At 67.8% G+C, this 115343-nt stretch carries 99 protein-coding genes and 15 pseudogenes (1 of these 114 running past the window's edge); 61 read left to right on the forward strand and 53 right to left on the reverse strand.

What is annotated here, in order from left to right:
* Positions 1–551 precede the first annotated feature (551 nt).
* Together M8I34_RS16945 and M8I34_RS16950 are read left to right on the forward strand one after the other, a co-directional pair.
* On the forward strand, positions 552–1106 hold the full coding sequence (locus M8I34_RS16945) for a hypothetical protein (protein ID WP_250050277.1): 555 nt from the start codon (positions 552–554) through the stop codon (positions 1104–1106).
* 1343 nt (positions 1107–2449) lie between these two features.
* Positions 2450–3706 carry a protein-glutamine gamma-glutamyltransferase gene (locus M8I34_RS16950; protein WP_284050428.1) on the forward strand — a complete coding sequence of 419 codons (1257 nt, stop codon included), beginning with the start codon at positions 2450–2452 and terminating at the stop codon, positions 3704–3706.
* Positions 3707–4037: 331 nt separating this feature from the next.
* Here the strand turns inward: M8I34_RS16950 and M8I34_RS16955 are convergent, their stop codons facing one another.
* Entirely contained in the window at positions 4038–4325 is a 288-nt protein-coding gene (locus M8I34_RS16955) for a GNAT family N-acetyltransferase (RefSeq protein ID WP_250050279.1), read from the reverse strand.
* Positions 4326–4683: 358 nt separating this feature from the next.
* On the opposite strand from M8I34_RS16955, the gene M8I34_RS16960 reads away from it, so the two are divergent.
* Entirely contained in the window at positions 4684–5010 is a 327-nt protein-coding gene (locus M8I34_RS16960; RefSeq protein ID WP_250050280.1) for a hypothetical protein, read from the forward strand.
* Between the two features lie 719 nt (positions 5011–5729).
* Here the strand turns inward: M8I34_RS16960 and M8I34_RS16965 are convergent.
* Positions 5730–6950 (reverse strand): S9 family peptidase, encoded by a 1221-nt coding sequence (locus M8I34_RS16965; RefSeq protein WP_250050281.1) that lies wholly within the window; start codon positions 6948–6950, stop codon positions 5730–5732.
* 94 nt (positions 6951–7044) lie between these two features.
* Here M8I34_RS16965 and M8I34_RS16970 point away from each other — a divergent pair, with 94 nt between their 5' ends.
* The 8 genes from M8I34_RS16970 to M8I34_RS17005 all read left to right on the forward strand — a co-directional run bounded on the left by M8I34_RS16970 (position 7045) and on the right by M8I34_RS17005 (position 13395).
* A complete protein-coding gene (locus M8I34_RS16970; RefSeq protein WP_250050282.1) occupies positions 7045–7641 on the forward strand; it encodes a TetR/AcrR family transcriptional regulator in 597 nt (198 codons plus the stop codon).
* 57 nt (positions 7642–7698) lie between these two features.
* Positions 7699–8352, forward strand: a complete 654-nt coding sequence (locus tag M8I34_RS16975; RefSeq protein ID WP_250050283.1) for a hypothetical protein — start codon at positions 7699–7701, stop codon at positions 8350–8352.
* 155 nt (positions 8353–8507) lie between these two features.
* A complete protein-coding gene (locus tag M8I34_RS16980; protein ID WP_250050284.1) occupies positions 8508–8816 on the forward strand; it encodes a hypothetical protein in 309 nt (102 codons plus the stop codon).
* Between the two features lie 398 nt (positions 8817–9214).
* On the forward strand, positions 9215–9775 hold the full coding sequence (locus M8I34_RS16985; RefSeq protein ID WP_026169289.1) for an RNA polymerase sigma factor: 561 nt from the start codon (positions 9215–9217) through the stop codon (positions 9773–9775).
* Positions 9772–10596, forward strand: coding sequence for a zf-HC2 domain-containing protein (locus M8I34_RS16990; RefSeq protein ID WP_250050285.1), 825 nt, complete (start codon positions 9772–9774; stop codon positions 10594–10596). The genes M8I34_RS16985 and M8I34_RS16990 overlap by 4 nt, the downstream gene beginning before the upstream one ends.
* A gap of 32 nt (positions 10597–10628) precedes the next feature.
* The gene (locus M8I34_RS16995) at positions 10629–11438 is read left to right on the forward strand and encodes an ABC transporter ATP-binding protein (protein ID WP_250050286.1); all 810 of its coding nucleotides are present in this window, start codon (positions 10629–10631) and stop codon (positions 11436–11438) included.
* Positions 11435–12832, forward strand: a complete 1398-nt coding sequence (locus M8I34_RS17000; protein WP_250050287.1) for a hypothetical protein — start codon at positions 11435–11437, stop codon at positions 12830–12832. The genes M8I34_RS16995 and M8I34_RS17000 overlap by 4 nt, the downstream gene beginning before the upstream one ends.
* Positions 12829–13395 carry a hypothetical protein gene (locus M8I34_RS17005; protein WP_250050288.1) on the forward strand — a complete coding sequence of 189 codons (567 nt, stop codon included), beginning with the start codon at positions 12829–12831 and terminating at the stop codon, positions 13393–13395. Before M8I34_RS17000 ends, M8I34_RS17005 begins: the two co-directional genes overlap by 4 nt.
* A 13-nt stretch (positions 13396–13408) precedes the next feature.
* On the opposite strand, the pseudogene M8I34_RS17010 reads toward M8I34_RS17005, so the two are convergent.
* From M8I34_RS17010 to M8I34_RS17030, 5 genes and pseudogenes are all read right to left on the reverse strand, one after another.
* Positions 13409–13651: pseudogene (locus tag M8I34_RS17010) on the reverse strand (zinc ribbon domain-containing protein); the annotation flags it as partial.
* Between the two features lie 68 nt (positions 13652–13719).
* Positions 13720–14508, reverse strand: a complete 789-nt coding sequence (locus M8I34_RS17015) for an HNH endonuclease (protein ID WP_250050289.1) — start codon at positions 14506–14508, stop codon at positions 13720–13722.
* Between the two features lie 164 nt (positions 14509–14672).
* Positions 14673–14904, reverse strand: a pseudogene (locus tag M8I34_RS17020) (site-specific integrase); the annotation flags it as partial.
* Positions 14905–15144: 240 nt separating this feature from the next.
* Positions 15145–16311: a serine hydrolase gene (locus tag M8I34_RS17025; RefSeq protein ID WP_250050290.1), complete on the reverse strand. Its 1167-nt coding sequence runs from the start codon at positions 16309–16311 to the stop codon at positions 15145–15147.
* Between the two features lie 69 nt (positions 16312–16380).
* A complete protein-coding gene (locus M8I34_RS17030; protein ID WP_250050291.1) occupies positions 16381–17559 on the reverse strand; it encodes a serine hydrolase in 1179 nt (392 codons plus the stop codon).
* Between the two features lie 140 nt (positions 17560–17699).
* Here M8I34_RS17030 and M8I34_RS17035 point away from each other — a divergent pair, with 140 nt between their 5' ends.
* Positions 17700–18941, forward strand: a complete 1242-nt coding sequence (locus M8I34_RS17035) for a sensor histidine kinase (protein ID WP_250050292.1) — start codon at positions 17700–17702, stop codon at positions 18939–18941.
* An 82-nt stretch (positions 18942–19023) separates the two neighbouring features.
* Entirely contained in the window at positions 19024–19704 is a 681-nt protein-coding gene (locus M8I34_RS17040) for a response regulator transcription factor (protein ID WP_250050293.1), read from the forward strand.
* A 291-nt stretch (positions 19705–19995) separates the two neighbouring features.
* Here M8I34_RS17040 and M8I34_RS17045 read toward each other — a convergent pair whose 3' ends face one another.
* The 4 genes from M8I34_RS17045 to M8I34_RS17060 all read right to left on the reverse strand — a co-directional run bounded on the left by M8I34_RS17045 (position 19996) and on the right by M8I34_RS17060 (position 23130).
* Complete coding sequence (locus tag M8I34_RS17045) at positions 19996–20442, reverse strand: hypothetical protein (protein WP_250050294.1); 447 nt, start codon at positions 20440–20442, stop codon at positions 19996–19998.
* Between the two features lie 241 nt (positions 20443–20683).
* A complete protein-coding gene (locus tag M8I34_RS17050) occupies positions 20684–21160 on the reverse strand; it encodes a GNAT family N-acetyltransferase (protein WP_250050295.1) in 477 nt (158 codons plus the stop codon).
* A 678-nt stretch (positions 21161–21838) separates the two neighbouring features.
* Positions 21839–22078 carry a hypothetical protein gene (locus M8I34_RS17055; protein WP_250050296.1) on the reverse strand — a complete coding sequence of 80 codons (240 nt, stop codon included), beginning with the start codon at positions 22076–22078 and terminating at the stop codon, positions 21839–21841.
* 83 nt (positions 22079–22161) lie between these two features.
* Positions 22162–23130 (reverse strand): SDR family NAD(P)-dependent oxidoreductase, encoded by a 969-nt coding sequence (locus tag M8I34_RS17060; protein WP_250050297.1) that lies wholly within the window; start codon positions 23128–23130, stop codon positions 22162–22164.
* Positions 23131–23193: 63 nt separating this feature from the next.
* Here M8I34_RS17060 and M8I34_RS17065 point away from each other — a divergent pair, with 63 nt between their 5' ends.
* Positions 23194–23766 (forward strand): TetR/AcrR family transcriptional regulator, encoded by a 573-nt coding sequence (locus tag M8I34_RS17065; protein ID WP_374210922.1) that lies wholly within the window; start codon positions 23194–23196, stop codon positions 23764–23766.
* Here the strand turns inward: M8I34_RS17065 and M8I34_RS17070 are convergent.
* The 5 genes from M8I34_RS17070 to M8I34_RS17090 all read right to left on the reverse strand — a co-directional run bounded on the left by M8I34_RS17070 (position 23710) and on the right by M8I34_RS17090 (position 30646).
* Complete coding sequence (locus M8I34_RS17070) at positions 23710–25554, reverse strand: hypothetical protein (protein ID WP_250050298.1); 1845 nt, start codon at positions 25552–25554, stop codon at positions 23710–23712. The genes M8I34_RS17065 and M8I34_RS17070 overlap by 57 nt on opposite strands.
* Positions 25490–25906 (reverse strand): hypothetical protein, encoded by a 417-nt coding sequence (locus tag M8I34_RS17075; RefSeq protein WP_250050299.1) that lies wholly within the window; start codon positions 25904–25906, stop codon positions 25490–25492. Before M8I34_RS17075 ends, M8I34_RS17070 begins: the two co-directional genes overlap by 65 nt.
* A 152-nt stretch (positions 25907–26058) precedes the next feature.
* Entirely contained in the window at positions 26059–26937 is an 879-nt protein-coding gene (locus M8I34_RS17080) for a serine peptidase (RefSeq protein ID WP_250050300.1), read from the reverse strand.
* Positions 26934–28568 carry a WD40 repeat domain-containing protein gene (locus tag M8I34_RS17085; RefSeq protein WP_250050301.1) on the reverse strand — a complete coding sequence of 545 codons (1635 nt, stop codon included), beginning with the start codon at positions 28566–28568 and terminating at the stop codon, positions 26934–26936. Before M8I34_RS17085 ends, M8I34_RS17080 begins: the two co-directional genes overlap by 4 nt.
* Positions 28565–30646 carry an AAA family ATPase gene (locus M8I34_RS17090; RefSeq protein WP_250050302.1) on the reverse strand — a complete coding sequence of 694 codons (2082 nt, stop codon included), beginning with the start codon at positions 30644–30646 and terminating at the stop codon, positions 28565–28567. Before M8I34_RS17090 ends, M8I34_RS17085 begins: the two co-directional genes overlap by 4 nt.
* A gap of 462 nt (positions 30647–31108) precedes the next feature.
* Between M8I34_RS17090 and M8I34_RS17095 the strand changes: the two genes are divergently transcribed.
* Positions 31109–32794, forward strand: coding sequence for an FxsB family cyclophane-forming radical SAM/SPASM peptide maturase (locus M8I34_RS17095; RefSeq protein WP_250050303.1), 1686 nt, complete (start codon positions 31109–31111; stop codon positions 32792–32794).
* Positions 32795–33040: 246 nt separating this feature from the next.
* Here M8I34_RS17095 and M8I34_RS17100 read toward each other — a convergent pair.
* A pseudogene (locus M8I34_RS17100) lies at positions 33041–33972 on the reverse strand (IS5 family transposase).
* Between the two features lie 116 nt (positions 33973–34088).
* Here M8I34_RS17100 and M8I34_RS17105 point away from each other — a divergent pair.
* The 3 genes from M8I34_RS17105 (at position 34089) to M8I34_RS17115 (ending at position 35891) form a co-directional block, all read left to right on the forward strand.
* Entirely contained in the window at positions 34089–34604 is a 516-nt protein-coding gene (locus M8I34_RS17105; RefSeq protein WP_250050304.1) for a winged helix-turn-helix domain-containing protein, read from the forward strand.
* Positions 34601–35191: a transposase gene (locus M8I34_RS17110; RefSeq protein ID WP_250050305.1), complete on the forward strand. Its 591-nt coding sequence runs from the start codon at positions 34601–34603 to the stop codon at positions 35189–35191. The genes M8I34_RS17105 and M8I34_RS17110 overlap by 4 nt, the downstream gene beginning before the upstream one ends.
* 283 nt (positions 35192–35474) lie before the next feature.
* Entirely contained in the window at positions 35475–35891 is a 417-nt protein-coding gene (locus tag M8I34_RS17115) for a nuclear transport factor 2 family protein (RefSeq protein WP_250050306.1), read from the forward strand.
* A gap of 122 nt (positions 35892–36013) precedes the next feature.
* On the opposite strand, the gene M8I34_RS17120 is transcribed toward M8I34_RS17115, so the two are convergent.
* A protein-coding gene (locus tag M8I34_RS17120) for an IS5 family transposase (protein ID WP_250050383.1) occupies positions 36014–36825 on the reverse strand; the annotation gives its coding sequence in 2 pieces (ribosomal slippage) (positions 36014–36492 and positions 36492–36825; 813 coding nt in all).
* A 208-nt stretch (positions 36826–37033) separates the two neighbouring features.
* Here M8I34_RS17120 and M8I34_RS17125 point away from each other — a divergent pair.
* The 3 genes and pseudogenes from M8I34_RS17125 to M8I34_RS17135 form a co-directional block, all read left to right on the forward strand.
* Positions 37034–37586: pseudogene (locus M8I34_RS17125) on the forward strand (hypothetical protein).
* A gap of 868 nt (positions 37587–38454) precedes the next feature.
* The gene (locus tag M8I34_RS17130; RefSeq protein ID WP_250050307.1) at positions 38455–39666 is read left to right on the forward strand and encodes a hypothetical protein; all 1212 of its coding nucleotides are present in this window, start codon (positions 38455–38457) and stop codon (positions 39664–39666) included.
* A gap of 515 nt (positions 39667–40181) precedes the next feature.
* A pseudogene (locus tag M8I34_RS17135) lies at positions 40182–40565 on the forward strand (NUDIX hydrolase); the annotation flags it as partial.
* A 49-nt stretch (positions 40566–40614) separates the two neighbouring features.
* Here the strand turns inward: M8I34_RS17135 and M8I34_RS17140 are convergent.
* From M8I34_RS17140 to dhaM, 4 genes and pseudogenes are all read right to left on the reverse strand, one after another.
* Positions 40615–41136 (reverse strand): hypothetical protein, encoded by a 522-nt coding sequence (locus M8I34_RS17140; protein WP_250050309.1) that lies wholly within the window; start codon positions 41134–41136, stop codon positions 40615–40617.
* A 142-nt stretch (positions 41137–41278) separates the two neighbouring features.
* Positions 41279–42592, reverse strand: a pseudogene (locus M8I34_RS17145) (Tn3 family transposase); the annotation flags it as partial.
* Between the two features lie 614 nt (positions 42593–43206).
* Positions 43207–43494: an HPr family phosphocarrier protein gene (locus M8I34_RS17150; RefSeq protein WP_250050310.1), complete on the reverse strand. Its 288-nt coding sequence runs from the start codon at positions 43492–43494 to the stop codon at positions 43207–43209.
* Positions 43478–43870 (reverse strand): dihydroxyacetone kinase phosphoryl donor subunit DhaM, encoded by a 393-nt coding sequence (gene dhaM, locus M8I34_RS17155; protein WP_250050311.1) that lies wholly within the window; start codon positions 43868–43870, stop codon positions 43478–43480. The genes M8I34_RS17150 and dhaM overlap by 17 nt, the downstream gene beginning before the upstream one ends.
* 68 nt (positions 43871–43938) lie before the next feature.
* Here dhaM and M8I34_RS17160 point away from each other — a divergent pair, with 68 nt between their 5' ends.
* From M8I34_RS17160 to M8I34_RS17180, 5 genes are all read left to right on the forward strand, one after another.
* The gene (locus M8I34_RS17160; RefSeq protein ID WP_250050312.1) at positions 43939–44703 is read left to right on the forward strand and encodes an IclR family transcriptional regulator; all 765 of its coding nucleotides are present in this window, start codon (positions 43939–43941) and stop codon (positions 44701–44703) included.
* A gap of 263 nt (positions 44704–44966) precedes the next feature.
* Positions 44967–45323 carry a hypothetical protein gene (locus M8I34_RS17165; protein ID WP_250050313.1) on the forward strand — a complete coding sequence of 119 codons (357 nt, stop codon included), beginning with the start codon at positions 44967–44969 and terminating at the stop codon, positions 45321–45323.
* 125 nt (positions 45324–45448) lie between these two features.
* Positions 45449–46075, forward strand: a complete 627-nt coding sequence (dhaL, locus tag M8I34_RS17170) for a dihydroxyacetone kinase subunit DhaL (protein ID WP_250050314.1) — start codon at positions 45449–45451, stop codon at positions 46073–46075.
* 105 nt (positions 46076–46180) lie between these two features.
* Positions 46181–47155 carry an aldo/keto reductase gene (locus M8I34_RS17175; RefSeq protein ID WP_250050315.1) on the forward strand — a complete coding sequence of 325 codons (975 nt, stop codon included), beginning with the start codon at positions 46181–46183 and terminating at the stop codon, positions 47153–47155.
* Between the two features lie 92 nt (positions 47156–47247).
* Positions 47248–48957 (forward strand): dihydroxyacetone kinase family protein, encoded by a 1710-nt coding sequence (locus M8I34_RS17180; RefSeq protein ID WP_250050316.1) that lies wholly within the window; start codon positions 47248–47250, stop codon positions 48955–48957.
* A 205-nt stretch (positions 48958–49162) separates the two neighbouring features.
* On the opposite strand, the pseudogene M8I34_RS17185 reads toward M8I34_RS17180, so the two are convergent.
* Both M8I34_RS17185 and M8I34_RS17190 read right to left on the reverse strand, forming a co-directional pair.
* Positions 49163–49303, reverse strand: a pseudogene (locus M8I34_RS17185) (type I glyceraldehyde-3-phosphate dehydrogenase); the annotation flags it as partial.
* Positions 49304–49962: 659 nt separating this feature from the next.
* Complete coding sequence (locus M8I34_RS17190) at positions 49963–50190, reverse strand: IPT/TIG domain-containing protein (protein ID WP_168482628.1); 228 nt, start codon at positions 50188–50190, stop codon at positions 49963–49965.
* A gap of 2145 nt (positions 50191–52335) precedes the next feature.
* On the opposite strand from M8I34_RS17190, the gene M8I34_RS17195 reads away from it, so the two are divergent.
* The 4 genes from M8I34_RS17195 (at position 52336) to M8I34_RS17215 (ending at position 61734) form a co-directional block, all read left to right on the forward strand.
* Entirely contained in the window at positions 52336–54651 is a 2316-nt protein-coding gene (locus M8I34_RS17195) for a LamG-like jellyroll fold domain-containing protein (protein ID WP_250050317.1), read from the forward strand.
* A 145-nt stretch (positions 54652–54796) separates the two neighbouring features.
* Entirely contained in the window at positions 54797–56905 is a 2109-nt protein-coding gene (locus M8I34_RS17200; RefSeq protein ID WP_250050318.1) for a glycerophosphodiester phosphodiesterase family protein, read from the forward strand.
* 102 nt (positions 56906–57007) lie between these two features.
* A complete protein-coding gene (locus tag M8I34_RS41315) occupies positions 57008–60901 on the forward strand; it encodes a polymorphic toxin-type HINT domain-containing protein (protein WP_308372363.1) in 3894 nt (1297 codons plus the stop codon).
* A 68-nt stretch (positions 60902–60969) separates the two neighbouring features.
* Entirely contained in the window at positions 60970–61734 is a 765-nt protein-coding gene (locus M8I34_RS17215) for a barstar family protein (RefSeq protein WP_250050319.1), read from the forward strand.
* A gap of 100 nt (positions 61735–61834) precedes the next feature.
* Here M8I34_RS17215 and M8I34_RS41905 read toward each other — a convergent pair whose 3' ends face one another.
* Positions 61835–62059 (reverse strand): hypothetical protein, encoded by a 225-nt coding sequence (locus M8I34_RS41905; protein ID WP_374210929.1) that lies wholly within the window; start codon positions 62057–62059, stop codon positions 61835–61837.
* A 210-nt stretch (positions 62060–62269) separates the two neighbouring features.
* On the opposite strand from M8I34_RS41905, the pseudogene M8I34_RS17225 reads away from it, so the two are divergent.
* Positions 62270–62470: pseudogene (locus tag M8I34_RS17225) on the forward strand (ATP-binding protein); the annotation flags it as partial.
* 265 nt (positions 62471–62735) lie between these two features.
* On the opposite strand, the gene M8I34_RS17235 reads toward M8I34_RS17225, so the two are convergent.
* The 4 genes from M8I34_RS17235 to M8I34_RS17250 form a co-directional block, all read right to left on the reverse strand.
* Positions 62736–63125, reverse strand: coding sequence for an IS5 family transposase (locus tag M8I34_RS17235; protein WP_250050320.1), 390 nt, complete (start codon positions 63123–63125; stop codon positions 62736–62738).
* A gap of 100 nt (positions 63126–63225) precedes the next feature.
* A complete protein-coding gene (locus M8I34_RS17240) occupies positions 63226–63525 on the reverse strand; it encodes a hypothetical protein (protein ID WP_250050321.1) in 300 nt (99 codons plus the stop codon).
* Positions 63526–64134: 609 nt separating this feature from the next.
* Entirely contained in the window at positions 64135–64389 is a 255-nt protein-coding gene (locus M8I34_RS17245) for a hypothetical protein (RefSeq protein ID WP_250050322.1), read from the reverse strand.
* Between the two features lie 501 nt (positions 64390–64890).
* Entirely contained in the window at positions 64891–65388 is a 498-nt protein-coding gene (locus M8I34_RS17250) for a polyprenyl synthetase family protein (protein ID WP_250050323.1), read from the reverse strand.
* 160 nt (positions 65389–65548) lie between these two features.
* Between M8I34_RS17250 and M8I34_RS17255 the strand changes: the two are divergent.
* Positions 65549–66637, forward strand: a pseudogene (locus M8I34_RS17255) (IS630 family transposase).
* Positions 66638–66703: 66 nt separating this feature from the next.
* On the opposite strand, the gene M8I34_RS17260 reads toward M8I34_RS17255, so the two are convergent.
* Positions 66704–67480: an alpha/beta fold hydrolase gene (locus M8I34_RS17260; RefSeq protein ID WP_250050324.1), complete on the reverse strand. Its 777-nt coding sequence runs from the start codon at positions 67478–67480 to the stop codon at positions 66704–66706.
* 57 nt (positions 67481–67537) lie between these two features.
* Between M8I34_RS17260 and M8I34_RS17265 the strand changes: the two genes are divergently transcribed.
* The 3 genes and pseudogenes from M8I34_RS17265 to M8I34_RS41910 all read left to right on the forward strand — a co-directional run bounded on the left by M8I34_RS17265 (position 67538) and on the right by M8I34_RS41910 (position 68458).
* A complete protein-coding gene (locus M8I34_RS17265) occupies positions 67538–68011 on the forward strand; it encodes a MarR family winged helix-turn-helix transcriptional regulator (RefSeq protein WP_250050325.1) in 474 nt (157 codons plus the stop codon).
* Positions 68012–68084: 73 nt separating this feature from the next.
* A pseudogene (locus tag M8I34_RS17270) lies at positions 68085–68231 on the forward strand (IS5/IS1182 family transposase); the annotation flags it as partial.
* 44 nt (positions 68232–68275) lie between these two features.
* Positions 68276–68458 carry a hypothetical protein gene (locus M8I34_RS41910; protein ID WP_374210923.1) on the forward strand — a complete coding sequence of 61 codons (183 nt, stop codon included), beginning with the start codon at positions 68276–68278 and terminating at the stop codon, positions 68456–68458.
* A gap of 181 nt (positions 68459–68639) precedes the next feature.
* Here the strand turns inward: M8I34_RS41910 and M8I34_RS17275 are convergent.
* Positions 68640–68897 (reverse strand): annotated as a pseudogene (locus M8I34_RS17275) (transposase); the annotation flags it as partial.
* A gap of 70 nt (positions 68898–68967) precedes the next feature.
* Between M8I34_RS17275 and M8I34_RS17280 the strand changes: the two are divergent.
* From M8I34_RS17280 to M8I34_RS17290, 4 genes are all read left to right on the forward strand, one after another.
* Complete coding sequence (locus tag M8I34_RS17280) at positions 68968–69342, forward strand: hypothetical protein (protein WP_250050326.1); 375 nt, start codon at positions 68968–68970, stop codon at positions 69340–69342.
* Positions 69343–69521: 179 nt separating this feature from the next.
* Positions 69522–70556, forward strand: a complete 1035-nt coding sequence (locus M8I34_RS17285) for a hypothetical protein (RefSeq protein WP_250050327.1) — start codon at positions 69522–69524, stop codon at positions 70554–70556.
* A 156-nt stretch (positions 70557–70712) separates the two neighbouring features.
* On the forward strand, positions 70713–70838 hold the full coding sequence (locus M8I34_RS41320; RefSeq protein WP_284050431.1) for a hypothetical protein: 126 nt from the start codon (positions 70713–70715) through the stop codon (positions 70836–70838).
* Positions 70839–71241: 403 nt separating this feature from the next.
* Positions 71242–71799 carry a transposase gene (locus M8I34_RS17290; RefSeq protein WP_250050328.1) on the forward strand — a complete coding sequence of 186 codons (558 nt, stop codon included), beginning with the start codon at positions 71242–71244 and terminating at the stop codon, positions 71797–71799.
* Between the two features lie 264 nt (positions 71800–72063).
* Here the strand turns inward: M8I34_RS17290 and M8I34_RS17295 are convergent, their stop codons facing one another.
* On the reverse strand, positions 72064–72963 hold the full coding sequence (locus M8I34_RS17295) for a helix-turn-helix domain-containing protein (protein ID WP_250050329.1): 900 nt from the start codon (positions 72961–72963) through the stop codon (positions 72064–72066).
* A gap of 103 nt (positions 72964–73066) precedes the next feature.
* On the opposite strand from M8I34_RS17295, the gene M8I34_RS17300 reads away from it, so the two are divergent.
* The 3 genes and pseudogenes from M8I34_RS17300 (at position 73067) to M8I34_RS41915 (ending at position 75926) form a co-directional block, all read left to right on the forward strand.
* Positions 73067–74593 carry an MFS transporter gene (locus M8I34_RS17300; protein ID WP_250050330.1) on the forward strand — a complete coding sequence of 509 codons (1527 nt, stop codon included), beginning with the start codon at positions 73067–73069 and terminating at the stop codon, positions 74591–74593.
* A gap of 345 nt (positions 74594–74938) precedes the next feature.
* Positions 74939–75694, forward strand: a pseudogene (locus M8I34_RS17310) (IS5 family transposase).
* A gap of 16 nt (positions 75695–75710) precedes the next feature.
* Positions 75711–75926 (forward strand): group II intron maturase-specific domain-containing protein, encoded by a 216-nt coding sequence (locus M8I34_RS41915; protein WP_374210924.1) that lies wholly within the window; start codon positions 75711–75713, stop codon positions 75924–75926.
* A gap of 31 nt (positions 75927–75957) precedes the next feature.
* Here the strand turns inward: M8I34_RS41915 and M8I34_RS17315 are convergent, their stop codons facing one another.
* Both M8I34_RS17315 and M8I34_RS17320 read right to left on the reverse strand, forming a co-directional pair.
* Positions 75958–76752 (reverse strand): recombinase family protein, encoded by a 795-nt coding sequence (locus M8I34_RS17315; RefSeq protein ID WP_250050331.1) that lies wholly within the window; start codon positions 76750–76752, stop codon positions 75958–75960.
* Positions 76753–77080: 328 nt separating this feature from the next.
* Positions 77081–77470 (reverse strand): MerR family transcriptional regulator, encoded by a 390-nt coding sequence (locus M8I34_RS17320; protein ID WP_250050332.1) that lies wholly within the window; start codon positions 77468–77470, stop codon positions 77081–77083.
* A gap of 79 nt (positions 77471–77549) precedes the next feature.
* Here M8I34_RS17320 and M8I34_RS17325 point away from each other — a divergent pair, with 79 nt between their 5' ends.
* Positions 77550–78740: an MFS transporter gene (locus M8I34_RS17325; RefSeq protein ID WP_250050333.1), complete on the forward strand. Its 1191-nt coding sequence runs from the start codon at positions 77550–77552 to the stop codon at positions 78738–78740.
* Positions 78741–78773: 33 nt separating this feature from the next.
* Positions 78774–78986: pseudogene (locus tag M8I34_RS17330) on the forward strand (alcohol dehydrogenase catalytic domain-containing protein); the annotation flags it as partial.
* Positions 78987–79301: 315 nt separating this feature from the next.
* Here the strand turns inward: M8I34_RS17330 and M8I34_RS17335 are convergent.
* From M8I34_RS17335 to M8I34_RS17385, 11 genes are all read right to left on the reverse strand, one after another.
* On the reverse strand, positions 79302–80072 hold the full coding sequence (locus tag M8I34_RS17335; protein ID WP_308372366.1) for an aspartate/glutamate racemase family protein: 771 nt from the start codon (positions 80070–80072) through the stop codon (positions 79302–79304).
* Between the two features lie 73 nt (positions 80073–80145).
* The gene (locus tag M8I34_RS17340; RefSeq protein ID WP_250050334.1) at positions 80146–80628 is read right to left on the reverse strand and encodes a MarR family winged helix-turn-helix transcriptional regulator; all 483 of its coding nucleotides are present in this window, start codon (positions 80626–80628) and stop codon (positions 80146–80148) included.
* A 78-nt stretch (positions 80629–80706) separates the two neighbouring features.
* Entirely contained in the window at positions 80707–81594 is an 888-nt protein-coding gene (locus tag M8I34_RS17345; RefSeq protein ID WP_374210925.1) for an alpha/beta fold hydrolase, read from the reverse strand.
* The gene (locus M8I34_RS17350) at positions 81591–82253 is read right to left on the reverse strand and encodes an isochorismatase family protein (protein ID WP_250050335.1); all 663 of its coding nucleotides are present in this window, start codon (positions 82251–82253) and stop codon (positions 81591–81593) included. Before M8I34_RS17350 ends, M8I34_RS17345 begins: the two co-directional genes overlap by 4 nt.
* Complete coding sequence (locus tag M8I34_RS17355; RefSeq protein WP_250050336.1) at positions 82250–82942, reverse strand: SRPBCC family protein; 693 nt, start codon at positions 82940–82942, stop codon at positions 82250–82252. Before M8I34_RS17355 ends, M8I34_RS17350 begins: the two co-directional genes overlap by 4 nt.
* The gene (locus tag M8I34_RS17360) at positions 82933–83478 is read right to left on the reverse strand and encodes a (2Fe-2S)-binding protein (RefSeq protein ID WP_250050337.1); all 546 of its coding nucleotides are present in this window, start codon (positions 83476–83478) and stop codon (positions 82933–82935) included. The genes M8I34_RS17355 and M8I34_RS17360 overlap by 10 nt, the downstream gene beginning before the upstream one ends.
* Positions 83475–85829, reverse strand: a complete 2355-nt coding sequence (locus M8I34_RS17365; RefSeq protein WP_250050338.1) for a xanthine dehydrogenase family protein molybdopterin-binding subunit — start codon at positions 85827–85829, stop codon at positions 83475–83477. Before M8I34_RS17365 ends, M8I34_RS17360 begins: the two co-directional genes overlap by 4 nt.
* Positions 85826–86674, reverse strand: coding sequence for a xanthine dehydrogenase family protein subunit M (locus M8I34_RS17370; protein ID WP_250050339.1), 849 nt, complete (start codon positions 86672–86674; stop codon positions 85826–85828). The genes M8I34_RS17365 and M8I34_RS17370 overlap by 4 nt, the downstream gene beginning before the upstream one ends.
* 43 nt (positions 86675–86717) lie before the next feature.
* Positions 86718–88115, reverse strand: coding sequence for an MFS transporter (locus M8I34_RS17375; RefSeq protein ID WP_250050340.1), 1398 nt, complete (start codon positions 88113–88115; stop codon positions 86718–86720).
* 115 nt (positions 88116–88230) lie between these two features.
* Positions 88231–89499, reverse strand: coding sequence for an FAD-dependent oxidoreductase (locus M8I34_RS17380; protein ID WP_250050341.1), 1269 nt, complete (start codon positions 89497–89499; stop codon positions 88231–88233).
* A 53-nt stretch (positions 89500–89552) separates the two neighbouring features.
* On the reverse strand, positions 89553–90584 hold the full coding sequence (locus M8I34_RS17385) for a hypothetical protein (protein ID WP_250050342.1): 1032 nt from the start codon (positions 90582–90584) through the stop codon (positions 89553–89555).
* Between the two features lie 873 nt (positions 90585–91457).
* On the opposite strand from M8I34_RS17385, the gene M8I34_RS17390 reads away from it, so the two are divergent.
* Positions 91458–92681, forward strand: coding sequence for a PP2C family protein-serine/threonine phosphatase (locus M8I34_RS17390; protein ID WP_284050432.1), 1224 nt, complete (start codon positions 91458–91460; stop codon positions 92679–92681).
* A 32-nt stretch (positions 92682–92713) separates the two neighbouring features.
* Here M8I34_RS17390 and M8I34_RS17395 read toward each other — a convergent pair whose 3' ends face one another.
* Both M8I34_RS17395 and M8I34_RS17405 read right to left on the reverse strand, forming a co-directional pair.
* A complete protein-coding gene (locus M8I34_RS17395; RefSeq protein ID WP_250050344.1) occupies positions 92714–93322 on the reverse strand; it encodes a LysR family transcriptional regulator substrate-binding protein in 609 nt (202 codons plus the stop codon).
* A gap of 953 nt (positions 93323–94275) precedes the next feature.
* Entirely contained in the window at positions 94276–95250 is a 975-nt protein-coding gene (locus M8I34_RS17405) for a zinc-binding dehydrogenase (protein ID WP_250050345.1), read from the reverse strand.
* A gap of 114 nt (positions 95251–95364) precedes the next feature.
* On the opposite strand from M8I34_RS17405, the gene M8I34_RS17410 reads away from it, so the two are divergent.
* The 5 genes and pseudogenes from M8I34_RS17410 (at position 95365) to M8I34_RS17430 (ending at position 98978) form a co-directional block, all read left to right on the forward strand.
* On the forward strand, positions 95365–95958 hold the full coding sequence (locus tag M8I34_RS17410; protein ID WP_250050346.1) for a TetR/AcrR family transcriptional regulator: 594 nt from the start codon (positions 95365–95367) through the stop codon (positions 95956–95958).
* Positions 95959–96181: 223 nt separating this feature from the next.
* The gene (locus M8I34_RS17415) at positions 96182–96955 is read left to right on the forward strand and encodes a class I SAM-dependent methyltransferase (protein WP_250050387.1); all 774 of its coding nucleotides are present in this window, start codon (positions 96182–96184) and stop codon (positions 96953–96955) included.
* Positions 96956–97127: 172 nt separating this feature from the next.
* Positions 97128–97529: pseudogene (locus M8I34_RS17420) on the forward strand (transposase); the annotation flags it as partial.
* A 64-nt stretch (positions 97530–97593) separates the two neighbouring features.
* Positions 97594–98426 (forward strand): IS5 family transposase gene (locus tag M8I34_RS17425; protein ID WP_374210926.1). Its coding sequence is split into 2 segments (ribosomal slippage): positions 97594–97933 and positions 97933–98426, totalling 834 coding nucleotides; the frame shifts between segments, so codons are not numbered across the junction.
* Between the two features lie 54 nt (positions 98427–98480).
* On the forward strand, positions 98481–98978 hold the full coding sequence (locus M8I34_RS17430) for a hypothetical protein (protein WP_250050347.1): 498 nt from the start codon (positions 98481–98483) through the stop codon (positions 98976–98978).
* Between the two features lie 22 nt (positions 98979–99000).
* On the opposite strand, the gene M8I34_RS17435 is transcribed toward M8I34_RS17430, so the two are convergent.
* The gene (locus tag M8I34_RS17435; RefSeq protein WP_284050451.1) at positions 99001–99321 is read right to left on the reverse strand and encodes a hypothetical protein; all 321 of its coding nucleotides are present in this window, start codon (positions 99319–99321) and stop codon (positions 99001–99003) included.
* Between the two features lie 244 nt (positions 99322–99565).
* Between M8I34_RS17435 and M8I34_RS41920 the strand changes: the two genes are divergently transcribed.
* From M8I34_RS41920 to M8I34_RS17445, 3 genes are all read left to right on the forward strand, one after another.
* Complete coding sequence (locus tag M8I34_RS41920) at positions 99566–99964, forward strand: hypothetical protein (protein ID WP_374210927.1); 399 nt, start codon at positions 99566–99568, stop codon at positions 99962–99964.
* Positions 99965–99975: 11 nt separating this feature from the next.
* Positions 99976–101739: a caspase domain-containing protein gene (locus tag M8I34_RS17440; protein WP_250050348.1), complete on the forward strand. Its 1764-nt coding sequence runs from the start codon at positions 99976–99978 to the stop codon at positions 101737–101739.
* 134 nt (positions 101740–101873) lie between these two features.
* Positions 101874–102635 (forward strand): transposase family protein, encoded by a 762-nt coding sequence (locus M8I34_RS17445; protein ID WP_250050390.1) that lies wholly within the window; start codon positions 101874–101876, stop codon positions 102633–102635.
* A 19-nt stretch (positions 102636–102654) separates the two neighbouring features.
* Here the strand turns inward: M8I34_RS17445 and M8I34_RS17450 are convergent, their stop codons facing one another.
* On the reverse strand, positions 102655–103353 hold the full coding sequence (locus M8I34_RS17450) for a 2-phosphosulfolactate phosphatase (RefSeq protein WP_284050453.1): 699 nt from the start codon (positions 103351–103353) through the stop codon (positions 102655–102657).
* A 1348-nt stretch (positions 103354–104701) separates the two neighbouring features.
* On the opposite strand from M8I34_RS17450, the gene M8I34_RS17455 reads away from it, so the two are divergent.
* Positions 104702–105511, forward strand: coding sequence for a hypothetical protein (locus M8I34_RS17455; RefSeq protein WP_250050349.1), 810 nt, complete (start codon positions 104702–104704; stop codon positions 105509–105511).
* A 176-nt stretch (positions 105512–105687) separates the two neighbouring features.
* Positions 105688–106272, forward strand: coding sequence for a transposase (locus M8I34_RS17460; protein WP_250050350.1), 585 nt, complete (start codon positions 105688–105690; stop codon positions 106270–106272).
* 82 nt (positions 106273–106354) lie between these two features.
* On the opposite strand, the gene M8I34_RS17465 is transcribed toward M8I34_RS17460, so the two are convergent.
* Positions 106355–107035 carry a GNAT family N-acetyltransferase gene (locus M8I34_RS17465; RefSeq protein WP_250050351.1) on the reverse strand — a complete coding sequence of 227 codons (681 nt, stop codon included), beginning with the start codon at positions 107033–107035 and terminating at the stop codon, positions 106355–106357.
* A gap of 481 nt (positions 107036–107516) precedes the next feature.
* Positions 107517–107996: a hypothetical protein gene (locus tag M8I34_RS17470; protein WP_250050352.1), complete on the reverse strand. Its 480-nt coding sequence runs from the start codon at positions 107994–107996 to the stop codon at positions 107517–107519.
* A 435-nt stretch (positions 107997–108431) separates the two neighbouring features.
* Here M8I34_RS17470 and M8I34_RS17475 point away from each other — a divergent pair, with 435 nt between their 5' ends.
* Positions 108432–109070: an ATP-binding protein gene (locus tag M8I34_RS17475; protein WP_250050353.1), complete on the forward strand. Its 639-nt coding sequence runs from the start codon at positions 108432–108434 to the stop codon at positions 109068–109070.
* Here M8I34_RS17475 and M8I34_RS17480 read toward each other — a convergent pair.
* Positions 109041–109220, reverse strand: a complete 180-nt coding sequence (locus tag M8I34_RS17480) for a transposase (RefSeq protein ID WP_374210928.1) — start codon at positions 109218–109220, stop codon at positions 109041–109043. The two genes, M8I34_RS17475 and M8I34_RS17480, sit on opposite strands and share 30 nt — an antisense overlap.
* 60 nt (positions 109221–109280) lie before the next feature.
* On the opposite strand from M8I34_RS17480, the pseudogene M8I34_RS17485 reads away from it, so the two are divergent.
* A pseudogene (locus M8I34_RS17485) lies at positions 109281–109630 on the forward strand (methyltransferase, FxLD system); the annotation flags it as partial.
* 15 nt (positions 109631–109645) lie between these two features.
* On the forward strand, positions 109646–109951 hold the full coding sequence (locus tag M8I34_RS17490) for an NUDIX domain-containing protein (protein ID WP_250050392.1): 306 nt from the start codon (positions 109646–109648) through the stop codon (positions 109949–109951).
* A gap of 966 nt (positions 109952–110917) precedes the next feature.
* Here the strand turns inward: M8I34_RS17490 and M8I34_RS17495 are convergent.
* Complete coding sequence (locus tag M8I34_RS17495) at positions 110918–111070, reverse strand: hypothetical protein (protein ID WP_250050354.1); 153 nt, start codon at positions 111068–111070, stop codon at positions 110918–110920.
* 553 nt (positions 111071–111623) lie between these two features.
* Between M8I34_RS17495 and M8I34_RS17500 the strand changes: the two genes are divergently transcribed.
* The 3 genes in view from M8I34_RS17500 to M8I34_RS17510 are tightly spaced (each overlapping or abutting the next) and all read left to right on the forward strand, a layout consistent with a single transcriptional unit that may run on beyond the window.
* On the forward strand, positions 111624–113105 hold the full coding sequence (locus M8I34_RS17500; RefSeq protein ID WP_250050355.1) for a DUF3375 domain-containing protein: 1482 nt from the start codon (positions 111624–111626) through the stop codon (positions 113103–113105).
* On the forward strand, positions 113102–113728 hold the full coding sequence (locus M8I34_RS17505; protein WP_250050356.1) for a DUF4194 domain-containing protein: 627 nt from the start codon (positions 113102–113104) through the stop codon (positions 113726–113728). The genes M8I34_RS17500 and M8I34_RS17505 overlap by 4 nt, the downstream gene beginning before the upstream one ends.
* Positions 113725–115343, forward strand: the start of a protein-coding gene (locus M8I34_RS17510; protein WP_250050357.1) for an ATP-binding protein. It continues 1798 nt past the right edge of the window; the window shows 1619 of its 3417 coding nt (coding positions 1–1619); its start codon is at positions 113725–113727; its stop codon lies beyond the right edge, outside the window. The genes M8I34_RS17505 and M8I34_RS17510 overlap by 4 nt, the downstream gene beginning before the upstream one ends.

Genomic DNA, 115343 nt, shown 5'->3' on the forward strand with positions numbered 1-115343 from the left:
GGGAAGGTTGCCGGTGGCTCTGAGGGGGTTGACCACGCTGGTAACCGCCCGGCTTCTGGGGGTGTGCGCCGCATGCGAGAGCGTCACCGTGGGCTGAGTGGGGCGTCAGGTGAAGTGAGTTGACGCGAAAACCTCTGCTTTACTTCTCGTTTGCTTGGCTTTGACAGTTGATGGCCAGTATCGTCCAGCCCTGATCGGTGATCCCGATCGGGGTCCAAGGCACCTCCGAGGTGTTCCGCATCGGAGACGTTCCGTGCCCGGGACCTACGGGCGGCTGGGGTTGGCCCGGCACGCCAACTGCCAGGCGGCTCCGCTTGGCTGTCACTGGAGGATGCATGCCCTCTCGTATAACTGCCGCAATCGCCACGTGCGCCCTGAGTCTCGGGGCCCTCGCCTCGGGCGCAAGCGTTGCCGCGGCCGCCTCATCGCCCCCTGTCCGGCCTGCCGGCGACGCGCCGTCGTTATGGTCGGCGATCACCGCGCGTGCCGCGGCAGTCGACCGGTGCAGCTACCAGGTAGTCCGCTCTCACGACTCCCGCTACGCCTACTCCGTGAGCGGGACCGTCGGCGGCGGCACGCGCGAGCTGAAGATCCACGCGGAGGACGATGTGAGAGTCTCCGATGACTGGCACAAGGTCACCCAAGTCGATGCGTGCGCGGGCGAGCAGGGCCAGCGCCCCACCGTGCTCCGCGTCACAGGAAAGCTGGAGAACCCGGAGCACTATGATCCGTCCGTACCGCGGACGATCCACAGCGACGCCCTCAAGCCCGCTGCCGCCTCGGCGATTCCCAAGGCACCGGCGATGACGTCTATCGACCGCCTCGACGCGGACGCCGTCCGTGTCAGCTGGAAACCGGCGGCGGACCATCCGGACCAGGTCCTCTTGATGGAGCGCAAGCCCTTCTACAGCAGCGAGATCGGACTGTGGCATCCCTACACGTTCCAACGCGACGTACAGGTCCGCGCCACCTCGATTGACCGCAAGCTGGAGCGTGACTCCGACATCCCCCCTGCGGTTCGTACGCACGCCTACTGGATCCGCGTCGTCAAGAACGGCTTCGTCAGCGATCTGCGCGCCGAGAAGCCTCTCACCATCGAGCCATAACCCCTCGTCCGCGCCCAGGCGTTCCGCGACGCGTGATCGGGTAGTGCTGCGGCCGCACTACCCCAGCGGTACTGCCCGATCAGTGCTCCAGCGCCCTGGTGGCAGCGGCCGGGGGAATTGCAGGGGCCGAGGACAACGGCGAAGCCCTTGGAATTCCGGCCGTCACCACGGGACGCCGAGAGACACATGCCTGGATGGCACCGCGGCTCTTCTCCACCTCGAAGGCGGGGTGCGAGGCGCACATTCCGGTCACGGTCGACCCTGGTATCTGACAGCCTCGCCGACGTTCGCACCGCAAGCGCCCGCAAGCGCCCGCAAGGCCCCGTTGCCGCTGTGCCAGGGGCTTTGAGCACGGTCCCCGGGCGCGGGGCGGCGTACTGCTCGTGTTGGTCGGGTTGGGGGCGTGGGGGCAGCGCAGTATGTGCACGGGCCAGGTGAGGCTCGTCTGTTGACGGCTCGCAGGCTGGCAGCGCAGTGCATCAGGCGAGGGCTGGAAGGACCGCACCCCACCGTTTTCCCTGACCGGGCCGAGCTCGAAGCAGTGCGCGACGGATGCCCTCAAAAGGACGAGGGGGTGGTCGGCGGCGGGTGGCGACGGTCTTCCAGTTCTTCAGGTGGGCGATGGTCTGGCAGGGGAACGCTGCCGCATCGCGTCCCCGCGGGCGGTTCGGAGGCATGGCCAGATACGGCCTACGTGACAGATTGGCCGATATTAAGACCGCGACGTTGCCGGGAAGTTGGCGCGGAGACATGATCACTGCTCGTATCTGCCTGATCACTCGTCCAGGAGTCGATACGTGATACGCCCAACCGCTTTCCGCGTTCTCCCTGCCGTCCCCGTCCCCGTCCCCGTCGCCGTCGCCGTCGCCGTGACCGTGGCCCCCGCCCTGCCCCTCGCCCAGGGGGCCCAGGCGGCCGCCCCGGCCCCCGTCGCCTCGGTGACCGCCGCTGTCGGTCGTCCCGGCCAGGTTCGCCTGGCCGACACCGACTTCATGTGCTCCCACCCGCGCGTCGAGGTCCGCTACGGCGGGTCCGGTCCCCGGACCAGGCCCGCGTCGTGGCCTCGGCGGCGACGCTGATTTAGTGAGGCACCGGTGCCGCCCGTCCCGGGCGGCCCGCCGGCCACCAGGTCATGACCGGCGACGTCCGCACCGCCACCCTCGTCTCCCGCCCTTGCCGCATCTCTTCCGCATCGTGGCGGCGTTCCATCCGGGCGCCGGCACAGCGACCCAGGACAGCGCGGCCGAGGTCCAGAGCGGCTGCTTACTGCAAACCCCTCATTGCGTCGTTCGCTCGCATGCCCCGTTTCACGAGATTCCACAACAAGGGAGTTACTGATTTTCATGTACAAACGTCGGAGTTTGCTCGCCTTCGCTGCTGTGGGTGCGGTTATTTGCACCGCCGGAGTCATGCCGTCGGTCAGTCATGCCGCCAGCGGCGGCGACGGGGAATGGGAGGGGTCCTACGCCGAAACGCACGGCCTGACGGCGGAGGACGTCAAGAACATCAACGCACTGAACAAAAGGGCTCTGGCTGCGGGTCAACCTGGCAATGCTCCGACGGAATTGGCGCCGAGCGCCAGTGCGCTCTTCCGGGCCCCCGACGCTGTCGACGACAGGGTGACCCCTCCCGCCGAGCCGCTCAACCGGATGCCTGACGCGTACCGGGCCTATGGAGGCAGGGCCACTACGGTCGTCAACAACTACATACGCAAGTGGCAGCAGGTCTACAGTCACCGCGGCGGCAATCAACAGCAAATGACCGAAGAGCAGCGAGAAGAGCTGTCCTACGGCTGCGTCGGCGTCACCTGGGTCAATACGGGCCCCTACCCGACGAACAAATTGGCTTTCGCGTTCTTCGATGAGAACAAGTACAAGAACGATCTGGAAAACAGCAGACCACGACCCAACGAGACGCAGGCGGAGTTTGAGGGGCGCATAGCCAAGGACAGTTTCGACGAGGGGAAGGGTTTCAAGCGGGCTCGTGAGGTGGCGTCCGTGATGAACACGGCCCTGGATAACGCGCACGACGAGGGGACTTACATCGAACACCTCAAGACAGAGCTCGCGAACAAGAACGACGCTCTGCTCTACGAGGACAGCCGCTCGAGCTTTTACTCGGCGCTGAGGAATACGCCGTCCTTCAAGGAAAGGGATGGAGGTAACTACGACCCATCCAAGATGAAGGCGGTGGTCTACTCGAAGCACTTCTGGAGCGGGCAGGACCAGCGAGGCTCCTCTGACAAGAGGCAGTACGGCGACCCGGATGCCTTCCGTCCCAACCCGGGCACAGGTCTGGTAGACATGTCGAGGGACCGGAATATTCCGCGCAGTCCCGCCAAACCTGGCGAAAGCTGGGTCAATTTTGACTACGGCTGGTTCGGGGCTCAGGCAGAAGCAGATGCCGACAAAACCGTATGGACCCACGCTAATCATTATCATGCGCCCAATGGCGGCATGGGCCCCATGAACGTGTACGAGAGCAAGTTCCGGAACTGGTCTGCCGGGTACGCGGACTTCGACCGCGGAACCTACGTCATCACTTTCATACCGAAGAGCTGGAACACCGCTCCCGCCGAGGTGAAGCAGGGCTGGCCGTAACAGAGCGGGTAGGAGGGACGGGGCATCCGGCCCTCCTACCCCAGCCCGCCACACACCGGCGGTCGTCCCGGATGTGCTACAGCCTCTGCTGGCTTTCGCCCAGAAAGCCAGGCCTTTCGCCGCCAACCTCTGCGCAACGGACACACCCGAGCAGACTTGCCCGGATAAGGACGGCCACTGTTCCTGGAGGCCTCCTCACGGAGGTTTCGACTCGCTGCACCTGATCACGAGGCGGCCCTGCTCGATAGGGGTTGACGTTTGCCGACGACGTCAGTTTCCTACCGGAGCAGGGACGTTGGGCTTGAAACGCTGTGACAGTGCTGGACAGTGATCAACTGGGCTTGTTCTCAGCGTACTGTTCGGGCGGCACCCAGCCAGGACCAGCCCCGTACCTGCACCCGATGCCCTCCAGCTCGCCAGGGCCCGGCTCCTCCAGATACGCCATCCGCATGAGCGCTGAACTGCCGGCGAAGCCGAACTCGCGATACAGGGGCGCCGCTTCCTGGCTGGCGTGGAGTTCGAACAGGGTGACGTGCTCGGTGCGGAGCTCGTCGAGTAGAGCGCGGACAACGGCCCTGGCGTAACCGGGCCGCCGGGCATCCGGACGGGTGGCGACCACGTGCACGCGGCCTGCCAGCCCCCAAGGGTAGGACGGTGCCGGGAGGATGTGATGACCAGATCGCCCGCCAGTGCGTACCCCGCCGAGGGCGGAGCAGGGCCGTGTCGCCGTGAGCCTCAACCTTGCGGAGGACCGGGTGAGCCGTGATCGGGAAGCCGCCGCAGCCGAACGTGAACGCCGACTCAGGGGGATGCAGGACGACGCGGGCCGAGGCGGCCGGGCGAACGGAAGCGGAAGCCGCCCGGCTGCGGGAGACTCGCGGACGACCGGCGGCCAGGGGGCTGTACCGCCCGAGATCGCGCCCGGCCGGAGCCCCTCCCAACCGGCCGGGCAGCCAACCGTCACGTTGCGCCGGCTGGTGGATCCCAGCACACTCCGTCTCGTCGTGGACGGCCTGGGCGCGGACGCGGTGGACGAGCCGGCCCGGTTCTACGAACTCAAGACGTACGGCGGTGCCGAGCCGGACACGATCCACCTCACGCCCGCGGAGTTCCGGCGGGCGGTCGCGAGCGACGACTTCTTCCTCGTTGTCGTCTCCGGCCCGGAGGCGGGAACGGCGCCGGTCACCGTACGGATCGTCCTGGAGCCGCTGAAGCACCTGCCCTACCGACTGAGCGGCAATGTGCTGGTCTCCGGCATCCGGGATGCGCAGAGTCTCGTCTACCCGTTCGAAAGCGTGCAGTAGCCCCGCCATGACAGTCATCACAGTGATGGCAGCGAATCGAGGCCGGGTTTCGGAGCCGCGCCCCACGGTGGAGGCCGCAGTGCCGCAGGGGTGGCGGAAGAGGAGGGGAGGTACGGGCATGCGCTGGGTTCCGCAGGCGATGTTCCGGTTCACCACGGGGGAGAAGGCCGATCTGAACTGTGGCTATCGGGGTTCTCGGACGTTCCCCGCCGACGGGAACTCCGGACGCGTTCGATCCGACTAATGGGCTGTGGAGTGGAGCGAGCATCGGTCAGGGCCCCCGGAGGGGCGGGCAGGTGGCCGCTCTCCAGGGCTGCTCCCTGTGCCCGCGGGGATGAGCCCCACTCCGGCACCGTCTCCTTGAGGGACTTCGCGCCGCTTGCGCGCGGGGATGAGTCCGGCGGGGGAGTGAGCGACAGGGCCTCCTCCTTTCGCTCCCCGTGTCCGCGGGGATGGTCCCGAACGACACGGAACCGCGCCAATGGCCGCTCACTGCTCCCCGCACCCGCAGGGCTGGTCGCTGGCGAGGCCGTCCAGCCTGTGGCTTGGGAGCGCGACCGCGCTTGGAGGCGGGCGCGACGTACCGGCCCGTGGGGGTACGCCACGGGCCGGCAGCGGCAAGGTGAGCTGAGCGGAGGGCAGCCGAATACGGCTGGAACAGCGATGGCACACAAGCCACCGCTCTCGACTGCCCTGTACAGGGCAGTCGAGTCAGGTTCTCAGGCGCTTTCGGTCATGACGTCGTCCAGCCAGTCGTACACGCGGGCGAAGGCCAGGCGTTGGGCGCCCGCCTGGCAGTGCGCGTCCGCGCCCAGTGCGGAGGTGAACTCCAGCAGCGTCTTGGGGCAGGTCAGGTGCTCGTGGAGCAGTTCGGGCTGGCCCTCGAAGAACACGTCGTCCGTGGCCGAGCAGACCAGGGTGGGGCAGGTGATCTTCTGGGCGATGCCGTCGCGCAGGTGATAGTCGAGGAAGGTGGCGAAGAGCCCGCGTGGGGTGTCGGCCCCCATGACGTACATGCCCTGGTCGACGAGCCAGCGAATCTTGGGGCTGGCGGCCATGGCCGCCTCCACGGCGGCGTCGAGCTCGGGGTCGCGGTCGGCGCGCAGCCGCCGTTCGGCCTCGGCGCGGTCGAGGGACAGGAAGCCGGTGGCCATGTCGCCCAGGTCGTAGACGCCGTCGAGGGCGATGACGGCGGCGAGGCGGTGCTCGAAGGCCGCGGCGCGTGGTGCGAGCAGGCCGCCCATGCTGTTGCCCAGCAGGGCGACCCGGGCGGGGTCGACTTCGGGGCGGGTGAGGGCGTAGTCGAGGACGGGGCCGACTGCGTTCTCCCAGTCGGGACGGAACACCAGACCGTGGTGGTGGCGGGTGCCCGGCTGGCCGGGGCCGTCGAAGGACAGGACGTTGTAGCCGCGCTCGACTGCCGCGGCGGCGCCGCCGAAGTGCATTTCCTCGGCCGTGCCGTCGAACCCGTTGAACATGACCACGGTCGGCCGGGCGGCGCCCGAGTCGTCGGCGCGGTACAGGTACCCCGGCAGCACGGTGTCCTCGTAGGGGATCTCCACCGGCTCGATGACCGGGGTGAACAGCGCGGCGGCCTGGCGGAAGCACCTCACCGACGCGTCGTATGCGTGCAGGATGCGCGGGTCCGTGGCGTCGCCGTGCAGGAAGAACTCGGCGCTTCGGTAGTAGTTCGACGCCCGCAGGAAGGCGTCCCGGGCGCTGACGCGGTGCCCGCCGGCCAGGGCTGTACGTCCCTCGTCGGCCACCCGGTCGGCGGTGGCGAGCCACTCATCGTGCCAGCTGTCGTAGTCGCCGGCGGTGATCCGCTGAGTGGTCACCACGACCTCCCCGAAGTCGGCGCCGCCGTAGGCGATGTGCCCGAAGGACCGCAGTGTCTCGAACCAGAACGAAGGGTTGTGCGGGAAGAACAGGGGCTCCATCGACACTCCTAAAGCAGTTGTTGGCTGCGTTTAGTGGGACTGTAGGGTCGCGGAAACAGCAAACGCAAGTCTCGACTGCGTTAAAGTGGGGATCATGGAGAGGCAACGAGAGCCGGCCCGCCGGCCCGGTGGCCGGGCGGCTCGCGTCCGCGCGGCAGTGCATCAGGCGGTCACCGACCTGGCCGGCGACCGCGGATACGGGAACTTCAACGTCGGCGACGTCGCCGCCCGCGCGGGCGTGGCCGACACGAGCATCTACCGCCGTTGGGGAAACCTGGAAGCCCTCCTCGCGGACGTGGCCATCACCCGGCTCACCACGACCTCCCCCACCCCCGACACCGGCAGCCTGGAGGGCGATCTGCGCACCTACGCGGCCACCGCCGCCCGCGACGTCGCCGGGCCGGACGGGATGGCGATACTGCGCCTGGCCATCTCCCTGTCCAACTCCGGGCAGCCGGGCCTGGAGGCCCGCGACGCGTTTCTCGCCGAACGCACCCGCCAGCTACAGGCCATGCTCGACCGGGCCCGGGATCGAGGCGAACACCCGCCGGACGTCCTCCAGGTGCTCGATCTCATCCTGTCCCCGATGTACATCCGCATCCTGTTCGGCACGGGCCCGCTCACTCCCGCCTACACCGACGAACTGGTCGACCGCCTGCTGTGCCTGCACACCGCCGCCGGAGGGGGGTGAGTTCTCCTTGAGTGCTACCGGGACCTCCGGTGTGACCTGCCGTCTCACATGGCGATCATGAGCCGAATCGTCACGTTCAACACCGCAGGAAAAGCCGATGTCGTGGCATTTCTCGGGGCCGCCGGGAACCTGACATCTGACCAGCAGCGCAACCTCGGCGTCATGCGCGAGCTCGCCCAGGCCCGGCAACGTGACCTCGACCACGAGGGCCTCGACTGGGGCCTGTCCATCCCGGACGCGCTCGACCACCTCATAGCCGGCCACGCCAGCTCAGACGCTGAATACGCGGCTGCCGCCTACTACAGCGCCTTCCAGCTCATCATCGACCGCAACGGCTCTGACCCATCCGACCTGGGCGTCTACTCCAAGCCCAGCACCTTCTTCAGCCTGCTGGACGACGAACTTCGCCGCCTGGGGGTGAGCGCCGACCTCCTGCCCCAAGCCCACCTGTCCGCCGGGCCGCCCGACGAGATCCCCTTCTACATCCCGTATCCCGTGGAGGGCCCGCACATCGGCATGTGGCCGCTGGCCAAGGCCAAGCCCGCCGCCGACGCCTACCGCACGGCCCTGGGCCAGATGGGCGGCGGGTTCACCTACGACACCCAACACCTCATCGAGAAGCTGGAATTCGAGCACGCCGAGTGGGAGTTCGCCACGAAGAACCTCGACTGGTACACCCAGGACACGATCTTCTTCTCCATCAAGGGCTGACGTGCCATCGCCGCCATGGAATGGCCCTCCATTGAAATCCGCACCGCGCCGGTGCCCTGTGGGCCCGGTCTGCGGTGCTTCTTGCATGGCCGACGACACCGTCGCTGATCCGGCCACGGGCCGGTCAGGCCAGAACTGTGGCCACGGTCTCGCGGATGGCAGCGTTGCTGCGGCGCAAGACGCACCGTCTGCTCACGCTGTCAGGTGTGTGCAACGTGGCGGCTCTGGGTGCGCCTGACGAGAAGCACGGAGAGGCCGTACAGATCTTCCTGGCCACGGCCGAGGGCCGCGCTGACGTCGACCCGGAGGCAGCCGGCGCCGCGGTGACCGCTGGGTTGGGCGAGTTCCGGGGCGGCGCCGAAGGCACCATTTTCCCAGGGGCCGGGCTTTCGGCCTGCGGCGACGCCGCTATCACGGCCTGGCCATGGCCCGGCTGCAACACCAATTCGCAGCCACCGCGATGAACTCCCACCGCCTCACAGCCTGGTGGACAGACGTCCCACGAGCCCGCACTCGCACGTTTCACCTGGCAGCCCTCCGGCCCGCCGAGTAGAACTCGGCGGGCGAGGAGTGGAACACAGCAGGCCAGATCCGCCAACAGTGTCGCTTGCTCCGGCGGGGGTTCGTGCGTGGCGGGTCACGACGACGCCGCTGTCCGATATGGGCACAGCTGTACTCCGGCTCTCCGCTTTCGAGCACGCGGAGCAGGAACGCGGTGACGACACGTGCACTACGGCCGATACGCAGCACACGGCACGGAACTCCCCGCGACGAACCAGGTCGTACCCCTTGGCCCGCGAGATCTGTGACTCAGTTCACAGTAGATCCAGAACCTGCGCGCCGCACCGGGCGTCTGGCTGGTGTGAGATCACGCAGGAGAGCACTGGACGAACTGGACGAGGAACGCCTTGTCCGGCTGGTGGCCAGAGGTGACCGCGGGGCGTTCGACGAGTTGTACCGGCGCACCTCGCCGTGGCTGGCGGTGCGGTTGCGCCGCCGCTGCGCGGACGAGCAGATCGTCGCCGAGGTCATGCAGGAGACCTATCTGGCGGTGTGGCGCGCGGCCGGCGCGTTCGCCGGGAGCGCGGTCGGCGGGACGGCCGTCGGGTGGCTGTGGACGATCGCGGCGCGTCGCCTCGTCGACGCGTTCCGGCGCCGTGCCCACCACGCCGAACCGCCGGTCGCCGCCGCCGAGCGGGCGGTGGTGCCCGCGGCGGAGGAAGAGGCACTCGCCGGGACCGTCGGCGGCGACGTCGGCGACGCCCTGCGGCGGCTGGCGCCGGAACTCCGAGAAGTGCTACGGGCCACGGTGCTCGACGGGCTCTCCATCCGGGAGACCGCCGTCCTGCTCAGACTGCCCGAAGGCACGGTCAAGACCCGCGCCCGCCGGGCCCGGATCGCGATGCGGGAGGCGCTGACATGAGCGGGGAACACGCGTCGAGGCAGTTGATCGACGACTACGCACGTGGTGACGCGATGATGGCCGCGGACACGGTATGGGCGTTGGAGGCCCATCTGGAGACCTGCGCGTTGTGCCGGAGCCACCTGGCGGCCTGTGTGGCCACCGAGGCGCCCGGCATCGCCGCGCTCGTCGACACCGTCCGGGCCGGTCTGGAACCGCAGTTGGACGCGGCCGTCAGGGCGCCCTCGCGGCGACACCGCCCGAGGTGGGTCGCTGCCTGGCTGACGCCGGTCATGGCCCCGTGGTTGGTCATGACCGTCCTCGTCACCCTGATGGCGCTGCTGCTGGACGCAGTGGCGCGGCCCATGTTCCTCGGCGGTGTCTCTCCCGTGTTGGCGATCGCACCCGTGCTGCCGCTGTGTGGTGTCGCCGCATCGTGGTCGCGCGGCCTGGACCCGGCGCACGAACTGACGGCCTCGACCGCCCGAGCCGGCCTGCCCCTGCTCCTCCGGCGCACCGCGGCGGTTCTCGTGGTGGTCCTGCCCGCGCTCGTGGTGGAGGGATGGCTGACCGGAACGATGTCGGCCGCGCAGTGGCTGCTGCCCTCCCTGGCCTTCACCTCCACCGCCCTGGCGCTGGGCAGCGTGGTCGGCGTGACCCGCGCCGCCACCGGGCTGGTGGGCGCCTGGGGCGTCGTCGTGGTACTCGCGTGGGCCACCGACCACGGCCCCGTGGACCTGGAGCGTGCCCTACAGCCGGACCAACTGCCCGCGTGGGGGCTGTTCTTGGCGCTCGGCACTGGCGCCGTGATCGCCCGCAGAAACGCGTACTCAACGCTGTGAAACCATCGTCAACCTTCGCAAGGGACTACTGCATGACGCCCACCACGAGCGCAGCCGACACCGCGCCGAAAACCTACGCCTGGCAGATCCGGGCCAGTGGCCTGAGAGTACGCGTCGGACGGAAGAAGATGGCCGTCGACGGGCTCGACCTCTCCCTGGGCATCGGCACCCACGGCCTCCTGGGGCCCAACGGCGCGGGGAAGACCACCCTGATCCGGGCGCTGGCCACCGTGCTGCGCCCCACCGAGGGCGACCTGGAGCTGCTCGGCACCTCCCTGGGCAGGATGGTCGACCACCGGGCCCTGCGTCGCCGGATCGGCTACCTACCGCAGGACTTCGGCTACTACAAGCGCTTCACGGTGCGCGAGTTCGTCGAGTACATGGCCTGGTTGAAGGAGGTCCCGAAGGCGGACGTCCCCGCGGCCGTCCAACGGGCCGTGGAACGGGTGGGCCTGGCGGACCGCGCCGACCATCGGATGAAGACCCTGTCCGGCGGCATGGTGCGGCGGGCCGGCATCGCCCAGGCCATCGTCAACGACCCCGCGGTGCTGCTGCTGGACGAGCCGACGGCCGGCCTGGACCCGGCGCAGCGACTGCGCTTTCGCGAGCTGCTCCAGGAACTGGGCCGCGACACCTGTGTGGTCGTCTCCACCCACCTGGTCGAGGACGTCGCGGCCGCCTGCTCCGACGTGGTGCTCTTCGCCGACGGCCGCCTCGTCTTCCAGGGCACGCCGGAGGACCTGGCCGCGGCGGGCAGCACCGATTTCCCGGGCGACAGCCCCCTGGAGCGCGGCTACTCGGCGCTGCTCCGCAACTCCGGGCAGCGGGGAGGCGCCTGGTGACCGGACGTGTTCTGCGCATCGAGCTGAAGCGCTCCGTCGCCCCGTGGCCCGGCATCGTCGTCCTGGGCGGCAGCCTGGCGATCTTCTGTCTGTACGACGGGCTCTGGTGGAGGGGCACCGCGGGGTGGACGGCCCAGTGGACCTCCATGGCCCTGTGGACCCGGTCCCTGCTGACCTTTTTGTGGCCGCTCGCGGTGGGCACGGGAGCGGTGTACGGGCTGCGCGAACCCCGCTCGCGGATGGCCGAACTGCTGACGACCGTGCCGCGGCCGGCCTGGCGCCGTGCGGCGCTGCCGGCCGGTGCGATGGCGCTCGCGCTGGCGTCGGGCTTCGGCTTCCTGGTCCTCGTGGGCGGGGTCCAGGTGGCCCTCGGCCGGACCACCTACACGCCGCTCGATTGGCTGCCGATCTCACTCGTGGCGGCGCTGGCCCTCGTCGCGGGGGCCGTGTTCGGCATGGGCGTCGCACGAGCCCTGCCCTCCGTGCTCACCCCGCCGGGCCTGGTCTTGTTCTTCCTCATGCTGACGGCCCTTCTACAGCAGAACAGTGACGAGACACTGCCGTCGAGCATCGCGCCGAACCGGCTCGCCCAGCTGCTCCCGGTGACCGCGGAGCCGCGGGAGATGCTGCTGACCCTGTCCGGCTCCGTGCACCTCGGTCAGACGCTCTGGCTGCTCGGCCTGCTCGCCACCGGCTTCGCACTGCTGTCGGCCGTGACCCGCCGGGCCCGGCTGCTCGCGGTGACCCCCGTCCTGGCCGGTGCGGCCCTGGCCCTGCTGGTCCTCCCGGCCGCTGCACGCGACACCTACGTCGTCGACAAGGCCGCCGCCGCCCTGGTCTGCGACGGACCGGTGTGCGTGACGCAGGCAAACCGCTCACGCCTGCCCGAGCTCGCACGGCGCGGCAAGGAGGCGCTGCGCGTGCTGCACGAGGTCCTGGGCGACAAGGCGCCGAACGCGGTGCGGGAGGACACCAGGCTGCGCGCGATCGCCGACAAACGCGAACCGTCCGGTGACGTGGTGCTGGTCGACTTCGACGACCGGCTGCTCGCCGATGCGACAGGTGAGAAACTGACCCGCGCGCTGATCGCCCAGGGTCTGGCACCCAGCTGCTACGGGAACAACGACCGGGAGGGCGGAGGGCAAGGCAACGTCCCTGTCCAGAGCGTCGCCGTGAGCTGGGCCCTGCACGATTCCCGGCTCCAACCGCTGGCGGAGAGGGGCGGCGACGCGTACTTGCGCACGATCTGGCCGGACGCCGACGTCGCCTGGCAGAGGCTGACGGCGCTGTCACCGGCCGAGCAGCGCTCGCGGATCGCCGAACTGCACACCGCCGGCCTCTCCTGCGCGGCGGACCACCAGCTTGCGGTGCTGGCGGGGAAGGCGACGCGATGAGGTGGCTGATCCTGCACGCCCGTTCACGGCAGGTGCCCGCCTCGGCCGCCGCGGTCGCGCTCGTCGCGCTGGCGGTGTGGGCCCTCCACGGCCCAGGACCGGTGGATCAGGCGATGGCGGTCCTGCTCCTCACCGCGAACGTGGCGGCCGCTTCCGTCGGGCTCGGTGGGTGGGACGTCGTGCTGGAGAGGACGGCCGCGATCCGGTGGATGCCCCGCCGGGCGGCGCACGTGCTGCTGGCCGGATCGTGCGCCGGTGCGGCGCTGCTGACGGTCCAGGCGGCGGGAGTGAAGCTCGCCCCCGCCGAGGTCGTCGTCCGGGACAGCGCGGGCCTGGTCGGCCTGGCCGCGCTCGGGGCGGCGCTGTGCGGGGCACAGTTCGCATGGACCCTGCCGACCGGCTGGCTCGCGTTCACCCTCTTCGGACCGCCTCCGGGCGGCACCGCGGGAGACGTGGTCATGTGGATGATCTGTTCCCCTGCCACGACGGCGTCCACCGGGACCGCGTGGGCCCTGTTCGCGATCGGCACCGTGGTGTACGCCATCGCAGGACCAAGACGTTGACGTGCTCCCCGGCCTAAAGTCCAGGGATTCCGGCCTGGGTCGCCTGACCCTTCCGGGGGCTTCCTGCTTCACCGCGCTGTGCCGGGACTTTCGTCCTGGTCTTACCGGCGCTCCACGAGGCGTTTAGCGTCTCCACCCGTCCGGCGGCGACGATTCGGCGTCCTTCGGAGAGGACGTTACGTGCTGCGTTGTGGTCGCGGTCGTGCACGATGCCGCATTCGCCGCACGTCCACTCGCGGACATCCAGGGGCTTGGGGACGGGCCCGAACGCATCTGGGTTCGGGCCGACCCCTTCGAGCTGGCTGTGCACGCCCACCCGAAGTCCTACTCTTCGGCGAGCTGCTCTTCGCCTTGCTCGGTGGTGTAGGGCCGACCAGCCTGGTCCGTGATGACGGCGACTGACGTGGGCAGAACCTCGACCCGGAGCATGGGCCATGCCAGGGGATCGCCACGACCATCGACGTAGAGCAGGTGACGCACGTAGGCGCCCACGAGGAAGTCCCGTTCGGCGAGCTCGTGGACGTAGCCCTCAAGTGTCTTCTCCGCGTCCCGGTTGTCGCGCACACTGTGAAGCTCTGGGGCGATGTCCAGGTATTCCCGGAGCAGGTCCAGGAACTCCACGATCAAGGACTCTTCGTCGTCAGGAAGATCGTCTGGCAGGGCGTACTCGAACGCCATACTCGCCTTGATCATGTTCCATAGAGGGTTTCCCCGGGTGATCAGTGCCAACGCCCGGGGCTGAGGGAAAGCCGGGTCGGGAACGAGCTTCACGCCGCCTGAGGCGCCGTCGTCCAGTGAGCGCCGGACCCAAGCGGCATGCCGCTCCTTGATCTCCCTGAGTCGCTCAACCGTGAAGTGGGCTGGTTGATCATCGATCTGCTTGTGGTGCCTACTGCACAGCAGCAGCAGATTCGTATGGCTGTGCTTGGAGGCGTCGTCCAGGTCCCCCGCCCGCGGACCGCCTTTGGAACGAGCCACGATGTGTGCCTCTTCGCCGAACACGGACGGATCATCACAGTCCGTCCCTGGGGTGATCACCTCGCCACGGCAGATTGCACATCTCCCGCCGGCTTCAGCCCACACGATCTTGCGCGTCTTCTCAGAGACCCCCATGCGTGGCACCTTGCCAGAAGAGCTCAGGTGGGCGCAGAAGAACCAGACCGGCTTCTTGTGCGCGCACGGAGCCGTCGCGGCCTGATCGCGGCAACTGCAACCCAAACTGCAACCCCCAACGTCGAAGGGCCCCACCGCGAACGGTGGGGCCCTTCGACGTTGTCTCAGCCCTCGTTGTCCTGGCCTTTGTCCACAAGAGCTGTTTCCGGGGTTCCCCAGATCGTCGCGCCGATCTTCCGGGCCACTTCCTTCAACAGGTGGTCGGGACATGGAGATACCGCGCCGCATCCGTGTGGCCCCGCCCGGTTCCCAACCCATGATCTGGTCGATCACCCGGTCCGGGACGCCCAGCACCATGAGCACCGTTGCGGCCTTGTGCCGGACGTCGTGCAGTCGGGCCGTCCAGGTGGCGGGCGACGACCGAGGTCCGGTAGGCCATCGCTGATCAGGTGATCCAGGCTCCAGCGATCAAGGAGTTCCCCCACGAGGTGGGCGACCAGGCGGCTCTCCAGATCGGCCGGGCCGACGTCGTGGGCGGTGACGGTGTGGCGGCTGTGCGCACACATGAGACCGATGGGCCCGACCCCATGTCGGGCCCATCGGTCGTTTTGCTTCACGGAACGCCCTCGGCGAGGTTCAGCGGCACAGGGCGGTGTCCACGGCGCGTTCGAGATTCCTCCGGCCCGCCTCGTCGGTGAGCTGCATGGTGACCGCGACGTTGGCGGCGCGGCCGTCGTCGGTGGCGCCGCCCCGGGTCTCGTACCCCGGGAAGCTGCCGCCGTGGCCCCAGGAGAGGCCGCCGCACGGCAGCGGCCTGCTGACGAGTCCAAGTCCGTAGCGGGCGCCGGGGCCGAAGGTCGCTTCGGCGGGGACGGTGAAGCGCATCTGGGCGAGCTGGGCCGAGGGCAGGAGGCGGCCGGCCAGGAGTGCGCTGAAGAAACGGTTGAGGTCGGAGCCGGTGGAGACCATCTGGCCTGCCGCCCAGCCCCAGGAGGGGTCGATCTCTGTGATGTCGCGCAGCGGCACCTCCGCCGATTCCCGGTAGTAGCCGTGGGGGTGGGGCTCCCGAATGCTCGCGTCACCGGGGGCGGGGAAGTAGGTGTGGCGCAGCCCGGCGCGTCGGACGACGCGCCGGTCGATCTCCTCGGCGAGGGGGCGGCCGGTGACCTTCTGGATGATCAGGCCGGCGAGCACGTAGTTGGTGTTGGTGTACTTCCAACTCGTCCCGGGGGCGAAGTCGGCCGGGTGCTGGAGGGCTGTGGCGAGCAGTTCGCGGGGGGTGTAGTACCGGACGTCGTCCCCGAGGTGGTTGCTGTAGTTGGGGAGTCCGCTGGTGTGCTGGAGGAGCTGGCGGACGGTGATGCGGCGCCCGTCGATCCCCTTTCCGCGGACGAGGCCGGGCAGGTAGGTGTCGACGGAGGTGTCCAGGTCCACCCTCCGCTCCGCGACGAGTTGGAGGACGACGACCGCGACGAAGGTCTTGGTGTTGCTGCCGATCCGTACTTGGCCGTCCCTGGGCACCTTCGAGCCGGTGGTCAGGTCGCCCACTCCTGCGGTGTAGGTGCGGATGCGGCCGTTCCGGTCCTGGACGCTCGCCGGCGCGGCGGGCATCCCGTCGTCGCGCACCAGCGCGTTCAGGCTCTGCTGGACGGCGTCCGGCCTGGCGGCGGAGGCGGCGGGCGGGGCGAGGGCGCCCAGTGTCATGACGCCGATGGTCACCGCGACCGCGGCGGGCAGGGCCCGTCGCCGCGTGCCCTGCTGGCGGCCCGGCGAGCGAAGCCCTTGCCGTGTCTGTCCACGCATGAGTCAACTCCTGAGGAATCGTGGGACCGTTGTTCGGTTGCCGGGTTGCCGGGTTGCCGGGTGCGTGATTCAGCCGCACAGGGCCCTGTCCACGGCGTCCTTCACGTGCTGCGTGGCTGCCTCGTCCGTCGGAATGTTGGTGACCGCGACGTTGGCGGCGCGGCCGTCGTCGGTGGCACCGCCCCGGGTCTCGTACCCCGCGATGTCGCCGCCGTGGCCCCAGTAGACGCCGCCGCACGACAGCGGCCTGCTCATGAGCCCCAGCCCGTAGCGGAGGCCGGAGGTCCCGGCGGGGACGGTCGTGCGCATCTCGGCGAGCTGGGCCGCCGGGAGGAGGCGGCCGGCGAGGAGCGCGGTGAAGAAGCGGTTGAGGTCGGAGTTGGTGGAGATCAACTGGCCTGCGGCCCAGCCTGCGGAGGGGTCCATCTCCGTGAAGTCGCGCAGCGGTGTGTTCGCCGGGTTGCGGTGGTAACCGTGGGGGTGCGGCTCTCGGATGGTCATCTCGCCGGGGGCGGGGAAGTAGGTGTGGCGCAGCCCGATGCGCTTGATGATGCGCCGGTCCATCTCCTCGGCGAGGGGGCGGCCGGTGACCTTCTGGACGATCAGGCCGGCCAGGACGTAGTTGGTGTTGCTGTACCCCCACGTCGTCCCCGGAGCCGCGTCGGCCTTGTACCGGAGGGCGATGTCGAGCAGCTCGCGGGGCTCGAAGTACCGGTTCCTGATCTCGTCGTCGTCGACGTGGATGCCGTACTCGGGGAGTCCGCTGGTGTGCTGGAGGAGCTGGCGGACGGTGATGCGGCGCCCGTCGATCCCCTTTCCGCGGACGAGGCCGGGCAGGTAGGTGTCGACGGTGGCGTCGAGGCCGATCTTCCCTTCGCCGACCAGTTGCAGGACCACGACCGCAGTGAACGCCTTGGTGTTGCTGCCGATCCGTACCTGGCCGTCCCTGGGCACCTTCGAGCCGGTGGTCAGGTCGCCCACTCCTGCGGTGTAGCTGCGGATGCGGCCCTTCCGGTCCTGGACGCTCGCCAGCGCGGCGGGCATCCCGTCGTCGCGCACCAGCGTGTTCAGGGCCTGCTGGACGGCGTCCGGCCTGGCGGCGGCAGCAGCGGAGGCGGCGGGCGGGGCGAGGGCGCCCAGCGTCATGACGCCGATGGCCACCGCGGCTGCGGCCGACACGGCTCGTCGCCGTCTGCCGCCCTGCTGCCGGGTCGAGGAACGAAGGCCCTGCCGGGTCTGAGCACGCATGAGTCAACTCCTGGGGAATCGTTGGGTCGAGGCACGATCCTGGTTTCCAGGGCCCGCTGACCGCATCGCGGGAAGGCGGGAGAAATCGCTCCCCCGATCGGGGGAGGCTGCCGGGGGGCTGCCCGGCGATACTGGCGTCCATGATCAGGGGAATTCGGCCGCTGCTGCGCGGCTCCACGTATGCGGGTGTGCTGTTCGCCTATTGCGGCGCGCTGGCGAGCCTTCCGTTGCTGCCTTTCGCCCTGTTGCCGGCGCTGTCGTGGCGATCCGCTTCCGAGAGCGTGCAGATCGTCCTGGTCCTGCTGGTCTGGGCGGTATTGGTCGGCGTGGTCGGCCTGGCGCGCCCCGTACGACGGGCGCTGGTCGTGTCGGCCCGCCGGCTGCTGCGGGTGCCGCTGCCGAATCCGGTGGCGGGTCGCCGGCCCTCCGGTTCACTCGGCCTCGACCGCTGGCGGACCCCGCTCTGGCTGGTGCTGCACGTGGCCGTCGGTTGGACGGGGGCGCTGGCGAGCGGGGTGCTGTTCATCATGGGCCTCTCCCTGCCGGGGAACTGGCTCGGCGCCGAGGCGCGGGCGAGTCTGTTCGGCGCGTCGGTCCGGGTGTCGGGCGGGTGGAGCTGGGTGGTGGCGGCCGTGTGCATCCTGCTGGCGGCAGCCATCTGCGTACTGGTGACGAAGGCCCTGCGGTGGGCGGCGCCACGGCTGCTGGGGCCGTCGGCGGCCGAACGGCTCGCGCTGGCCGCCGAGCGGGAACAGCTGCTGGCCGAACGCAACCGGATTGCCCACGAGTTGCACGATTCGATCGGGCACACGCTGACGGCGGCCACCATCCAGGCGGCGGTGGCGGGCGAGGCGCTCTCCGCCGACCCGGCGACGGCGCGGGCCGCCATGCGCAGCATCGAGGAGTCGACGCGGGCCGCGCTGGAGGACCTGGACTACGTACTCGGAGTGCTGCGCGAGGAACAGTCGGGGACGGCGCCGACCCGGACCCTGGCCGACCTCCCCGAGCTGCTGGACCGCCTGCGGCACGCGGGCGCGGTGGTGGAACCGGAGCTGTCGGGCGACCTGGCGCAGGTGCAGGGGACGCTCTCCCGGGCGGCGTACCGGATCCTCCAGGAGGGGCTGACGAACGCGCTGCGCCACGGGGCGGGCGGCCCGATCGTGGCCCGGGTGGCGGCCGGGCCGGGCGGACTGGATCTCATGGTGGTCAACCGGACCGGGGTACGGACGGGCACGGGCCCGGGGGCCTTCCCGACCTCCGGCCACGGTCTGCCCGGACTGGCCGAGCGCGTCCGGCTGCTGCACGGTGAGTTCCAGGCCGGCCCGGACGGGACGCAGCATTGGCGGCTGGCCGTCCGGCTGCCGGCGCGGGCGTCGGCGTGAGTGGATCCGACGCGGGCGAAGGCATGGCCCTCCGGCTGCCGGTACGGGTGCCGGCGTGAGTGGATCCGACGCGGGCGAAGGCATGCCCCTTCCCCCCGTCACCAGCCCCGCCGTCACCCTCCTGATCGCGGACGACGAGGAGGTGACCCGCAGCGGCCTGCGCATGCTGCTCGCCGCACAGCCGGGCCTCACGGTGGTCGGCGAGGCCGCCGACGGCGTCGAGGCGGTCGAACGGGCGCGGAGCCTGCGGCCGGACGTGGTCCTGATGGACGTACGGATGCCGCGTCGCAACGGGATCGAGGCCACCCGCCAACTGCTGGCCGAAGCGGCCGACCCGCCGAAGGTCGTGGTGATCACCACCTTCGAGAACGACGGCTACGTCACCGCCGCCCTCAGCGCGGGCGCCAGCGGCTTCGTCCTCAAGCGCCTCCCGGTCCGTCAGATCGCCGAGGCGGTCCGGGTGGTGGCGGCGGGCGAAGCGGTCCTCTTCCCAGCCGCACTGGGCCGCATGGTCGCCGCCCGCCCGCGGGGCTCCGCCGAGGCCCTGCCGCACGCCGCCCTGACCGGCCGGGAGGAGGAGGTGCTGCGCCTGATGGCCACCGGGCTCTCCAATCCGGAGATCGCGGAGTCCCTCACGGTGAGCCTGGAGACGGTCAAGACCCACGTCGGAAACGTGCTGACCAAGCTCGGCGCGCAGAACCGGACCCATGCGGTGGTGATCGCGTACGAGTCCGGCTTGGTGGTCCCGGGCTTCGCCGGCTGACCGGCTTCCGCCCCTCTGTGCGGTCGCCCGCAGGCTGCTCAGTACCGGCCGCGACGTAACGCCACAGCTACTCGTATCCTCCGCCCGGCCTCACCGGGCTGAACGAAGGCCCCGACGGGAAACTTCCGTTCTAGTGGTCGTCGTGTTCCGTCTCGGTTGAGGCCGAGTGGGCTGCTGCCGCCGGGTGGGGCTGGAGCCAGAGCGGACAGCCCCGCCCCCCGCCGCCGCACTGCCCACCGATCCGGAGCCGACCAAGCGATGCCGCCGATGGTGGCGACGCGTGTGAGCGGATCAGTGCGCCCGGTTCCACCAGTCCACGTCCTGAACCGCCAGCACCCTGCTCTCCAAGGTCAGGGCCTCCTCGCGGCTTTCGGTAAGAGCCCAGCAAACGTGCAGATCAGCCCAGGTCAGTGCGGCCTTGCCCCACTCGGAAGCCCGCATCGGCCGACCGCTTTCCACCTCCGCGAGCCGCTCGCGCAGCCAGTCCCGATCGGCCAACGCCCGGTCGAAGAGCCCTTCGCCCAGCCCGGAGGCCAGCGCTTTGCCGCTGGTGTAGCGCCGCAACCGACCGCGCAGCCCTCCGCCCTTGCGCGCCCCCGCGCCCACCCCCACGTACACCACAGGCCCGTCCCCGCCCTGCCTGGCCAGGTAGACACCCGGTGATGGCGGCGGATCGGCACTGATCAACGGCACCCAGTCCGTCCACTGGGCCATATCCTGAATCTTTCGGCTGATCAACGCTCCACCTCCGTGCCCGTTGAGGGCGTTGTTACTCCGGCCCAACCACGCAGCATGGTCCGTACGCCGCAGAGCGTTCGGGCTAGATCGGGCGCGAGAACATCTGCTCGCCGGGGAGCGGCGAGGCACCGACGTCGCGGTGTCTGGAGCTACCAGGGAGGATGACCGGCTCGCCCGGGGCGTGGATGGTGAACCCGTGGCGCCGGTAGAACTGGGCCAGGGCGGCGTCACCGGCGGTGAACTACCCGTACGCCAAGAACGCGCGGAGATCACGGTGGACGGCCAGGGCCTTGGCCAAGAGAGCAGAGGCGATGCCCTGGCGGCGGCAGTCGTCTGCGACGGCCAAGGCGCGGAGCTTGACGTAAGCCATAGCAGTAGCGCCCAGGATGGCGGGGGCTGTCCCGTTGCGCTCCATGCCGCCAAGGACGGACAGAGGCGGGATGCTGGACGAGATGCCGACGATGCGCCCGGTAGGCGTGTACTCGGCTACCAGGAATAGGAGCCGGCCGGTTCCGAATCGGCTGGTGAACGGGCTGCCTTCGTCGATGGTTTCGCTCATGGCCTCGCAGTCGTCGAAGGCGCCGTGTCCTTCCATGGCGAGCGCGGCGAGATCGGTGAATGCCTTGCCTTCTCCGGGGCGGGCCTCTCTGATCTGGATGGTGGCGGGCAGTTCGTCGGGGCGGCGGCGTCGGGGCTTGCCGGGCTTAAGTCGTCCCACGAGCGTCCTCTCGGGTTGGGGGGAGGCCCTGCATCCACGCCGTCACCAAGGGGGTGTGCAGCCAGCAGGGAGCACGGTTACCAGTAGGGCGGAAGGCCGTAATTGCTGAAGGCTAACGCGGAGATCACGCCATTGGAGGTGAGGACGATGGCGCATTTCTGTCGCCTCGGGGGCTCCCACGGGTGTGCTCACCGGATGACGCGCAGTGCTGTGGCTGTAGGTGCCCGTGTGCTGTGCGTCGAGTCAGCGGGGTGCGGGGCAGGCTCAGCGGTACGGGGACCCGTTCGGCGCCGGTCGCGGTGTTCTGCAGCAGGAGCCGGAAGCGTTCCTCGTCGGCGGGCCGCACCGTGACCTCGTACCCGTCACCGCGCCCGGCATCGAGGGCGGTCAGAACCCGTCGGCCGTCTTCCTTCTCGGCGGCGACACGGGGATGGAAGAAGAGCACAGGCTCCAGATTCAAGCGCCGCCCGGCGAGCGTGATGGCGAACTCCTCGCCCTGCCCCGCACGGACTGCTGCTCCCCACCGAGCAGGGCCCGCAGAAAGGGGGAGTCCTCCTCGGTCAGCGTGAAGCGTGGGCGGGGCAGGAACGGGGAGATCACGCAGTGCCCATCCAGGAGCAGGCGCGCCATGCGCAGAGCGATCCGGCCGGTCGGGGGCAGCTCGTCGGGGACGGGGAACTACTGCTCGCAGTGCCGCTGGACGACGTCCAAGTCCTCGACGTAGCGGCGGAGCTCCGTCACCTCCTGGTGTGCTGCCTCGGACGCTGTTGGCAGCTCGCCGCCCCCGATCACCCCCGCGCTCGTGCGGACCTCGAAGGCGCCGCCGGCCACGATGCGCTGGTGTATCCGCAGCAGACGCAGGGCGGCAGCGGACTGCAGCCGCTCCAGCGAGAACGTGAAACGCAGCTTCTCTGTCAAGTCCAGCGTGTTGAGCAACGGCTGACCGGAGCCTCTGATCTATCGAGCTCGGCAACGGCGAGAATCTGCGCGACGTCGAGAGATCAGGCGCGGAGTAGGTCGGTCGAGACCGTCCAGAGGCGCTTGGCGGTGGCGGGATCGAGCGCCCATTCCTTGACACCGTGCGGGTGCTGCGCGAGGTCGGCGTCGTCCGGCACGGTGTAGGCCTCTTGTGCATCGTCGAGGTAGTGGCCTCCGGAGTGAGCGAACTCGGGGGCGACGGCCGCGACGATGCTGGTGGCGGCCCCCTGCTCGACCGTCTTATAGGTGAAGACTCCGGCGGCCTCGGCCGCGGCGAGCGACTCCTTCTGTTCTGTTGTGAAGTTCCGCTGCAGTCCTGTCGCGATACCGCCGGGGTTCACCGCATTGGCGACGATGCCGTCGGACGCCCAGAGACGGGTCGCCTCGACGGCGAAGAGAGAGTTCGCCGTCTTCGACTGGGCGTAGGCAATCTGCGGGTCGTAGCTGCGACGCTCGAAGTGGAGGTCGTCGAAGTTGATGCCGGAACGCATGTGCGCCGTCGAACTGACCGAGACGATCCGTGCTCCATCGCGGTCGGCCGCTCCCAGAGCCAGGGCGTCATGAAGGCCGCTGGCCAGGGCGAAGTGGCCAAGATGGTTTGTCGCGAATTGCAGTTCCCAGCCTTCATGTGTCCGTTCGAGGCCACCGGTGACCACGCCAGCGTTGTTGATCAGCAGGTGAAGCGGGCCGCGCCACGCGTCGACGAATCGTGTGACGGAGCTCCTATCGGCAAGGTCGAGCCGGACGACTCGGGGACGGATCCCTTCGGTCGACTTCTCGATCGTCTCAGCGACGGCGTCACCCGCAGTCGTGTTCCGGACAGCGAGCGTCACTTCCGCCCCGGCAGCGGCCAACACACGAGCTGTCTCGATCCCGAGTCCGGAAGAAGCTCCCGTCACGATCGCGCGGACGCCGGTGAGATCGACGCCTCGCAGCACCTCGTCCGCGGTGCTGGAGGCAGTGAAGGGCGTGGAGATGAGTACGTGAGTCATGGCACCGACTATACGTACTAGACTTGATTTGTATAGTTCGGTTTTCGCTCGTATGCTCGTTCCATGAGCAGTCCCGATATCGGCCATCCGCCGTCGACAGTCGCCGATACCGATCGCCGGACCCTGGTTCTGGACTCCGCGATGGTCACGTTCGCGCGATTCGGTTACCGGAAGACCTCGATGGAGGAAGTGGCGCGGGCGGCGGACATCTCCCGGCCCGGCCTCTACTTTCTCTTCTCCTCGAAGGAGACTCTGTTCCGTGCCGCGGTCACCCGGGCCCTGGAGCGGGACATCACAGCGGTCGAACACGTCCTGGCCGAGACCGAACGCCCCTTTCCAGAGCGCCTCGTTGAAGCGTTCGACCAGTGGGCAGGCCGCTACATCGGCCCGCTGACGCGTGACGTCGCGGCGGTCATCGAGGACAACCCCGACCTCCTCGGAGAGATCGTCGAAACCACACCGCGACGTTTCGAGCAATTGATCACAGACGCAATCGCCGTCGAGTCAGGACAAGGCGCGGCCCCCTTGGTCGCACAGACGATGATCAGCGCATCGATCGGCCTCAAGCATCAAACCGCATCACGGGAGTTCTACCTCGACCGGCTGAAGGTCGCTATCGATCTCCTGGTGCGCTAACAGCGCTCCCGGTCTCCCGTAGGACCGGCGGTCTCGGACGGCGACGGGCCGGCCGCCCGTCGAGGCCGAGCTTGTCAGCGCACGCAAGGCCTCGTGGAAGCAGTCGTTCGGTGTGTGCGGTCCTTGGTTGCGTGACCGCACGATCATCGGCCCCGCCAGGCGTCTGGCGTGGCCGCAGTGAGTGGAGCTCCCGGGCAGAGGCTGTTCCTCACCGCTCGAATTCGGCTTCGGGTTGCCTGCTCTCTGGACGGGGGTCTGCGGTTGACGCTGAGAAGGCAGCGGGCGGAGTGCGGCCGTACGGTCTGCCAGCTGCTGATGTAGGAGTTGGTTCTCGGCTGTTGCTTGGTGCAGGGCGCCGACGAGGGCTTCGACGTCGGCCTTGAGGTGGGCGATCTCCTCCGCGTCGGCAGTCCGTAGTTCCTTGAGTCGGCGGACCTGCTTGCGTAGGCGCTGTTCGCTGTCCGAGGTGCCGCCGCGGGCGCGGACCCTTTCATAGAACTCGTTCTTCAAGTCTGTGTGCCGCTGGGTGAGTGCGTTGCGCGGGACACCGGCTTCGACGGCGAGGGCGACGATCGTCAGGGCGCCGTTGGAGCGTTCGGGTGTGCCGCGCAGGATTCGGTCCATCGCGGCATGGATGCGGTCGCGCTCGTCTGCGACGGGGCTCGTGCGGTCGGCTCCTGGGAGTGGATGCGATCGTTGTTGTGGCGGTCGGCCAGGCCACGGAGATGGTCTGCACGCCGGGTGAGCCGGTCGGCGAGCGGGCCGGGCACAGCCTCCGCGGCGGCCTGCTGCTCCAACGTCTGTGCGTGATGCGCGAGTTCGTCGGCGTGGCGGTCGGTGCGTGCGATGTTCGCACACGACGGCTGGCAGCGGTCGAGGCTCGGGGCGTCGGTGATATCGAGGCGTTGGCACAAGGCGCGGTCGCGGTTGTAGACGCACATCAGGAACGAGTGGGGGGTTGTCGTAGACGGCCAGGGCCGGGTTGCCCAGGAGGTCCCGGGCCTGGCGGTGCGTGCGGATGGATCCGGCGAAGGTGGGGGCCTGGCGGTGCGTGCGGATGGATCCGGCGAAGGTGGGGGCCTGGGCGGCAGCGTGGATCGCTCGCCGGGCGGCTGGCCCTGAGATCCCGCTTCCGGTGGCGAGATCGTCGTGGAGGGTGGTGAGAGTGTCGGCGGTAGCCCGGGCGGTTTCGATGTCGAGCAACTCGTGGATGCCGCCGCGGCCGCGAGCGGCGTAGCCGGCGCTCATTGCGGTGCGCATGTGCCCGTACTGGATGGCAAGGGCCACCAGCCCGCCCGGTCTGCGCGCGATGTGCCAGGCCAGCGACCGGCGGAAGCGCGCCACGCCGAGGGCCCCGAAGGGATCGTCTGGGATGACTTCATGGGGACGGTCCAGGGCCACCGCGAGGCTGGAGGCCCATGCGATGAAGTCCTCGATCCGGTTGCGCATTGCCTCGAAGCCGACGACCCGGCCTGTGGAGATGCGACCGCGCGGGATTGCGTGGACAGCGCCGTCGAAGAGGAGCCCGTCCGGGGCGATGCGTTCCAGCACGCGGATCGCGGTAACCACCGGTGGAATGGCGCCCCAGGGGACCTCCCGCACCTGCCCGGCGGAGTAGTGATTGCCGTCCTGGTCGTGGATCCCCTTGAACACTCGGCCGTAGATCAGGTGCCGTCCAGGCGACGACGGTTCGGGGCAACAGCCGCTCTCCAGGCCCATCACCTCACCGGGCCGCATGCCGGTCAGGTACGCCAGGACGATGAAGCAGGCGACGCTCAGGTGCCGCATGAGCTGTGGGAGCTCGGTGAAGTCGATCGATTGGGTCCACGGCTGTCCGGCGATCCGCCCCGTGATCGGCGGAGAGCGGGCAGGGGCCGGGGTGGCGCTGGGCGTAGTCGCGAAAGCCTTCCCGTAGCTCGGTCCGCAGATGGCTGTTGATCTGCTTCGGGGAGTAGCCGACCAGCACGGCCATGTAGGTCATGCTGATCTGGTGCTCCCCCTTGTGCCATCGGGTGGGTACGGGGGCACCACGCTCCACGAGCTGATCCAGGTAGGCCCTCAGCCGCGCCATGGACTTCCAAGTACCGACGGTCTGTTCAGCCTGTTCGGTCAGGCGCTGCGTCTCCTTCTGGGCGGACATTGACCACCCCCAACTGGCGGCACTGCTAAGCCAAATGAAACGGACATCGGAGAATCAAACGCTCACTTAAACACCCCTTTCAATGAGGGAGTAGGACTCAGGGCAACGGGCAACGTGGCGGCCGCCGCTCGGGGCCGACGGATAAATGACGATTACATGCCCAAGTAGGGCCCCAGAGTGGCGGCGGTGGCGGCACAGGACAGGTAGTTCTTGGCGTGGTGGAATCCGAACGCGGTGTGGACGGAATCGGTCAGGTCCAAGGCGATGCCAGTAAAGGAGCGGGCGAGGTGGGGCGGGATGGCCACCGGATCTCCCGGGTCTGCGATGTTCACCCATCGTGCGACGCCACCGGGGCGGGCGCCAAGGCGTGCCGGCGGGTCGCCGAGGGGGCGGGGGAGGAGACGGTCGAAGACGGCGCGTGGCAGGGCAAGCGGGGAGCCCAAGCTGAGGAAAAGGTCCACCTGCAGCTCGGGGTATGCGTGCAGGGCTTCGTACGCGATTACGGTGCCCAGGGAGTGGGCGATGACAACTCGGGGACGGTGCTGGGCGATCCGCATAGCGACCTCCTCCCGGGCCGCCAGCCGCGCTGGGGACTCGTCAGTGCGCAGGTAGGCAGCTACTTCTTGGAAAAACAGCCGGATGAAGAGCTGGGTTAGACGCCCGTCCAGGCTGAACTTCTCGGCCACCCAGCTCGCGGCATGGCGCAGCGGCAATGTCAGCGCGCCCTGGGTGACAGGCCGGGGTGCTCCCAGTTGCTCAAGCCACGCCGCCATCAGTTCCCTGGACACAGGGTCGCTCAACTCATTTGCCTCGTGGTGTCCTTGGACTGTGCGACCGGAGTTGAGCATGGGTGCGTAGTAGGCGAAATCGACGTCGAGGCGGGCTGCCGCGACCCCCAGCCCGCCGGTGAGGTGGTCTGTCCAGCGTGGGATGTGTGCTGCGCGGACCTGGGCGGCTGTGGCGCGGGGGTCGTAATGCCCCACTCCGTGGACGGCAACAATGGTGAGGGGCCCGGAAGTAGGACTGCTCATCGGAGTCTCCTGAGAACCGGTTCGAGGCTGAGTGCGATGACTTCATGGCCCATACCGAGCAGCAGGGTGCCGTCTGGCACGAGGTGCGCACACTGTGCGGCATAGGGCAATACAAGCGCGGTCAGGCACGACGCGGTGATCAGGTCCCACACCCGCACCGCGTGGTCGCCTCCGGCGGTGATGGCGACGGGCCGACCGCCGACCTCAGCGGACGCCACCGCCCACACAGAGCTGGTGTGGCCGGTGAGGGGTTTGCCGAGTGGGGTGCCGGTGGTCAAGTCCCACATGTGTACCCAGCCCTCATCACCCGTGGTGACAGTGGTGGGCCGGCCGTCCACTTCAGCCGTTGTTACGGCTCGTACGGGGCTGGTGTGGCCGGTGAGGGGTTTGCCGAGTGGGGTGTCGGCGGTCAGGTCCCATACGCGTACCGAGCCCTCGTTGCTGGTGGTGATGGCGATGGGTTGGCCGTGCACCTGCGCTGTGGCTACGGCTCGTACGGGGCCGGTGTGGCCGGTGAGGGGTTTGCCGAGTGGGGTGCCGGTGGTCAGGTCCCATACGCGTACTGAGCGGTCGCCTCCGGCGGTGATGGCGACGGGGCGGCCGTGCACCTGCGCTGTGGCCACCGCCAGTACCCAGTCGGTGTGGCCGGTGAGGGGTTTGCCGAGTGGGGTGCCGGTGGCCAGGTCCCATACGCGTACTGAACGGTCGCCTCCGGCGGTGACAGCGACGGGCCGGCCGTCCACCACGGCTGTGGCCACCGCCCTCACCGGACCCGTGTGGCCGGTGAGGGGTTCGCTGACCGGCGTGCTGCTGGCCAGGTCCCATATGCGTACTGAGCCTTCGTCGCTGGTGGTGATGGCGATGGGTCGGCCGTTGACCTCTGCTGTGGCCACTGCCAGTACCCAGTTGGTGTGGCCGGTGAGGGGTTCGCTGACCGGCGTGCTGCTGGCCAGGTCCCATATGCGTACTGAGCCTTCGTCGCTGGTGGTGATGGCGATGGGTCGGCCGTTGACCTCTGCTGTGGCCACCGCCCATACCCAGTTGGTGTGGCCGGTGAGTGTGGCGGTGCTCCGGCCGGTGGCCAGGTCCCATACTCGTACCGAGTGGTCGCCTGCGCCGGTGATGGCGATGGGCCGGCCGTCCATCACGGTTGTCGCCACCGCCAGCACTGGGCCTGTGTGGCCGGTCAGGGGCGCGGTGAGTGCGGTCGAGACCTGGGTCCCGGTTGCCCACAGAGGTTGCCAATCGGTGCCGCGGGCGAATTCGTTGCTGAGTTCCGTGGAGCGGAAACGGGCGGCGTCGAGGGCAAGGATCTGCCGTCGATGGTCAGCGGCGAGGTTCCGATGGGTCGTGTAGGAGGTTCGGTAGATGGCGGCTGCGACCCGTGCGCCCTGGGTGGTGGCTTCACGCAGGGCGGCGTTCACCATCTCGGGCTCGCCGTGGACGAGGAAGCCGGGATCCTGGAGGAGCTCGTCCGTCCTTCCGGCGTTGGCCGCGTGCTGGGCGGCGTGGCGCAGCAGGTAGGGATCGGCGACGTCCCAGGCGGGGCGGCCGTCCTCCGCCATAGGCAGCGACGCGAGGAGTCGCTCGTAGACGATCAGCGCAGACGGCGCAGGAGAGGTGATGCTCATGAGGTCTGCTCCTGTCCTGGGGAGCCGTACGGGTCGGCACACAGGTGTTCGGCGAGGCCTTCGTGAAAGAGCCGATACAAAGTGGTGCCGTTGACGTCGATTTCGCGGCGCAGATAGAAGTGCGCCTGCGCCAGGGCCGTACGCACGGCTGCATGCGGCAGCGGGCCGCTGTCGGCCTGGGCGGGGGCGAACGCGGCGGCGATGTGGGCCACGACGCGTTCGGGCATGCCCAGGCCCTTGGCATGGGCGAGGGCGGCCAGGGTGGGTCGTAGGTGGGGCCGGTCGGTGCGGCGGGCGAGATCCAGCTCGAGAAGCTCGGGAAGACCCATCGGGACGGCCAGTCCGAGTTGGCGGGCGAGGTCCGGGTCTCGCTCGGTGGGCAGGTCGAGGACACGCTGGAGATAGAGCCCGGCGACCAGGAATTCCCCCCACCCCAGGGGGCTCGTCCCTTCGGGTACGTGGGCCTCGTCCCGGCCCGGGTCGTCGATGCTGGTCAGACGGGCCGCGATGCCCTCGGCGAGGGCATCGGCGGCGTCCGCCGCGTCCCACGCAGCGTAGGGGGTATCGACGGCGAGCAGGTCGGCGACGTATTGCCGCAGGGCCCTGTAAACGTCGCAGGGTACGGCGTCGTCGAGGTTGATCAGCCCGCCCGTGTCCTGTGCAAGCTGGAGGAGGGCGGCAAAGCGCGGATCGGATCGGGTACCGACCAGCAGCCGCAGTCCTGTGCCGGCGGTGAGGGCGGAACGGGCCAAGGGCAGCAGCAGGGCCTGGGCGACGTCGTCGGGGCGTTCGGCCTCGTCGAGTGCGTCGATCACCAGGGTGTACGCCGCACCGACTCCGGCGTGCGCAAGCCGGGTGAGGCCTTCCGCGTCCCAGCCCCCGGTGGGGCAGTCTTCCTCGGTAGCACCCATCTGGCGGGCGAGGGAGTCGGCGATCTGTTCGAGGCTGCGGCGGCGCGCGTGAACCACGAAGAGCCGGTCGTTGCGGGCCGGCTTGGCCGGCAGCACAAACCACAGGGGCTGCGTCGGGGTGCGCAGCGCGGGGTGCGCGGCACAGATCAGGACGCCCAGCAGGGCCGATTTGCCCACCCCGCGTTTGCCGGTCACGATCTGGAAACCGGGGCCCTGGCCGTTGAACCAGGCGGTCAGGGTGCGAACTTCCGCTTCTCGCCCGCGGAAGTACCCTTGCCCCAGCCCGCGGTCCAGCAGTTCGGTGCCGGCACCGCGCAGCATGAAGTGACGCGGGTCGAAGGTTTCGTCCAGCAGGGAGGCGACGCCGGAGTCGACCTCCGACAGCACACTGACCCGTCTCTGGTGTCCGGGATTGGGGAAGAACGGCAGATCATCGAGCTGAGTGTGGTCGGTGAACGGTACGCGGCTGACCTCGATCTGCTGGGTGTAGCCCTCGGCCGCGTTGAGTTCCGCCACCACACGGCTGATCTCATGGCCCACGGTGGGCAGGGGAATGTGCCGGTAGGAGGGGTCCACCCGCAGGGTGCCGTCCAGATACTGTTGAAGCACGGTGGTTGTGGCCCTGCTCAGCCGGTAGTCGAACGCCTTGTCCATACGGCTGGTCGCGGAGATGACCCAGGCGCGACGCCGACCGGTCGGCATCTCCTGGTGCCAGGGCAGGGTCGCTGCGGCTCCGGAGTGGCACAGGTCGAGGATGAACAGCGTCAACGGCCGCTGCTTGCCGGGGTGTGATTCGATCAAGCTGATCCAGGACGAGACCGGATCGTCGAGAGTGCTACCGTCGCTGCCCACTACGTACAGGCCGCGGTCACCGCTCTCGGCCAGGGCGCCGTGAGCAACGACATGCACGACCAGCACGGAACTGTCGCTCGACGTCACCGCACTGCGGATCTCCTCGCCCAGAACCGAGTGAGGGCTCGTCCGCCGGTACTCCACGTACCCGAACTCCCGTAACACCTTCGACATCGAGGCGGCATGTCCAGGAGCCTCGTGCAGCGGATCTAGCCCTCCAAGCGCCGGCAGCCCGTCCTCGTACAGCGCAGCCACGGGTACGCCCACGGCCAACACCGTGCGGGCCGCATCTTCGCGGCGGGCTTCTTCGCTCATCACACCCCCGCCTTCCGATCCCGAGGATATGCACTGCTTTCACAGCAGTGGCAGAGTTTCCGGAAATGCACAGTCCGGAAGGTCACTTGCCAAGGTCGCCTCGCGCGTCGCTAGGGGCACGGCGCTCGATCATGACGAGGAGATGGGGATTCCGGGTGACGCCGCAGGAGTCCGTCGGCTCCCCTGCCGGTCGGAGGGCAGGCGGGTCGCGAGATACCTGGCGGCAGGCTGGGGCTTTCGGAGGTGCACAACGTGGAGCCTGGCCTTCGCGAGCGGCCTCCTTGAGGATTCACCTGTGCTGTTCCCGGCTAGCTCTGAGGGCCGTCAGTTGATCTGTCGTCAGAGCTGTCCAGCGAGCAGTGCACGCCGGCAAACCAGGAGACGTACCATGTGTGGCCCTGAACAAGCCCCATCGTATGCCGGTGCGGGCCGTCCGAGCACTGCGCCGTGTGGAGGGAACCCGTGCCGAGGACCCCAGCCAGCTTCTCGCTCCAGTCCGATGAGGCCTCCTCGCGCACGCAGCCGTTGTTCTTCACAGACGTAGCGGACCTGACGGAGCTCGCCACGACGAGCCGCCGCCCGGCGCTTGCCGTCGCCGTCGCCGCTCTGCTGCCGCGCGCACTCCCGGGCCATGAGGCCCTAGCCTTCTACGCGGACGGCCCTGACCCCTATCCCGACGACAATCCGTACGACGAGCCGTACCGCCGGCCCTACCGTCCGCTCGTCCCCGAGCCCGAGGCGCCGAATGAGCCTTCGGGGCCAGAGAATCCCGAGCAACTGGCGGAGCAGAGGCCGACGGAGGAACGGGATAAACCGGTCGCAGATGCCAAGCGAACCGGTCCCGAGGCCCCGCTTGGGCGACGTCCTGGGATCGGTGAACCCGGCATGACCACTGAGTGGCCGAGTGGGCTCGATGTGGGCGCACTGCGGACCGCAGGTCTGCGCCCAATGCCCTTCCGGCAGTTCGTGCTGAAAACGCACGGCCGGTGCAACCTGTCCTGCACGTACTGCTACGTCTACCACTCGGAAGACCAGAGCTGGCGGGACAAGCCGGTACGGGTCTCCGACTCTGTCATAGAGCGTGTGGCCGACCGTATCGCGGAGCACGCGCACAGCCACGCGTTGCGTGCTGTCGAGACCAATTTGCACGGAGGAGAGCCACTCCTTACTGGGCCCGGTCTGCCGATCCGTTACGTCGAAGCGGTACGACAGCGGGTGGCCGAAGTGACCGGCGGGCGGTGCTCGGTCCATGCCAGCCTCCAGACCAACGGCACCCTGCTGAACCGGCGGACACTGGATGCGCTCGCCGTCGCGAAGGTCCGGGTGGGTATCAGCCTCGATGGCGGTCTCGCACGGCACAACCGGCGGCGCGTCGATCACGCTGGCCGGCCAGCGTGGCCTGCGGCCTCACGAGGTGTCCGGCTGTTGGCCGACTACCCCGACCTCTATGCCGGCGTGCTCTCTACCGTAGATCCGCGGGTGCCGGTGGGCGCCGTGTATACATCGCTGCTGGACCTGGCGCCGCCGTCCCTGGAATTCCTGCTCCCGCATGCCACCTGGTCCTCACCCTCACCTGGCATGTGCACGCATCCTGACGGGCCCAGGCCGACACCGTACGGCGATTGGCTGGCCGCAGCGTTCGACTTGTGGTTTGACGCTGACCGGCCACCTCCGCACATCCGTCTCTTCACCGACGTCATCGCGCTTCTCGCCGGTCTCCCTGCCGCTTCTGACGCCGTGGGCATGTCGCCGATGGTGGCGGTCGTTGTCGAGACCGATGGCACCGTGGAGCAGGTCGACTCGCTCAAGACCGCCTACCACGGGGCGGCAGTGACCGGCATGGACGTGTTCCGCCACTCCTTCGATGAGGTGCTAAACCACCCCGGCGTGGTCGCCCGGCAGCTGGGAAGGGCCGCTCTGGCCGCCACATGCCAAGCCTGCCCTGTGGTGGCCGTGTGCGGCGGTGGGAACTACGCACACCGCTACCGCGCGGGTGAGGGCTTTCTCAACCCCTCGGTGTACTGCGGTGACCTCGAACACCTCATCCGACACGTTTCGCGCCGGCTGGGGGGAGAGTTGCGTGAACTCGGCTACGTCGCCAGGGGAAATGGCAGGGGGCCCCATCCTCAATGTCCGCGGAGGGTGTGACGAGGACGTCGAACCGAGCGCCGGCCTGGAGGAGATGGAGGACCTGGCCAAGTCGGGCTCGACGAAGGCCGCTGCGGACCTACCCCTCGCGGGCAACCGGATGCCTAACACCAACCTCCCCCCGACGGACCAAAGGAGGGCGGGGTCGGGGACTGCCCGGCTTCCAAGGTCGCCGCACCAGCGGCTGTCCAGGCCCAGGCCGCTCAGATCACCGCTTCCTTTCTGGACTAGGCGCTGTTTCTCGGATCATGTTCGGAGCCAGATCATGAGGGTCGCGACCGTGACGGTTCCGAGGTAGACGTAGGCGCGTTTCTCGTAGCGGGTGGCGACGGCCCGGAAGCCCTTGAGGCGGTTGATGGCTCGCTCGACGGTGTTGCGTTTCTTGTAGCGTTCGCTGTCGAATCCGATGGGCCGGCCGCCGTCGGAGCCGCGGTTGTGCCGGTGTCGTTGCTGGTCGAGGTGTTCGGGGATGGTGTGCCGGATTCCGCGTCGTCGCAGGTAACGGCGGTTCTTGCGGGAGGTGTAGGCCTTGTCCGCCAGGACGTGGTCGGGCCGGGTGCGGGGCCGTCCGACTCCGGTGCGGGGCACGGAAACCTGCCCCAGCACCCGGTCGAGCTGGGGGCCGTCACCGTAGTGCCCGGGTGTCACAACGAGCGCGAGGGGCCGGCACCGTCCCTCGGCGGCGAGGTGGATTTTGGTGGTGAAGCCGCCGCGGGAGCGTCCCAGGCATTCGCCGATCTGACCACCTCCTCCAATCGGACGGCCAGTTTCCGCAGCACCGGACCGACCCGGTTTGTCCCCTGCCCGGCCCCCTTTTGAGGAACCGCGGCTGGGGGCACCTTCCTTGCGCCGGCGGCGTGCTGGTGAGCCCGCACCGCGGTGGAGTCCACTGACACGTCCCAGTCGATTTGGCCCTCAGCGTCCTCGGCGGCCTGGACAAGGGACAGCAGCCTCTGCCACGTTCCGTCCGCTGACCAGCGGCGATGACGTTTGTAGACCGTCTCCCACGGCCCGAACCTCTCGGGAAGATCCCGCCACTGCACACCCGTCCGCACCCGGTACAGCACCCCGTTAATCACCCGCCGGTGATCACTCCACCGACCCCCACGCGCACCGCCACGAGGCAAGAACGACTCCAGTCGATGCCACTCTGCGTTCGTTAAATCCCCACGACCCATGGAACCAGCCTGACCCCAACACCCCACCCACGTCCGGAGATCCGAGAAACACTGCCTACTGATCTTTTCGTAAAGTTCGGTGGATGTGGTGGCTTTGTGGGTGGGAGGCTGTCGGGATGGCTTATCGACCTTTGTCCTCTGCGTCTGGTTCTTCCGTACCTCCGTTGTCACGGCCGGAGTTGGCGGAGGCGCGTCGTGTTCGGGCGGTCGAGCTGTTCGAGGAGGGCGGGTCGAATCCGGAGATCGCGCGGGCGGTGGGAGTGTGTGCCGAGAGCGTGCGGCGGTGGAGGCGTGTGTGGGAGGAAGGGGGTGCTCCAGCCTTACGCCGGCGTCCGGCCACCGGTCGCCCGCCCAAGCTGAATGACGCCCAGGTCGAGACTGTGCGGGCCGTCTTGGAGCGGGGTGCCCAGGCTCATGGATTCGAGGCCGATCTGTGGACGCTGGAACGAGTCGGCGCGGTCGTCGAGCGGGTGACAGGAGTGTCCCTGTCACGGGCGTCGGTGTGGCGTCTGCTGACCGGCCGGCTGGGGTGGAGTCTGCAGCGGCCTGAGCGGCGGGTGGTGGAGCGGGACGAGTCCGGGATCGCCCGCTGGATCACGCACGAGTGGCCGCGAATCAAAAGGGGGCGGTGAACACACGTGCCTGGATCGTGTTCCTCGACGAATCATGCGTCTCGCTGCTGCCCCAGATCCGCCGTACTTACGCACCTCGCGGCCGCACGCCGCTTCTGCGGCACCGGCTGAACTGGAAGCGTGCGTCGATGGCCGCGGCTCTGGGCTACCACTCCACCGACTTCGACCGCGGTCCTCGCCTGTGTTTCCACCTCAAGCCCGGCAGCTACGACACCATCGCTCTCATCGAGGTCCTTGAACAGGTCGAAGCGTTCTACCGTGGCGAGCCAGTGATCTTGGTCTGGGACGGTCTGTCCGCCCACTGGAGCCGGGCGATGCGAGCCTGGGTCACCGAGCGGGACTGGCTCACCCTCGAGCGATTACCCGCATACGCACCCGAGCTGAACCCGGTGGAACTGCTCTGGTCGTCGCTCAAGAAGCGCGAACTCGCCAACCTCGCCGGCGACCACCTCGCCGACGTTGCCGACGCCACCGAACAAGGCGTCCACCGGATCAATCACAACCAGCACCTGCCATGGTCCTACCTCGCCCACACCGGCCTGACCATCCAGCCACCACACCCACCGAACTTACGAAAAGATCAGTAAGACGTCATTTCATTTGGCGATGCGGCGATGGCATATGTCCGAAGTCCCGCAGGTCGGCCCTCTCGGCAAAAGATGACCGCACCGTGCCCGGTCGGATATGAGTGAGCATTCTGGCCGGGCAGGCCCCGCGCCGCCAGTGCCGCGCCGCTGCACTGGCCGTAGGTGAGCTTGGTTCAGATGTATGGTCCACTCCACCCGGCGCACGCCGACTACGGAGGGCGGCTCTCCTCCGGTGCGCCACACCGGTCGATTCTGATCATGTTCGCAAACGTACAATTCCGGCATGAGCGATAACCGTGCAGAGATCCAGGACCTCAATAGTCGCTACGCGATTGCTTTCGACTCTGGGCAGCTTGACGAGTCCGTCGACTGTTGGGCCGAGGACGGCACCCTGGACGAGACCGAAACCGGTCTCGGCTTGTTCGAAGGCCGCGAGGCGATCCGCGTCTTCTTCCGCGACGCCCTCATGGCCAACTCCACGAAAGTCGTCCATATGATGTTCAACCACCTGATCACCAGCATCGAGGGTGACCATGGTGAAGGCAGGGTCAACTGTCTCGTCGAGATCGTGAAGACCGATGGCAGTTACGCGCGCGCCCACGTCACGTACAGCGATCGCTACGTCCGGGTCGCAGGCCAGTGGAAGTTCGCCAGTCGCGTCGTCACCTCGTCCTTCCCGCACGAGACACTCACGAGCTGATGCTTGGGGAGCCGATGCGAACCTCCTCGGCGTCCCGAGCAGCCCGTGACACCGAAGGCAGCGTTGATCACGACATGCATGAGGAGGCGATGGTCGGCACGGCTGTGGTGGCCGCCCGGCTGTCAGCCCGCCACCCTGCACAGACCTCTCCATTTGGCGATGCGGCGGTGGCATATAAGGGTTGCCGCGATGGCTGTGAAGGCGAGGAAGTGCTCGGGGCTGCGTTCGTAGCGGCGGTGGAGGCGTCGGCATCCCGACAGCCAGGACACCGTGCGCTCTACGACCCAACGGTGTCGGCCCAGGTGCTTGGAGGACTCGGTGCCTCTGCGGGCGATGCGGTGGCTGATTTGCCGAAGGGAGAGCCAGCGCCGCAGGTGGGGGTAGTCGTAGCCTTTGTCGCCGTGGAGCTTGGCGGGCCGTCGGCGTCGGGGGCCGCGGCGGGAGCGGATGGGCGGGATACCGCGGACCAGCGGGATGAGGGCCTGGCTGTCGTGGAGGTTGGCCGCGGAGACGCCGAGTGGCAGGGGCAGGCCGTTGCGGTCGACGAGCAGGTGGATTTTTGATCCGTTCTTGCCGCGGTCGGTCGGATTCGATCCCGTCAGCCGCCCCCTTTGAGGGCGCGGACGCTGACGGAGTCGACCGCGCACCGCGACCAGTCCAGCTCGCCCTGGGCGCCGAGCTCGTCGAGTACCAAGCGGTGGAGCTTGGCCCACACTCTTGCCTCGGTCCACTCGGTGAACCGGCGGAACGCGGTCACCCCCGAAGGTCCGAAGCCCGGCGGCAGTTGGTTCCATGTGCATCCCGAGGTGGCCACGAAAATGATCGCGGCCAGGACCTCCCGGTCACCGTGCCGCCGCCGGCCACCGCCCTGCGGGCGTTCCGGAGCCGGCGGAACCACCCGCTCGAACAACTCCCACAGGTCGTCCGCCACCATCCGCTCAACAAGCGATGCAGTCACCGTTCCAGACTGCCGCAAGATCACACCAAATGAAATGACGTCTAAACGGGGCTATCCAGGACGGCTCCGATGCCGTGATCACACTCACCACATCATGATCATCACTCAAACCAGCCCAATGCCGAGACGATCTCTGCAGCTACGCTTCTCGGGGCAGTCGGCAGTGAGCAGATCGGGGGAAACCGTGAGCCGACCACTGCTGTTCCTCGACGTGGACGGACCGCTCAACCCTTACGCGGCCAAGCCGGAGAAGCGTCCCGACGGCTACACCACACTCAGAGTGCCCCAGGACGACACCCATGAGGAGGGCAGGGGCCTCTCGTCCCGGCGACGCCCCTTGCGGGTCTGGCTCAACCCGGAACACGGACGATTCCTGCTCCGGCTAGGCTTCGAGCTGTGCTGGGCAACCACGTGGATGGACGACGCCAACCGGTGGATCGCACCGGTCCTCGGCCTTCCAGAGCTTCCCTTCGTCGACTTCGGTGACGTGTTGCTCCAAGAACGCCCTGACGGCATCCACTGGAAGACCGGCCCGCTGGTGAGCTACGCAGGCGGCCGTCCTTTCGCCTGGGTGGACGACGAACAGAGCGATCTGGATCAGACATACGTAGCCGCCCACCATCGAGGGCCCGGGCTCCTGCACCACGTCAACCCTCGGGTCGGCCTACGGGAGAAATGACTTCCACGCGCTCGCCGACTTCGCCCGTTCCCTGGGCACTCCACGAACCACCGGCTGAGCACGTCATCGCATCTTCAGGCGGCTACGTACTCGGAGCCGCGGTCATTGCGGGACAGCCCTTAGGTGCGGGAGCGAAATCCTACCAACTCCCGGCACGCAAAGGCTTCGCCCCAAGGGAGCAACTTGCGCAAGATGGGCTTGGCTGTCACCTTCTACCAGGCCCCCCAACAGACATTCACCAACCCTCATTCGATCCGCGAGGTCATCTCGAAGCAGCGACTGCTACCGGCGATTCTGAAGGACCTGAAGGTGAATCCCCAAGGATTCTACGAACCAGAGAATTTCGCGTGCAGGCCCCCGCCACGTGGTGAAACCCGCCCGCCTCTGTTCGGCAGGCCGGCGGCCGTGCTGCGGTACGAGGATGGGAATTCGGTTGTCAACGGGCGGTCGTGGAGTCTTCCGCTGGAGGACAGGCTGCTGCTGAATGGGTGCCGACGTCCTCGCTTTTCGCGTGGTACCCAAGGCTGAATCACGCTCGACGGGGCCGTTGCCGCACCTCTCCCCGAATTCGTGCCGATTCCCGGCCTGCTGGTTCAGAACCTGGTGCAGGCGACGGTGAGCCCACGGAGAGGTTTGATTCTCTGGTAACCACCCGACAGAACCGCGATCTGACTGTCCGTTTCTTTGTCGGTCTGACTTCCCCCTCATCCTTTACTGAAAGAAACGCCACCGGCATCCCTCACCTGACTGATACTCGCCAGTAGGGATTCCGCAAGCGCTCACCGGTGACCGTCCAGCGACCCTCCGTTGCCGATCCGTCCACTCCTTGAATTTCGCTGCCATAACGGAACCCCGACATCAGCTGGCCCATCTCTCTGGGCGTCCCAAGGGGGACTTCAGGGCGAGTAAATGCGATGAGGACTGCTATGCGCGAATTCAGTCGACGGGGAATGCTCGGACTCGGAGCAGGGGCGGCGGTGACGCTGTCCGTCGCTGGTTGCTCCTCCGCCGGGTCGTCAGGATCCGGCAGGGTGGCGGGCAAGCCCGGGCAGACGGACCCGGCGGCCCGGGCGAAGCCGATAGGCGATGGCTCGACCGCCTTCACTGGCAAGCAGCCGAAGCAGCCGTCCAAGCTGGAGCGGCTGGAGCCGGGCCAGAAGCCGCCCCAGTTCGTGGTCTTCTCCTGGGACGGGGCGGCTGAGATAGGTGAAGGCCTCTTCCCGCGGTTCCGCAAGCTCGCCCGCGACCACAAGGCCTCGATGACCTTCTTCCTTTCCGGGCTGTACCTGCTGCCCGAGTCGAAGCGTCGGCTCTACCGGCCACCGAACAACCCCGTCGGCGCCTCTGACATCGAGCTCCTCAAGGACGACAACATCAAGCTGACGCTGAAGAACCTGCGTGCGGCGTGGCTGGAGGGCCACGAGATAGGCACGCACTTCAACGGCCACTTCTGCGGAACGGCCAAGGGCTCGGTCGCCCACTGGACCCCCGCCCAGTGGGACTCCGAGATCGAGCAGGCCATGGACTTCGTGACCAAGTGGCGGACGAATACCGGCTTCACCGACCTCGAACCGCTTCCCTTCGACTACAGCAAGGAACTCGTCGGTGCACGCACCCCGTGCCTGCTGGGCCAGGCGAACCTGCTGCCGGCGGTCAGGAAGCGCGGCTGGCGGTACGACGCCAGCTCGCCCGGCGGCCTCCAAGTCTGGCCCACCAAGAAGCAGGGCATCTGGGACTTCCCGCTCCAGGCGATGCCCTTCCCCGGCCACTCCTTCCAGGTCCTCTCGATGGACTACAACATCATGGCCAACCAGTCGAAAGCCTCCACCAAGGCCCCTCCGGCCAACTACCCGGGCTGGCGCAAGCAGGCCACTGACGCCTACATCGCCGGCTTTCAGCGGGCGTACGAGACGAACCGGGCCCCCTTCTTCGTCGGCAACCACTTCGAGCAGTGGAACGGCGGTATCTACATGGACGCCGTCGAGGAGGCGATCAAGCACATCGCCGACGAGAAGCACAAGGACGTCCGCATGGTCTCCTTCCGGCAGTTGTGCGACTGGCTCGACGCCCAGGACCCGCAAGTCCTCGCTAGCCTGCGGGGGCTAGGGGTCGGGCAGAAGTTCACCGGGCGCGGCTGACGGGCGTCCGAGGGGGTGCGGAAGAGGGGCCGTTTGCGTCAGCTGCAACGTGCCCCGGCCCATGATTGGTACCGCAGGAGGTACCGGTCGGCCCGCGGCAACACCGCGTACGGACGAGACGGTGGGCGGGCACGGGCGTCGAACCACCGCGCGCCACCAGCACCACGAGCTGGACGGACTCCGTCTCGCTTGCTTGTCAGCGCCTCCCATCCATGTGCGGGGCGGCGGTCTCGGCCGGCGGTTTCCCGGTGGACTCCCGCGTCTCGAAGTCGTTCGGTGGCGCGGGCCCTGTCCCAGGTGGCGCCGAGGCGGTCGTAGACGTCGAGCGCCTTGCCAAGGAGAGCTCGGGCGTCGTTCGAGCGTCCAGCGCGGGCCAGGAGTTCGGCTGCGTTGGTGTAGGCATGTGCCTCCTTCAAGGGCCGGGACGGAGGACGGCGCCGCGTTCCGGGCAGTAGGGGTTCGCGGCGGGCACTGGGCCGTGCCCGTGCTCGGCGAGACGTCGGGCGGCGACGGCTTCGGCGGCTGTGATCGTGCGGGGTGGCCGTGTGCTGCTGGTGCGCCGAGCGGTTGAGGAGGGCGATCTGCGCTGGCAGTTCCCGGCGGGCAAGCTTGAGGTTGGAGAGTGGCCGGAGCAGGCGGCCGTGCGGGAGACGCAGGAGGAGACGGGCCTGATCGTCGAGGTGGTCAAGGTGCTGGGCGGCCGGGTGCACCCGAAGACGGGCCGGCTGATGCACTACGTCGCCTGCTCCGTCGTCTCCGGTGTGGCGCATGTCGCGGATGAAGAGGAGCTGGCCGAGGTGGCGTGGGTCGCGCACGGGGAGATCCCGGCCTACGTGCCCTACGGGCTGTTCGAGCCGGTGCAGGAGTGCCTCGACGGCGAGCTGGCTGCGGCCGAGTAGATCGGCGCGGCACAAGGAAGCCCCGCCATGGAGCGGGGCTTCCTCCGTGTCAGCCGGTTGCGGCTGTTGGCCGGTCGTCGATGACGACGCGGGTGACGTCGGGTCGTGTAGTGCCGCTGGCAGTGGTGGTGGCGTCGCTGGCTACAACGTCAAGGGCTTGACCGATGGGCTTGTAGATGATGGCGGCGAGGTGCCGGGTTCCTGGGTCGGAAGTGGCGCTTTGCTGGCTCTTCCAGAGGGCGTCGACCACAGCGATGAGGGTGCGGCCGGAAACGTCGGCGGTGATGAGACCGTCGTCCTTTTCGGCTACGGCACCGGGGAGTCGGAAGTGCTGGCCGCTGCTGGATTGAGCAACGAGGAAGTCCCAGTGGTCACGGTGGCAGGTGATCTCGGCGTAGGCGATGCCGACGGCGAGGGTGAGGAGCTGCTCGAAGTCGGCGCTGTCCGGTTCTGTCTGCTGGGCCGGGTGCGTGCTGGTCGGCTCGGGCTCTGCCGTCGTGGTTGCGGCGGTGGTGCGGGTGGCTGCGACTTCCGCACGCCAGCCTTCGACGGCGGCTCGGAGGCTGGCCAATTCGGCGAGGAGCCGTGTGTTGTCGCGTTCGGCCCTGTCAGGTTGTTGTCGCTGGACGTCATTTCGAAGGGCCTGGAGTTCGATGTGGATGGCGTCGACGCGGGCGTGGGTTGCGGCTGAGGAGTCGCGGGCGTTCTGTGCTGTACGCCTGGTGGATGGTGTCGCGCTTGCCGTGGCACACGTCCCGGGCCAGCTTGTGGCGGGACTCCTGCACGGTGAGCTGCCGGTTCATCTGACGGCGGTAGGTGTCATCGACCGGGTCGACCACCCGCAGCAGGTGCTCGGTCTTGGCGATGCGCCCGTACTCGGCGAACGGCGCACTCAGTGGGGTCGGGCGCCCGTCGCGTCCGAACATGCGCAGCAGGTCGTAGGCGCGGACCTGGTTGGTGACCATGGAACCGGCGACCTTCAGCATGTCCGGCCAGTGCGTGATCACCTTGCTCAGGTTGACCCGGTTGCGGTCCAGGTCCTCCACCGCGCCGTAGGTGCCGGTCTCGACGCCGGGCATCGTGGCCCGCCAGAACCGCTGGTCGTCCAGGTCGCGGAACCGCGGGCTGAAGTTGTAGCCGAGGATCTTGAACAGACCGAACACCATGTCGGAGTAGAGGGCGTTGTCGGTGGCCACCATCTCCGGCTTCACCCCGCCGTCCAGGTTCAGCAGCGCGTCCAGGATGTGCAGGGAGTCGTGCGGCGTGCCGGGCACGACCATCTGCCCGATGCCCGCGACCTGGCCGTTGACGGCGTTGAGCCAGGTGATGCCCCGCTTGAACCCGAAGTACTTCGGCGACGGCGCCGCGCTGACCGTGCGCACGGGGACGACGAACCGCAGCCCGTCTACAGAGGCGAGTAGGCCCTCGCCCCAGGACCTCACGATGGGCACCTCCGCCTGGGCGGCGATGAGCCTCGCGTTCGCCGCGGCGATGGTGTCGGCGCGCAGGTAGTACTGGTCGACGTGCACGAGCCGGGCCCGCGTCAGGGCCTCGTAACCAGGGTTCACCACCGGGGCCAGGCCGATGTTGCACGCCTCCGAGACCAGCAGCGCGACCACCGAGGTGGACAGGTCCTTCATCTGGGTGGTGCCATCGCCGAGGTGCACGAAGGCGTCCAGGAAGCCGGTCCAGGCGTTCACCTCGAACAAATGGTCCGGCAGGTCGATCTTCGGGAGCATCTTCTCGACCCGCTTGCGCAGCCAGGTCAGGGACTTCGGCTCGCCGAGCGCGCCAAGCTTGTCGACGTTCAGCTTCACCCTTCCGTCGTCCTGCACCTCGATGGAGACCTTCGCCGCCGGCCCCGCCTCCTCCAATCGCTCGGCGAGCTGCTTCCAACCGGCGTCCAGGGCCCGCACCAGCTCCGCCAGGTGCTCCTCGACGGGCATGTCCAGGCTCAGGGCCGCCAGGACGTCCTCGCACACCGCCTCCCACTCGGAGCCCTCCAGCAGACGGGCCCCATGTTCACCATGAGCCCGCTATCGGCCGGCGCGATGGCTTGCTGGAGCCAGCCGGCGAAGTCGGCCGCTGGTCCGGCCACAGATCCATCGTTGCCCTCTCTCGGTCACGCTCATGACATGAGCCGTCTGCCGCTCACCGACCGCGCTGGCCTGCTCAGGCTGCGACGGGGAGGTCGGCCCACCGGGTGACACGAGCGGCCCGGTAGAAGATGCCGTGCTGAAGGGCGAGAGCCCCCACGATGCCTCCTCCACGGCCGCACTCCGCCAGAACAGACGGGGCATCGGCGAGAGCTGGCCCGGCAGTCAGAGCAGGGCCGCCGTCGGTGACTTCCACACGCAAGGCCTTCTGACCCGTGTCGGCGATCGGCAGTGACAGCCGCAGCACGGCCGGGGGGAGGGCGTGAGCGATGGCGTTCGTGACCAGCCCAGGACCGCGTCGTCTGTCGTGGCCGCCGGTATGGCCCAGCCTCCGAGCACGGTGCGCGCACGATGGCGCATGGTGCGCACGGCTTCCGGGATGTGCGGCAGCGGGCAGGTGTATTCGGCTTCGCCGACAGGCGCGGCGCCGGCCGGGGGTACGTACAGATCGCGGCTCGTCATCTGCGGCCTCATGACGGTCGGGGCTATTCGGCGTTGGCGAGGACGTCGGTCAGCGCGGCGACCGCGTCGTGGGCGTCGGGACCGGTGGCCCGCACGGTCACCGTGCTTCCGGCTGTGGCCCCCAGGCCCATGACGCCGAGAACGCCGGTGGGATTGATCGTCTTGCCGTTGAAGTCCAGCTCGATGGTGCTGGAGAACTGACCCGCTGCGCGGGCGAGCTGGCCTGCGGGGCGGGCGTGGAGGTTGGCGGGAAGTACCACGGCTGCTTCGTGGCCGGTGGCGGCGGGGGAGGTGTCAGAGCTTGCGGACATGGCGGGCCTCTTCAGCGGATTTGACGACGGTGTGCAGGTCGGCGCCGGACGCGGCGGCAACCACCGCGGCGACGGCGCCCTCGACGAAGGGAGCGTCGACGATGACGACGTCCGGGCGGGGGTGGTCGTCCAGGACGGTGCGGGTGGTCAGAACGGAACTGCCGAGGTCGGGAAGAACCACAACCCCAGCTCCCCGGTCGGCGTCCTCGATCGCGTTGAGCACGAGTTCGTAGCTGGTGCCGATCCTGCCGTCGTCGGTTCCGGCCGCGGTGACGACGGGAACGGCGTCGGAGCCGATCTGGCCCACCAGCAGGCGCAGACCTGTAGCAAGCTCGGCGCTGTGGGACACGAGTACGATGCCGACGGGTGTGCTCATGAACAGTCACATTAAATCTCGGAACACCGTTCAGCAATACTGAATCGGAGATCTCTATGGTCCAGTCTGTGCATCGAGCAGTGCAGATCTTGCGGGAACTCGCCTCCGGCGGTCCCCGGCTGGGTGTCACCGAGCTGGCCGACCGGCTGGGCGTTGCGAAGCCCACGGTGCACGCACTGCTGCGCACGCTGGAGATCGAGGGTCTGGTCGGACAGGACCGGGACAGCTCCAAGTACCAGCTGGGGCCGAACCTCGTGCAGCTGGGCAACGCGTACCTGGATACGCACGAGCTGCGGACACGGTCGTTGACCTGGGCGGACGCTCTGGCCAGCCGCACCAAGGAAGCCGTGTGGGTGGGCGTCCTCACGGGCGACCACGTATTGATCGTCCACCATGCGTTCCGCCCCGAGGGCGCGGTGCAGATTCTCGAGGTGGGCGCGAGCATCCCGTGGAACACATGCGCCCTGGGCAAGGCCATCGTGGCCTCGTCGTCGGCGGATGTGTGCGAACGCCTGCTCGCCGGGGAGCTGGCGGTCCTCACCAGCGCCAGCATGGCCGACCGGAAAGCGCTGGCAGGCCACCTGGAGGAGGTCCTGAAGGCCGGCTACGCGCTCGAGGACCAGGAGTCGGCCATCGGGGACGCGGGCGTCGCCTCGCCCGTCTTCGACCGCTCGGGCGAGGTGGCGGGCGCCATCGGCATCGTCGGACCGGTTGAGCGCATGCTGGGCGAATCGACGCGCCGGGAACTCGCCGTTGCCGTACGGGAAACCGCCCGCAATCTCTCCCGCGATCTGGGAGCCCCGCGCCGGGCTGCGTACGCCCCGGGTGCCTAGGCGCACACCCCCGCATCGCGGCTTCGGCCCCGGCACGGCATTGCGGCCGACCGGTGTCGAGGGCTCTTGACAGGTGTGAAACGTGGGCTTAACTTCCGGAACAACGTTCATCAATGATGAACAATGTCGGGGAGGGTGGACCGTCCGGTTCCCACAGGGCCGCCGGATTCTGCCCGAACAGAAGGACCCGGCTCCCGTTCACATCCCGCATCACGCGGAGGAGGTGAAGGGTCCGTGCCAGCGTCGGCACCGGACGCCGTCAGATGGAAGAGAACTCCCGCCCACCAAGGCTCCGCGCCGGGGTGCTGGGGATGGCCGCGCAGGCGCTCATCGTCGGGTCCGTCCCCGCGGTCGCGATCACCATCACCGGCGCCCCGCTCATCCTGGCGCAGTCGGGAACGCTCACTCTCGCCTTCACCGTCGCGGTCACCGCGACGGCCTACGCGGTGGCAGGCGTACGCGCCGCGACGAAGGTGCCCCTCGCTCGCAGGCGGGTGGGCAACTCCGTGACCCGTCCGGACACGGAGGGTGTCTCCACCACGGTGTGCAGGGCGGATGCCCACATGCTGTCCCTGTGGGACGCGCCCGTGAACAGCCCCGCCCTGCGATGGGGCGCCTGAACCGGGTCGGGGGCGGGGTTGTGCATGAGGCGCGGCCCTCCAGAGGCGGCCGTGTGAGCTGCACCCCGCCCCCGGCTCTTCCAACCACCGACCCCGTATGCACCGATCATCGAACGGAGACCCCCATGGACATCGACCTCGCCCGTGCGTGGGTGCAGGCCATCACCGTCGCCGTGGGCCAGCACAAGGATCACCTCACCCAGCTCGACTCGGCGATCGGTGACGCAGATCACGGGACCAACCTGGACCGCGGATTCACCGCCGCTGCCGCTGCCGTTTCGGACCTCAACCCCGACACGGTCGGAGCCGTCCTCATCAAGACCGGCACCACCCTCATCTCCGCCATCGGGGGTGCCTCAGGACCGCTGTACGGGGGCGCGTTCCGCGCGCTGGGCAAGGCCCTGGACACTCCTGCCGCCGAACCGCTCGCGTTCGCCGGAGCACTCGCCGCCGGTCTGGAAAGCATCCAGAAGCTGGGCACGGCCGTCCCCGGCGACAAGACGATGATCGACGCGTTTGCGCCCGCCGTGGCCGCCTTCGAGGAGCAAGCCCGTCTGGGGTCCGGCTTCGCCGCCGCGGCAGAGGCTGCCGCCGACGCCGCCGAGGAGGGCATGCGCGCCACCACGCCCCTGCAGGCACGCAAGGGCCGCGCCTCCTACCTCGGGGCGCGCAGCGTCGGCCATCAGGATCCGGGAGCAACCTCGACGGCCCTGATCTTCCGGGCCCTCGCCGGCACAGCGGCCCATGCGTGACCGGCCGCCCCACCCGCACCAGGCCGCAACCGTCTCCCGGCATCGGCCTGGGATGACCCGCTTCTGCTCGCCGGCTGCGGCCCACTGCTACGAAGGTTTCCTCGCATGAGTCTGACACTCCGGGCGGCCTCGCCCCTGCGGATCGGTCTGGGCCTGGCTGCCGTCGGCCGGCCCGGCTACATCACGCTGGGCCGGGACACGGATCTGCCCGCCGTCCGCTCGGCCGAGGCCCTCAAAGAGCGGGCCTTCGACCTGATGGACGCGGCCTATGCCCAGGGGGTGCGCTACTTCGATGCCGCCCGCTCTTACGGGCTGGCGGAAACGTATCTCGCCCAGTGGCTGCAGGCCCGCCCCGATGTCACGGACATCGTGGTGGGCAGCAAGTGGGGCTACACCTACACCGCCAACTGGAGCATCCAGGCAGACGTCCATGAGGTCAAGGACCACAGCACGGCCGCCTACGACCGGCAAGTCGCCGAGTCCCGCGCCCTGCTGGGAGGCCGGCTCAGCCTGTACCAGATTCACTCCGTCACCCCGGACAGCCCCGCACTGAGCGACACCGCTCTGCACGAGCGGCTGGCACGACTGGCGGACGAAGGCGTGACCGTCGGCCTGTCCACCAGCGGCCCGAACCAGGCCGACACCATCCGCGCGGCACTGTCGGTCACGGTGAGCGGAAGGCCGTTGTTCGGCAGCGTCCAGACCACCTACAACCTGCTGGAGCGCTCCGCAGGCGAGGCGCTAGCCGAAGCCCACGATGCCGGCTGTGCGGTGATCGTCAAGGAGGCCCTGGCCAACGGCCGCCTGGCTGGCCCCTACGTTGTGGCACCCGAGATGAGCGCTCTGCGCGAGATCGCCCAGCAGACCGGCACCGCGTGCGATGCCGTCGCCCTCGCGGCCGTCGCCGCCGAGCCCTGGGCCGACGTCGTGCTCTCCGGAGCCGCCACGGTCGACCAGCTCACCAGCAACCTCGCGGCGGCGCGCGTCAAGCTCCAGCCCACCCAGCGTCAGCGGCTCACCGAGCTGGCCGAACCCGCCGGCGCCTACTGGACGCACCGCTCCCGGCTGGCCTGGGGGTGAGCCGCACCGCCGGCCCCTTCACCTGGCCTCAACACCCCACCGCCTGACGGCCGCTGTCCATCCACCCCCGCTTTCCAACGGAGCCTTTCCCCATGACGTACTTCCTCCCGCAAGCCGACACGGTTCTCAGCGCCGCACGTGGTCTCGCCCTGGCCAACCCCGGCCTGATCGAAGTGAATAGCAGCCCCCTGTACCTGCGGGCCCGCACCAGCAACCCCAACCGCACGGTCGCGCTGGTTGCGGGAGGCGGCTCCGGCCACGAGCCGCTGCACACCGGCCTGTTGGGCCCCGGCGGTCTCGACGCCGTCTGCCCCGGCGAGATCTTCGCCTCCCCGCACAACCGGCAGATCTACGAGGCCAGCGCAGCCGCCGCGAAGAGCAACGGCGTCCTGCTCATCATCAAGAACTACACCGGCGACGTGATCAACTTCCAGATCGCCGCGGAACGCCTTCGCCACGACGGCATCCCCGTAGCCACGGTCCTCGTCGACGACGACCTGGCCACCGAGAGCACCGAGGCCGCAACCGGCCGCCGGGGCACCGCCGCAACCGTCGTCCTGGAGAAGCTGCTCGGAGCCTTCGCCGACCAGGGCGCCAAACTGGACGACCTCGCCGCCCTGGGCGCGGACATCGTCGCGCGCTCCCGCAGCCTTGCCGTCGCCGCCCGAGCCCAGACCTCACCCTCGACCGCGGCACCGGCCTTCGACCTGAACCCCGGCACCCTCGACTACGGTGTCGGCATTCACGGCGAGCGCGGTACACGCACCATCGAGCACCGCCCCGTCGAGGAGCTCGTGGCGCAGATGACCGACGACCTGCTGACGGCCCTGCCCGCAGGTCAGGACAAGGTCCTGGCCGTCGTCAACGGCCTGGGTGCCACGACCAGCCTGGAACTGCACGCCATCGGCTCGATCCTGCACGACCTGCTGGCAGCCCGCGGGATCACGCCCCTGGCCATCGTGCCCGGCACGTTCACCGCGGCCCTGGACATGGCCGGTTTCTCCATCACCCTCACCCACATGAAGCCGGAGTGGGCCGAGCTGTGGACGGCACCCGCCGACACGCCGCTCGTCCTGCCCTCCCTCACCCTGACCCCGGACACCGCGGCGGCCGTGGTGGCCGAAGAGGACACCACGGCCGCAGGCGAGGGCGAGGCCCCGGCCAGCCGGGCCGTTCTCGACCGCTATGCGGCGATCGTCTCCCAGGCCCACGCCAACCTCACCGCCCTCGACCAGCTCGTCGGCGACGGCGACTTCGGCGACAACCTGGCCGGCGGCGTGCGCCGGGCGGTCAAGCGGAACGCAGCAGGGACCGACGGCGTGGCTGCCCTGGCCGAGGCCTTCCTCAACGACGTCGGCGGCACCAGCGGTCCGCTCTTCGGGCTCCTCTTCCAGGACCTGGCCACCGTGTCCTGGTCCGACGACCAGGCGCCTGACGCAGGCGCCGTCGCCGACGCAGCCAAGTCCAGCCTCGACGCCATCCACCGGGTCGGCGGAGCCAAGGTCGGCGACTGCACCCTCGTGGACGCACTCGCTCCCGCCACCGACGCCCTGGCCGCAGCCGCCCGCGACGGCTCCGACAGCCCCTTCACCGCCGCCGCCGAGGCCGCTGTCCACGGCGCCCTGAGCACCGCCTCCCTCACCCCCCGGCGCGGCCGCGCCAGCTACGTGGGCCAGCACGCCATCGGCGTCCCCGACCCCGGCTCCTTCGGCGTGGCACTGCTGTTCACCGCGCTCGCCGGCGTCTACGAGCCGGCCACCGCCACGCGCCTGCCCGACCCGGAGCGCCTCACCGCACGCTGACCCCGGCCGGCGCGGGTCACGCCGACCACTGCACCGGTCCGGCACGGCATTCCCCGGCCACAAGTCCCGTGCCCGGAACGGGCCTTGAGGACGCGTTCGCGCCCTCAAGGCCCGTTCTCCGCCTTCAAGGCAGCACGCCGCCCAGACAACCCACGTCCAGCACCGCGACGCTCGACGAGCGCCCCAGCCGCGCCACGGCGTCCGGTCAGCGGGTGGCGAGGAGTTCGAGCGTGTCGATCACGCGGTTCGGGAAGCCCCACTCGCTGTCGTACCAGGCGACCACTCTCACGTGCCGGCCGGTGACGCGGGTGAGAGCCGAGCCGGAGATCGAGGAGGCGCTCAACCCTGGTGAAGGGGAACGCGCGAGCGAGCGGACCGGCGGGGATCTTCTCTCAGAAGCTCCTGGAGGTGAGCCTTGTCGGCGTGCATGGCCATGTACTGACGCACCATTGCGTTCCGGTCTTCGGCGAGAACCTGGCCAGTGACGGGGTCGGCATCCTCGGTCTCGCACCACAGACCTGCCGCCAGAAAGCGGATCAGGTGATCAGAGTGGATAGCCGGCGTGCCGGCTCCAGGTGCACGTCTTGCCGCTGCAGTTGGAGCGATGGCTGGCTGCTCGAGGTGGGCAACGACTGAAAACGGCTCGTGATGAGTGCTCCTGCGCTGTTCTTGGAGCCCATCGGGCCTGAATGTTCCGCATTGCATTGCGGCGGGCTCTGAAGCAGAACGAACATATTCTCCGGGCCTCCGCGGCGGCCCGGGGAATATGTTTTCGTCAGCCACTGCATGCCGGGCACCAAGACCCAGGTGGCGACACACCACGTGCGCACCGCCCGCAGCAGCCGGGCCCCGACCAGGGCCCCGGAGCGCCAGCTCGCCGAGACCGACGGCCAGAACCCGGCCGCCGGCGCCCCGTACGAGCAGGAACACCCCGCGACCGAGGGTGGCTCCACCTGCGAGCGGGCCGGAGGCAGGGCTGATGCCACACAGGTGGGGTGGGCCGAATTAGTAGAACGGCGCCGCGTTGCTGACGCCCGCGGCGGTGATCAGCGTTACGCCGGCCACGCCGTTGCCAGCTGGGGACACCGCGGTGACCTGTGTCGGCGAGACCTGGGTGATGTGGGTGGCGGGCCTGGAGCCGAACAGCACTTCGCGGGTGCCGGCCAGGTACGCGCCGGTGATCGTGACCAGGGTGCCACCAGCGGTGGGGCCCCGGTTCGGGGACATGGGCATGGAGGCGCCTCCCGGCAGTGATCGACAAGAACGCGAGCGCGGAGCGACCGGCATGCCGGTCTGGGCGCAGCGGACCCGGTCACCCGGGAAGGCCAGGCCACCCGGAACAGGTGGGCGGCCTATACGCGGTGGTCTTCCGGTCGGCCCGTGCCCGCCCGCTTTGCGCCTGTCGTTCGCTCCGCACTCACGGAGGTGCCCCGAGGTCGGCGGCGATCAGGCCGGTGAACCCGACGCCGGCTTCGCCCCTTGAAGACGCCCTCGTACGCCAACGCGAAGTCGGTCCTCAGATGAGGATCCACAGGTTTCCGATGACGCATCATGTGGAGTGCGTTGTTATCCTTGAGCGGGCGGAAAATGGCGTCTGACCTGCGGTTTTCCCCGTGCGCGTTACGGGCGATATCTTGACGCTGAAATGACGCTCATTTGACGCTCGTTCTGATGGGTCGTCAGGTGCTCTGTGTCGCTGGTCAGACGCTCTGATGGCTACGTGAGTACGGTGGGGCGTTGAGAGTTCGAGGCGCTGTGTGGAGTCGGCTGTACAGGTGTCCGGAGCGCTCGGCAGGTTCTTCGTCTGCTGGTGGTACGGAAGGAGCGCGTCGCTGACCAGTACAAACAGCTCCCGTCGGGACATTGTTGGAGTCGTTGGTCCGGGAATGGTCCGGTTCTTGATCGGAGCGGTTCCTGGAGCTGGGCCTATTGCCCTGGGTGGACCTTCGCCTGCTTCTCCGCTTGGTGACCGGCGTCGACGAGAGACACTTCTGCTGGCGCGTCGTCCAGTGCCCTGCGGCGGTCGGGATCCATTGGGGCCGGCCAACACCGCCGTGCGCGGTGAAGCTCACACAGCTGCTGGCGCAGGGCGAGAACCCGCTCGCTGTGGCCGCGCAGGGTGGTGACCACCTGCCCTGAGCCGTGATGGTCCCACCTGGCACAGGTTGTAGATCGCGTCTTGCGTGGTCCAGGTCATGAGCGTATATACAGGTCAGGGCCTTGTGGTCCAGGAGCGTCAATGCTGTTGGTGAGACGCGTGTGATACCGCGTGAGAGGTGAGGAACCCCCGCCGGCTAGTCGGCGGGGGTTCCTGCGTTCGGCGGACGGGCCCGGTGGGCCGTCTTTCCCGACACCGGCCGACCTCATTCAGAACCGGTGATCCGTGGCGTCCTGTGACGGATGGGCGGGCCGTAATGCAGAGCTCCCACTGGCAGCCGGAGGACCAAGTCGCAAACGAGCCCTGACGAATCGACGTCCGGATCGGACGATCCGCCCCGGCCGCAGCTGATTGCTTCTGGATCTGCCCAGGTCCGTCCAGTAGGAGCCTTGGTTCCGCACGCGGCGCAAGGTGCTGTGCTGCGCAAGCTCGCTCCAGAGGTGATCAGTACAGCACCCGTCGGGCAAGGGCAGAGTCGATCATGAACCCGGAGCCTTGCCTTGTCCTCGACGGCCTTGAGGGGCGTATCGATACGCCAGAGACCCGCCAGGCGATGATCTTGGGACGCCGGAAACATCTTCGACGTGGTCCCCACCCGCCTGCGCGCCAACGCCGCCACAGTCCTGGATGAGGCCCGCCGCCGCGGCACCACCCCACACGGCGCGGGCCGCAGCCTGGCGGAGGAGCGCGTGCGGGTGGCGATGGAGAGCAAGGGGCGGATCCGGCGGGGCTGGGCCTCCCGAGAGGAGAGGCTCGGGGTCAGTGCTCCGGGGGGAGGGGTGGTCCCGGACTCCTCGGCTTCTCCCCACGGTTGCCAAGGCCCTCTGCCTGCACACCGCACCGGCCTCGGCCCCGATGTGCCGGTTTCGGTCATCTGGGACAGAAATTGGCCGTGATATGTCTGTGAAGGTTGTGATGGTTGAGTGAAGATGGATTGACCTGACCATGCCGGGGCCATCTCCGCAGGGCATGACTACGGAACCGCGCGCCCGATCTGCCGCGACGCGCACCGAGCCGACCGACATCTCTGATCGCATCGGCGTTCCGCATGGCTGGGTCTTTGACATTCATGTATGGGGGGAGTTCGTATGCGGTGGCGTGTTGCGCTGGGGCGGCCGATGTCAGTGACATTGGCCGCGCTGACCGCGGTGACCGCCTGGGGCACAGGCCCCATGGCCGGAGTGTCGTCGGCGGCGCCCGGTGATGGATCGGATTCTCTGGTGGAGGATTTCGCTTACCCCGACCGGGACAAGCTGCTCGCGGAGAAGGGTTTGAAGCTCGTCTCGGGAGACGGCCACATCACGCTCGTCGACTGCGCCTCCGGTGGCAGCGATCTGGTGCGGGTCAACAGCCGTACCAGCGGCGACGCGTGTTTCGCGGTCTCGGGGCCGGTGGGGTACCTGGCTCTGGAGATCAAGCGCTCCTACCTGGCCAAGTCCGACAGCCGGGAAGGCGTTACGGCGACGGTGCGGACGGAGAACCCCGCCACCAACGAGAGCAAGGTCGAGGAAGTCGCCCTCGAACCCGGTGCCTGGAAGTCGCTGGGCGAGGGGCTCAACCCCGCTCTCGATTCCACCGTGCTGGAACTCAGCGTGGGCGAGGGCAAGGCGCCCGTGGTGACCGGAGACTCCTCTCGCCCGTGGCTGGCCCGGGTGACCGTGGGCCGGCCCGGGCAGCAGGGGGGCAAGGGGTGCAGCGGCACCCTCGTCGACCGGACCTGGGTTCTCACGGCGGCGAGCTGCTTCTCCGATGACCCGGCCAAGCCGGTGCCTGCGGGCGCGCCGCCGCGTGAAGCGACGGCCACTTTCGCGGGCAAGACACCGGTGAGAATCAACTACGTGGTGCCGCGCGACGACCGTGACGTGCTGCTGGCCCGGTTGGCCGCTCCGCTGACCGACATCGCCCCTGCCAGGGTCGCGGGCAGCTCCCCCGGCGACGGGGCGGCACTGGTCGCGGCCGGATACGGGCGCACCGGCACGGCGTGGGTGCCCGCCGGTCCGCACAGCGGCAACGTGACCCGGAGCAGCGCCACGGACACCACCACGGCGCTGACGGGCGGCAAGATCTGCAAGGGCGATGCCGGGGGGCCGGTGCTCGACGGGAACGGGCGCATCACGGCGGTCCAGAGTCTCGCGGCCCACGCCGGCTGCCTGGGCCAGTCCGGAGACGGCGACGGCTCCACGGCTGCGCGTACCGACAACATCGTCTCCTGGCTCACGAGCAGTGCCTTCAACGGCAGGGCCGCTTTCCCGTTGGATGAGGGCGCGGGTTCGCGGCGGGTGCTGGGCGGTACGGCGCGGGAGTTCACCGCGGAGCTGGGCGGCGGCGCCGAGCCGGGGGCGGTCGGCAAGGCGGGCACCGCACTCAAGCTCAACGGCACCACTGCCTATGCGGTCACCGCCGGTCCCGTCCTCGACACCACCAAGTCCTTCTCCGTATCGGCATGGGTGAAGCTCGACGCCAAGGACAGGAACCAGACGTTCCTATCCCAGGCCGGCAACCACGCCAGCGGCTTCCAGCTCTACTACTCCAAGAACTACGACAAGTGGGTTTTCAACCGGCACACTGCCGATACCGATGACACCACCATCGCCCGCTCGATCAGTACCGATACCGCCCAGACCGGTGCCTGGACCCACCTCACCGGCGTTTACGACAGTGCCGCGAAGAAGATCCAGCTCTTCGTCAACGGCAAGCCCCAGACCGCAGCCGACTTCACCACCCCCTGGCGGGCCAACGGTGGGCTGCAGATCGGACGCCTGCGGTGGCAGAACGCCTGGCAGGAGAACGCGGCCGGCGCGATCGATGAGGTTCGCACGGTGCAGTCCGCGGTGACACAGGCTGACGCCACGGCGCTCTCCACCGGCCAGTTCCCCGCGCACTTGCAGGAATTGGCTTCCTTCCCGATGGACGAAAGCGCGGGGGCGACGAACGTCAGCGGAGGCATGGGCGCCGGTCCGGTCGCCACGGTGGCCGGAGGCGGCGCCCAGCTTGGCGCACCCGGCAAGGTCGGCACCGCCCTGAAGTTGAACGGCACCACTGCCTATGCGGCCACCGCCGGACCCGTCCTCGACACCACCAAGTCGTTCGCCATCTCCGCATGGGTGAAGCTCGACGCCAAGGACAAGAACCGCACGTTCCTATCCCAGGCCGGCAATCGCGCCAGCGGCTTCCAGCTCTACTACTCCAAGAACTACGACAAGTGGGTTTTCAACCGGCACACTGCCGATACCGATGACACCACCATCGCCCGCTCCACCAGCACCGACACCGCCCAGACCGGCGTCTGGACCCACCTCACCGGCGTCTATGACAGTGCCGCGAAGAAGATCCAGCTCTTCGTCAACGGCAAGCCCCAGACCGCAGCCGACTTCACTACCCCCTGGCGGGCCAGTGGTGCCCTCCAGATCGGCCGCCTCCACTACCAGGGCACCTTCCAGGAACATTTCGCAGGGACCATCGACAACATCCGCATCTGGGATCGGGCCATCGGCGTGGACGAGATCTTCAACGACGGGATCCAGAGCAAGAATTAGCGGAATCCCACGTCATTCCCCACCGGGGCCTCGTCCGGATATTCGCACCCGACCGGGCCCCGGTTCCGCAGGCACGGAGACGCGCTCTCCGTATGCGCCATCGCTTGATGAACAAGGATCAGAAATGAAACTCCACAGTGGATTAGTGCTGCCCTTGACAGTGACGGCTGTACTGGCCACCGGTACCCCGGCGATGGCATCGGGCGATCCGCTCGCGGCTTCACCGGCAGGGCGGATCCCCTCATCCCCGTCGGCCGGCGTGACCGAGGACGCGGCCTTTTCCCTGGATGAGGGCGCGGGTTCGCGGCGGGTGCTGGGCGGTACGGCGCGGGAGTTCACCGCGGAGCTGGGCGGCGGCGCCGAGCCGGGGGCGGTCGGCAAGGCGGGCACCGCACTCAAGCTCAACGGCACCACTGCCTATGCGGTCACCGCCGGACCCGTCATCGATACCACCAAGTCCTTCTCCGTATCGGCATGGGTGAAGCTCGACGCCAAGGACAGGAACCAGACGTTCCTATCCCAGGCCGGCAACCACGCCAGCGGCTTCCAGCTCTACTACTCGAAGGCCTACGACAAGTGGGTCTTCAATCAGCACACCGCCGACACCGACGCCCCGGATCTCGTGCGCGCAGTGAGCAGGGAGGCGGTGCAGCCGGCTGAATGGACCCATCTGACCGGTTCCTATGACGCGGACAAGCGCTCGCTGTCGTTGTTCGTGAACGGTCGGCTTCAACAGTCGGTGCAGGCCGCCCCCGTGTGGCGGGCCACCGGCGGTCTGCAGATCGGCCGCGTGCGCGCGCACGGCGCCTGGAAGGAGGCCGCGGCGGGCGCGATCGATGAGATACGCACGGTGCAGTCGCCGGTGACACAGGCCGACGCCACGGCGCTCTCCACCGGCCGCCTCCCCGAGCACCTGCAGGAACTGGCCTCCTTCCCGCTGGACGAAAGCGCAGGGGCGACTCACGTCGGCGGAGGCATGGGCGCCGGTCCGGTCGCCACCCTCGCCGGAGGCGGCGCCCAGCTCGGGGCACCCGGCAAGGTCGGCACCGCCCTGAAACTGAACGGCACCACGGCCTACGCGGCCACCGCCGGACCCGTCGTCGACACCACCAAGTCCTTCTCCGTATCGGCATGGGTGAAGCTCGACGCCAAGGACAGGAACCGTACGTTCCTTTCTCAGGCCGGCAACCACGCCAGCGGGTTCCAGCTCTACTACTCGAAGGCCTACGACAAGTGGGTCTTCAACCGGCACACCACGGACAGCGACAACACGACGATCGTCCGCTCCACCAGTACCGACACCGCCCAGACCGGAGTCTGGACCCATCTGACCGGCGTTTACGACAGTGCCGCGAAGAAGATCCAGCTCTTCGTCAACGGCAAGCCCCAGACCGCAGCCGACTTCACCACCCCCTGGCGGGCCAACGGCGGCCTCCAGATCGGCCGCCTCCACTACCAGAGCACCTTCCAGGAACACTTCGCCGGAACCATCGACAACATCCGCATCTGGGACGAGACCGTCCTGGTCGGCTGCTCGCGCACGAACGCCATCGGGCACCGCGGCGCGCCGGAGACCGCTCCGGAGAACACGCTCGCCTCCTTGGAAGCCGCGGCCGATCGTGGTGCGGACTGGGTCGAGACGGATGTGCAGTTCACCAAGGACGGCCGGCCGGTCATCATGCACGACGTGACCGTGGACCGGACGACGGACGGCACCGGACGGGTCGACGAGCTCACCGCAGAGGAGATATCCCGGCTGACGGTCAAGGGCGGAGGCCGGGTTCCGACGCTCGAACAGGTGCTGGCCTCGCTCAAGGACAGGCCGGCCCGGCTCCTCCTGGAGATCAAGGGACCGCAGTCGTCCGCTGCGGTCGACCGGGCCCTCGGGCTCGTCTCCGAGGCGAAGATGACCGACCGCACGCTGCTCCAGTCCTTCGACGAGCAGGTGGTGCGGGACGCGTCCGCCTCCCCGCACCGGACGAAGGTGGCCCTGCTCCGGTCGGCACTGGACGCCGACCCCGTGGCCACCGCACGCCAGCTCTCCCTCAGTACCTACGCGGTCAAGTTCAGTGGCCTGTCGGCTCGTCCCTCGGTCGTGGACAAGCTCCGGGCCGCCGGCGTCGAGGTGTTCGTCTGGACGGTCGACACCGAGGCCCAGTGGCAGACCGCGACGGCATGGGGTGTCGACGGCGTCATCACCAACCGCGCCGATCACTTCGTCCAGTGGCGGAATGCGCACTGCGCCGAACGGTGACCGCAGGCTGCCGGAGCGCCCCGGACGGCAAGACCCAGGGCGCTCCGGGAGCCGCACCACCCGGCTGACGGTGAGCACAGTTCACTCACAAGGAGAAACGTTGTGGTAACAAGATTACGGAGTGCCCTGGGCCGGCGCGGCGTCGTGGCGACGCTGCTGGCCATGGCACTGATAGCCGGCGCGGACTTACCTCCCGCCATGGCTGATGAGGCGCCGCCGGCGTATGACAGATCCGACGTTCTCCAGGAATGGCGGACCGGCGGCCCGGGGGTACGCAAGGCGGCCGAGGCCGTCCTGCTGGGGCCGGACCAGAACGTCGACACGTTCATGCAAAAGGAACTGCCGTCGGTCAAGGAAGACGACCTGCGGGTTCAGGTGGCGCAGGTCATGGCCATGGGCGGGCCGGGCGTACGGGAGGCCGCGAACAAGGCGCTGGACGGCGGCGTCCAAGAGTTGCAGGGGTTCCTGAACGGCGGGCTCGTTGAGCCCTACGACACCGATCTGCGCGTCGAGGTGTCACAGATCATGGCCGCCGGTGGGCGGGGTGTGAAGGAGGCGGCCGGCAAGGCGTTGGACGGGTCGGCCGAGGACTGGCGACGGTTCATCGACGACGGGCAGTTCCGGGCACGGGAAGAGGACAACCGGGTTCAGGTCGCCCAGTTGATGACCGCGGGTGGCCCGAATGTGAAGAAAGTCGCGCAGCAGGCTCTCGACGGTTCTCCGGAGGATGCGCAGGAGTTCCTGGACGAGGGGTGGCAGGTAGCCGCCGCGCGGGACCAGGAGGCCCTGACAGTCTCGCAGTTGGCCGCACTTGCTGACCGGGCGCAGAAGAAGGCCAAGGAGCTGACCGAGGAGGCCAAGGAGGAGGCAGACAAGGCGGAGAAGGCGACTCAGCGGGCCAAGGAGGCGGCGCAGGTCGCGGCGAAGGAGGCGGAGGCGACCAAGTCGTCGGCGCACAAGGCGGCGGCAGCGGCATCGCGCGCGGCGGCTGCGGCCGACCGGGCGGCGCAGGCGGCGCGTACGGCGGTGTCGGCTGCTGCTGCGGCGAACCGGGTGGCGCGGGTGGCGGCGACTGCTGCGGCGCAGGCGGCGTATGCCGCCGGCCGGGCGGGGAGCGCGGCCTCTTCGGCTCGGTCGGCGGCAGCGGCGGCGGCCGGTAATGCGTCCAAGGCCAAGGAGGCTCGGCTGGCGGCGCAGAAGGCGCGCGATGCGGCGGCCGGGGCGAAGAAGGCGGCGGACGCCGCTGATCAGGCCGGTATTGCCGCGGACAACGCGGCGAAGGCGGCGGGTGCCGCGGCCAGTGCGGGCGCCAATGCGGCCGCGGCGGCCACGTCGGCCGCCGAGGCGGGGCGCTGGGCCGGTGAGGCCGGTGCGAAGGAGGCCGAGGCGAAGGCGGCGGCGGCCCGGGCCCGGCGGCTGGCGGGCCAGGCCACACGTGCGGCTGAAGCGGCGCAGACCAATGCCCGGCAGGCCGGGGTGGCCGCGCGGCAGTCGCGCAACGCCGCCAACGACGCAGCGAAGCATGCCGAGGAGGCGGCGAAGGCGGCGGACAAGGCAGCGGACGAGGCGGGGCAGGCGGTGAATGCTGCCAAGGAGTCGACGGCTGCGGCGGACGCCGCCACGAAGGCCGCCAATGACGCGCAAACGGCAGCAGGTCAGGCCAGGGTCGTGGCCGAACTGGCCCGCAAGGCCGACGCCGAGCGGCTGACCGAGCAGCAGGAGGAGAACGTCCTTGCGGCCGAGGAGGCCAAGAAGGAGCACGATTCGAGCGTCGCCGCCGCCCAGTGGCAGGCTGGGCGGGTCCAGCAGTTCAACACCGCGACCCAGAAGCTCCGGGACGAGGCCACCACGGCGTCCGACCCCCAGGTCATGGCGGCCAAGGGGCGGCAGTTCGCGGTCAACCTCGCCTCCAGCGGAGGCCCATGGGTTGTTGAGGCTGCTGAGCAGGCATTGATGGGGACCGACGAGGAAGTGGTCGAGTTCGTACGGGCGGGGCTGACAGTGGCCACCGAGCAGGACGACCGGGCCAGCGCGGGGCACATCGCCGCCACGAGCGACAGCCCAGCGCAGCAAGAGGCCGCTCTGGCTGTGATGGACAAACCGGCCGACCAGGTACGGGAGTTCCTGCGCACTCGGGCCTACCCGGGCAAGGAGCACGACGACCGCATCGCGGTCTCACGGATCATGGAGGCGGGCGGCCCGGGGGTGAAGGCCGCGGCCAACAAGGCCCTGGACGGCACCCCCGCCGACCTGCACCAGTTCTTGGAGACCGGGCAGTACAAGGCCCGCGAGGGCGACGAACGAGTCGCGGTCTCCCAGGCCATGACGGCCGGCGGCCCCGAGGTCAAGGCGGCAGCCCAAGCTGCGCTGTCGGCTCCGCCGTCCGAGCTGCACGACTTCCTGCAGATCGGGCTCCACCGGGCGCGGCAGCGCGACGCCAATGCCGCCGCCCACACCGCCGAGATCGACATCTTGCTGGCGGGAGCGGACCGGTCCGCGGCGCTCGCCCACAAGGACGCCGCCCAAGCACAGCGCGTCGCCGCCGACGCCCGCGACGAGGCCACGCAGGCCATCACCTGGGCGGAGAAAGCACGTAAGTCCGCCGAGAAAGCAGAGACCTACGCCAAGCAGGCCGACAAGTCCGCCGACCAGGCCGCTGAATCGGCCAGAAGCGCGGCCGAGTCCGCCAGGAAGGCCAACAGCGCCGCGGCGTCCGCCCGCAAGGACGCGCAGGCGGCGGCCCGCTCCGCGGAGCGGGCCGAGCACTCCGCGGGCATCGCGTCCTCCTACTCCCTGCAAGCCAACTCCGCCGCCTACGAGGCGAGCGTCTCCGCTGAGGCGGCAGGGAAGGACGCCACCGCGGCGGCCAAGGCCTCGACCGAGGCGATGAAGACCGCGGCCGACATGCTGCTCTCGGAGATGAAGAAGCAGATCCAGGACGAGCTCCTGGAGAAGAACAAGCCCCTTTCCGACAGCGAGATGCGCAAGACCCTCGACAAGCGGCTGATCGAGTACCGCAGAAGTCTCCTGGGAAGCGGGGGGCTGAAGCCCGGCCAGGTGATCCTGGTCTGCGCGGCCGACGGAGCGGGCGGGATGAGCTGCACGAGCAGCACCTACCTCGACCGTCTGATCGCCTGGTACGTGGGCGCGGAAGAGATCGAGCAGTGCCTCCAGACGAAGAAACTCTCGTGCCTCAAGGGCCTCGCACTCAGTGCTCTCAAGCTCAAGATCCTGAGGAAGGGCAAGCCGTGCGAGAGGAACAGCTTCGTCCCTGGCACCCGCGTCCTGATGGCCGGTCACCGGACCAAGCCGATCGAGGACATCCGCACCGGAGACCAGGTTATCGCCACGGACCCGCGGACCGGCCGCACCGCGGCGAAGCGTGTCCAGGCGACCATCACCGGCTTCGGCCGGAAGAGTCTCGTGCGAGTCACCGTCACCGGCCCCGGTGCACGGTCCTCGGGCACGGTGACCGCCACCGGCAAGCACCCCTTCTGGGCTGCCGGCGGCAGGAACGCCTGGCGCGACGCCGAGCAACTCAAGCCGGGCGAACGGCTGCTGACCGAAGCCGGAGCCCAGGCACGGATCGACACGACGACGACGTGGACCACGTTCCGGCAGCGCGTCCACAACCTGACGGTCGCCGACCTGCACACGTACTATGTTTTGGCGGGCGACACACCGGTCCTCGTTCACAACAGCAACTGCGGGAATCTGTCGGATCCTCTGCCCAGGGGGATGAATAACAAAATCGCTTCGGCCTACGATGACGTGAAGGCGGGACGGATTCCGTCGCACGACACCTATTCAGGCCATGAGCATCCGTGGTGGGCAGGTTCTAAGGAGTACCGGGTGCCTGGTAGGCCGGAAACTGACAGAATCCTGGAAAAGGAGTTGCCGAACGGCGTCAAGGTGTACGGCTGGACGTCCACGCATTACACGAAGATTCAACGCTTCAGTGCACCCCACTTCCCTGACTCGGGGTGGAATCAGTAGCTCTATTGGTTAACTGGTGCAGCGATCGATTAATTGTCGCTGCACCAGTTCCGGTTTGGGGATGAGATATGTCTGGCGAAGTACCTGTGACGGCTGCGGTGGATTTTCCGTTGTACCTGGTATCGGATGAAGGGTCTGGGAGTGTACTCGTTGCGGCCGAAGGGGTAGAGGGTTTTTTTGTCGCCCCAGAAGAAGAGTTTTCGGAAGTGGCCTTCCAGAGAGTTCATGAGGTCGAAAGGGGTAGGCGAAGGGTTGAGGATGCGGTGCTGGAGATCATGAATCGTCGAGGGGGGAAGGTTGGTGAGTACTTCATTGGTCGGGTTGTGCTCGGCGATACGGGCGTAAAGGCGCCAGACGGCTATATTTCACGAGTCGCGTACCAGTTCTTTGGTAATCGCTGCGAGTATCCTGAAGCAGAGAAGATTTGGCGACGTTGGGCATCGGGAATCGTCCTGGAGAAGGGCGAATGGCTTCGATGGCCGGCGAGTTATCAGAGTGCATGGCTGCACGTTGTTCAGAATTCGTGGTTTACTTTGAATCGTAGGGCAGCCCGCTATGGAGTGGATGAAGTCGTCTACTTGGACGGTGCGCATATCTCTACAAGGTCGGGGTTCTTCTGCGCATTGGGCGAGGCGGTCAATGGTCCGGGCGGATACTTTGGGTCGAATCTTGACGCTCTTGCGGACTGCATTTCTTCGAGTTTTGGTGAGGGGCCTCCGGTGAAGATTGTTTGGCGAAACTTTCAGGCGTCTCAAGAAATTCTAGATAGCGCCTTTCTGGATTCGGTCGCGGGAGTGATGCGTGAATTTCGCGTTGATTTTGTCACTTGCTGATTCCGGATTGTTGTGTATGTGCGCAAGTGAATTTGACGTCCCGCCAGGCATTGTCTGACGGGACGTCTGGGTGGGGTGACGGCAGCAGTTGACGGCAACGTCAGCGGACGGGGACTGCGCAGATCGGTGGTTCGTCACCGTCGTCGGGCACGGCGGGGTTGCGGAGGGCGTGGCTGAGGAGGCCGATGGCGTTGCGCTGGAGGCGGAGGGGGAATTGCGCCGTGCTCTGATCGTCGTCGGTGTGCAGAAGGACTTCTGCGAGGGCGGCAGCGTCCCGGTGAAGGGCGCCGCCGACCGGGCTCGCGCCATCGCTGACACGGTCCAACGCTCCACCCGTGGTTCGCTGCAGGCAAGCTGTCCTCCCGCATCCCGAAAGAAGCCTGCCGGGTGTGGGCTGCCGGGATCAAGAACTATTGCGACTCCCGCGCCGGCAAGCGCAAGGGGACGCGGCTGGGGCGTTGACGCTGGGGTGATCCACCAGGGCTGTTCTACCTCTCGTGGCTGATGGACCACCGCGCCGAGTTCGAGTGCCTGTCTGGGCACGACGCTGGTGAACGAGCTGGTCGAGGCGGCCGACGAGAAGCAGCTGAACAAGACCACCGCCCGCTACGGCCGCGTCGACCTGCTCTGCATCGATGAGCTGGGCTATATAGAACTTGACCGGCACGGCGCCGAACTGCTGTTCCAGGTGCTGACCGAGCGGGAGGAGAAGAACAGCGTCGCCATCGCGTCCAACGGGATCGTCGTGGCGATGCCGCGCTCGCGCAGCCACGCTCGGTTCGCCCTGGACGGGTAACCCTTGTCTGCCGGCAGCCGGTCCGGGCGCTGACGTGGCCGTCCGGTCGCGCCGGCCACGCGGATCTCGTCGAGCGTGTCCGGGGAGCACGGTCGTGTCCGCGACCTGGCCACCGGTCAGGACAAACGCCAGTGCCCGCCCCTTGCCGTCGGCCACCAGGTGCGTCTTGGTCGTCAACCCGCCACGGGAGCGGCCGATCGCGTGATCAGCGGGTTCGTCTCCGAGCTTCTGGTACTTCGACCGTGCCCCCTTTATCTCTGGGCAGGGTCGCGCCGTGCTGGTGGACACGCACGATCGTGGAGTCGATTGACACGATCCAGTCGACGTCGCCGCCCTGATGAGCCATCGCCTGGACCTGCTCGAGGACGCGCGCCCAGACCTCGGCCTTCGACCAGCGGTCGAAGTTCTTGTAGATCGTGTTCCAGTTCCCGAACCGCTCGGGCAGATCACGCCACGGCGCCCCGGTGCGATACCGCCACGCCGTCGCCTCGACCACCGTGCGTCGGTCTACCGGCGGACGGCCCGAAGCCTTCACAGCGGGAAACAGAGGCCCGAGCACGGCCCACGCCTCATCAGAGATCACGTCACGCGACACAAGCACAAGGCTGCGCCCGACGACTTCGAAGACCCTCTAGCAACACGCTCCGAGGCTGACCGAGACTCATTGCCTGCGCGCACCAGGAAGCGTCTACTGGTCAGACGGGATCGGTGAACGAGATCGGCTTGCCGGTGGCGTGCGCATATGCAATCTCCCTGCTCGTGGACTCGCCGATATACCCGCCGGGGTTGACGACCAGAACCCGGTCGGCCAGGTCGATCTTGCGCAGGTGGAGGGCGTCCAGCGCGGTCTTCTGCTCGTCGGTGATCAACTCGTCTGCTTCGCCTGGCGCGACGACAATGACACCTGCGAAGGTCAGATCACGGTTCACCGCACGCATCTCGTCCACGAACCGGGTAGAGCCGCAGATGCAGACAATTTCAGGTCGGTCGGGCACGGCTCAGTCCTTCGGTCGAACGGGAAGCCGTCAGTGGGAACGTTGGCATCACAAACAGGCGCACGAGCCAGCAGTTTACGTAGCGAGATGGACACCACGCAGCTGCACCGGCGCAGGTGGGAGGCCTGCCCCGTACCGGGAATGGCGCTGCTCAACGACGAAGTCTGGGGTGCACCCGGCCCACCAGCCTTCTTTAGCAACACGGCCTAGCAGAGGCACGTGGTCGAAGGCGGCATCAACCGCCTCAAGAGGCACCGGACAGTGGCCACCAGGTACGACAAACTCGCCGTCCGCTACGAAGCAACCGTCCTCGTCGCAGCCATCAACGAATGGCTCTGACCAGCACTTTCGCAACAGACCCTAGCTAGCTCTGGCCGTGCCCCTGGCCCTGAAAAGGCAGACGCGGCTGGTCAGCTGGTCCCCAGGTGAGTCCGTAGGTCGGGGCGGGCGTCGATCGGCCGACTGTAGGCGGAAGACTACCGGCAGCAGCGCCACCGCGACCGGGGAGAAGCTCAGGACCCGTCCGATGGCTTGCGGCCCGGATGACGGCCGCACGACAACGCCCGCCCCGATGGTGTCGAGGCGGGCGTCAACTGTCTGTAGGAGCGATCAGACGTTGTTCTCGGCGTCTTCGTACGCCTTGATCTGGTTGTCGATGGCGCGCGCCTCGGCGCGGGCACGCTCTGCCGCCTGGTGCTCGCCGTCCTGGTCCAGTCGGTTGGCCTTGGCCTTCAGGTCGGCGGACTGCTGGCGCAGCTCGTCGAGGTTGACGTGGATGCTGCCCGCCCGGGCCACCGCGGCGTGCGAGCCGGTGGTCGTGGCGGCGTGTGCGGGCAGGGCCGCGAACAGTACACCTCCGGCCATTGCGGCTGTGACGGCGAAAGTGGAAATGCGTCGACGCATAGGGTCCCCCTAGTCGAAAACAGTGGTTACTTGTGGATAAGTGTACGTGAAATGATCTTGCGCTCTTGCACTCGATGCAACGTCAGGGGGGAATTGACCTGGGATGACGCAACCGACTCGCTCAATCTCCTTGGATTGATGGGGTGTTGCCGTCAGTCTCCCTCTGTGGGGGTCGGTACGGGGGCCGTCGGTTCAGGGCCCGGCGGGAGAGGATGGTGCGGGCGAAGCCCTCGATCGCTGCTGCGATACGGGGACGGGAGCGGGTGCAGTCGGCCTGACGGAAGTGGTGACGGCCTGGTCGACATGCTGGGCGACCAGGGGCAGTACCTTTTCGACGGCCTCCCCGGTACGCACCCGCCCGAGTACCTCTGCGATCTCGGCATCGGTGATCTCGGGCCTGAGCAGGGGGCACAGGGCGGGATCGCGCTGCAGCGCCCGGAGCAATGGGAGCGTGTAGATGCCTTAGCGGATGTCGTTGCCGACCGGCTTCCCGAGCTGTTCGGCGGTGGCGGTCAGGTCGAGGAGGTCGTCGAGGAGCTGATAGCCGATGCCGAAGTGGCGGCCGAAGTCGAGCATGGCGTCGATGCAGGCGTCGTCGCGACAGCCCTGCAGGTCTCCTACGGCGCAGCTGCCCCACATCAGGGTCGCGGTTTTGTTGGTGACGACGGCGAGGGCGGCCTCTTCGCTGCGATCGACGTCGAAGCGTTCCAGCAGCTCGGCCACCATTCCTTCGGCCATCAGACATCCCAGGTCCGCCAGCAGCAGCGCCTCGCGCCGGCCGAGCTGGGCAAGCAGGCCAGAAGCACGGATCATGGTGTAGTCGCCGGACAGGATGGCCATTCCGTCGCACCAGCGGGCGTCGGCGCCTGCTGGCTCAACCTTCAGGAAGGCTGGTGGCGCATCTTCCGCAAGGCCGCCCTGGCCGGCCAGTCCTTCGCCGGACCACCCGAGATCGAACAAGCCACCCGCCTGGTAGCAGCCCAGCTCAATGCCCGTGCCCGCCCATGGATTTGGGGCAGACCCTCCCCACCCACCCGGCGCTTACGCCGCCGCTATGTGTACTGCCTTTGAGGAATCCAGCACTAGTGTCCTGAGTCAGTAATTCGTCTATGGTTCTGGGGTGACTCGTCCGGGACCGAAGCTTGTGCCGTTGGACCTGACTGCTGTGGAACGTGCTGAGTTGGGGCGGTGGGTGCGGCGGCGAAAAGGTGCTCAGGACATGGCTCTTCGGGCCCGTTTGATCCTGGCGTGTGAAGCGGTGGGTGAAGATGGGTTTCCTGTCTCGACGAAGACGGTAGCCGAAAAGAACGGGGTGACGCGGGAGACGGTGTCGAAATGGCGGAAGCGTTTTCTCGCCGACAGGCTCTCCCGACTGGAAGATGACCCGCGTCCAGGCCGGCCTCGCACCGTATTGGACGAGCCGGTCGCTGACTTGATCGCGCGGACTTTGGAGTCGAAGCCGGACAACGCCACGCACTGGTCGACTCGGTCGATGGCGAAAAAGACGGGCCTGTCCCAGTCGACTGTTGCCCGTGTGTGGCGGGCTTTCGGGCTGCAGCCGTACCGTTCCGAGACGTTCAAGCTGTCAACGGATCCGTTCTTCGTTGACAAGGTCCACGACGTTGTCGGCCTGTATCTTGATCCGCCCGAACGAGCTCTGGTGCTGTGCGTGGACGAGAAGTCGCAGATCCAGGCCCTGGACAGATCTCAGCCGGTCTCCCCATGATGCCCGGAGTCCCGGAGTGGGCCACGCACGACTACGTCCGCGCCGGCACCACCACCCTTTTCACAGTGTTCGACGCCGCCTCCGGCCAGGTCATCGGCTCCCGCGGAGTTCAAGAAGTTCCTTACCAAGCTCGCCAGAGAGATCCCAGACGACCTCGACGTCCACCTCGTCTGTGACAACTACGCGACCCACAAGACACCCGACATCGAAAGATGGCTCCTGGCCCATCCCAGATTCCACATGCACTTCACGCCCACCAGCTCCTCTTGGCTGAACCTCGTAGAGCGATGGTTCGCAGAGCTGACGAACAAACAGATACGCCGCGGCGTCCACAAATCCGTCCAGGCGCTGGAGAAAGACATCCGCACCTGGATCACCACCTGGAACGAAGACCCCAAGCCCTTCATCTGGACCAAGACAGCTGACCAGATACTCGAAGCACTTGCTTCATACTGTGAACGAATTACTGACTCAGGACACTAGTGGAGAGCTATCTGGCCGCCGGTGGTGACGATCGGTGATCGCAGGGCTGAGGAGTCGGTTGTGTGGTCACAAGGTACGCAGGAAGTCTTCGAGGGCCTTGTTGAAGACGTCCGGGCGTTCCATGTTGGGGTAGTGGGCGGTCTGATCGATCGAGATCGCGTGGCCGTCGGCGACGGTGTGGGTGAGGCGTTCGGCCATGCCGAGGTGGTCGGGTGAGTCGATGGCGCCGTTGATGGCCAGCACGGGCACGTCGATCTTGGCGGCACGGATCCAGGTGTCGTGGACGGGGATGCGCAGGTCGGGTTCGTCGGGGGTGTGCTTGGACAGGGTGCTGCGGGTCATCTCGCGCAGGCGGCCGACGACCTCGGGGTGGAGATCGTCGAGGGTACGGTGCGGGCCCGCGGCGAAGAGTGTGAATGCCTCGACGGCGGCGTTCAGGTCGCCTGCGGCCATCGCCGATTGCCAGGCGGTCCAGGTTCGGGTGGTCCAGGGGTCGGTGAAGTTCGGCTCACTGGTCCCGGCGCCGCTGACGACCACGGCGCTGACCAGTTCCGGGTGCTCGAGCGCGGTGTCGACCGCGATGCTGGCCCCCATGGAGACGCCCACCAGGATCGCGGGGCCGGTGCCCAAGTGTCGTAGCAGCGCGGCGAGGTCGTCGGTGTGCCGGAACGGTCCGGTGGCGTTGGCGGACCGGCCGTGGCCGCGGGCGTCGGGCGCGATAACGCGGTACCGCGCGGCGAGGGCGGGGATCTGGTCGTCCCACATGCGGTTGTCCACGAAGCCGCCGTGCAGCAGGACGAGGGGTTGGCCGGCGCCGGTGTCGAGCCAGAAAAGATCATTCATGACAACCAAGGTGTCATTGTTGGGAGTGAATGGCAACCGAGGTGTCATCATGGTGGCGTGAATGAGACAGATCGTGGCCTGGCGTCCGAAGAGTTGACCGACCGGCTCACCGAGGTGTTCGACCTGGTGGGCCCGCTGTATCGGCGCACCCAGCGCAAGGTGGAGCAGGACGTGTCCGTCGAGGGGCTGTCGGTGGGAGTGCGGGCCGTGCTCAACTTGCTTCGCGAACATGGGCCCATGACCGTTCCTCAGATGGGCCGGGCACAGGCGTTGAGCCGCCAGTTCGTGCAGCGCATGGTCAACGATGCGGCTGCACGAGGTCTGGTCGAGTCCGCCCCCAATCCGGCCCACAAGAGGTCTTCCCTCATCCGGCTGACCGAACAGGGCCAGACCGTCATCACCGCGGTGATCGACCACGAACGCGTAGTGCTGCGCCAGGTCGGCGGTGACCTCGCCGACGCTGAGGTCGACACCTGCCTTCGAGTCCTCTCGCGCCTCCTCGAACTCATGGGCGACGTCGACGTCGACTGAGCCAGGCCACAGGAGGCCGGCGCGATCGCTGACGAAGAGTGACACCACAACTGGCCGTACTTGGGAGTTCCAGTTGGCCGCTGTCATTCCGGCGAGTGTGCCGCCGACGGAAGTGAAGCGTCCGCAGGGCGGGGGTCGGCGACGGATCGGTGACCGGGAGACCCTGGCAGCGATCATTTTTGTTGCCACCTCGGACTGCACCTGGCGGCAGTTGCCGCCGGTGTCGGTCAGGTCGTCTCCGGCACTGGAGACGGCTGGGTACGTTTGTGGAATCCGGAAGTCCCCGGAGCCTCGGCCCAAAAACTGGGTCGCCACGCATTGCGCGTGCGAGCGGTAACGGTCACAGCTGACGGCAAGGTGGTCTCTGGCGGAGACGACGGCAAGGTCATGCTCTGGAACCCAGCTCACCCAGCCGCCCCCGGCAGAGACCTAGCGTCTGTCCGATAGGTCGGTGACGAGCCGGGCAACCGATCGTTCAGAGCAGGCCGACGTTGCCGACGCCACCGAACAAGGCGTCCACCGGATCAACCACAACCAGCACCTGCCATGGTCCTACCTCGCCCACACCGGCCTGACTATCCACCCACCACACCCACCGAACTTACGAAAAGATCAGTAAGAAGTCATCTCATTTGGTGAGTCTGCGATAGCAGATGAGGGTGCAGGTGATGCTGGTGAAGGCGAGGAAGTGGGCGGCTTTACGTTCGTAGCGTCGGTGCAGTCGCCGACAGCCCGCGAGCCAGGCCATGGTGCGCTCCACGGTCCAGCGGTGAGGGCCTAGCCGTTGCGAGGACTCAAGTCCCTTGCGGGCGATGCTGTGGATGATGCCGCGTTGACGTAATCATCGCCGCAGGTGAGCGTAGTCGTAGCCCTTGTCTGCGTGGAGCGAGGGTCATGGCGGTGACCCAACGGCCCGTGGCAACAACCGGGTTCTCGGCGAAGGCCAAGGTGGCCGCTTGGAAACACATCCGTCGTGGTTCCTCGTCGCCAAACAGGACAGGACCATCAACCCCGACCAGGAACGCTTCGAGGCGAAGCGCGCGGGTTCACACACGGTGGAGATCGACTTCTCCCATGTGGCCATGATCTCCCACCCCGAAGCGGTCACCGACCTCGCCCTCCAAGCCGCCACGGCAGCAGAATCCGCCCGGTCCGAGCTGCCCGCCACTGGATCCACCCTTGCCGCCCTGGCCGATACCGCACTCACCGGTATCGCCGCCGCCTCGTTGATCGCGGGCGCAGGAGCTGTCCTCCTGGGCCGTCGGCTGACGCGCCCCACGTGTGGTCTGCCACGACAACGTCAGCTGTTTCTGCCACGGGAAGCGTCGTGAGATGGCTCCGCGTCGGGCCGTGCACGGCGGATCGAGTCGGGGCCAGATTTCGGTCTGCTCCGGGTCCGTCCGGTCTGGGTAGCCTGCTCCGATACTGTTGGGCACTTTCCGTTGTTGTTGACGTGTCGACAGGGAAAGCTGGGGGTTCAGGCGACGCGACCCTCCGGGGGGCGACACAAGTGGTCGAGACAGTGCTTCAGATCATCATGCAGATGGCGAGTGGGGCCGCCGCTACGGCCGGTACCGAAATGGGACAGAATATCTCCACGATGGTGCGCGACCGGCTCGGGGGAACCGATCGAGGGTCCACCGCCCTGCGCGCGGTCGAGGACCGGCCCGAAGACCCTGCGGCGGTTGACGAACTGCGCGCGCTGCTCCAAGCGGAAGTGGACGCCGATCCGGAGTTCGCCGAGAGTATCGCCGCGGCCCTGGCTGCCCCGGCGGCTGCCGAACCCACGCGCACCACGATCGGCAGCATCACGTTGCAGGGCACCACGGTGCGGGGCCGGAACACCTTCTCTCTGGGGTCCGTGACGTTCAACAACACCCGCAACGTCCGGTTATCCCTGCTCGCCGCAGCTCTCGTGTTCCTCGCGCTGGTGGCTCTGGGGATCTACGGCGGGGCACAACTCATTGTCGGCGATGACCCTGCGCACCGCCCGACGGCCACCACCAGCGGCCAGGCTGATCCGGGCTCGGCCAACTTCCCGAGGGAAACAGGGAAAGCCACACCGGAAGCGGTCCGGCCCACGCCCACCGATTCGTCCCGGAACATGGAGGGCGCCCTTCTGGGTACCTCCGACGTCCCGGAGCACTGGGTGAAGGACGGGTGGGCGGATTTCCCCCGGTCTACGACCGGGCCGTGCGACGCGCTGAAGGACGGACTTCCGAACGGCAGCAGTGTGTCAAACACATTCGGTTCCGGGGCCGAAGGAGTGCAGGTGGGCGTAACGGTGTACAGCGATCAGGTCAAGGCCGAGAAGGCTATGGCCTGGCTGCGCACGAAGGACGAAAAGTGCCTAGGAGGCCGCTCTGCGGCTGTTACACCGCGGGGAGATGAGACGGTCGGTTACCAGTACGCCGGATACTCCGTCATCTACATCCGGGACGGCAAGTACCTGGTCGACACCATGAGCAGCGGTGATGTGCCGCACGGTCTCACCGGGTACTTCGCCAGGATGCAGTACGAGAAGTTCACGAAGGTCCTGCGCTAAGGCTGGTTCAGGGGCCCGTCCCACTCGCTCATGAGGCGCTGCTTTTCATCTGGGCGGGGATACGCGAGCCCCGCAATGCTTTGAGATCCGGAATACGGCGATCCCATACGTACGGCACGCGAGACGACGTGCCCGAAGTGCGGCCGGATCGCGTGGATGATTCATGTGCGCGTGGTGGGCGACGTCGACGTTCGCCGCTGCGAGGAGTGCTACGAGGAGGTCGAACTCGACCTTTGGGTATACGCGAAGCCGAGCGAGGTGACACTCCCCGGCGCCGGGTGATAATCCGTAGGTAGCGTTCATTGGGCCCGCTCGCCACCGGTTCGGGAAGTTCCACGCGGTCGTGTGGACGCGGGCGCATGTTCGGGCACGGTGGTTCTGCCGCCACTGACACTTCCGTCCATGGGGAGGGTGTCGGCGGAGAAGCGTCGGGTGGCCGTCGAACGGCTGTCCCGGCTACGGCAGGACGAGGCGCTCACGGCCGCGCACGTGCGTACGGTCGCGCAGGGCCTGGACGTCGCGGAGCGGAAGGTGTGGCGCTGGCTCGCGCCGCCGAGGCCGGCCGCGCCCGCCGCCCGTCCGCGCTACGAGCTGAGCGAGACGGACCGGGCGGCGCTCGCCTTCTACTGGGGCAACGTCGCCGCGGTGGTCCGCGCCCGGCGTGCGGGCCTATGCACTGCACCCTATGGTCATCCCGAAGTCGGGCACCCACTCTGTGGGCGTGGCCCGGACGTTCTCGTGGGAGCGCGGTCAAGCCGTTACCGCACAGCAAGTGATAGGTGTGTGGGGGGTGTCCGCGCGCACAGTGTGCCCGCTGAACTGGTGGCTACATTTGCCCTTTAACAGGCCGGGGGGCGATAGGACATCGGTTCCCCACGAGGCGCACTCTGCGATCCCGGAGGACTCGGTGGTGAGCGCCTCTCTCGAAACGGCGTCGCGCCTTCGTCTGCCGCATCGCCCGGTGACGCTGAACGCCGAGCGGCTGGACGGCATCAGGATGGCCGCCAAGCTCAGTGCGGCGGGCCTGAAGCATATCTCTAGGATCGCCAAGGACACCTGGCTGCTGCCCGATGATCCCACGCTGCCTGGCTGGGGCGAGAGCCCCCTGCAGGCAAGCCAGATCGCTCACCTGGCGAAAATGGGCCGCAAACGCGTGGCCCTGATCCCGTTAGGTGCCCCGGACACCACGGGACTCGTCGCCGCCGTACGAGTCCGCCTGCAGCCCGCTTCCCGACCCGGTTAAGGAGCGACGGCCGTCGACGAACTCCGCGACGCCCTGCGGAACACCTACGTCGTCATGGCCGAGCGCAACGGATCGCATCAGGACTGCACCGCAAGGCCCGCAACTACTGAACCGATCCACTGACCTGCTGGAATGGGCGGAAGCCGATCACTCGCAGGCATCGCTGGAAGCCAGCACGGTCTGACGCGAGCGGCGGTCGGTGCTCGCTCACCCCCGCGCTTGCCAAGACTACGACCTGTGATCCGGGAGGGGTACAGGCAGCCGTTACCTGTCCAGATGCTGGGGCGCCTTGGAAAGGGCGACCTCAGGTTCCTGCTGATCGGCGACCTGGTCGGACAACAGTCGCAGCGCGTCGGCCGAGGCGGTGTCGTTGGGTGTGTATACCTCAAGCCGGTGGTCGGGGCTCTCGGGCTGGAGCCACACCTGGTAGTCGACGTCGGCTCCTCCGACGGTTGGGTGTTGCAGGCGCATGGTGCCCACGGTGCAGTCCGCGACGTCGCCTTTGGCCCACAGTCTGGCGAAGTCGCTGCTACGCATGGCAAGTTCGCCGATCAGTTCGGCCAACCGGGCGTCGGTGGGGTACCTGCCTGCGGTGAGCCGCAGGTAAGCGACATGGGTTCGGGCCAGTTCATCCCAGTTGCAGTGCAGGTCGCGGGTGAGAGGGTCGAGGAAGAACATACGAGGGATGGACGGCCGTCGCGCGAGATCGTGGGGCGCGTCGAAGTCGACGTGTTCCGCGACGAGTGCATGTCCGGTGCGGTTCCAGGCCAGCACGTCGCCGCGGCGGCCGAGCACGACGGCCGGCGTGGTCTCACCCAGGGACGCCAGGAGCGTCAGCACTCGCCGGTGCGGTCTTTCAGGGCGGGGACGGACCAGGCGTGAAGTGGTGGGCTGACGGGCCAGGTTGTGCAGGTGGCCTGTCTCGGCCGGATCGAGCTGGAGCACGCCTGCGAGCGCATCGAGGACCTGTTGGGAGGCGGTGCCAGCCTGACCTTGCTCCAGCCTCGTGTAGTAGCCGGCGCTCACGCCGGCGAGCTGCGCGAGCTCCTCGCGACGCAGACCCGGCACGCGGCGGGCGGTTCCGTAAGTACGCAGGCCGACGTCGGTAGGCGTGACTCGGTCCCGACGGTTCTTGAGATAGGCCCCGAGGCTCTCCAGTTCCATGACTCCGAGCGTAGGTGCCACGGTCCGTTTCTGGGTGACCCTGGGAGGTGTACCCATGACGCGGGGATGGTTGTCGGGCGGACGGTGGCGCACCGTCAGATGCATGAATGTACAGCGTGTTTCTCACTCACCCGGCCTGCGGGCGTGGCTCGGTCTGCTGGTGGTACTCGGCCCGGTCCTGCTGGTCGCGATGGATGGTTCGGTCCTGTTCCTGGCGATGGCCAAGGTTTCCGAGGCACTGTCGCCGACTGCGGATCAGGCGTTGTGGATCCTGGACGTCTACGGATTCGCTGTTGGGTCCCTGCTCATCGCGTTCGGGAACATCGGCGACCGGTACGGCCGGCTGAAGCTGCTGATGACCGGTGCAGCAGTGTTCGGCGCGGCCTCCGCGGGAGCAGCGTTTGCCCCTGGGCCGGTACTGCTGATCGCCTTCCGGGCGCTGATGGGCGTGGCCGGTGCCACGCTGCTGCCGTCGGCGCTGGCGGTACTCAGCGAACTGTTCACCGACTCGCGCCAGCGGGCGAAAGCCATCGGCATCTTCGCAGCCACCTTTGCCGCTGGCTTCGCGATCGGCCCGAGCATCGGTGGACAGCTGCTCAACAGCTTCTGGTGGGGGGCGGTCTTCCTGATCAATCTTCCCGTCGTCGTGCTGTTCCTGCTTCTGGCCCCGGTCCTGCTCCGCGAGGTACGTGCCACCCGGGCCGGCCGCATCGACGTCCTGAGCGTTCTGCTCTCCGCTGCGGGCATCCTGCTGACTGTCTACGCGATCAAGCACGCTGCCGCGGAGGGGCTGACAGCGACCTCGATGGCCACAGGGCTCGTCGGCATCGTCACCCTGTGGTGGTTCGTCCGGCGGCAACTCCACCTTGAGCACCCGCTGATCGACTTCCGCCTCTTCCGGGATCGGGTGTTCACGATCGCGGCCATCACCGGGCTGCTGCCTTTGGCCGCATGGTCGGCGGTGGCCTACCTCGGCGGTATCTACCTCCAGTCCGTCCTCGGACTGGCTGTCCTGGACGCGGCTCTCGTCGCGCTCCCCGGCGCTGCTGTGCTCACCGTCACCTGCATCGTCACACCGGCACTGGTTGCGCGTATTGGTACCCGGGCAGCGCTCATCACCTGCCACTTCTTCATTGCCGCAGGTCTGCTCCTGCTGCTGGCCACCGGCATCTCCGGCGGCATCGGCTGGTACGTGGCGTCCACTGTCATCGCAGGCATCGGCTACGGCATCTCCTTCAGCGTCGTAGCCGACACCGCTGTCGCCGCGGTTCCCGCAGAGCGAGCTGGGTCCGCGGCAGCAATCGCCGAGACCAGCAACGAGATCGGCAATGCCCTCGGGATCGCACTCCTCGGCTCGCTGGCGGCTCTGATCTTCCGGCTTCAGGGGCCTGACGTCGCCGGTACCCTCACTGAGACATTGCAGGCCCCCGGCGTCACGGCGGCGGTGATCGGCGATGCGAAGTCAGCCTTCGTCACCGGTCTGCACGCAGCTGCCGTCATCGCAGGCATGCTCCACGCCGCACTCGGCGTCTTCGCCCTGCGCCACCTGCCGAGGGCCTTCACCACCACCGACGGCGCTCATCCGGAGCCCCTGGCCCAGGACACCGTCGAAGAAAGCAGTGTTCGATGACCCATGCCAATGCCCCCCGCAGTATCGAGGGCCGCAACGCCTTGTTGAGCGATGCCGGACTCGGCCGATCGCCCACGTTGCAGCCGAGATGGGCATCCCCCGCCCCTGTGCATTGAAGGGGGAACCGCTACCGGGGGCACGGCGCGACCGGACTGCTCGACCCGCCTTCAAGCCACACCACCGGCCGGCACCGACTAGCGACATGGTGGGGAGCCGCATCGCGGGACTTCGTCGAACGCATAATAGACGGCGTTCTACGTGGTGGGCGCTCGTTGGTCTGTGCGTGGGGCGCGAAAGACGGGGAGTTGGATCGTGCCGGACAGCCTATAGGAGCTCGCCAGGTCGTTGATCCCGGAGGACCGGGTACGGCGGCAAGGCGGCGGGACTCAGAACACGCCTGATGAGACGTTGCTCGCGCGATCATCTATGTACTGGTCAGCGGCTGTGTCTGGCGGGATGCCCCGCCGTGCTTCGGTATATCGAAGTCGACCGCACATCGTCGGTTCATGATCTGGTCGCGGGCGGGGGTATGGGGGCTGGCTCCACGAAGCGGTCCTGCATCAGCTCGACGACACAGGCATGGTCCATGTCTCCCGTGTCGTCCTCGACTCGGCCCATGTGCGCGCTGAAACGGAGGCGAACGCACAGGCCCGAGCCCCGTGGACGAGGTAAACCGGGTTTCAAGATGCACGTCCTGTCGGAGCGAACGGACTGCCCCTGGTCGTCGCCGTCTCACGCGGCAGGCGTCCACGACAGTCAGGGCCTGAAGCCCCTCATCGTGGGTCTCCAAACGAAACACGAGCCGCACCGAGGCCGCACTTCAAGCCCCAGCGACTCCACGTGGACAAGGCCTACGACATCCCCTCGCCTGCGAAAGTGGTTGTGGGGCAAGTACATTGGCTTCCCGACGCACGCAAGGGAGTCGAGACCAGTGAAAGACTAGGCCGACACCGATGGGTCATCGAACGGACCATCTCGTGGCTGTCCGGCTACCGCAGACTCAAGCCCCGATACGAACGCCATCCCCGCAACTACCTGGCATTCCTCGGCTTCGCCGCGGCACTCTGCTGCTACAAACGACTCCTCAAATTCATTACATAGAAAACCGTCTAATCCTGTGCTGGCGGGGTGGACCAACCACTACGGCCGGTTCAGGCCGAGCGAGTTGACCCGCTTCTTGAAACGCATCAAACCCTACTTGGTGCGTTGGATCCGCCAGAAGTACGAACGGCTCGCGCCCCTGCGGAAGGCCCTGACGAAACTGCGGGAGGTCGCTCAGAGGTATCCCGCATGTTCACGCACTGGCGCTGCACAAGGCCGTGTTCTCGTATAGCTGCCGCCACCCGTCATGTAGCGCTGAGTAACTACGCGGGGCTGCGGTCGCGCTGCTGGAGGGCGGCGAAGTCGGCGTGCGCCGTCTCGATGGCCTCCGGGTACGCCTGGGTCTTCTCGTGCTCGGCCAGCGCCCGGTAGATGTTGGAAAGGCTGGGGCTCTGTCCTTTGCGGCGGCCGGTGGGGATGAGTAGGTCGGGCTGGATGTCCTCGACGGTCTCGCCGTTCGCGCGGCGGCGGAGCACGGTGTGCAGCATGTCGTCGGTGATGACCGGGGGCCGGCCGCCGTGGTTGCCCTTGCGGGCCGCGGTGTCGAGTCCTTCGAGGGTGGCCTCGCGGATGTTCTCGCGTTCGGTCTCGGCCATCGCGGCGAAGAACCCGAACAGCAGGCGTCCTGGACCGCTGGGGTCGTACATCCCCTGGAGGGGTCCGGCGAGCATCTCCAGCACCAGGCCGTGGGCGGTGAGGTGATCGGCCAGGGCTGTCAGCTCTGCGGCATCGCGTCGCAGGCGCTTCATCTCGTAGACGGTGAAGATCACCCGGCAGTGCAGGGCATGGGCCTTGATCTCGCGGGCGGCGGTGAGGGCTGCCTCGAACTGCGGGCGGACCCTCACGCGGGTGCTGATCTTCTCGGCGAAGATCTTGTCGCGGGGGATGCGATTGGCCGCGAGCGCGTCGAGCTGTGTCTGGAGTTCCTGGGTGAGGGTCGAGCATCGGGCGTATCCGATGCGGATGTCGGCGCTCGGGGTGTCGGGGTCGACGGGCGCGGGTGCCGGGGTGCCGGGTCGCCACGGCTGGCCGGGCCCGCGGTCGGCGGGGGTGGGCACGCGCAGGAGTTTCGCGAGCCGGGGCACCTTGGTGAAGCGGCCAGTGTGATAGGTCCCGGCGACCGCGCCGGAGCGCGAGCGGCAGGGTGAGCCTGGCGATGCGTGACAGCGTGGGCAGGGGTAGCGCTCGACGTCGTCCGCTTAGGACGTGGGTGCGGTTTGAGGGCCCGTCATGACCCCGGATGCTGTCACAAACATTTCTCAGAACGTGCCTGATTCCACTTTTGAGTGAGAACGAGTTGTGACAGTGAATCCGCGATCCCAACCGCTCCCGCCGATCACTTTCGATCTTGTTCCGGGAAAGGGTCGTTTGTGAGAGCTGATTCGTTTACACGTCGAGTGAGGCCAGTGCTCGGCGAGTGACGTCGGCCGGGGCCGCAGCGATGACGTCATTGAGTGCGTCCATGGAGGTCTGAAGGTCGCTGATGACCCGAGCGATGCGGTCGCGCTCCTGGTGGAGGTCGGCGAGCAAGTCCGAGCAGGTGGGGACGAGGCGGTCGCCGGTGTCCCGCAGGCACGGCAGGACTGTGGTGATCGTTGAGGTGCCCAGGCCCGCGGCCAGCAGGCTGCGGATGCGGCGGACGATAGCAACGTCCTCTTCGACGTATTCCCGGTATCCGCTGGGGCGCCGCTGCGGGTGGAGCAGACCCTGTTCCTCGTAGTAGCGCAGCAGGTGCACGGCCACGCCGGTCCGTCGGGACAGCTCACCGATGCGCACATGGACCTCCTGATGGTCGCGCGGGCTTTGCCCGTTCGGCTTGACTCTCATACCGATGTGAGACTTTAGCGTCTGCGGCATGAAGGTGAACAAGGGTTTCGCGACGCTCGCCGCGTTGTGCGCGAGCGTCTTTGTCGTGGGTACTTCGGAGTACCTGATCGCCGGGCTGTTGCCCCAGGTCGGCGCTGATCTGGATGTCTCTGTGGGCACCGCCGGACAAGCGGTGACCGCATACGCGCTCGGAGTCGTGATCGGAGGGCCACTCATGGCCCTGCTGACCTCGCGTCTGCCGCGCAAGGGGCTCGCCATCGGCCTGATGCTGCTGTTCGCGTCGGGCAGTGCGATCAGCTCCGTGGCCCCGTCGTTCGGCCTGCTCCTGGTGGGCCGCATGGTCTCCTCGCTCAGTCACGCCGCGTTCCTGGCCCTGGCGCTGGTGACGGCGGCCCGGGTGGTCCCGGCCGAGAAAACGGGCTCGGCCATCGCCACCGTCGCCTCCGGATTCACCGTGGCCACGCTCCTCGGAGTACCCCTGGGGGCACTGCTCGGGCAGGGCGCCGGATGGCGGGCTCCGTTCGCCGTGCTGACCGTTCTGTCCCTGGTGGGCACCATGCTGCTTGCCGCCGTACTGCCCCGGCAGGAGGCACCGTCCACGCGACTGCGCGACGAGATACGCGTAGTGGCACGTCGGCCGGTCATGCTCGCCATAGTCACCACCGCAGTGGGCTTCTCCGGCGTCGCCACGGTGTTCACCTACATCGCCCCGCTGCTGACCCGCGTCTCCGGCTTCTCCGCCACGGCGGTCTCCGGTCTGCTGCTCGCCTACGGCGCGGGCAGCTTCCTCGGCAACCTCACCGCCGGAAAGCTGACCGACAAGTCGATGAGCGCCACCGTACGCGGGGTCTTCGGCGGGCTGGCCGGGACGCTCTTGCTCGTCCCGTTCGCCGTGGTGTGGCAGCCCACCGCGGTGGCCGCGGTCCTGGTACTCGGCCTGCTCGCCACCGCGACCATCGCCCCGCTGCAGGGACTGATCCTGCACCACGCGGGCGCCGCCCCCAATTTGGCGGTCTCCGTCAACGTGGGCGCCTTCAACCTCGGGGCCGCAGCGGGCTCGGTCATCGGCGGCGCGATCGTCGCCGCCGGCGCTCTGCGGTGGACCGGCCTGGCGGGCGCGGTGCTGAGCCTGATCGGATTGGCCCTCACCTATCTCGTCCTGCCTCGGACACGGACGTCGGCGAAGGATGCCGAACACGAAGCTCCGATCGCCGCCTGATTCCCGTCCACTCGCCTCGTAAAGGAGGTCGCCATGCGCGCGATCCAAATCGCTCGCCACGGCGGGCCCGAAGTCCTGTCCGTCCGGGAGGTCCCCCAGCCCACTCCAGGAGCCGGCGAAGTACTGATCCGTACCGTCGCCAGCAGTCTGAACCCGGTGGACTGGAAAACCCGTGCAGGGGAGATCGGGCCCGAACTCCCCGCCACCTTGGGGTGGGATCTGGCCGGAGTCGTCACCGCCGCCAACCACCCCGGCTACCGCCCCGGGGACCACCCGCTGCGGGAATCGGGTCGGTGCGCCACTTGCTGCTGGTCTCCAGCTACCTGCCCGAGGTCGGGCAGAGCCTGTCGGACTTCGGGGACACCAGCCCCGCCCCGTTCCTCGACGTCGACCCTGAGGCCGGCACTCGCCCGCGACTACGAAACCCACCCCCACCGCTCCGCAGCCATGATCAACCTCGCAATGGTCGACCTCATACGCCGATGCCTCACCCGGGAATCCACCCTGAATTGGCGCGACATCCGAAGCACGAACCAGCCCTTACCGGAACAAAACGCTCTTTCAGGCCGCGGCGCGGCCGGGCACACCGCCGCTCAGCAGGCTGCCCGCGCCGGGGACGAACGTGGGCAGGCCCAGTTCGGTGAGGATGCGGTACGCCGTGGCGGCGGCCGCCGAGAGCACCGGCAGGCCTGCCGCGTCCTCCACGGGCTGGAGCGACGGCAGTGACGGCATCTGGACGCAGGCGGACAGGACGAGCGCGTCGGCCCGCGACAGGTCCAGTCGCCGCCAGTGGTCGCGCAGATCCGCGGGGTCGAGGCGGGCGACCGCCAGGTTGTCCGGGACCTCCAGGCTCAGCGCGTCCACGACCTCGATGCCCGCGTCCTCGATGTAGTCCGCGACCAGGCGCGTGAGCGGCTTCATGTACGGCGTGATGATCGCGACCCGTCCGGCTCCCAGGGCCTTGATGCCGTCGAGCAGGGCCCCGGCGCTGGAGACCACCGGCGCCTGAGCGCCCTGGGAACGGAGCACGCCGGTGATCTCGGCCTCGGCGGTGCAGTGGTGCCCCGGGCCCTGGGCCATGATCGCCACAAGGCAGGCCGTGGCGACCACGTCGGGCCGCGCGTCGGCGAGTTCCAGGGCCGCGCGCTCGGTCTGCGCGTTCATGGCGCGCAGCTGCTCGGGCGTCACGTGCTGCATTCGCATCCGGCTGCTGTGGAAGACGAACCGGTCCTCGGGGAGGACGGCCTCGCGCTCGCGCAGCATGCGCGGCAGCTCCGTCTCCATGGTCAGGTTCGAGCTGGGCACGATCATGCCGATGTGGTGGTCGGTCACGGGATCCTCCGGATGTCCGGTGTACGTACGGTCGTTGACGACCCAGGACCCGTGGTCCGCCGCGGTGGACGGGCTACGCGTCCTCGGTCAGTCCCTCCCAGTGGTCGGCGAGGGACGTGAGCAGATGCACGATCTCTTCGCGCCGCTCGGTTCCGAACGGCTCCAGGAGCCGTTCGTCGAGCCGGCGGGCGCGGCTGTTCGCGTCGTGGAGGGTCCGCTCGCCCTCCTCGGTCAGATAGAGCAGCTTGCGGCGGCCGTCGTCGGCGGCCGTCCTGCGCACGATCAGGCCCCGCTTCTCCAGCCGCCGGGCGACGTCCGCCATCGTCGACGTGTCCAGGGCCACCGCCGACGCCATCGACCGCTGGTCGTGCCCCGGCGCCGCGTCCACGGCCTGCAGCACCGCGAACTGCGGCCCGGTGAGCGTCGGGTCCACCGCGCGGATCCAGACCGCGAGATACGCCTGGTAGAGGCGCCGGACCTGGTAGCCGGGGGCGGCCGTCAGCGCGGCGGGAGCCCGGGGCGGTGCGGACGGCGAGGGTGCGGTTTCGTCAGCCATGAGCTCACTTAAGCACGGCTCTTGATCGGTTCGGCAGCCGGATCGGGACGGTCCGGGAAGGGGGACCACGGGCGGCCGTCAGGTCAGCATCGGGCGCAGCGCCTCGCGCAGCGCCGCGAGCGCGGCGGGCGGGTTGTCCCAGAACAGCATGTGGCCGGCGTCCGGGATTGCGGTGAGCGCGGCCGACGGGTGCAGCCCGGCCGCTTCCGCCGCGCCCTCGGCGGTGACGACGGGACTGTCCGCGCCGTACAGCAGCATCGTGGGGCCCGGCACCGAGGGCCACCAGTTGAAGAAGTCCTCGCTCTCGAAGCCGCGGTGGGTGGCCACGACGGCCTCCTTCGCACAGCTGGCCAGCCAGCGGGCCCGCAGTTCCTGTTCCGCGCGCGGCCAGCGCGGCCACGCCCGGGCCACCTCGTCCGCGTCCGTACCGCGCACGGCCTGGGCCAGCTGCCCCAGGAACGCGTCCAGTGTCGTCGGGTAGGGCCCGCGCCCCGGTCCGCTCATCGGCGGGTCGCCCAGCACCGTGCCCCGCAGCGCGACCTTGCCCCGGACGGCGGTCACGGCCGCGATGCGCGCGCCCATGGAGTGCCCGAAGAGCACCGGGCGGTCGAGTCCGAGCTCCGTGACGACGGCCTCGGTGTCCTCGGCGTACTCCTCCAGGCCGTAGGAACCGCCGTCGTCGGACAGCCCGCGCCCGCGGATGTCGACGACCAACGGACGTACGAGATCGGTGAGTTCACGCGCAACGAAGTCCATCGTGATCGCGGGGCTGGTGATGCCGGGCAGCACGATGAGCGGGACGCCGGGGCCGCCGTAGTCCAGAACGTGCAGGCGCGTGCCGCCCGAGCGCACCCAGCGGCTCGCGGCGGGTACGTCGGCGAGATCGGCGAGCGCGGACTGCGACAGACAGCGGGCGGGCGGGGTGGGGGGCATGGGGTCCTCCGGCGTCGGACTCGATGGGGTCATGGGGCGCTCCCGGGCAGGCCGCCGAGGTACGCGAGGGCGTCCTTGAGGTCGATCACATCGCCGTATTTGGCCTGGATGTCGAAGAGATTCGCCTCGTGCGGGCCCGGCGCCCGGTCGCCGACGCACGCGCGCGGCACCAGCACCGAGAACCCGGACTGCACGGCGTCCACGGCCGTCGCCCGCACACAGCCGCTCGTCGTCGCCCCGCACACCAGCACGGTGTCGCAGCCGAGGCCGGTGAGCAGGGCGGACAGCGAGGTGCCGAAGAACGCGGAGGCGCCCTTCTTCACGATCAGATGGTCCCAAGGCGCGCGCGGCAGCCGCGGATCGACGGCGACCTCCGCGCTGCCTTCGATCAGGGCCCGCATGCCCTGCGCCTTGTGCAGCCAGGTGACGGCGTCACCCGCCGCCTCGGCCGGCGTGTAGGCGATCGCGGTGAAGACGACCGGTACCCCGGCCGGACGCCCCGCCTCGATCAACTCGCCCGTGGCGCCGACGACGTCGGCCAGGTCCGCGCCCGACGGGAAGCCGTCCTCGGTGAAGCCGCGCGTGAGGTCGACCACGACGATCGCGGGCCGGGCGCCGCGGCGCACGGGGGCGCCGAAGCCCGCCCGCGCGTAGGTGCGTTCCGTCTCCCGTCCGTACCGCGCGGCGCTCATGACGCCCTCCGCCGGGCCCGCAGCTCCCGCGCCTGGGCGCTGAGCCGGCCGAGCAGCCAGCCTTCGAAGAGGCCGAGCGCGAATGCCCCGGCGACCAGGCCGTACTTGGCGGCAGTGGGGCCGAGCAGCATCGCCAGGCCGTCGAGCTCGGCGTCCTGCGCGAGCGCGGGCTGCGAGGCAGTGGGCTGCCAGGCGGGGGACGGGGCCGCAGCCGCGCCCTGCGGGCCAGGCGCTCCGGTGACCCGGTCCTGGTCCAGCAGGCTCCCCAGATTCCGTGCGAACTGCTGCAGGATCCGGTCCGACACGGCAGCGATCGCGCCCTTGCCGAACTGGGCGATCTTGCCCCGGATCACCAGATCCGTGGACAGCTGGAGCAGCGCGCCCTCTGGCGCCGCCACCACCTCCAGCGCGACGTCGGCCTCCGCGTCCCCGCTGCCGTGGGTGTCGGCCCCGCGGGCGTGGACCCGCAGCCGCCGCCGCTCGGCGTCGACCTCCAGGAACCGGACCGTGCCCGCGTACGCGGCGCTGATCGGCCCCACCTTGATCTTCACCCTGCCCTGCCAGGCGTCGCCGTCCTGCCCGTCGAGCGCGCCGCCCGGCATGCACGAGGCGACCCGTTCGACATCGTTCATCAGCGCGAAGACCTCGTCCGGCGAGGCCTTGACCGGGACCGCGTTGGTCAGCTGCATACGTCACTCTCCTTGCTGTCACAGCGGCTCGCGCAGGCCCGGCGCCGTGCCTGCGCGCACCCGTCGATCGCCTCGACGATGGTCTGGTAGCCGGTGCACCGGCACAGATTGGCGGCGACGACCTCCCGGATCTCCTCCTTGGTCGCCTCCGGCCGCTCGGCGAGGAACCCCTCGGCGAGCATCAGGAAGCCTGGCGTGCAGAACCCGCACTGCAACCCGTGATGTTCGCTGAACGCCCGTTGCAGATCCCCGAGTTGGTCACCCTCGGACAGCGATTCGACCGTACGGATCCGGGCGCCTTCGGCCTGGGCCGCGAACATCAGGCAGGCGCGTACGGGCCGGTCGTCGACCAGCACGGTGCAGGCGCCGCAGATGCCGTGCTCGCACCCGACGTGCGTGCCGGTCAGCCGCAGCTCGTGACGGAGTACGTCGACGAGGGTGCGCCGCGGCTCGGTGATCACCTCGTGCTGCTCGCCGTTGACATCGAGGGTGATCAGCTGCACTTCCCGGTGCGCCGGCGCGGTGGTGTCGGTCATGATGCGGCCTCCGGGTTCAGGGCGCGGTGCACGGTCTCGGGAGTGACGGGTGTGTGGTCGAGCTCGACGCCTGTGGGGCGCAGGGCATCGTTGACGGCGTTGAGGACGGCGGCGGGCGCCCCGATGGTGCCGCCCTCGCCTGCGCCCTTCGCGCCGGTTTCGGTGAACGCGGAGGGAGTCTCCAGGTGGTGGATCAGCACCTCGGGGATCTCGTGGGCGGTGGGCACCTTGTAGTCCATGAAGCTGGTCGCCGACGGCTCGCCCAGGTCGTCGTACGTCACCTGCTCGAACAGCGCACCCGCGATGCCCTGCGCGATGCCGCCCCGGCACTGCCCCTCCACGACCTGCGGGTTGATGGCGACGCCGCAGTCCTCGACGCATACGTACCGCAGGATCTCCACCTGCCCGGTGCCCTGGTGCAGTTCGACGACGACGCCATGGGTGGCGTTGGAGAAGGTGCCGTCGGTGAAGACATCGAAGGTGGCGGTGGCCGCCAGGCCCGGTTCGATGTCCTTGGGCAGCAGGTGAGCCCGGAGGTAGGCGATATCGGCGATGTCCTCGTAGGTGAGTACCTCGGATGTGTCGTCCCGGCGGCGGGCGGCACCGTCCGTCAGCTCCACCTCGTCGGCGTCGATGCCCCAGCGGGCCGCGGCGATGGCGCGCAACTTGCCGCCGAGCTTCGCCGCGGCCAGGCGCACCGCGCTGCCGCCAACGGAGATGGAGCGGCTGGCGAAGGTGCCCCAGCCGTAGGTGATGCGGTCGGTGTCGCCCTGGTGGAGCCTCACCTTGCCGATGTCCAGGCCGAGTTCATCGGCGACGATCTGCGCCATCGTCGTCTCGTGGCTCTGCCCGTGGCTCATCGTGCCGGTGGTGACGGTCACCGCGCCGCTGGTGTCCATCCGTACCTCGGAGATGTCGAAGCCCGGCACGACCTGCATCTTGCGCTGGGCGAAGGCCGTGGAGCCGTATCCGGTGCGCTCGCTGAAGCATGCGTAGCCGATGCCGAGGTGCCGCCCCTCGGCCGCCGCCGCGGCCTGCTTCTCGTACCAGCCCTCGTCCTGGACGAGCCGCTCGCACAGATTCAGCGACTCCAGATAGGAACCGGGGTCGTAGGTGATGAGGTTGACGCCCGTGTACGGGAAGTCGGTGATGACGTTGCGGCGGCGGATCTCGACCGGGTCCAGGCCCAGTTCGCGGGCCGCGCGCTCGAAGAGCCGCTCCACGACCATCACGTACTGCGGACGGCTGACGCCCCGGTAGGGCGCCGTGGGTGCCTTGTTGGTGGTGATCGCCCGGCCGCGCACCCGGTAGGCGGGCACCTTGTAGACACCGGGCATCTCGGCAGAGGCCATCAGCGGCTCGATGCCCGCTGTGAACGGATAGCAGGAGTAGGCGCCCATATCGCACACCACATCCGCGTCGAGCCCCAGGATCCTGCCGTCCGTGCCGAAGGCGGCACGCACCTGGTAATGCTGTTCGCGGGCGAGGAACGACGCGGACAGGGCGTCCTTGCGGTCCTCGATCCACTTCACCGGCCGGCGCAGCCGCAGTGCGGCCGCCGCGGCCGCGATCTCCTCGCGCCCGACGACGCACTTCTGGCCGAAGCCGCCGCCCATGTCGGGCACGACGACCCGCACCGCGCGCTCGTGGAGGCGCAGGCTGCGGGATGCCACTGTCCGTACCTGGTGCGGGACTTGGGTGCAGGTCTGCAGGACGAGCTGTTCCTCGCGGTCGTCCCAGTGCGCCACGACGCCGCGGGTCTCCAGCGGCAGCGCGTTCTGCCGCCCGGTCCTGGACTCGATGTGGACGACGCAGGGCGCGGACGCGAAGATCTCGTCGATGCCGTCCGTCGCGAAGAGGGAGACGTCCACGAGGGTGTTGCGGGCCGCCTCGTCGTGGACGAGCGGAGCGCCTGGTGCCAGCGCCGCCTCCTCGGAGGTGACCGGCGGCAGCGTCGTGTAGCTGACCTTGGCCGCCTCCAGGCCGTCCTCCGCGGCGTACGCGTCCCGGGCCACCACGATCGCGACGGGCTCCCCGACATAGCGGACCGTGTCGCGGGCGAGGACGGGCATGGCCGTCGGGACGTACTCCGAGAGGGGGCGCCCCAGCTGGGCGGTGATGTCGCCCAGCTCCAGGTCTTCCGCCGTGAGCGCGGCCACGACGCCGGGGACGTGGCGTACCGCCGAGAGATCGACCGAGGCGATCTCACCACGGGCGACCGTGCTGCGTACGAACTGGGCGTGCAGCATGCCGGGCAGCGCGATGTCGTCGACGAACCGGCCGCGCCCGGACAGCAGCCGCGGATCCTCGCGGCGCGCGACCGACCTGCCCACCAATTTCCGTTCCTTCACCGGGACTTCGCCTCCTCACAGGCGCGCCGGACCAGCGTCCGGACGAGTTCCTTGCGGTAGCGCGTGCTGCCGGACGCGTCGGCGGGGGGCTCGACGGCTGCTGCCGCCGCCGACGCGCAGTCGTCGAAGGAGCCGCCGCCGGCCAGCACGGCCTCCGCCTCCGGCACCCGTGCCACCGCGGCCGCCACCCCGCCGAGCGCCACCCGGCCGCCGCGTACGGTTCCTTCCTCGATGTCGAGGTCCACGGCGGCCGCCACGAGGGCGAAGTCACCGCGCCGCTCGGCGAATTCGGTGAGGGCGGCGTGCGGAGCGGGACGCGGGAAGACGATTTCGATGAGGAGTTCGTCCGGGTCGAGGGCGGTCGTGTAGTAGCCGAGGAAGAGGTCCGCGGCCGGGATCCTGCGCTCGCCGCGTGGGCCCCGCGCCACGAGCTCGGCACCGAGGACCACCGCGAGCAGGCACCACTCGGCGGTGGCGTCGGCGTGTGCGATGCTGCCGCCGACCGTGCCGCGCGTCCGGATCGGCAGATGCCCGATCCAGCCCATGGCGTCCCGCAGGACCGCGAAGCCCGCCCCGAGCACCCCCGCCGGGTCGGTCTCCACCGTGTGATGAGTGGTGAGCGCCCCGATGCGCAGACCACCGTCGGCGTCCCGGTGCAGCCGGCCGAGTTCCCGGATGCCGGCGATGTCGACGAGATGCCGCGGGCGGGCCAGCCGGAAGTTCATCATCGCGACGAGGCTCTGTCCGCCGGCGATGACCTTGGCGTCGTCACCGAGCTCGGCCAGCAGCCGGGTGGCTCCGTCGACGTCGGGGGCCCGGTGATACCGGAACGGGGCGGGCTTCATGCTCCTCCTGTCGTACGTGGTGTGCGCTCGCGCGGCCGGACCGTCAGATGGCTGCCTGCTCCGGCACCGTCCGGGGCGCGGACACGCGCAGCTCCTCGTCGTCGCCGTCCAGGGCCCGGCCCTTGGTCTCCGGAGCCGCCACCGCCATCCATACGACGGCCACCAGCACGGCGAGCCCCAGGACAGCGAACGTCACCGGGAGCCCCAGCACGGGCCACATCACCGAGCCGAACAGCAGCGGGGCGAAGCCGGTGAGCGCCCGGCTGACCGATGAGGCCCAGCCGAAGCCGCTGGCCCGCAGGGGAGTGGGGTACAGCTCGGAGACGTATGCGTACATGGCGGGGATGGTGAGCTGCATCAGGAAGCCGAACCCGGCGATCGCCACGGCCGACCCGGTAGGCACCTTCATCACCAGCGCGAACACCACCAGTGCGAGCGCCGCGAGCGGCGCCGAGATCCCGATGAGCCACTTGCGGCCGACGGCATCGACGAGCGCGGTGGAGACCAGGACGCCGACGATGCCGACGCCGCTCATCAGGGTGGTGCTCATGAAGGCGGCCGTTTCACCGAGGCCCTCCTCCTTCAGGATGGACGGCAGCCAGCTCAGCGCCGCGTAGTAGACGAGCATGACCGTGGCGAACAGCAGCCAGGCCGCGGAGGTGATGCGCGGGCTGAACTTCCAGATCCGGCGCAGCTGTTCGGCCGCGGCGGCCACTGCGCGCACCCCGGTCTCGGCGACGGGCTCGGGGATGACGTACGGCTCGACAGGCGCGCCGGTGCGGGCGACGAGGTTGTCGATGACCTGCCGGGCCTCGGTCTCCCGGCCCTTCTTCGTCAGATAGATCGGCGACTCGGGGATGCCGCGGCGCGCCCAGAACAGCAGCAGTGCGGGCAGCACCATCGTCGCCAGCATCCACCGCCAGTTCCCGTCGAGGGACAGCATCGCCGTCGACACGAGCCCGCACAGCGTCACGCCGATCGGCCACCACAGGTCGAGCGCGGTCAGCACCCGGCCCCGGTACTTGCGCGGCGAGAACTCGCCCACCAGCGCATAGTCGACGGGGATGCAGCCGCCGAGCCCGACGCCGGCGAGGAAGCGCAGTGCGAGAAAGACCGGGTACGTCGGGGCGAGCGCGCCGAGCACCGAGAACAGGGCGAAGATCAGCAGCGTGACACTGAAGGCCTTCTTGCGCCCGATCCGGTCCGCGACCGCACCCCAGGCGACGGCGCCCACGGCCATGCCGACGAGGTTGGCGGTGGCCACGAGGCCGCGCCCGCCGAGCGAGAGGTCGAAGTGTGTGCCCAGCAGCGGCATGAGGAAGCCGTTCAGGGCGATGTCATAGGCGTCGAAGAGGTAGCCGAGGCCACCGATGATGAAGATCCGTCCCTGGACGGACCATCTCCAGGGGAGTTCCTGAACGATCTGATCGCCTGTTTTCACGTTCGCTCCACGGTGTTGCGTGTCGGATACGTGCCGCACCATCGCGGACGCGCTGCCGGCGGCTTGGCCGTGCGGGTCTTGCGGGAAGCGTGCGGGTCTTGCGGGAGGGGAGGTCTCAGCGGGCGAACCGGTAGGAGAACGCGCCGAGATCGGGATCGTTGAGCGGGGTGCCATCCCACAGCCAGTCGTACGAGAGGTCCGACTCGCCGTCGAAGGTCTTGAGCTTCTCGTCCCTGGCCCGCTGCTCGGGGCCGTCGGGCAGGTGGTAGAAGGTCTTGTTCTGCAGCGACGCGTCCTGGACCATCCCGGCGTGCTTGGCGCGCCGGTCGACATAGCGGCGCAGCGCCCCTTCGATGCCGTCGGCCGTGACCGCGCCGAGCTCCTCGGCGAGCACCGCGGCGTCCTCCATGGCCTGCGAGGCACCCTGCGCCTGGTAGGGCAGCATCGCGTGGCAGGCGTCGCCGAGGAGTGCCGTGCGGCCGTCCATCCACACCGGGTCGCGGCGCCGGTGGTAGAGAGCGAAGACGGAGACATCCTCCTTCGCCTTGGAGAGCATCGCCGGCACACGGTCGTCCCAGCCGGGGAAGGCGTCGACGAGATCCTGCGCCGTCGCGGGGACGGCCCACTTCTCGCGGACCTCGTCCGTGCACGGTACGCAGGCCACGATGTTGAGGTACTCGCCGCCGCGGATCATGTAGTGGACGAGATGCCGGTCGGGCCCGTACCAGATGGTGCTCTGGTAGCGGTCCACGAGCCAGCGCGTCGCCGGGTCGGCCGCGATCAGATCGCCCGGGATCAGCGCCCGGTAGGCCATCTCGCCGGAGAACAGCAGTGTGTCGGGGGCGCCCATCAGATCGCGTACCTGCGAACGGATGCCGTCGGCGCCGATGAGCGCGTCACCGGCGTAGCGCCGCCCGTCCTCAGTGACCGCCACGGGGCGTTCCGGGTCCGTGCGGTCCAGCTCGACGACCGTGCTCGCGGTGTGCACCTCCACGACGGGGCCCGGCCCTGCGGGGTCGAGGCACCCGTCCAGCAGGATGCGGTGCAGGTCGGCGCGGTGGTAGTGCCAGTAAGGGGCGTTGAACTCATCCTTGCAGCGCTGCCCCAGCGAGGTCAGGCCGACGATGCTGCCGTCCTTCCAGCGGCGCCGCACCTGGTCGAGCGGCTCGGTGTGGATGGCCTCCATCTGCCGGCGCAGCCCGAGGCCCATCAGGATCCGGCTGGCGTTCGGCGCGGTCTGGATGCCCGCGCCGACCTCGCCGAGCTGCGACGCCTGCTCCAGGACGGTGACCCGCAGACCGCGCTGCCGCAGTGCCAGCGCGGCGGTCAGCCCGCCGAGACCTCCCCCGACGACGGTGACTTCGTACGACTGACTGGACGCCACTCTTCCTCCAACTCACGGGCGGGTACGGGCGATTCGTGCGCGAGGTGGCGGGCTCAGCGGTCGGTGAGCTGCCCGTCGGTGACCACCTCGGTGCCATCGACCGAGACGGTGCAGCCGCGCATGGCGATGTCGAGATGGGCGTACGACTCGCGGCCCAGCACCGGGTGGGGGCCGGTCGACCAGAGGAAGTTCCCGGCGAAGGCGCGGGCATCCATGCCCATCAGATCGTCCTTGCCGTACATCGCGGTGGCGAACCAGTCGGCCGTGCGCATCAGGCCCCAGCCCATGTGGGAGAGGCTGCGCGCCCACTGGTCCTGCGCGTCTTCGAAGAACATGGACAGCATCTCGGCCTCGGCGCCGCCGGAGACCTTCTCGATGTGCCCGCCGACGATCTGCAGCGTGACGGGGTCGCGGACGTACTCCTTGAAGGGCAGCAGGATGTCGCCCTCGGCCAGCACGAGCTGCCCGTCGGAGATCTCCGGCCAGCACAGCACCATCGTGCTCGGCCAGTGGTCCCAGCGGCCCGGATCGTCGGCGAATCCGCACTGGAACTCCGGCTTGGCGCCCGCGAGCTGCACGGTCAGGTCGGTGCCGGCGTCCGAGGTGACCCGCATGACGGACGACCGCTTCAGCAGGTCGACACCTTCCTGCACCTCGGCCTTGTCGCCCTCCGCGGGCAGATTGCGGATGAGCACGTCGGGGGCATCGCAGACGAAGATGATGCGGGTGCCGGAGCGCAGGATCTCCTGCTGGACCGGCGCGTGGATGAAGCCCTCGCGGGTCAGATCGACGACCAGGTCCGCGGACTTCAGCAGGTCCTGTGCGGTGCTGTCGTTGAGGACGGAGACCAGACCCGGGCCCGCACCGGTGTGGGTGCTCGGCATCGGCGCGGGGCTGCCGCCCGGCACGGTCGCGGCGATGACATGCGCACCGCATGCCTTCGCCGCACCGAAGGCCGCCGCCACGTAGTCGCCGCGGCTGCCGGGCTCCGAGAGCACGACGATATGCTCGCCGCTGCGCACCTTGCACAGCCGCAGCTCGCGGGTGAAGGCGTCGAGCAGATCGACGGACGAAAGATCGAACACGGGGTTCCTCCCAGGGCTCGCTTACGGGTGCCGAGCACGGCCTGCGCGCCGGCCGCGGGCATGCGGCGGCCACGCTCAGGACGCGTCGATCGAAGGGAATGGGGGAGCGGGGGCAGGGTGGACTCGCCCCGCCGTACAGGGGTTGAGCAGCGGATTCGTGACGGTGGGGGCCGCCCGATGGAGATAATCCGAACACGTACGATCTGGCTTGGCAAGGGGTCGTGCGCCGAGTCGACGTCGAACTTTTCTGATGGCTCATCAGGGAAATCCTGCGCCCCGGGACCGACCTGGGCTTCGGCACCTCGACCGCATCCCGGGCGCGCGTTACGCCCCGGTGAATGGTTCCGTGACTGTTTACCGGTGCCCTTGTCGTAGGCGCCTGACGTATGCGGCGAGTGCCGTTCCGGTCACGCACGGTCCTGTCGAGACAACCCGACGTGGCATCGCCCCGGGCACCTCCGCCCCGCACGCCCTGCACGGTGATCGCCCGGTCGGCCGCACGGATTGTTGCGCCGGGGCCGATCGGGGTACCTGGCCTTTGGCCGCGGACTCGCGAACGCGCCTGTGGTGGGCGCGCGCGGACGGCACGGCCGCCGTGCTGCCGCCGGCCGGGGGTCGGCAGCGTCCGCGCGCTATGTAAGCCTGCTGACGCGGAAGTACGGGCAGCAGTACGCCGACCACCCGCCGGAAGGGCCCGTGGTGGAAATCGCGGTGACTCGCTGGTCCGGATGGCACGCCACCTGACGGCACCCTGTGCCTCGTCGCCGGTTGCGCTGCCTGATACCCGGGTCCCGGTCACGGGGCACCGAAGGGCCGGGAGGCCAGGACCAGCGATGAGTGGAACAGTGAGCTTCAACAAGGCAGGCTGTACCCATGCGGTCGCTCTTCCGCTCACCTCCTCGACCAGGGACGGGCCTCTATAGCCGGGGGCTCTTCACGCTCGGGCAGTGTGTGCCGTTCGCGATCGCCCTGCTGGTGGTGGGTATCGAGTTCTCACCTGCACACTTCCTGTATACCGGCCCGCTCCTCACCGCGACGCCGGCGCTGGCCGCGGTGACGATGGGCCCCAAAGGCACCCTCTCGGCAGCGGCTGTCGCTCTGGCGGTCAGCGTGACCACCGCCACCTACAACCATGCGTGGGGCGGCCAGCAGGTCTACACCAACTTGCTGGCTGTCTTCCTGGTGTCCCTGGCCAGTGTCACGACGAGTAGCGCCGTGCGTACGCGCAGGGAGGGCGAGCTCAACCAGGTCCGCCGGATCGCCGTGGTGGCACAAGAGGTCCTGCTGAGACCTGTGCCCGCCCGGCTGGGACCGGTGCGAGCGGCGAGCCTGTACCTCGCGGCCGAGAGGGGGGCGCAGATCGGCGGCGATCTGTACGAGGCCGTGCAGACCCGGTACGGGGTCCGGATGATCGTGGGCGACGTCCGGGGCAAGGGGCTGCCTGCCGTGCGCTCGGCCGCGGCTGTGCTGGGCGCGTTCCGGGAGGCCGTGCACTACGAGGACGAACTGGGGGAGGTGATGAACCACTGCGTCGCTGCGCTGCGACGGGATCGCGCCGTGCCCGGTGCGGTCGACCAGGAAACCCGGTTGGAGGGTTTCGTCACCGCGATCGTGGTGCAGGTGCCGGACCGACCCGTGGTCGACGTGGTCAACCGTGGCCATCCGCCTCCGCTGGTGCTGCGCCAGGGCAAGGTTCAGCCGCTGATGCCCACCTCCTTGCTGCCGCCCCTCGGCCTGGAGGACTTCATCATCGGTTCTCCCGGCACGGCGGAGAGCTATCCGTTCGCACCCGGCGACCGTCTGCTGCTGCATACCGACGGCGTGATCGAAGCCCGCGATCGTGACAACGCCTTCTTCGCTCTGCCCGAGGCCATGGAAGCGGTGCACGCCCGCACCCCGCAGGAGTTCCTGGAACAGCTGCACCAGGGGTTGATCCGACACACCCAGGGCCGCCTTGCCGACGATGTGGCGATGATCCTCGTCGACCGGCTCGACGAAGAAGCCGGCGAACACGTCGGCGCAGCTGCCGCCGCGCAACACCATCGAGCGGGCGATCAACAAGCTGATGGTGTCGAGAGCCGCGGCCACACGTCGTGAGGCGGCTTCCCCTACCTCGGCACCGTCACCGCTCAGCCTCTGGCCTCCGCCACCCTGGCCGCATGCGGATGCCGTTCCCGCCAGCGTGCGTACACAGGGTTGGCGGCGCACGTGTCCAGATAGCCGTCGGAGACTCTGCGGTGGATTGCGGCACCGTGTGCGGCGAGCGGGCCGTCGCGGTGCCAGGCCAGAACATGCCGGTACCACAGAGGACTTCCGGCCAGGGGACGGACAGTGACGCCCGGTGCCTCGATAAAGGTGGCCTGGCAGCGGCTGACGGCCAGGCCGGCCCGTACGATCTCGATCAACTGCCGCCCCTCGGCCTCGTACGGGGTGAACGGACGGCGATCCACCTGAGCGCAGACGGAGGACCAGTATTCGCGAGTGCGGTCGCTGTCGGGGCGGGGGACCGCCCAGTCCTCGTCCATGAGTTGGGCCAGAGAGACCTCCTCCTGCGCCGCCAGCGGGTGGGCCGTCGGCAGGAGGGCGAAGACGGGCTCGGTGACCAGCGGGTTGAGCACCACGCCCTCACGCGGCGGTAGCTCCTGGGCGGGATGGTCGCCGAGCACCGTCGCTTCCAGGCGGCCCACCGCAAGGTCGTCGAGCAGAGTGGCGGGGGAGTACTGACAGCGTGAGGTCACCTCGGAGTGCGGCAGGAACTCCTTTACGGCGCTCCGCTCGGACGCGCCGTGCTCAGCCGACCGGCTGTTCTGCCACGTCTACGGCCGTGCGAAGACGGCCTCCCAGGACCGCGATCCTGGACGCGGTCCGGCTCGGCCCGATCGACGACGCGACCGCGATCACCGCCGACCAGCTCCGAGGAGTCGTTGAACGGCAACCGAGCAGCGCTGAGGCAGTCCCGAGCGCGTGGTGGGGAGATTCAGATATCGCCATCAGCGGCCTGCCGGGCGGCGTACCGCTCGTCGGCATCGCCGCTGTCGACGGCCGGACCCCGCTCCCCGTGCCCGCGGGGATGAGCCCAGCGCGCGCCACACCAGGCGCACGAAACCGATCTGCTCCCCGCACCCGCGGGGATGAGCCCGTCAAGGACCCCCGCGAAGCTCGACGAGCTGAACCGCCCCCCCGCGGGGATGAGCCCACGCCGGTGTCGCGCGAGGACCTGCCGCGCGACATGGGCTGGGTTGCTGGATGCGGGGTGCCTGGCTCTTCGCAGTGTCAGGTGGGTGGCCGGGAGCTTGGCGGGGGTGGCTTCGTTGCTCTCTAGGAGCAGCGTCTCTCGACAAATTCCGGAGTCACTTAATGATCAGTGGGCCCGTGAATGTCGATGAGAAATGATGGCACTGACGTGGCGGCAAACGCGGGACGGCCAGTCGCCCGTCAGGCGGCTGGCCGTCGGTGGCAGGTAGCGGCAGGTGCCAGAGCCTGTGCCTGCGCCCCTGATCTGTCATTTACTGTGACTGATAGGAAGGTTCCTCCACGATCGGGTCTACGCGGGGCATGTTCGAATGCGGCGGATAGTGCCGGCGGTACGCGAGAGCACTCGGACTTCCCTGATACACGCCGGCGTGGAGCTGAGCTTGGTACTCGCTGTTTGTCAGCCGTAGCAACGAGCGTTCGGACCGGCCCGGCCGTCCTACGGGACGACCAGTATGCGGCCCAGCTGTGCACGGCTCTCCAGCAGCCGGTGCACCTCCGTGGTCTCGGTCAGCGGCAGGCGGGCGTGGACCGCTGTGCGTAGCAACCCCTGGGCCGCGTACTCGGTAAGTTCAGCCAGGTCCTTCACGGCGCGCTCGGCGTCGGCCGCATGCGCGGCTATGAGGGAGAACCCCATGACGGACCTCAGCGCGAACAGGTCGGTGACGGGGATGCTGCCGAGCTCGCCGCTCGCGGCTCCATACGTCACCAGCCGTCCGTACGGGGCCAGTAGGTCCAGGCTGCGGCGCAGGATGTTGCCGCCGGCCGCGTCGAGGACGACGTCCACGCCGCCGGGCACGGCCGTGCGGACCTGCTCGGGCCAGTCCTCATCGGTGTAGTTGACGCCGATGTCGGCGCCGTGGGCGTGGGCGAAGTCCAGCTTGGCGGCCGTACTGGCCGTGGCGATGACCGTACCCGCACCGAGTACCTTCGCGAGCTGCACGGCGAGGTGGCCGATGGCGCCCGCGGCGGAGTGAACCAGTACGGTCTCGCCGTGCGCCAGCCGCCCGGCGTGCAGCACGCCCAGGGCCACCGGTGCCACCATCGGGAGCGCGCTGGCCGTGCCCGCGTCGAGCCCGTCGGGTACCGGGACGAGCCACTGTGCGTCCGCGAGGATGAGGTCGCAGAACGCGTCCTCGGAGGCTGTGGCGACCTGCTGCCCGATCAGCGCCGGATCCGTGTCCGGCCCGACCGCCTCGACCGTGCCCACCACGTCGCCGGTGAGGGACCTGGGTAAGGGCCGCGGGTAGAGCTCGGTCTGGGCCATGCCGCGCCGGAGCTGGGTGTCCACGAAGTTGGCGCCGATCGCTTCGGCCCGGATGAGCACCTGCCCCGCCTCTGGGACGGGAACGGGGACTTCTTCCAGGGTGAGCACTTCGGGGCCACCGTAGGAGTGGTAGCGGATTCGTCGCATGGCAGATCTCCTTCAACAAGAGGGTGCTCTAAACTGGACTGGCGGTCCAATTCGACCGTACTGGACCGTCGGTCCAGTTGTCTACGGTGATGATCCTGGATGAGGAGCTAGCTGATGGCGGAAGTCCGTCGGGAGCGCGCCGACGCGGCACGCAATCGGCACGCGATCCTGAAGGCCACCGAGAGCCTCCTGTCCGAACACCCTCCGGAGCAGGTCTCGATGGAGCGCATCGCTGCCGCGGCCGGGGTCGGGAAGGGCACGGTGTTCCACCGCTTCGGCAGCCGCGCGGGCCTGATGCGAGAGCTGATGCTGGAACGAGCCCACGCCCTGCGTGAATCGGTCACGGACGGCCCCCCGCCGCTGGGCCCGGGAGCCCCGCCCAGGCAGCGGCTGCTGGTCTTCCTCGACGCGGTCGTGGACGTGGTCGGCCGCAACAAGGGTCTGCTGGCCGCTCTCGGCCAGGCAGCGACAGCCCCCCGCGACGCCCAGGAGGACTCGTGCGAACAGCACTCGGTCTACGGGTTCTGGCACGGCCACATCAGCGAGCTGATCACCGAGGAACGCTCTGACCTGGACGCCGAGTTGCTGGCCCATATCCTGCTTGGCGCTCTGCAGAACGGACCGATCGTGCGCCTGCTGGGGCAGGGAGAGGCTCAACGGCTTGCGGTGTCGCTACGGCTGCTGGTCACCGGCATGCTGGAGGCGTAACGGCCCGCCGGCGGCCGCGCCACCTCACGGTCGAAGACCGGTCATCTCCCACTCGGTCGTCACTAGTACTCCAGTGCACTTTCGTGATCAAGTGCGGGTCGACTGCGCCCAGACCTACCCGAAGATCTTCAAGCCGAGCCGCAGTCGCAGACGGGCTCCGTGGGCAGACGTATCAATGGTTGCGGCCAGGAACCAAACTGGTGCGGCCTACGTCTCCCGCACCATGACTTCTGGCGACCAGCAAGGGCACGCGAGCCACACCGGAGCTGCCTTGCCGACTGCTGTGACTGTTGATCCACCGAGGGGCAACGACTACGACAGCTTCGCCGAGGCGTACTCGGCCGAAAACGAAACCAGCCTCGTCAATGCCTACTACGAGCGGCCGGCGATGCTGGCCCTCACCGGAGACGTGGCCGGTCGGCGGATCCTCGACGCTGGCTGCGGCTCCGGGCCCCTGTCCGCGGCGCTGCGCGACCGTGGCGCCGTCGTGAGCGGCTTCGACGCGAGTGCCGGGATGCTGGAGCTGGCCCGGCGGCGGCTCGGCGACGATGTGGACCTGCAGGTGGCCGACCTGGGCAGTCCCCTTCCCTACTCTGACGACACGTTCGACGACGTCGTCGCGTCCCTGGTGCTGCACTACCTGGAGGACTGGGGGCCGGCGCTGACCGAGCTGCGACGCGTACTCAAGCCCGGCGGTCGGCTGATCATGTCCGTCGACCACCCCCTCGCCATCCACGGCTTGGAGTACCTGGCCGGAATCAGGACCGACTACTTCGCGACCTACGACCGGATCGAGGAGTGGTCCATGGGCGGCCGGACCGCCCAACTGAGCTTCTGGAACAGGCCGCTGCACGCGATGACCGACGCCTTCACCGCAGCGGGGTTTCGGATCACGGTCATCAGCGAGCCAGAGTCTGACCCTGCCGCCCGTGACCTGTTCCCCGAGGTCAAGCCGCGCTTCCTGAGCTTCCTGTTCTTCGTCCTGCAAGCGGATTAGTACTCCGGTGTGCAGTTTCACGATGGCCGTGGCGACGACGGCCAATACCGCACGCCTGATGCAGGCTGCTGCCGCGAGATGATCAAGGGCTGTGTGGACTCCTGAAGATCGTGCGGTGGCCGCGGGCCATGGCGTAGACCCTGCCCGCTGGCGGGCGTTGTTCGACCACGCCATGGCCCAGGTCGCGGGGCTGTTCGGACGCGTGGAACCTCGGGCCACCGCCCGCGCGTATGTACTCGGACTACTGTCCGGCACTGAGCGCAAGAACTGCTGGCGGCTGGCCGAGCACGCCGGGCATACCCGCCCGGGGCCGATGCAGCGGCTACTGCGGACCGCCCGCTGGGATGCTGACGCACTCCGTGATCGGGTCCTCGGCTACGTTGCGGACTGCCTCGGCGGCGATGACGGCGTTCTGATCGTCGACGAGACCGGTTTCCTGAAGAAGGGCCACGGTTCCGCAGGCGTGCAGCGGCAGTACACCGGTACCGCCGGACGAATCGAAAACAGCCAGGTCGGCGTCTTCCTCGCGTACGCCTCCCGCAGGGGACGGGCACTGATACCCCCCACGGCATGGCATCGGCAAAGCGCCGGGCCTAGGCAGTGTCTTCAAATGATCTCCAGTGGTGGATCATGGTCGGGTGATACGTCGCTATGAACTGTCCGATGCCGAGTGGGAGTTCGTCCGGCCGCTGCTGCCCGATTCCTTGCGGGGCCGGAAGCGGTTGGACGACCGCACCGTGCTCAACGGGATCGTGTGGAAGTTCCGTACCGGCACAGCCTGGCGGGACGTGCCCGAGCGGTACGGTCCGTGGGCCACGCTGCACACCCGATTCCGCCGGTGGGCCCTGGACGGCACCTTCGAGCGGATGCTCAGGGCCGCCCAGGCGAAGGCGGACGAGGCGGGGGACATTGACTGGCTCGTGTCGGTCGACTCCACCGTCGTCCGCGCCCACCAGCACGCCGCCGGGGCCCGAAAAGGGGGCTGCGCGTCCCCGCCCTCGGACGCTCCCGAGGCGGTCTGACCAGCAAGATTCACCTCGCCTGCGACGCCACCGGCCGGCCGCTCGCCTTCACCGTCACAGGCGGGAACAGCAACGACTGCACCCAGTTCACCGCCGTGATGGACGCGATTCGGGTGCCCCGGGTCGGCCCGGGACGGCCACAGGTCCGGCCCGCCCACGTGCTGGGCGACAAGGGCTACAGCTCCAGAGCGATACGTACCTGGCTGCGGCGCCGGAACATCCCCCACACCATCCCCGAACGGACCGACCAGATCCGCAACCGGCTCCGGCGCGGCAGCCGCGGCGGGCGCCCGCCGGCCTTCGACAAGCACCTCTACAAACGGCGCAACGTGGTCGAACGCTGCTTCAACCGCTTGAAGCAATGGCGCGGCATCGCCACCCGCTACGACAAGACCGCCGAGTCCTACCAAGCCGCCGTCACCCTCGCATCACTGCTGATGTGGGTGTGACATTTGAAGACACCCCCTAGCGCGAAGGGCCCGCGCTACTCCGATTGGGCCTGGGTGAGCATCGGCGCCGAAGACCACCGCCACCTGTTGGTCCGTCGCAATCCCACGACCGGTGAACTCGCCTTCTATCTGTGCTGGTCACCCCGGAACGTCCCGCTCTCGGAACTCGTGCGCGTCGCCGGCACCCGCTGGAGCATCGAGGAATGCTTCCAGGCCGCCAAAGGGCAGGTCGGCCTGGACCACTACCAGGTCCGCAACTGGACAGCCTGGCACCGGCACATCACCCTGGCCATGCTTGCTCTCGCATTCCTGGCTGCGGCCGCCGACGATGCGAGGCCGAGTAGAGCCGAGGACCCGAACCGCCCCACCCGCAGCAGCGAACCGATCGACTTGACCGTTCCAGAGATCCGCAGCCTGATCAGCGTGCTGTTCAGACCACCAACTCGATCCCTGAGCGCGCTCCTGAACTGGTCGAACTGGCGCAGAAGCCATCAGGCATTGGCCCGACACTGCCATTACCAACGACGACTCTCCTCACCCACAGCGGCGTAGATCGCAAAGTCGCACTGGAGTATTAGGCGTAGCGGTGGGCGTTCGCGTAGAGGGGGCCGGTCTCAGGATCGGCTGCTACCTCCTCATGGAGTTCCAGCAACTCGCGGTTGTCTGGGTGCAGTGAGACGGCCTCGACGAGTTCGGCGGTCAACTCTTCGGCCCATTCAGTCGAGTCGCCTGCCCACTGCGGTGCCTGCGGGCGCAGGAGGATCGCGCGCATGAGATTGGGGCGAGGATCTGCTGAGGGGCCGATGGCGGCGTGGGGTAGGAGTGCGGCGAACTGGTCTTTGTGGCTGCGGATGTTGTAAGCCAGGTCCGTCAGGCAACTGGCTTGTGGCTCCAGGAGAGCCTGCCGAAGGACTGGATGTCATGACCTTACGGGGGAACGTTTGAACTTGAGGTCGCTTCTCTGGACTTTCACCCGATGGAGTCACGCCCGCTGCACTGGTGCGTCACCATGTCATGAGTCGAGCAACCGCATGAAGTGCCTAAGTGACTGCGAACGGTGAACGCCCAGTGGGATGATCGTCGTTCTACAAGGCGCCATGGGCCGGCCCAGCGGCACCGACATTGCTGAGGGGGAGTGGATGGTCAACGTCCGCATCACGGTAACTGGGGATGACACCGCTGGAGAGTCCCTCTGGGAGTGGCTGCGTCATGAACCCGCGCTGCGGGGCCGTGTACGCCATGTGAACCCACCCCCACGGCCAGGGACTATGGGGGCCCTCAGTGAGTTGATCGGTGAAGGCGTAGTAACTGGCACTATCAGCACACTCGCTGGCCTACTGGGTCAGTCGCTGTCGCTCTGGCTGAGTCAGCGGCTTGTCAGCGGCGATAACAACACCGCAGTAGAGATCACTACAGCTGAGGGAAGAAGCGTCAAGGTCACCACCCAGGGGGCGGCTGAGGCGGCAGAACTGGTACGCGTAGCGCTTGCGGACCAGAGGGGATCAAACGTCGAAGCATCGACTGCAGAGGACAGCTAGGACGGGTAGTTGTGCGTCTTCCCATTCCGCACCAATCATACGTCGTACTTATCGGCACCAGCATCTATCGGTCCTCTCAACTGACCGACCTACCTGCCGTGAGAAATAATCTACGTGACCTGGCTGCTGTTCTTATCGATTCAAAGCTGGGCGGCATCCCTGAAGAGCGATGCGTAATAATCTCTGATCCTGCGGACGCCCGTACGGTCTACCGGACCCTACGTCAGTATGCGAGGGCTGCGGAAGACACCCTTCTCGTCTACTTCGCCGGCCATGGTCAAACTGGATCCCGAAATGAGCTCTACCTTGGTCTGGTAGACACCGATCTCGATGAACTGAAAGTCAGCGCTCTGGCATTCGATCTGATCCGCGACGTCCTCAGCGATTCCCCAGCAGTGAACCGTATCGTTATTCTCGACTGCTGCTTTAGTGGCCGCGCGATCCAAGACATGAGTGGCCAGGAAGAAAGGATCCTTGGACAGGTCGCCGTCGAGGGCACCTACGTACTAGCGTCGACTCCCGTCAATGCCGTTGCCCTAGCGCCGATCGGTGCGAGCCACACGGCCTTCACCGGCGAGCTCCTTCATCTGCTCCGCGCAGGAGTCTCTGGCGGACCAGAGTTTCTAACCTATGGCGAAATTTACCGCAGACTGCTGCAAGTTACGGCGATGCGCGATTTGCCTTCACCGAGGCAACGCGGAACCGGTACAGTCGATCTGCTGGCCCTTGTTCGAAATGCTGCAACCACAGAAACAGACACTGCGTACACGGGAAATATCGAGCAGCCCGCGCCGCCTCCTGTGCGACAGGCGGTTTCCGCATCCTCCTCGAGCTTTGAGCCCGGATCTTCCTCGAGATCTAAGCCCGAGCTAGTATCGCTAAGAAAAAAGAAGTCTTCGGACGAGTGGAAACTTCTGCGGCCTGTCCGCTGGATCGTGCTGCTTGCTACGGGGCTATACGGACTGGGTCAGCTGTCAAGCCCGATATTCTTGCTCATTGAATCAGTGGCAAGCCCCAGCCTGACCTTAAGTTTTCGCGAGCTGGCGACCGGCGACCCTGGCCACGAGATAACGCTTATCGATATCACAATGCCGCTTTTCAATATACTCGTGGGTATACTTGGGTGGCGGTTCATGCGTTTGCCTGATTTTCGCGCATGGATAGCTGCATGCGCGCTACTGGGCTATGGTCTAGCAGACGGGGCAGGTATTCCATTTGCTATTGCTGTAGACATGTATCGTCCCAATCACATCTACTTTCCTTGGACGGGTGAGGTGATCCTCACCGGCAGACTCCTCTGGGTTGTTGCCGCAGTCATGGCATTTGTCGCAGTAGCTCGAACAAGCCCACCGCCGCGATTTTCTCGCCCTGCGGCGCTTAGCGGATTGTTCATTGTCGCCGGGCTGGCAGTAACGCTGGCTTGCATCATCTTTTTCGTAAACTGGAACAGCGAGATTAGAGTCTTTGCGGATGATGCGACTTCGCGCCTAATTAGGTGCGTGCTCGTTTCGCTTCTCGCTATCTTCCTGCCGACATGCGGGCTGACTGTCCGGCCATACCACCTAGGAGCCGGACTGGTAACCGGGTGGCTGGTCTTTGCCTTAGCGATAGAAATTCAATTTTCCTCCACCTTGGGTTACGATGAGGAGATCCTAAAAAATGACGCTGCGCTAAGTTTCGCATACCTGATGTTCGGCCTTGCGAATATCGGTCTATTGGGCTCGTATTGGCTCTGCCTGAGGAAGCGCCGGCCTCAGATCCGTCTAGCTCCGTAGTCACAGACAGTGAGCCGTTTCCAACCTGATCGCTTGGCTGGTGCGACGGGCGGGCGCCCTGGCGTCGGGAAGTGGTGAAGCTCCTGGTAGAAGGATCGTCGATCAAGATCAACGCGCACCACCAGGAGCTTCGCGTGCTGGTTTACCCGTCGGCGATCGAGCTGTCCAGCCAGAGCTTGCGCTTCCTCGCCCAGCACCTCACTCACCGGCGGCGCGAGCTGGGCACCCGCTGGCGCAAACTCCCCGCCGGACAGCAGGCGTTGCTATCCCTGGCCCACCTGCGCTGCGGCGACACCTACGCCCAGCTCGCCGCCGGCTTCGGGGTCGGCGTCGCCACTGTCTACCGTTACATACACGAGGCCGTCACCGTCCTGGCCGCCGTCGCCCCCACCCTGGAGCAGGCCGTAACGGCCGCCTCCGCCAAGGCGTTCGTCATTCTCGACGGCACGCTGCTGCCCATCGACCGGATCGCCGTTGACCGCCCGTTCTACTCCGGCAAACACAGGAAGCACGGCATGAACGTGCAGGTGATCACCGCCCCCTTCGGACGCCTTATCTGGGCCTCGCCCGCTCTACCCGGCGCCACTCACGACATCACAGCCGCCCGCACCCACCGCGTCATCGACGCTCTGGCCGAGGCAGGCATCAAGTGCTTTGCGGACAAGGGATATCAGGGTGCGGAAGGCACCGTGGTCGTCCCTTTCCGCAGCAAGCACCGGAACCTTTCCGCTGGCAAGCAGGCGGTCAACGTCGCGCATGCGAAGATCCGCGCCGTGGGCGAGCAGGCCATGGCCACGCTCAAGGGCTGGCGCCTGCTGCGCAAGTTGCGCTGCAGCACCACCCGGATCACCGACATCGTCAAGGCCGTCCTCACCCTCCACCTCGCGTCAGCGTGAGGCGGGAACGGCTCATTAATTACCGTGCGCGGTGTACAGCGGACACCGCATCTGGTCGAGTCCGGAGCGGCCGCAGCACTGCCATCCCTTCCTCGAGCCCGACCTTCATGGCGAAGTCGAACCGATCGACCTCCAGACACAACTCCACATCGGTGGGGTGAGCACCGCGGCGTCGCCCGCTGCGCAGGTCGTCCGCGGCTGGGGAGGTGGCGGCACGGTGCAGATAGGGGCCGGGGTCGAGACGATCCCCGGCCAGGAGCCGATCCAGGTACTCGGCGCAGACCAGATCCTCGGCGGCACGGCCGTCCTCGCCGGTGGCCACGAACGTCACCGAGTCGGCGCCGGCGTCTGCCAGGGCCCGGGCCGTCGCACCGGCCACGACGAAACTGGCGAACAGCGCCAATTTTGCCTCGACAACCGCCAGGGCCCCAACCGTTCCCGCAGTGGTCTTTTGAATCACGGTGCGGCCCGCCAAGTCGGCCTCCTGGATTAGGCCAGGGGAGTTGACCAGGTCGAACCCGCTGACCGGTGCCCCATCCTTGAGCGCAAGCCAGCCCGGGCGACACGCCTTGATCGCCAGTGCCTCGCCCTCGTCGGCAGCGAGAACGATCTTGTCTGCCCCGCGGTGGAAAGCCCATGCGGCGGTGGTGAACGCCCGCATCACATCGATCACAACGGCCACCTGACTACTCGCGAGTCCATGCCGGGATGGTCGCAGCCCGCTGAAGCGGTCCACAAGGCACGTTGACGATCTTTCGGCGACTCGGGATCTGCTGGGCGGCTACCTCGCGGGCACGCGCTTGAGTATCGGGCGGGCCAGCGGGGAGACCAGCGGCTCGTCGCCTGTGGTCTGACTTAGACCTTCAGCAAGTTGGAAAGGACTCAGTGCACGTGCGGCGGTTGGTCTCATCATGACGGTGTCTTTCTCGGCGCGGCCGAGCCGTCGGAGTGGTAGCCGACAATTACGACGGAAGGTGCGCGCGCCGAAACTCGGCGGGCCCACTTGTCGAGGACGCAGCCCTTGAAGAGGATGGATCACACTGGTCAAGCAGTCCTGCCGGCCCCCCCAGTTCTACGCAACTGCCCCTTGAGCCCGTCAAAGGGCCGCTGAGGGATTACTGCCAGGACCGCTCCCCGTGCCAGCGGGGATGAGCCCGCGAGGTTGGTAGCGACGCCGAGGGGGCTGCCCCGGGGATGGCAGCCACTACTTGGTCTGCCCGCGCTCCAAGTGTGAGGAGTCTGGGCAGTCCGTCACCGGGCGGCGAGTGCTGGCCTTCGGGCCGACGATGAGTGCCTCGCCCTACGTCACGCCCGCAGTCCGACCGATCATCGTTTTCCGCCAGTGAAGATGGCCAGCTAGCCCGTGCTGTTGCCGTTGACGTAGCACATGCAGACATTGTTCCCTAGAACACAGGTGCCCCTTCCCCTGCCCCAGTCAGCCGGTCGTCGAGATGTGAGAGCCTTCCTGACGGGCCTCCAGCTAGCGAATGGATATCCGGGATCCCTTGTGGATCCCGCAATTGGACTCCGACCGCCCTCGACTGCACCGTATGATCCGTCGCACGATCTGTGTCGCTGTGAGGGGGAAACATGCCATCGACGGACGGGGCGGCATTCCCATCTGATTTTGAAGCCGCCGAAATAAAGGCGATAGAGCGCGCCAATGGCTGGAGATTCGCCGAAAGTAATGCCGACTATTTGACCTTCGAATTGAATCATGTGACGTGGCGTCGAGAAGTTGGCGTCATTCCGGTCGAGGCAGCCCGAGTGATGTTGAATTCGATCAGCCAGGGCGGAGGGAGAATGGATGAATTCGAAGGGTGGGTGGACGCGAAAGCTGGATTAGTGGAGTTCTCCATTTCTATGGATGGGATAGGTGCACTCAGGGGTTCTAGGCTGACCGCTTCACTTACGACGTGCACCCGTGCCATCATTCTCATGAATTCGATCCGCCCCACTTCGAGGATGAGATCAAGAGGCTCATACACCCGGTGCTTCGCGTCACTTCGCGCGATCGGTCCACATGCGTAGAGATTTCCCCGAGTTCACCTCTGTGTACACCCCTAATGCCACTGGAGGATAATCGAACCAGGGACCGCCGGCCTGCTACACTGAAGGTCCATTTCGACGCGCGGCTCGAACGCGACGAAATTCTCCATAAGGCCCTCGATTTGGCCAAGTATTTTCTCTTTGAGCTCAACGTTCGAAACAGGATCCTGTACTCGCTGCGCCCCAAGTTGGAGAGGCTGGCGGTCACCCGGCATGCGATTCCGGCGAACCGCGACGTGCGATTCCCGAAGATCGCCGTTCCCCAGGATGCCGCTGCACTGTTTGCGGCTTCGCAACAACTTTCCGCAAGGGATGGGAGGGTCCTTACTTACCTGTCGCTCTATCAAGTCCTAGAGCATTACTTCCCTGCGGTGCGCCGAAGGGAAGTCGTGAGAAAAGTCCGCCGCATTCTGCGCTCCGTAGATTTCGATGAGCACAGAGATTCGTCAGTCATGAAGATTCTCAGTTCTGTCGAAAGGTCCCACGGTGCGAGCGAAGGGGAGCAACTGCGAACTCTCCTAGAAGAGTGCGTATCCGATGCCAAACTGAAAGACTTCTTCAGCTTGGATCACTCGGGCCACTTCAATAGGAACGGCCCCATTTCCGGGGTTAATCCCATCAACCCGAAGAACGAGAAAGGGCCACTCTCGTCGCAAGTTGTACAAAGGGTGTACCAGTTGCGCAATAGGATCGTACACGCCAAAGATGACGTTCGCTTCTCAGAGTCAAAAGTATTGTTGCCTACGAGTCGTGAGGCATGCAATTGGGGCCCAGATTTCCATCTTCTTCGCATGTTGGCGATTGAAGTGATCGTTGACAATCAGTAGGCATTCGGTGAGGGAGTTATCCGCGCCTCGCTGAACAACTTCCCCAGCTCCGGTCCGCCGTCGCCCCGCACACCGTGGAGCGGGCTTGGTTCCGGGAAGTCAAGGTGGAGCGCGCGACTGTACAAACGACCTTGACGCCCTGGGCCGCGTCTGCTCAGGTTCTCAAGGCCGTTCTCGTGGCCACCGACCCCGAGCTCCGCGAGTCTCTGGCCGGCCTGAGCAACCCCAAACTGATACGCGCTTGCGCCGGGCTCGGCAGCTCGGCCTCCGGAACGGCAGGCGCCGCCGCCCACACGCTCAAACTGCTGGCCCGGCGGATCCAGCATCTCACCGAGGAGATCGAAGATCTCACCACGCGGATCAGAGACGTCATCACGCAGCACAATCCGCAACTCCTGGCCTGCTACGGCGTCGGCCCCGACACTGCCGCGACGCTACTGATTGCAGCGGGTGACAACCCCGAACGCCTCCGCAGCGAGGCCTCGTTCGCAGCCCTCTGCGGCGTCAGCCCAGTCGAAGCCTCCTCCGGGAAAACCCAGCGTCGGCGCCTCAACCGGGGCGGAAACCGGCAGGCCAACTCCGCCTTCTACACCATCGTGCTGGCCCGTCTCCGATGGGACAACCGCACCCGCGGCTACATCGACAGGCGCGTCTCGGAAGGTAAGACCCGCCGCGAAGCACTCCGCTGCCTCAAACGCTACGTCGCACGCGAGATCCACCGGCTCATCACCCGCACCACCACCCACGTCCTGGCGGCTTGACATCCATAGGGGCATCAAGCGTCGGTACGTCTACCTCGGCACCGTCACGGCCGCCGCACTCCTCATCTGGCTCCGCTCGTGATCACAACGCTTTGGCGGGATCCGAGTCTGTGGCGTGATCGTCGATACCGAAGAAGGCCGCACAGTCTGCCAGTCCGCTCACGGTCACGGGCAAATGCTTCTGGGAGTTCCAAACCTGCCGGGAGAGGCGCAAGTACTGAGACTCGACGACGCGTCCATCGAGGACGTCGCGAGACAGGCCGTCAGGTTCGTAGCCGAGCTTTCGTGAGACGGCCAGCGATGCGTGATTGTCGGTGAAGGACGCCGACCTGGCGAACGCTGCGCCAAGTTCCACGAACGCCAGGTGCAGCAGGGCGACCCGCATCTCGGTGCCAAGCCCCTGGCCCTGGTGATCAACCCCCAGCCATGAACCTGAAACGATCTCGCGTCGGATGCCGAAGTTCTCAGCCCGCATCTCCTGGATGCCCACGGGCTGTCCTTCGAAGAAGACGATGAGGTCCAGAGCCCAGGCCTCGGCTGACCATGAGCCCAAGCGGCTCCAATGCTGCTGCACGACGTGTCGAGCACGCTCAACCGGCGGACGATCCGTCCACGGCGTCAGAAACGGACGCGCGCCAGGGGCATGCACGCCTCGTGCTGCCACTTCGGCCACCGCCGCGAGCTCTTCGTCGGAAGGAAGCCGCAACTCAAGACGGGGCGACCGCACACACAGCGCCCTGAGCGGCCAGATGTCGATCAACATGCGTGCCAGTGTGCACAGATGTACGTGAGGACGCCTCGTCTTTTTCCAGATCATCGTCTGCCTCAGAACGTGATCGGCGAGACACCCCCTAGAAGCAGTGGGCTGGTGACGTCACCGATTGGCAGAGGCAGAGCCCCGCCCACAGCTGCTACCGAAAAAGCCCCGGGACCTACGCCGAGTCCTTGGATAAATTCACTGCCACGGCCGCCGCCTATGCCTACGACAAGCCGGATTAGCCGTTCGCGAGCGCGCTGGATGCGACCGCAGGCCAGACGGGGCGCGACATCGCCGCAGCCGACCAGGCCTTCGCCACGGGTGAGTCTGTCCGAGGACGGTGACGAACTCGGCGGTGGTCGAAAGGTAGGCGCTGACCCAGGCCCCCGGCCGTGTTGATCAGCCCGGCGGGCGCCTGGAACTGTGGCCTGGCCTGGCACTTCCATGGTGGCTCCCGCCTTGATCGGGAGCCACCTTTGCCGGAGGGCTAGTGCTTGTCGGGGATGGTGTCGTCGATGATGACCGACGGCTCGGGGTCGGATTCGCTGCGGGCGGCCTTGATCTTGTCGATCTTCGGTGCCAGGGCGTCGTAGACGCGTCGTGAGGACGCAGTATTCTCCCGGTCCCCGTTGGCGACGAAGGGGTGCGCGTTCTCGTCAAGCTCCTTCAGGTACGCGACGAGGTTGGTGCCCGTCATGGTGACGCGGACCAGCCCCCGGTTTCCCCGCGGGCCGGAGGAGACGTTGGAGACCGTGGCTTTGACGGTGTTGAAGCCCGACTTCGGTTTCGTCTCCTCCCACAGGTCCTTCGCACAGACCAGGGTGATCCGCGCCAGGCCGGCTGCCTTGGAGAGCCGGTCGTCGTGGCCCGGAGGGGACTGTGTGGCACACCCGGTCAGGACTGCGGCAGCAGCCAGGGTCCCGACGAGTGCCTGTGCTCGCCACGGGGAGCGCTGGAAGATCTTCACGGAGCCATGGTCGACTTCACCTCGGCTGATTACGCACCGCTTCTTGTGCATCGACTGAAAGTAGCCGCCGTAAGTCCGGATCTCAGCGTGACTCATCGCTCTGGTGCACCTGAGTATGCCGTCCGCTGCGGCCGGATCTCCTATACGGCTGGCCTCCCTGACGGGCGGCCAGCCGTCCCGCATCCGCAGGTCGCGCGTTGTCTCGCTGGGGTGGCCCGTTCTTCGTGGTGGCGCGACCCACGGTGCAACGATGAACCAGATCCCTGTCTACTGCCGGTCAGCAGGGCCCTCTTGACCGGGTGCACCGTGCCCTGATGGGGATCTTTGAAATCGGCTCTGGCCGCAGTTTCGTGAGCGGCCGTTTTTGGTGGGGCTGCCGGCGAGGCCAGCACGAGCTGACTGGATACTTGCCTGATGGAGGTTTCTAGGGGTTCCTTGGCCAACACCACGCACGATTGGTCTAGCGTCGTCGATTTGGACCATCTGGCATCTATCCGACAAGCTCCGGAGAAGTTCGCGCCAGGTGGCCCGTGGCATCTTCTCCTTGAGGTGCTTGTATACGCCGCCGACGAAGCATCCAGCCGGGGCGGTGGACGCTGCCTCGTCACCCTCTATCCGGATGGCTCTTTGTCCGTGGCGGATGACGGGCGGGGCACTGATACCCGTACGGACGAGCACGGCCAGATCGTCAAGAAGCCGGTCATGGCATCAAAGGATCTTCGGTTCTTCGACTTTCCGGAAGCGGAACTGCTTCAGGACGGCCATCCGCGTCGGGGCATGTCCGTGGTTGCCGCGCTCAGCGAATGGCTCGTGCATACCAACCGCCGGCTCAATGGGGCCTGGACCCAACGCTACGAGCGCGGCATCCCGGCTACTGACCTGGAGTCTGTCGAGCCCGACGGCACAACCGGGACACTCGTCCACTTCAGACCGAGCGACCCACTGCGTTCGCTGGGGGTGTCGGTGGAGGGCCAGTTGAAGCGTCTGGCCATGATGTGGCCGCATCTGGACGTTCAGGTGGATGACCGAAGCAATACCGGAAGCTCATTGCTGGGTGAGGATGCGGGTCCGTAGGAGTTCGAACGAGGCCCGGCCATACATCGCTCGCTTGAGCGTTTTCACCCGGTTCACGTGTCCTTCGACGACGCCGGAACTCCACGGGAGGGTGAGGCCGGCGGTGACGGCGTCGAGGTACTGGCGGAGGGAGTCGGCGAAGCCCTGCATCGGTTTTGGTGCGTCGTGTTCGGCCTGGCGGATCCACTCCAGTAGCAAGTATCCGCGCCGGTGACCCACCGCGCTCGTCGGCTCCTGGACGAGCACGGCTACGGCAGGGTCCACGTCGTCACCGTCGACGCGGCCGAACCCCTCCCGGGCCTCGGTGAGGTCGATGTCGTCATGGTGACTGCCGGGGCCTGGGACATCCCCCGGCCTGGACCTCGCAGCTCAAGCAGGGCGGCCGGCTTGTGGTGCCGCTGCGGATGCGGGGCCTGACCCGCTCGGTCGCCTTCATCCGGGTCACCGGCGAGCACGGCGACTACCTGGAGAGCGAGTCGGCGCGGATCTGCGGTTTCGTCCCGATGCAAGGCTCGACCGCCCACCGGGAAGAACTCCTGCTGGTCAATGGCACCCCGGACAACACCCTGCTCCTGATGAAGCGCATCCGCCCCGGCACCGACCCCTACTGGGTGATCATCGGCGGCGGCGTCGAGGACAGCGACGCCACCCGCGAGGACGCACTCCTGCGCGAGGTCCACGAGGAGATCGCAGGCGCGGCCGAGATCATGCGCCTGTTCCACCAGCTGGAGAACCCCAAGGGTGAAACCGAGGTACTTCTACCTCGCCAGCATCACGCGTTGGAACTTCGACGACAAGACCGGCCCCGAGTTCCAGCGGGACGACCGCGGCGAGTACATCCTCGACGATCCCCCTCACCACCGAAACCATCGCCGACGTGAACCTGTTGCCTCAGAAGTGCTCCCACGTGCTGCGCGCAGCGCTCGAACGCGGCGATCTGCACACCACGGTATAGCCACCTCCATACCGCCGGATTCACGCCCAAGGGCTCGCCGCGACGGACGCACATCTCGTTCACTCAGGTATGAATTCGAGATACGTCGCGACACTTCGCTGACCAGAGCTTGTGCGCCTTCCGCCTGCGGGCGAACCGCACACTGAGGCTGGAAATGTTTCCCATGACGCATCACGTTGAGTGCGTCGTGATCCTTGAGAAAGCGGCAAAGGGCGCCTGACCTGCGGTTTTGCGCGTGCGCATTATGTGTGGTGTGGGCGTTACGGGCGATATCTTGACGCTGAAATGACGCTCGTGACGCTCATTTGACTCTCGTTCTGATGGGCCGTCAGGTGCTCTGCATCGCTGGTCAGACGCCCTGCTGGCTCCGTGAGTACGGTGGGGCGTTGAGAGTTCAAGGCGCTGAGTGAAGCCGGCTGTACAGGTGTCCGGAACGCCCAGCAGGTTCTTCGTCTGCTGGTGGTACACGCCTGACCTCGCTCCTGACCTGCGACGAAGAGCGGGAACATCGAGTGCCAGGCTGAGTCGGTCCGCACCTGGTCCGGATCTTGATGAGTGGTGCGTGGTGCTAGCGAGCGGGCCGCGGTACCACATGGCACAGGTAGTCGGAACCGTCTTCTGGCGTCCACGTGGTCCAAGTCGGGAGCGTTTGGCCTGGTCAGGGCCTTGTGGTTCCGGAGCGTCGACGCTGTTGGTGACACGCGCGTGACAGGTGTGACCGATGTGGACCCCCGTCGGCTTGATCCGGCGGGGGTCTCCGCGTACGGGGATGGGCCCGGTTGAGCGGTGGTCGACGGGGTTTGCTCTGCTCCGGTTAGCTGTTCTGGGCTGCGAACAAGGGCGGCTGTCGAGAACCCTGAGCGCGTGCCATCGAAGTTGAGCGGCACGCGGGTCAGCGCCCCCGCATCAGGAGGTGGAGCAGTGTCACCACGGCGACACCGACGACGAGGGCGGTGCCGAACGACGGATGCTCGAAGGCGACATACACAGTCCCGCAACCAACGAGCATGAGCAGCATCATCCGTTGATCTATCTGCCCGTTCATCCGCGAGGCCCTCCCTGCATTTGCGCCGTCATGGCTGTCACAGGGAAACAACGACTGGAATTCCGACAGAAAACCCAACCGGATCACGGGTTCTTCTGATCTTGAGGTAATCTGTCGCGCTTCCGGCGACCCGATCTGTCGACAGCAGCACGACCCAGCTCTCACTGGACGGGACCAAGATGCGATGGCGCGGCCTCGCGTCCGCCCGGATGGGGCAGGGCGCCGGCGGACCGGTAGGCGAGCCAAAATCCCCGACCGGGACTCGAAATAGTGTTCGGGAATGGTCGCAAGGGCGAGGAACGGGAACGATCCAGAATCCGGATGTATCCGGCCTCTTGCCTGCCGTCTTCCCTCCCCGAGGCAGCCTGGCCTATCCCGTCATCGGCTCGGGCCGAGTCCCGTTGTCAGTGGTGACCTCTACGGTTCCTTGTGGCCGGCGCGGAATGCCCATGCGCGGCTGTGCGGGCATGAGTGCCGACCGAGTGGGGCGTGCATTGTCGTTGTTGGCGGGAACTGCGGTCGTACTTGCTGGGGTAGTGAGAGGGCGGGATGTATGGAGTTGGACTACGACCGTCTGGTCGCCCTGCGGAAGCAGAGCGCTGCTTGGCGGCTGCTGAAGGCCGACAATGCGGCACTGATGTTGAGCTTCTTCAACAAGGTGTTCGTCGAGCAGGGAGCGCGCTCGATTGTCGGTGCGGAGCTTGTCGAACGTCTGGACGATGAGTTGTTCGCCCTCAATGACCGGCTCGGGCAGGGCACGTTTCCCAAGTCCGCGAAGGCGTATCTGGATGTCTGGTCGGCACCGGGGAACGCCTGGCTGCGCAAGTATTACCCGGCGGATTCGGACGAGCCGCACTACGACGCCACGGCCGCGGTCGAGAAGGCGATCGCGTGGGTCCGGTCGCTGGAAGAGCGTCCGTTCGTCGGTACGGAGTCGCGCCTGAATACGATCTTCGATCTGCTGCGGCAGATGACGTTCGGCACCGAAACCGACCCCGAGGCGCGACTGGCCGAGCTCACCCGGCGACGGCATGAAATCGATCAGGAAATCGAGCGTGTTGAGGCCGGCGAGGTAGACGTCCTGGACAGCGCGGCGCTGCGGGACCGCTACCAGCAAGTGACGACGACGGCGCATGGGCTGCTGGCCGACTTCCGCGAGGTTGAGGCGAACTTCCGAGACTTGGACCGGGACCTGCGGAGCAAGATCGCCGCGTGGGACGGGGCTAAGGGCGAACTCCTGGATGAGGTACTAGGCAGCCGCGAGAGCATCGCAGAGTCGGACCAGGGACGGACCTTTCAGGCGTTCTACGACTTCCTGCTCGCCCCGAGCCGTCAGGACGAACTCAAGACGCTGCTGGCCGAGGTTGAGTCCATGGAAGCCATCGACGAGCCTGACCCGCGCATGCGTCGCATGCCCCGGGACTGGCTGGAGGCCGCCGAACGCACCCAGGCCACGGTGCGGCAGCTGTCGGATCAGCTCCGCCGATTCCTGGACGACCAGGTGCGCTCGGAAGACCGCCGCGTCCTGGAACTGGTGCGCGCGATCGAGACGCAGGCCCTGGCCCTGCGCGACGTGCCGGGCGTGAATCTGGTCGCCGAGATCGATGCGGCAGCCCCGGCCATCGCCCTGCCGATGGAGCGGCCCTTGTATACGCCGGTGGTCAAGGCGCCGATCGACAGCACCGGCATCGAGGCGGGGGACGAGGAGTTCGCCGCCGACGCCTTGTTCGAGGCGGTGTATGTGGATCCCGCCCGGCTCACGGCCGCGGTGCACCACGCCCTGGGCTTGCGCACGCAGGTGTCCTTGGCCGAGACGCTGCGCGAGCACCCCCTGGAGCAGGGGCTTGCCGAACTGGTCGCCTACTTCGCACTACCGGACGACGGGTTCACCACCGTGTTCGACGACCACCGCCAAGAAGAGATCACGTGGATCGGCGAGGACGACGTCCAGCAGGTCGCCACCGTGCCCGTGGTCACCTTTGCTCGCACCAGCCCCGGTATCGCCTGGGTATCCAGCCCGAAGGAGGGGCGATGACCACACCTGCCACCCCCACCCCGCAGCAGCCGTACTCCCTCTCGCTGCCGGTCAACCAGCTACTCAAGGGCCCGGTCTTCCGCGACCAGCACGAGCGGGCGTGGGACGCGCTGCTGCACCACAGTGGCGGCGTGAAGGACTATGTCAACGTCATGGGGCTGCGCGTGGTGATCGACGAGATGGAGGGCTACGCCTTCCTCCAGTCGAAACCCGACGACGAGGACGATGTCCGCGATCCCCGCATGGCGCCGCCGCGGCTGATGCCCCGCCGCTCGCTGTCCTACCCCGTCAGTCTGATGGTCGTGCTGCTGCGCAAGCGGCTTGCCGAGTTCGACGCGGGCGCCGACGGCACCCGCCTGATGATCACCCGGGACGAGATTGTCGAGATGATCCGCATGTTCCTCCCGGCCGGCAGCAACGAGGCACGCCTGGTCGACCAGATCGACGGCCACATCAACAAGGTGGTGGACCTGCAGTTCCTGCGCCGCGCTCGCGGGCAGGAGCAGCTGTTCGAGGTGCAGCGGATCATAAAAGCCTTCGTTGACGGGCAGTGGCTCGCCGACTTCGACACGAACCTGGCCCAGTACGCGGCCACCCACACCCCCCAGGAGACGCAGCAGTGATCCCCGCCCAGCCCGGCCCTGCCGACACGAGTGCCTCCACCGACCTGGCTGCGGCAGGATTCCGGCTGGAGCGTCTGGAGGTCTACAACTGGGGCACGTTCGACAAGCATGTGTGGTCGTTCGGCCTCGGCGGCGCCAACGCCCTGCTGACCGGTGACATCGGTTCCGGAAAGTCCACCCTGGTGGATGCGATTACCACGCTGTTCATGCCCGCCCGCAAGATCGCCTACAACAAGGCGGCCGGTGCGGAGAGCGGCGAGCGCAGCCTGCGCTCTTACGTGCTGGGCCACTACAAGTCCGAACGCAACGAGACCACCGGGACGACCAAGCCGGTGGCGCTGCGCAAGCCGGGCAGCTACTCCGTCATTTTGGGCGTGTTCACGAACCCAGCGCTGGCGGCGACCATCACGCTGGGGCAGGTGTTCTGGCTGGCCGACGGGAACGCCACCAGCCCCGAGCGGCTGTTCCTCGTCGCCGACCGGGCGCTGTCCGTCGCCGGAGACTTCGCTGACTTCGGCACCGAGGTGAGGGCGCTGAAGAAGCGTCTCGAAGCGGGCGATGTCCGCGTCCACAAGACGTTCCCGCCATACAGCAAGGATTTCCGGCGCCGGATGGGCATCGAGTCCGAACAGGCGCTGGAGCTCTTCCATCAGACGGTGTCGATGAAGTCGGTGGGCAGCCTGGACGAGTTCGTGCGCAGTCACATGCTCGAACCGTTCGATGCGGCGGCGATGACGGACAACATCGTGAGCCACTTCGACACTCTGACTACCACCTACAACTCCGTTCAGCGGGCCCGTGCTCAGATCGAGGCCCTCACCCCGCTGCTTGAGGACTGCGACGCCTACGAGGGCCTGGCCGCACGCATCGAGGAGGCCGACGCCCACCAGGCCGCCCTGCGGTACTTCATCGCCCAGCGCACGTCGATGCTGCACGAAGCCCAGCGCGCCGAGGCGGAGCGGATGCTCGCCCGCCTGGAGGGCGAGAAGAAGACCGCGAAGGACGAGCTGGAGCGGCTGCGGGACCAGGAACGCCGGTGGGAAATGCAGCGTGAGGGCCTGGGCGGCGGGCGCCTAGGCGAACTGGAGCGCCAGATCGAGGAGACGGAGCAGCAGCGCGCCGCTCAGGAGAAGCGCGCCCGCCAGCACGCAACCCTGCTGGAGCAGGCAGAGCTGGCCCCGGTCACCGATAAGGCGCAGTTCACCGACCGCCTTGAGGAGATCGCCCGGGCCCAGCACGACGTCGCCGCGACGACACAGGAGACGCGCACTGCCCTGGAGACGCTCGCAGTCGAGGCCGCACAGCTGAAGCAGCGGGCCGAAGACCTGAACGCAGACCTGATCAGTCTGCGCTCGCGCCGCAGCAACATCCCCCGCAAGCAGCTGGAGGTACGCGCCCGCCTGAGCCGCGAACTCGGCATCGAGGACAGTGCCCTGCCCTTCGCTGGCGAACTCATTCAGGTCCGAGACGAGGAACAGGCGTGGGCCGGAGCCGCCGAGCGGCTGCTGCGCGGCTTCGCCGTGTCCCTCCTGGTCCCCGGCGATCAGTACGCTCGCGTCTCCGACTGGATCAACGACCACCACCTGGGGACGAAGCTGGTCTACTTCCGCGTCCC

This window comes from Streptomyces sp. MCA2 (genome assembly GCF_023544705.1).
Lineage (GTDB): Bacteria > Actinomycetota > Actinomycetes > Streptomycetales > Streptomycetaceae > Streptomyces > Streptomyces decoyicus.

What these genes read in the sequence shown, in the direction of transcription:
- M8I34_RS17360 (WP_250050337.1), bottom strand. Translation starts at nt 83,478, where the DNA reads ATGACCGACACCACCGCGCCGGCGCACCGGGAAGTGCAGCTGATCACC.
- M8I34_RS17325 (WP_250050333.1), top strand. Translation starts at nt 77,550, where the DNA reads ATGAAGGTGAACAAGGGTTTCGCGACGCTCGCCGCGTTGTGCGCGAGC.
- M8I34_RS17025 (WP_250050290.1), bottom strand. Translation starts at nt 16,311, where the DNA reads ATGCGTGGACAGACACGGCAAGGGCTTCGCTCGCCGGGCCGCCAGCAG.
- M8I34_RS16970 (WP_250050282.1), top strand. Translation starts at nt 7,045, where the DNA reads ATGGAGAGGCAACGAGAGCCGGCCCGCCGGCCCGGTGGCCGGGCGGCT.
- M8I34_RS17465 (WP_250050351.1), bottom strand. Translation starts at nt 107,035, where the DNA reads ATGTTGATCGACATCTGGCCGCTCAGGGCGCTGTGTGTGCGGTCGCCC.
- M8I34_RS16975 (WP_250050283.1), top strand. Translation starts at nt 7,699, where the DNA reads ATGAGCCGAATCGTCACGTTCAACACCGCAGGAAAAGCCGATGTCGTG.
- M8I34_RS17105 (WP_250050304.1), top strand. Translation starts at nt 34,089, where the DNA reads ATGGCTTATCGACCTTTGTCCTCTGCGTCTGGTTCTTCCGTACCTCCG.
- M8I34_RS17015 (WP_250050289.1), bottom strand. Translation starts at nt 14,508, where the DNA reads ATGGGGGTCTCTGAGAAGACGCGCAAGATCGTGTGGGCTGAAGCCGGC.
- M8I34_RS17410 (WP_250050346.1), top strand. Translation starts at nt 95,365, where the DNA reads ATGGCGGAAGTCCGTCGGGAGCGCGCCGACGCGGCACGCAATCGGCAC.
- M8I34_RS17300 (WP_250050330.1), top strand. Translation starts at nt 73,067, where the DNA reads ATGAATGTACAGCGTGTTTCTCACTCACCCGGCCTGCGGGCGTGGCTC.
- M8I34_RS17035 (WP_250050292.1), top strand. Translation starts at nt 17,700, where the DNA reads ATGATCAGGGGAATTCGGCCGCTGCTGCGCGGCTCCACGTATGCGGGT.
- M8I34_RS17165 (WP_250050313.1), top strand. Translation starts at nt 44,967, where the DNA reads ATGGAAGAGAACTCCCGCCCACCAAGGCTCCGCGCCGGGGTGCTGGGG.
- M8I34_RS17260 (WP_250050324.1), bottom strand. Translation starts at nt 67,480, where the DNA reads ATGAATGATCTTTTCTGGCTCGACACCGGCGCCGGCCAACCCCTCGTC.
- M8I34_RS17115 (WP_250050306.1), top strand. Translation starts at nt 35,475, where the DNA reads ATGAGCGATAACCGTGCAGAGATCCAGGACCTCAATAGTCGCTACGCG.
- M8I34_RS41920 (WP_374210927.1), top strand. Translation starts at nt 99,566, where the DNA reads ATGGTCAACGTCCGCATCACGGTAACTGGGGATGACACCGCTGGAGAG.
- M8I34_RS17290 (WP_250050328.1), top strand. Translation starts at nt 71,242, where the DNA reads ATGGTCATCCCGAAGTCGGGCACCCACTCTGTGGGCGTGGCCCGGACG.
- M8I34_RS41320 (WP_284050431.1), top strand. Translation starts at nt 70,713, where the DNA reads ATGATTCATGTGCGCGTGGTGGGCGACGTCGACGTTCGCCGCTGCGAG.
- M8I34_RS17175 (WP_250050315.1), top strand. Translation starts at nt 46,181, where the DNA reads ATGAGTCTGACACTCCGGGCGGCCTCGCCCCTGCGGATCGGTCTGGGC.
- M8I34_RS17370 (WP_250050339.1), bottom strand. Translation starts at nt 86,674, where the DNA reads ATGAAGCCCGCCCCGTTCCGGTATCACCGGGCCCCCGACGTCGACGGA.
- dhaM (WP_250050311.1), bottom strand. Translation starts at nt 43,870, where the DNA reads ATGAGCACACCCGTCGGCATCGTACTCGTGTCCCACAGCGCCGAGCTT.
- M8I34_RS17405 (WP_250050345.1), bottom strand. Translation starts at nt 95,250, where the DNA reads ATGCGACGAATCCGCTACCACTCCTACGGTGGCCCCGAAGTGCTCACC.
- M8I34_RS16965 (WP_250050281.1), bottom strand. Translation starts at nt 6,950, where the DNA reads ATGGAGCCCCTGTTCTTCCCGCACAACCCTTCGTTCTGGTTCGAGACA.
- M8I34_RS17150 (WP_250050310.1), bottom strand. Translation starts at nt 43,494, where the DNA reads ATGTCCGCAAGCTCTGACACCTCCCCCGCCGCCACCGGCCACGAAGCA.
- M8I34_RS17085 (WP_250050301.1), bottom strand. Translation starts at nt 28,568, where the DNA reads ATGAGCATCACCTCTCCTGCGCCGTCTGCGCTGATCGTCTACGAGCGA.
- M8I34_RS16980 (WP_250050284.1), top strand. Translation starts at nt 8,508, where the DNA reads ATGGCAGCGTTGCTGCGGCGCAAGACGCACCGTCTGCTCACGCTGTCA.
- M8I34_RS17065 (WP_374210922.1), top strand. Translation starts at nt 23,194, where the DNA reads ATGAGCAGTCCCGATATCGGCCATCCGCCGTCGACAGTCGCCGATACC.
- M8I34_RS17030 (WP_250050291.1), bottom strand. Translation starts at nt 17,559, where the DNA reads ATGCGTGCTCAGACCCGGCAGGGCCTTCGTTCCTCGACCCGGCAGCAG.
- M8I34_RS17505 (WP_250050356.1), top strand. Translation starts at nt 113,102, where the DNA reads ATGACCACACCTGCCACCCCCACCCCGCAGCAGCCGTACTCCCTCTCG.
- M8I34_RS17295 (WP_250050329.1), bottom strand. Translation starts at nt 72,963, where the DNA reads ATGGAACTGGAGAGCCTCGGGGCCTATCTCAAGAACCGTCGGGACCGA.
- M8I34_RS16995 (WP_250050286.1), top strand. Translation starts at nt 10,629, where the DNA reads ATGACGCCCACCACGAGCGCAGCCGACACCGCGCCGAAAACCTACGCC.
- M8I34_RS17080 (WP_250050300.1), bottom strand. Translation starts at nt 26,937, where the DNA reads ATGAGCAGTCCTACTTCCGGGCCCCTCACCATTGTTGCCGTCCACGGA.
- M8I34_RS17340 (WP_250050334.1), bottom strand. Translation starts at nt 80,628, where the DNA reads ATGGCTGACGAAACCGCACCCTCGCCGTCCGCACCGCCCCGGGCTCCC.
- M8I34_RS17075 (WP_250050299.1), bottom strand. Translation starts at nt 25,906, where the DNA reads ATGTCCGCCCAGAAGGAGACGCAGCGCCTGACCGAACAGGCTGAACAG.
- M8I34_RS17355 (WP_250050336.1), bottom strand. Translation starts at nt 82,942, where the DNA reads ATGCAGCTGACCAACGCGGTCCCGGTCAAGGCCTCGCCGGACGAGGTC.
- M8I34_RS17190 (WP_168482628.1), bottom strand. Translation starts at nt 50,190, where the DNA reads ATGCCCATGTCCCCGAACCGGGGCCCCACCGCTGGTGGCACCCTGGTC.
- M8I34_RS17495 (WP_250050354.1), bottom strand. Translation starts at nt 111,070, where the DNA reads ATGAACGGGCAGATAGATCAACGGATGATGCTGCTCATGCTCGTTGGT.
- dhaL (WP_250050314.1), top strand. Translation starts at nt 45,449, where the DNA reads ATGGACATCGACCTCGCCCGTGCGTGGGTGCAGGCCATCACCGTCGCC.
- M8I34_RS17500 (WP_250050355.1), top strand. Translation starts at nt 111,624, where the DNA reads ATGGAGTTGGACTACGACCGTCTGGTCGCCCTGCGGAAGCAGAGCGCT.
- M8I34_RS17070 (WP_250050298.1), bottom strand. Translation starts at nt 25,554, where the DNA reads ATGCGGCACCTGAGCGTCGCCTGCTTCATCGTCCTGGCGTACCTGACC.
- M8I34_RS17215 (WP_250050319.1), top strand. Translation starts at nt 60,970, where the DNA reads ATGTCTGGCGAAGTACCTGTGACGGCTGCGGTGGATTTTCCGTTGTAC.
- M8I34_RS17005 (WP_250050288.1), top strand. Translation starts at nt 12,829, where the DNA reads ATGAGGTGGCTGATCCTGCACGCCCGTTCACGGCAGGTGCCCGCCTCG.
- M8I34_RS17480 (WP_374210928.1), bottom strand. Translation starts at nt 109,220, where the DNA reads ATGCAGGGCTTCGCCGACTCCCTCCGCCAGTACCTCGACGCCGTCACC.
- M8I34_RS17130 (WP_250050307.1), top strand. Translation starts at nt 38,455, where the DNA reads ATGCGCGAATTCAGTCGACGGGGAATGCTCGGACTCGGAGCAGGGGCG.
- M8I34_RS16990 (WP_250050285.1), top strand. Translation starts at nt 9,772, where the DNA reads ATGAGCGGGGAACACGCGTCGAGGCAGTTGATCGACGACTACGCACGT.
- M8I34_RS17060 (WP_250050297.1), bottom strand. Translation starts at nt 23,130, where the DNA reads ATGACTCACGTACTCATCTCCACGCCCTTCACTGCCTCCAGCACCGCG.
- M8I34_RS16950 (WP_284050428.1), top strand. Translation starts at nt 2,450, where the DNA reads ATGTACAAACGTCGGAGTTTGCTCGCCTTCGCTGCTGTGGGTGCGGTT.
- M8I34_RS17345 (WP_374210925.1), bottom strand. Translation starts at nt 81,594, where the DNA reads ATGACCCCATCGAGTCCGACGCCGGAGGACCCCATGCCCCCCACCCCG.
- M8I34_RS17350 (WP_250050335.1), bottom strand. Translation starts at nt 82,253, where the DNA reads ATGAGCGCCGCGCGGTACGGACGGGAGACGGAACGCACCTACGCGCGG.
- M8I34_RS17490 (WP_250050392.1), top strand. Translation starts at nt 109,646, where the DNA reads ATGAAGCGCATCCGCCCCGGCACCGACCCCTACTGGGTGATCATCGGC.
- M8I34_RS17090 (WP_250050302.1), bottom strand. Translation starts at nt 30,646, where the DNA reads ATGAGCGAAGAAGCCCGCCGCGAAGATGCGGCCCGCACGGTGTTGGCC.
- M8I34_RS17390 (WP_284050432.1), top strand. Translation starts at nt 91,458, where the DNA reads ATGCGGTCGCTCTTCCGCTCACCTCCTCGACCAGGGACGGGCCTCTAT.
- M8I34_RS17040 (WP_250050293.1), top strand. Translation starts at nt 19,024, where the DNA reads ATGCCCCTTCCCCCCGTCACCAGCCCCGCCGTCACCCTCCTGATCGCG.
- M8I34_RS17415 (WP_250050387.1), top strand. Translation starts at nt 96,182, where the DNA reads ATGACTTCTGGCGACCAGCAAGGGCACGCGAGCCACACCGGAGCTGCC.
- M8I34_RS17455 (WP_250050349.1), top strand. Translation starts at nt 104,702, where the DNA reads ATGCCACTGGAGGATAATCGAACCAGGGACCGCCGGCCTGCTACACTG.
- M8I34_RS17245 (WP_250050322.1), bottom strand. Translation starts at nt 64,389, where the DNA reads ATGGCCGGAGGTGTACTGTTCGCGGCCCTGCCCGCACACGCCGCCACG.
- M8I34_RS17180 (WP_250050316.1), top strand. Translation starts at nt 47,248, where the DNA reads ATGACGTACTTCCTCCCGCAAGCCGACACGGTTCTCAGCGCCGCACGT.